The organism is Colwellia sp. KS18-150 (assembly GCF_057551365.1).
This window is the reverse complement of the sequence record NZ_BAAJMC010000017.1, coordinates 1-81,584: the sequence shown is the minus strand read 5'-3', so window position 1 is coordinate 81,584 and position 81,584 is coordinate 1. Positions and strand designations below refer to the sequence as shown.

Sequence of the window (81,584 nt, the reverse complement as noted above, 5' to 3'; positions counted from 1 at the left end):
TTAATTTTGAAAGGTTAACCTAAATGATTTAAATAGGCCTAAATTACATAAGATTACATCTTTAATGCTGTAATAAAGGTGTAAAGTCTTGTATAATTCGGCTCGAACTTGCGCTTTCATATGGAAGTATCTGATCCAAAAGAAGTTCTTTGATTCAAGCTGATTTTTTAAAATGCTATTATATAGTATTAAACTCTTCAAGTGACAGAGGGACTGTTCTGTTAATTAAAGGAGGCGGGCTAGTTAGCCAGAAAAATAGCTATATCTACAGCCAGCTTTATAAGCAGTAAGCATAATTGGAACGTTACTGGAACATTAACATGTACATATTTTCTTCAGCTGTTACAGCTTTTTGCTTTGCCTTTTTAGCTATAAAATTTTTCAAACCTGTTGCAATAGAAGTTGGTTTGGTTGATAAGCCAAATGAGCGAAAGCAACACTCAGGTCATATCCCTTTAATCGGCGGTATTTCTATATTTTTAGCTGTTTTAGCAGCTAGTCTCCTGTGGTTACCAAATACTCAAGAACTTCGTATGTATCTTATAGCATCAGCTATGATGGTGTTTATTGGTGCTTTAGATGATAAGTTTGATTTACGCGTACGTGTTCGTATAGTTGGTCAAATTATAATCGCAAGTCTTATGATTTATGGCGTCGGTGGATATATTTCTAATTTAGGAAACTTATTTGGATTTGGAAATATTACTTTAGGTCCATTAGGAATTATTTTTACTTATGTAGCAATAATTGTTGTTATCAATGCTTATAATATGATTGATGGTATTGATGGATTAATTGGTAGTCTTAGCATAAATACTTTTACTTCAGTTGCTATATTATTCGTTATGAGCGGACAAACTGATTATTTAAGTTATCCATTGATTTTAGCTACAGCGACAATTCCTTATTTGATGTTTAATTTAGGTGTTTTTGAAAAGCTTATCGATAAAAAAACTAAAAAGATTTTTATGGGTGATGCTGGAAGTATGTTTGTAGGTTTAAGTGTTATATGGTTATTGACTATGGGAACACAAGGTGATCTAACTTCCTTTCGACCTGTAACAGCATTATGGATATGTGCCATACCTCTTATGGACATGTTATCTATCGTAGTACGGCGTTATAAAAACGGTAGATCACCGTTTAAGCCTGACAGAGACCATTTACATCATATCTTGCAAAGAATAGGTTATAGCTCACATAAAACGTTAGTCATTATTTCATGCATTGCAGCAACGATGTCAGGGGTAGGTCTCATAGGTGAATATTTTCAGGTTTCAGAAGTCATTATGTTATCTGGATTTATATTGTTTTTTGTGTTTTATCATTTACTTATGGGCTACTATTCACCCCAACGTTAAAGTAAAAAAATCGTAAAACATTTAGGTTATCGACAAGTTGGAAGTGTGTTGATAAAATTAATGGATTATAAGTCCCCAGTCATATTTTCAAATAACTGTAGAGTGTTGATATAAAATGTTACAGATAAACTCAATAAATAAGAATAAAGGTTTCAGCTTAATGGAGCTAATGATTGTATTGATTATATTAGGCTTGTTAGGCTCTCTTGTTGCGCCTAAGTTATTTTCTAAAGTCAGCTCATCTAAAAAGAAGACTGCAGTAGCTCAAATGCAAATGTTTGAAACCGCCATTGATACATACCGTCTTGATATTGGCACGGTACCGTCTAGTTTAGAAGAGTTACGCTCTAGTAATAACCCTAGTTGGGATGGTCCTTATTTACCAAAAGCGATCCCCCTAGATCCTTGGGGTAAAGAATATATTTACATTGTACCTGGCTCAAATAATATGCCTTACGATATTAAATCTTATGGATTAGATGGAAAAGAAGGTGGAGAAGACGAAAGTGCAGATGTAATTCATCAATGATTGAATTAACAAGTACATTAAAAAAACGTTTCAAGATCAGCCAAGCTGATCTTGATAAAGGTAAAATGTATCAAACGCGTAATGGCGGACGTTTAGAACAAATCTTAGTAAGCATGGGGTGTCTCACGGAAGATGATTTAGCTCCCTTGTATAGTGACATACTCCAACAACCACTGTTTAATGTAAATAATTGGCAAGAGTGGAAAGCCGATGATTACCTTAACGAAGATTTACTTTTCTTAAAATCTAAAGATTGGCTTTTGTTATCTGAAGAAGAAACCATCGATGGACGACTTTGGACACTAGCTTGTAAAGATCCTTTAAATTTAGATGTTGCTCAATACCTACAAAAGCGTGGTATAGAAGCTAAAGTTTTTATTGCAACAGAATCTGATTTACAAACATTTTTCTTTGCTATTCAGGCAAGTGACGAAGAATTGGTTGACAATGAAGAACTCAGTGGAGATGAAGAAGCTCGCCTTAGAGAACTTGCACTAGAAGCTCCAACAGTTAATTTATTAAATACATTAATTACTAAAGCATTAGCTCGTGGTGCTTCTGATATGCACCTTGAGCCTCATCTTGGAAAATTTAGAGTACGGTATAGAATTGATGGTGTATTACATGAAGTGGAAACTTTATCACCGAAAATGAAATTACCTATAACTACTCGCTTAAAGATCCTATCGGGTATGGATATCGCCGAAAAGCGCAGACCTCAAGATGGAAAAATTGAGATGCGCATTGCCAATCAAGAGCTTGATATTCGTGTTTCTGCTTTACCTTTAAATGATGGTGAAAGTATTGTACTGAGATTTCTTCGTAAAGAATCTATTAAGTATGATATGTCAGTTTTAGGGTTGTCTCAAGATACCCAAACACTTATTCAACAGGACTTAAAGAAAACAACGGGAGTTATTCTACTAACTGGGCCAACAGGCTCAGGTAAAACAACTACTCTTTATACTTTTTTAAATGAATTAAATAATCCTGACGTAAAAATCATTACTCTAGAAGACCCTGTCGAATACCAGCTTGATGGAGTTAATCAAGTTCAAGTTAATCCTGATATTGGTTTTGATTTTGCAGCTGGTATTCGATCTATTGTTCGACAAGATCCTGATATTATTATGGTTGGTGAAATCCGTGATGCGGAAACTGCTAGAATTGCATTACAATCTGCCCTTACTGGCCATTTAGTTTTTAGTACAGTACATACCAATGATGCAGCAAGTGCTTATACGCGTTTACTGGATTTAGGTGTTGAAGAATTTTTATTAAATGCAGCGTTAATTTCTGTTGTTGCTCAACGACTTGCGAGGAAATTATGCCATCATTGTGCAACTCCTGAAGAGAATATAGAACAACTCAAACTAAAGTACCCATTAGATGAAATTCAGCATAAATCAAAGCTTGAAAACGTGACTATTTTGAAAGCTAATGGTTGTGACAAATGTAACGGTTCAGGGTATAGAGGTCGTATTGCAATTAATGAATATTTACGATGTGATGACGAAATAAAACAGATACCAAAAAATGATCAATTTATTTCAACAGCACAAAAGTACAATGACTCTCTAGAGCGACGTAATCTATTACAAGATGGTTTATATAAAGTTCTACTAGGTGTTACGACTATTGATGAAGTATTACGAGTCGCTGGCTAATGGATTTTGAATATAAAGCTATAGATCAGCAAGGTGAGCGGCACCTTGGCAGTATAGAAGCGATCGACAAAACTTCGGCACAAAAAAAACTAATAGCAGATGGGCTGCAACCTATTGAGCTTAATGAGTTGAATACAAATACCTCGTGGAGGAGCTTGTTTTCTAGTTCTGTAGGCCTTAACGAGTTAGAATTTTTTACTTCACAATTAGCATTACTTCTTGAAAGCGGTGTGAGGGTTGATAAAGGCATAGATATTATTATGCAATCTAATGCACATCCTGCATTGTCTAAGTTATTAAGTAAAATTTCTGCAATGTTAAAAAAAGGAACTTCATTAAGTGAGGCTTTTTCAGAACATCCAGATTTATTCAGCCCTCTTTACATAAGTTTGCTAAAGATAGGTGAATCTTCTGGTAACTTATCTGAAGTATTAAATAGGCTTTCTGCTGACTTAAAATTTCAAAAAGAATTAAAAGCACAAATTAGTCAAGCATTAACATACCCTAGTGTAATAATGATGGTATGTCTTGCTGCTGTATATTTTGTACTAACTTTTATAGTTCCCAAAATGTCAGGAATTTTTACTGATTTGACTCAAGCTCCTTGGTACACGCAATTGATTATTAATGTCAGTAGTTTTTTTGTAGAAAACGAAATTTATATTCTAGGTGGTATTGGGCTAGGTTTGCTTTCTTTGTTTTATGCATTTAAACAAATTGCATTTAAAAATTGGTGTTATGTTAATTCAGCGAAAATACCGGGCGTAAGTAAAATTATTCTAACAGCTGAACGTATACGTTTTTCATCTTCTATGGGAATGATGTTAGAAGCAGGGGTGCAACTAGACACTACATTAGAACTTACATCTTCTACCCTGAAACATCCAGATCTCCAACGAGATGCAAAACAAGCATTAGCCCAATTAAAATCAGGTAAACAGTTAAGCTTTGTATTATCTAAAACTCAGATATTTCCTGAGATATTTTTGTCGATTATCAAAGTAGGTGAAGAAACTGGAAATTTACCTAGAGTTTTTAACGAAGTCGCCAATAGAAGTCGTGTAGATCTAGATGCAGTGGTAAAAAAGTTAACCACTATTTTAGAACCTTTAATGCTAGTTTTTATGGGAGGTTTTGTTGGTGGTATTGTTATTTCAATGTTGATGAGTATGGTCTCAATTAACGATGTACCTTTTTAATTTTGATAGGCACATGGTAGTACAATCGTCTGTACAACAACGTAAACACAATGGTTTTTCATTAATTGAGTTAATGGTTGTCATGGCTATTATGGCTGTATTAATGAGTTTGAGTGGCGGGTTAATGCAAAAAAGTATTAACCAACAAGCAAGACAAGTTGAATTAGAACAAGTAATCCAATTATTTAAAAAAATAAGCTATCGTGCATATTATGGAGGCGGTGCTATTCAAGTTAACCTTGAAAAAAATCAAATGCAAATTATGTATGTTACTGAGCCAGCCATGGAAATTAATGAGTTTAATTCTTCAATTAATGATATACCAAACATTGACAATGAAACTCAAACGCATGATATAGAAATAATAAATTTTGATCAACTTGTCTTTGTTGCTCAATCTTTTAATGTTTCCGCCAAAGGGGTAGTTAGCCCAAATCAATTTCAAGTATTTTGGTTTAACGAAATTAAAACTATTGAGTTTACTTCTTTATACACAGAGCTTGATTTATAATGAAGCATGTACTTAATAAGTTAGATAAAAGTAACGTAAAGGCTAATATAAAATGCTTAAATATGCGTTTAGTCGCAGCTCGTAAACCATCCTCTGGTTTCACTCTGATTGAAGTACTTATTGCTTCGGTAATTTTATTTTCAGCGTTGGCAATAACGGCTGAATTATTCTCAGCATCGAGTTTATCTGCTCAAAAGGCAAGTGATAAGGCACATTTTTATCAAATTAACCCTATTGCGATTACTGCTATAAAAGCTCAAATTAGATTACTAACTAAAAATAGAAACCTTGAAGAGTTATCAAACGAACTAAGTGTTTCTGGAATATATTATCAATGGCAAGCTAAACGTGTAGCCTTTGCACCAAGAGCTCCTGAATATGATGATATTGCTCGACCAACTCCTCAGTTTGGTTTGTTTGAAGTGAATGTGACTGCCCAGAATACAAATACTAATAAAACCGATGAGTTCCAGTTTAAGGCAGCGACATGGTAAGTTATGTGAAAAAATCTCAAAGCACAGGATTTACCTTAATAGAATTAATGCTGGCAACGTCATTATTAATGATAGTGATGTTTTCTGGGTATTACGCTTATAGTTTATATAGTCAAAAATGGCAAAAGCGAGTACAAGTATTTTGGTATAACACGGAACAAGCGACCGCGTTAGATAGTTTACATAAAATTGTCAGCTCGGCAATCCCCTATATTGTTAATGCCGAAAATGGTAATCCTCGCATGTATTTTAAAGGAACTAGCTCTAGTATGAGTTTAATAAGCAATTCAGCTATTTTTACTGATAGTCCTGCCTTAATACATTTACAACTAGAAAGCATACCAAATAGTGATAATCATAATTTAATTTATCGAGAACAAAGTGTTAAAAGTAACCTGATTTTAGATATATCACAACAGGGCGTCTGGCAACATGAAATTATATTGTTGTCTAATATAACTGATTTTAATTTATCTTATTTTGGCTGGCAGTCATTAGCTGACGCTATTAGCAACGATAATGATGAATCTATAAATAAAGAAGATGGACGGGTATGGTATCAAACTCATAATAGTGATGTTAGTAGACTTTTACCGGAACAGTTACAAATCACTTTTACTTCTAAAAAGGGCATGAGTAACTTTCAACTAGCCCTCCCACAACATAGTTTGTATCGTTTATTAACCTATCTTCGAGAAGACATATGATGAGAAAAATTAATTCAACAATAGGGTCGGGTGCTAAAAGAGTTCAAGGAATTGCACTTATACAAGTGTTGATTATTTCAATTATTCTAACTATGTTAGGGATTTACATCAATCAAACAGTACGTTCGCAAATTAGTGTTGTTAGTTTAATGAAGAATTCATTCGGACTCAATTTAGCACTGGAAATTGTAGAAGCAGACTTATTACATGCCTTGTTAACGAAAGCTCGTTATAAAAATAGTAATAGTGAAAATATTCTAGTTCAGAAGTGGAATTTTTATGGTGAGCCTTTTTTGATCGATGATAATACCGTTATTACTATTCAAGATTTATCTGGGTTACTTAATTTAAATCTTCTAAATAATACTATTGCAGCCAATTTCTTTGAACTTAATGAACTTTCAGATGACAAAGTAAGGACGTTTCTAGACTCTTTAGCTGACTGGAAAGATAAAGATGATTTAAAGCGGCTCAATGGAGCGGAAAGTCATTACTACCAGAATGCTCAACAACCTGGTCCACGTAATGCTTATTTACAAACAATATCAGAAGTTGAAAGTATTAAAAATGGCCATTTATTAAATTATAAGCAATGGAGTCAATTCTTTACTTCAGAAATAATTCCTAACTTTAATCCTTTAAATGCTCCAAATGCCATTTTAAAAGCTTACTTAAATAACGCTGCCTCTTATGAAGAGGTTCTACAATTAAGAAACTCGGGTATGTTAACTAAGCTAAGTTTTTATCAGGCTACATCTATTGATGAAGGAGAGTATATTACTTTTGCAACAAGCGGCTTGTTAAAAGTAACCTTGCTTGTAAAAGGACAAAACAATAAACTAAGTAAAGAATTTGTAGTAGACTTGCGACCTGGCTCCCAAACAAGACCTATTGTCATTAGTCATATAACTTGGAATCAAGTGTGAATTTAGCGTTATTTATAAAGCAACCTATATTGAAGAAAATATTACTTAAACAGTTGGCTTATTATGCTAATGGTTGGTACGTTTTTGAAAATAAAAAATTATCGAATGATCTAGAAAATATTGATAATCAAGAAGCCTGTTTTTTCAAACAAACAGAAAAGAATAATGCTAAGGTTGTTATCGTCGCTAAGGCACACTACCAACAGACGTTGCAAAGTTATACATCCATAAGCAAAAAAGAATTACGTCAAATTTTACTATTACAAAAAAGCAATGAAAACACTGCAGCTACAATATTTCAAATAGCTGTTAATGCAGCAATTGATGGTTATGATATAAAAAAGACTACTTTCGACTCTCGCTTGTTAAATGAATTAGGAGAACAACGAGTTCTTATTCCTGAAACAGATTTATTTTGTTATCAAAATGAGAGCCAAAGCGGAACGAGACCAATTTGGTTGTCAACTATTGAAACTCCAGTTGGTACATTATTCGCAAGTTGTTTTGGTGATAAATCTTCAAGTTCTTACGCTAAAGGTTTGATTTCAAATGTAGAAGCTTTCAAACTAAGTTCTGGATTACCAGCAGACATAATCTCGAATAATGTTGCCAAAGAAGATTATGCTAATTTTCTTTTTACGTGTTTTACACAAAGTAAGATTGATGTTCTGTATAATAAAATCGCATTTAATCCAAAGAAATGGTTTAAAGCTATAGATCTGCATCTGTTGTATTGGGCACCTTTAATAACGGCCAGCATATTTTACATTGCAACTAACAGTTATTTATGGATAAAAAGTAACAACATTGAAAATGAGTTGTCTGATCAGGGGGAAGCTATTTTGGAATTGCTTGAATCAAAATACAAACAAGATCAGCAGCGCCAGTTACTTAATATGCTCAATAATGAGTTTTCAAAAACTGTTACAGTACATCAGCATTGGTCATTGATTTATCAGCTCGTTGAAAGTGGTATGGTTATCAGTCGGTTTAATTATACACTGAACATATTGACTATAAGAGGAAAAGCCCCTAACGCAACTAAAGTTTTGACTGAAATATCTAAAAGCCCATTCGTTGTTAGCGCCACTTTTAAAGGTGCAGTTCGCAAATCTAAAGGTAAAGAATCTTTTACCTTAGAATTAATTCCAAATAATATAAGTGATGAACGGCCAATCAATAAAGAAACTTCTGGCGACATGAAAGTGAAATTGAATACTGAAGGCAAAGATACAATATGAAGGCAGATATTATAAAATATCAACACTATTTACTCATTCTATTGGCCCTTTTGCTTGCGAATTACCTTTTAGTTCCTCTTTCTGAACTTCAAAGTGAGCAACAAGAAACATTAAGGTTGTTACAGAATAAACAGCATAAAACAAAAACGCTTATTGATGTAGGTATATCATCCGATGAAAATAAACAGCTATCACGTTATTTGAAAAACTCTCATGATTATTTATTTGTGCAAAAGAATGAAGCAGAGTTCAAGCAAATAGTACATGCAAAGCTTGAAGAATTATTAAACTCAGCAGATTGTAATGTTTCAAGAATTGGCTTTAAAGGTAATCAGAATGTTCTACCTAAGATACAAAAATGGCACATGGAAATACGCTATAAAGGTGATGCCGATTGTTTAGTTAAAACTACGCGGGCAATTGAAACTGTTAAGCCATATATAAATATTGAAAATTATAGCTATAGCGCTAGAGATTTTGATAAAACAGCTCGTTCTGAATTTATTGCGTCTTTAAATGTTAGTGTTTGGTATAAACAGACTGATTTAAATAGCTCTAATGTGGGTAAGGAGGAGGGATGAGGATCGTTGCAATATTACTATCAGTAATGGTTTTTACTTATTTAACTTATTCGTTGTTAGTTCAAAAAGACAATACCCCAAAAAAAGAGTCTTCATTAAATGCGTCTCAATTAATTGTTCCTGCATATATTAGTGACGAGCCCTTAGAGGTAGAAAAAGTTTGGCAGCAACTTAAGTACGATCGTTTGAAGTCTAAAGAACCCAAAGATAAACAAACCGATAGTAATAAAAAAAATAAAGGCATACTTACTTTTGGAGATAAAAAATATACATTGTACGGTATATTTAATGGAAAAGAAGTAAATGATACAGCTGATGCTATGAAGAACAAAAGTCAAGCTTTTATTTTGATAAAAGTTTTGAATGAGAAAAGTAGCTCTGACGAGTCTCAATTACTAAAAATAATGTACGGAGAAGAATTGTTAGAAGGAGTCTTTTTAACTTCTGTAACTAATAACTCCATAAGCTTTAAACAAGATAATAACTTAATTGAGTTCAAATTGTTTAATATAAAAAAATGATGCAAAACTCCTAATGTATTTATCACTGAACGCAAAGTGATAAGTTTATATAAAATTTTGGAAATCAACGACGTGAATAAAATAATGGCAACAATCAAAACCTCCTTACTGGTTGATAGCAAACAAAAGTTTAACCATAAAGCGTTAACACAAGGAAAATTGTATGTATTAGTAGCCTTAGCTTTTTTTGTTACTGGCTGTAGCAGTACAATGATGAACCCTAACCAAGAGGTAGAAGCCAATAAAGTTGTTATTGAAGACTCATTTCTAGAAGAGAAAGAATCACCCGCAACTGATATTCTTGAGAAGAACACGGTAGAAGATAAAGGGGATGCTGAATTTGTTCGTTTAAATAGTTTAGACAACAACAAACAAGGATTAAAACTTGAAGTAGATTTATCTAAACAGTTTGATGGTAAAGAACAATTTCAATTATCTGTAAACGAATTACCCCTTAACGACTTTTTACACTATGTCTTAGGGGACTTACTTGATGTTTCTTATTTAATTGAACCGAGTGTAAAATCAAATGTCAGTCCCGTTACGTTAGAGTTAAAAAACTCTGTTTCAGCAAAACGTTTATTTCAGCTTGTTCAACAAATTCTAAGTCAAAACCAGGTAGCGATTGCGCTTAATGATGAAGTGTTTTATGTACATCAATTAGAAAGTAAAACAAATAAATCGTCTAAAGCATTTGGTTTTGGACGTGAAATGGTTGATGTTCCTAATGTTTCTGGTGAAATAATTCAATTGGTACCTCTTAAATTCGGTACTTCTCGAGGTTTGAGAACAACGATAAGTGACTTGGTTGATGCAAAAGTAACTATAGATGCTGCTCAAGGGTTGTTAACTGTAGTCGGAAAAAGAGAACAAGTATTGAGAACATTATCGTTAGTGCACTTACTTGACAGTAGTGGTATGAACGCAAAATCAATTGCATTATTGAGTTTTAATTATATCGATTCTGGTACTTATATTGAAAAAATTTCTGAACTATTAGAACAAGAAGGAATTATCTCAACCAAAGCGTTAAATAAGTCAATCAGTGTTCGTTTTATTCCTATTGAGCACTTAGGAAAAGTTGTTGTTTTTGCTAGTTCGGATGAAATTATTGATAGAGTTGAGTATTGGACTAAGCAACTTGATAAGCCTGCTAGCGGATCAGAACAAAGTTTTTATACATATCACCCTCGTTATGCTCGTGCAGCTGACTTAGGAGAAAGTTTAGCACCATTACTTGGTGGTAGTAGTTTTAACCAAAACAATCGTCAAACACAAAGCAGTGCTATAAATGTTAATAATACCTCTACTACTCAAAATAACCGACGAAACACAAATGCTGTTAACGTTGTGCAAACTGTTGACGGAGATAATATTAGATTAGTTGTTGATGAAAGATCTAATGCACTTATTTTTTATTCTACAGGTAAATTTTATCAAGAATTGCTACCAATAATCAAAAAGCTTGATGTAATGCCTAAGCAAGTAATGCTTGAAGTTGTAATAGCTGAGGTAAAGTTAACAGGGAGCTTCTCAAAAGGTGTAGAGTTTGCAATTCAAAGTGGTGGACTAGGTGATACTACTAAAGATTTTAGTTATAACGGTACTGATGGATTTGGATATTCTTTGGTTGGAGTAAATGGTAACTTAAATATTAGCTTAAACCAAAAAGATGGTTTAGTTAATGTATTGTCGAGACCAACTTTATTGGTTCGTGATGGTGTGTCTGCGTCTATCAGTGTAGGTGATGATATACCTACCGTTGGCAGTACTACGTCTGATCCTATAAATGGCGAGCGAGAAACAACCACCATACAGTATCGTAATACGGGTATTGATTTAGTTGTAACACCAACTATTAATGCTCAAGGTACTGTAATTATGAGTATTGAGCAAAATATCTCGAATATATCTACTGACGGAATCGATATCTCAGGCTCTCCATCAATTTTCGAACGAAAAATATCAACAGAAGTTGTAGCTGGTGATGGTCAATCAGTGTTACTTGGAGGATTGATCAGTGAAAATAAAACCTCAAGTGCCAATGCCATACCTTTTTTGGGTGGTTTACCCGTGATTGGACATTTGTTCAGAAGTGATGCAGACTCATCAGACAAAACAGAGCTAGTGATACTAGTAACACCTAAAATCATTAACAATGTAAGTGAGTGGGATCGTATAAGACAAAGCTTTATGGTTGGGCTAGAAAACATTGAGTTTTAAAGTGGTATGTACATAAAACTATATTGAATTAAAAAGTGATGGATTTTTATGCATAGAGTATTCAATTATAAAGAAAAAATTGCGTAATTTTTTTTAATTTTTTATGTTAATACACTTGAAAACAAAATAAATACAAGGTAACTTGTCAGGTGATTACTATATGCTAATAAAGTATACGTTCATTTGCTTATGTCATCCTTTTTGTTCTAAAACAAGGTGGGTTAAGCGCTAATTAATTTATGATGAATAATATTCTTATATATAAGTAGATGGTAAATTTTAAAATCATATATATGAGATTAAAATACAGGTGAGTAAATAGGGTAAAAAGCCCAGTTTTTTGAATAATTGGTTGTTTAATCGACATAATTATAAAAAATAAACGCTAATTACTTGACTTTGACAAAGGTTTGTCATTTAATCGCACATGGTTTGGCTAGGCGCCTAGCCAGGCGAGAAAAATATTGGTACATAGGTTCATTAGCTATGTGCTAGTTTCATGAAACTAGGAGAAAAAACATAATGAATTTTTTTAAAAAAGCTCTTGTAGCTACAGCTGTTGTTGCATCATTCGGTGCTTCTGCTGCAATTATTACCCCATCAACGACAATCTTAGAGATTTCTAAAGAAGGTATTGCCGCTGAAGTTGCAACTCCAGATACAGGTTTTGATTTCGACGTTAAAGTTGAAGCCGCAACTCCTGCTGCATCTACTATTACTGTAACTTTTGGTGAAGATGTAGATTTAACTACACCTGCAGCTGCTATTACTGGTACTGTTGTTCAGGCTGCTGGTAGCAGTACTGACGGTGATGTTGCTATTACTTTTGGTACAGGTAGCTTTACATTTGATAACATCGCTATCGATACTACAACTGATGGTGCTCACGTATTAACTTTCGACGTAAGCCTAGGTCAGCCTATCGCTAACGGTGGTGCATTCAATGTAGCTTTCGCAACTGGTGCAGTTGAAGCTGCTTCTATTGCTTCTTATGTTGCTAACGATGGTGCATCTGATGTTGATACAGGTAACGGTGCTATCTCAATTGAAGTTAGCCAATACGGTTTCTCTGTTGATACTACTCTTGATAAGTTAATCAATCGTGAAGATGATGAAGTATTCACTGATGGAACTACTGAAGATGATTTAGTTGTTACTATTTCTGATAATCAAGGTTTATCACGTGCTGTTACTACGGCTCCAACATACTCTGTTACTGCTACTGGTGTTTTCACTGATATTATTGCAGCTGACCTTGCAGCGGATGCTGGTACTCCAACAATGTCTACTGCTGATAAAGTAATTGATATCGCTCTTGTTCCTGCTGATATTACAATTGATGGTACTGATACTGATGTTACTTTAACAATTGACCCAGCATTAGATGCGACTGATGTTAAAATCCCAGCAACTGGTGACGTTACTGTTGGTTTTGAAGTTACTTCTGCTGATTTCTCTTCTGGTTCTTTAGTTGTTGCAACATCTGAAGACGGTGGCGAATGGTTAGTTGATGCAACTATCATCAATGTTCCTTACTTACCAGTAGGTTTTGAAGGTACTAACTCAACTGTAATTCTTTCTAACGAAGGTTCTACAGCTACTGACGTTATCGTTACAGCTATTGACCAAAATGGCGAAGAGTACGGACCAGTAAACTTAAACACTACAGACGATTTTGCTGATGATTTACCAGCATTAACTGTTTCTAAAGTTAGTGATGCATTACTTATGGACCTTTTAGGTGCAGAAGCTGGTTCTAAACTAAGCGTTACATTTAACATTGACGCTAACGAAGGTGTTGTAAACGGTTACGCTTACACTCAAAAAGCAGGTACTGGTCGTTCTGAAGTTTCTACTTCACAACAACGTGGTAACTAATATCGCTTTATTGTGATACATAAAAAAACCGACCTAGGTCGGTTTTTTTTTGCCTAAAATATATAATTATTTTGTGCAATAGATGATGAAATGTTTTTGAATTTTAAGGGTTACGTTATGTTGAAAAAAACCTTAACTACAACAATATTAATACTAGTATTAACTCTTTCTTATAAAGCCAAAGCGAATCAAGGTTTGTATACAGAGTCTGTTTGTTTTAATACTATTGAGTTAGTGAATAAACCAAAAGTATCAGAGCAAGTTATAGCGTTAAACGAAACGGTTCAGATGAAGCTAAAAAGCGTTGTCGCTCTGAACAATAGTATGGCAGCGCAGTTAGCTACCAATGTAGTGTGTCAACAGTTAACTGGCTCAAGTTATACTGGTTCAAAGGAAGAATGGAAGCACTTCTTTAATTCTGCAATATCTGGATTGATAAAAGCTGATTACAAAAATATTCAGTTTACTTTGGTGGGAGACGAAGCTAAGGTTTACGCAAGCCAGAAAATTGATAGATATATGACTAAAGAATATATTATTGAAGCTGACGGTAAAAACAGTAAACAAATTATTAAAAATTTAGCGGTATTAGATAAAGCTCATAATATTCTATATACCTTCTCTGTCAGTGGTAGTAAAGATATTGATTCAAACGTTAAAATCGAATTTGAACGCTTGCTGAAAAGTATAAAGTCGACCGATATGTAGTTCAAATGTTCGTATAGTTACCTATTATGGGTTTTGCTTGGCAAAAGTAAGGCCCATATTATTTCATGATTCTCGTATATTCCTTCCTTTGTACTTGTTTTGATATTGTGTTTTAATCATAGAATTAATTTTATCAAAAGTTTGTCAATACTATTTTATAACCTTTAAAAAAACAAACGCCCTAAACCTTATTTCCTAATTATCAACAGCATAGAATACTTATATAATTCAATTAAACGGCTTAGTTTATTGAATTGACACATACGATTAAATAGATATAGTAACTGGATAAAATTAAAAAGGTTTTTAATGTTTTATTCAAATAGATTGAGTTATATTTTATTAACTATACACTTATTGTTTTTTTATTTGGTTGTAATTCTTCAGAAAAAGAAAAGTTATGTACAATTAATGCTGACCAAACCGTATCACTAAGTTGTAATGGAGGTTACTCCTACTGGGTTAGTCCGTTATATAGTCTGTCTGGTGATACACTTGCTGTTACAGGCGTTAAAACCAATAAAGGTAAAAGTGAGCAATGGGTATCTTTTTTTCGAAGTGATTTATCTGAGGTTAAACTCGAGCATAGCTTTCCTCTACAATTTAAAGCAGATGAACATAATGCGCCTGCTGTTTTAGCGTTAGATCAGGAGCGTTGGATCGTTGCTAGGACAGGTCATAATAGTGTATCTGAAGACTCCCTTGGTCAGATTGAGCTGACACTGTTCAATAAAGACTTATCTATTGAAAGCCAGGTTACGTTAAATACTCAATCAGGAACTACTTATAGCCAATTGGTTTCTGCAAATGATAAACTTTATCTGCTAACCTGGGATAAATTAGATGGATGGGGGATATTTACTAGTCCAGATGAAGGGGGGACTTGGTCTGATTGGGAAATGATTTCTGCGTCGTTTGGCCGGTTATATTTACAAATGAGTATAGAGAATAGCGTAGGTCAGCTTTACGATAAAATTATTATTAGTAAGGCTAATCATCCATTAGAGCCAGAGCAGTATATAGCATATAGTTTCTTAGACTTAGTTGAAGATGATCCTAGTAATGCATTAGTAGATAATATTCGTTTGGGTGAGGGAAGTGATAGTAATGCTTATACTTTACAGCTCAAAGTATCGTCAGAAGGCCATTCAAATACAAGGCTACTAGATGTAGCCAATCATAATAGTAGCCTTTGTCATTTATATTCATCACAAAACAATATTGATAATACTGAGGAATGGCAGTTAAATATTATTATTACCGACTTAAATAACAATTCAAAAGTGAATTTTGAAGTAGGTCATTATAACGGTATCCTAGGCGATAATTCTTATATTACAGGAGCATCAATAAAATCTTGTCGATATGAGGATGGCGAGTCTATTAAAGTTTTAGTAACGTCAATATTGGGTGATAATTCTGAATACGGGCTATTATCTGTTACAATTGATGCTCAAACTGGAATCGTATTATCTGAAGATATTCTATATACATCACAAAAGAAGTTATACCGCCCAATATATTTAAAATCGTTAGATTATGTCATGCTTAATGAAATGGACTATTGGAATAATTATGAAGATTGGCAAGCAAATCAAATTATCATAAAGCTATAATTTGTTTTATATATGTAAACTCAACGAGTTAAAAGTGGTATATCAATAGTGCTATTTTTGTCATTGGAATATCAAAGTGGTACTTGAACTATGCTAAGTTGTAACAATAAAGCTTCTATAAAATAATAATCCGCGTAAATTAGCGATGTATCAACTTCATTATTTGATGGCTTGTTCTCTGTTGCATGTAAAAGAAGAGCAGGGTAATTAATATCGCTATTAAAATATTTATTAGTTAATAAACTTGACGTTATTGCTAAAGATTCATCTTTAAAATAATTACTTAGCTCTGTATCAACTACTATTTTGGATAATAACCATAATCCCGAGGAAGCAACAGCAGCTGCCGACGTGTCTTTTGATGCATTAATGTCAGTGATGCTTAAATCCCAATAAGGAACTTTATCTTCTGGTAATTGTTCTATGAAATAATTAGCTATGTTGATCGCTGTTTCTTTAAATTCACTTTTTCCTGTTTCCATAAAAGCGATAGAAAAACCATCCCCCCCCAAGCTTGTCCTCGTGCCCAAGTTGAGTCATTATTCAGACCTTGTACGGTTGATTTTTTTATAACTTCACCTGATTCACTATTAAAGTCAACTAAGTGAAAACTACTACCGTCTTCTCTAATATGATGCTTTGAAGTTGTTGACGCATGATGAAAAGCATAAGAGTAATATGGTTCACTTTCAAAATAATGGCTTGCTGAAAATAATAATGAGAGATTCATCATGTTATCTATAATCACAGGGAATTGGTAACTGCCAAAATCCCAAGAACGTGTTGCCTGTACTTGAGGGGTATAGCGATTAGCTAAGGTTTGCGCTGCTGTCTCTATTGTAGACAGGTATTTAGGATCACCAGTCACTCTATAGGCCTTTCCAAAACTGTTATTTATGATAAAGCCAACATCGTGACTTGGTAATAAAGCATATTCTCCTAGAGGTAAAGTCCATAAAGCGGCTTGATTTTCTAAAGAGTCATCAATTATGGCTAATTGCCACAAAATACCCGGGAAAAAACCATCTGTCCAACTTTGCCAATGTGTTTGCCGCCATTGATTATTATTAACTGCTCGAGGATGACCATTGTTGATATCCAGTTCATTTGCAACTTTTCGATATTTTTTTTATCGCTATTTCTAATGCTAATTGTTTGATATTTTCTGTAGAGTTAATTTTTTCACCTGTTTGATTTCCATCATTACATGAAATATTTGACAAGGATACCAAGCAGATAAGTAAGACCTTTTTTAAAACGATAAATATGTGGTGCATATTATTATTTGTGCCTTTATGATTTAACAAATAGTTGTATTTTAGTGTTTGTATGGTTGAGGTCATTCATTTAAAATACTAAAAAATATGTCGTTAGTTTCTGTTATAACATAATTATTAGCAATTAATTTAAATCCAATTAATTGCTAGCTAAAGGGCTTTGTCTTGCTGGTGATTGATAAAATAAAAAAAAATGAAAACTTATTCGCAGCAATAAAGAATACCAGCTGGTTAGTCGGAGAAAAAGTACTGTCGATGGTACTTGTTTTGATGGTAAGTGTATTTGTCGCACGGCACTTGGGGCCAGACTCTTTTGGATTATTAAATTACCTTTTAGCGGTTGTGGCGCTTTTAGTACCACTTAGTTCCTTAGGTTTAAATGCTATCGTTACTCGTGAACTTGTTGCTTTAAAGCATAGTTACCTGTCAATAATGACAACCGTAACTGTGACCCGATTTTTAGGCGGAGTATTAGCAAGTATAATATTACTTATATGTTTGTATTTTGGCATTTTTACAAGGCTAGAAGGAAAGTATTGGGCAGTTGTTTTACTTTCTTTAGCTAACTTGTTGGTTGCATTTCATGTTATTGATTTTTGGTTTCAAGCACAAGTACAGTCAAAATATGTTGTAAAAGTACGTTTTCTTACTGTTGTTTTAATTTCTATTCTTAAATTAGTATTAGTCTATTTCAAAGCGCCGTTAACTGCTTTTATTTGGGCGGCCGTTATAGAATCACTTCTACTATCTGTAGGATTTATTGCCATATATAAAATTAAAAAAGGTAGTTTTAACTTATCTTTATTTGATTTTTCTTATGGCATGAGTTTATTAAAACAATCGAAGTGGTTAATTTTGTCAGGAATTGCGTCGATAATATATTTGAAAATAGATCAAGTTATGCTGACAGAAATGGTGTCAACATCTGAAAATGGCATCTATTCGGTTGCAAGTAGGATTTCTGAGGTGTGGTATTTTTTCCCAACAGCACTCGCCGCCTCTTTTTTTCCTTCGCTGTTAAAACTTAAAGAGACGAATGAAGAAAAATATCAACAACAATTGCAACGTCTCTGCGATGCTTTATTTGTTAGTGCATTAGTAATTGCTTTAGCGTTCACATTTTTTTCTGATTGGGTCATTGTTTTCTTATTTGGAAATGAATATGCGGCAGCTGGTGCTATTTTAGCGTTACATATTTGGGCTGGTGTCTTTGTATTTATGAGAGCATTGCTGAGTAAATGGCTTTTGGCTGAAGATTTGTTGGTTTTCTCTTTGGTAACTCATGGTGTTGGTGCAGTGATGAATGTTGGCTTAAATTTATGGCTGATCCCAATGTATCATGGTATAGGGGCAGCGATTGCTACCGTAATATCTTATGCATTTGCTTCTTATATTATACTCTTTTTTCATCCAAGCACTTGGCCTATAGCAAAAATCATGACTAAGTCTTTGTTATTCCCTAGCCGTTTTCTCTTTGATAAGGTAAAATTGAAAGCTTAATTTAGTTTAGTAAACATAATGATATAATTTAAGTTGTGCTGATAACACTCGCGCAATATATTTGGCGCTATAAATGAAATCAATGCTTCGAAAACTGTTATCCCCATCCATTTTATTATCAATAAAAAATAAGATACAATTTATAGATAAATTGATTTTCCCATTCTTTGCAAAAAATAGTTTCCTCAGTTCATTCTATTATTGCTTTTTCAGCACACAATTTCGCCGTGAACATCAGGCCGTTCTACAAGGACGTCTTCAATACTATAATTCATTAAATGATATTAAACAGTCTAGTGTGCTATTACGCAGAAATACACATAGGTTAGAGAAAGGCTTAATCATGCAACCGCGTAGGGCTGTTTTTGCGGAAGCTTATATAGATGAAACGATAGATTGCTTTGGAAAGTGCCTTAAAAGTGAAGGGTTTTGTGTTGATGAACTAAAATGGGCTCAAGATGTATTAGAAAAATATTTCTCTGTTACAGATAGCAGTGAAGTGCTAGATCAGGCTAGAGAACGTTTTAATAGATTAACATTAAAACCTTTTGAAAAAGATGGCTCATCATTGCCTTATGAGCATCAGCATAGGGTTGCCTCAACAATTACTCAACAGACACTTCATGATTTATTTAAGCAACGTAGTTCTGTGCGTTGGTATCAAGATAAAGAAATTGATAGTAGCACTCTTGATATAGCCATTGATATGGCTGCTCAAGCGCCAAGCGCATGTAATAGGCAACCATTTGAATTTTATACTGTTACAGATTCTCATAAAGCAACTAAAGTAGCTTCTTTAGCGTTAGGGACTGCAGGTTTTTCAGATAATATACCCGCAGTTATTGTTGTTATTGGAGATTTATCTGCTTACCCGTCTGAGCGTGATCGTCATATTATTTACATTGATGCTTCATTAGCTGCTATGCAATTAATGTTATCTGTAGAGACCATGGGCTTGAGCTCTTGCCCTTTGAATTGGCCTGACTTAGACGTGCCAGAAAAGAAAATGTCAAAGTTGTTGAATTTACCTACACATAAGCGCCCAATTATGTTGATTTCTGTTGGTTATGCGCAAAGTGAGGGATTAATCCCTTATTCGTCTAAAAAAACTTCAAAAACGTTAAGGAAAGAAGTAACTCTGTGATTATCGAAATAAAAGGCGTTCAGTTTGTAAATAAAGGAGCCGAATTGATGCTTCATGCTATTTTACAGCAATTAGCGCAACGTTTTCCTGATGCAAAAATTGTGTTAAAAGACAACTTAAATTCTCCTTACTTAAAACGAATTTCAGTTGGTGCTTATCAAAAACTAGAGTTTAAGAAAAACATTTATGATTTTGGTAGCTTTTTTTACCTGCTTCCTAAAAAAGTTAGAAACTGGCTATTAAAGTGGGGCGTTATCACTGAGGCAAATATTGATGTAATACTTGATGCTTCTGGGTTTAGTTATGGCGACCAATGGAGCCCTGTTATCATGGCACAAACGGCTAAAGAAGTTAGCCGGATGCATCGTAAAGGTAAACACTACATTTTTATGCCACAAGCATTAGGGCCTTTTACAAAACCAAAACAGAAAAAGTGGGCGGAAATTGCTTTTGATAATGCTTCTTTAGTTGTAGCGCGAGAACAAGAGTCTTTTTCTTATGTAAAATCTATCATGGGAGAAAAGAGTAATATTGTATGTTTTCCTGATTTTACCAATTTGGTTGTGGGTGTTGTACCAGAGAAGTTTAAAAATAGTGACAAACGTTACTTTACCGTCATACCTAATTCTAAAATGTTAAGTAAAAAGAACACGAATACTGCATGGTACACACATTATGTAAATACTTTTGCTGTGCTAATAAATGAAGCGCAAAAGAAAGGCTTGACTCCTTTCTTGCTTAATCATGAGGGGGGTGAAGATCAGGCCTTATGTGAACAAATTAATACTAAATTATCAAAACCTGTTGAAATATTAGCAGAAGAAAATCCATTAAAAGTAAAAGGTATTATCGGTGCTAGTGAAGCTATTCTGTGTTCTCGTTATCATGGTTGTGTTAGTGCCCTATCACAAGGGATTCCTTGCCTAGGTACTAGTTGGAGTCATAAATATGAAAAATTGTTTGAAGAATACGGTGTTTCAGAGTATTTGGTTTCACCTCACGGTGATGAGCATAAACTAATTGAACATTTACATCAGCTACTAGAAAGCAAAGCAGAAGTTACAAATACCTTACTTACTAACGCAAAGAACTATAAATTGCAAAGCCAAAAAATGTGGGCACATGTGTCTCAAAAAATTGTATGAGCACTAAGGTATGAATAAAATTAACACATATAAACCAATGGTTACTGTTTACATGCCTACTCACAATAGGCTTGAGCTTTTACAGCGAGCAGTGTCTTCTGTTTTTGCTCAAACAATGCAAGATTTTGAACTGATCATTGTTGATGATGCTTCTTCGGATAATACATTTGAATACTTAACTGATCTTGCAAGTAAAGAGCCTAGAGTGACTGTTTTGCGAAATGATGTGTCACAAGGTGCTTGCGTTGCGCGTAATAGAGCCATTAAAATAGCTAAAGGTAAGTTTATAACCGGCCTTGATGATGATGATGAGTTTTTGCCACATCGTTTAGAAGGATTGCTTGCTGGTTATGATAGTAAATATGCTTTTGTTAATCATGGCTATATTTGGCATTATGGTAGACGCACTAAACAGTTTGGTAATAAGCCTAAAATCATCACTTTAGAAGAACAGTTGAGCTTTAATTATGCCACAAACCAAGTATTTGTAGAATTAGAAAGGTTACGTACCATTGGTGGTTTTGATGAGTCTTTTAAAGCGTGCCAAGATTATGATACTTGGACTTGTTTAATTAAAACTTATGGTGATGCTAAAATGTTGGGTGAAGTGTCTTATGTTGTTCATCATGGCCATGAAGGGCCTCGTATCACTGCTAAAGAAAATCATGTTAAAGGATATAAACAATTTTACGAAAAACATCAGCATTTAATGTCTGAATCCAATAGAATTAATCAACGCTGGCTTATAATGAGAGCTTTAAAGCAGAAACCAACAGTTAGAGAGTTTTTTATACAGATCCGACATGGGTTTTGGCTTATAAAAACGAGGTATTATTTATCTATATTACTAAAACCATTAGCTGAGCTAAGACGTAAATGGCTTAAAGGTTAATGTTTTAATAATATATTTAGTCATTGTTCACTTTTGTAGGCGGGGGGAATCCGCGTCATTTCTATAGGTTTACCTAATTAGCTCTATCATGGAAGTAGGTTAAACCTACAAAAATAAATTTATGTTTCCAATAAAATTCAAAGCTGATATCACAACGCTGTGTTGGTTTATTATTATTCCATACGTTGCCTTTGATGCCTTAACGGGTTTTTTTGTTCAAGAAATTGGTATTAACATTCCTCTCTCGCTTGTTTTAAAAATGTTATTACTTTTTTTTTCGTTTTTATACTTACTGAAAAGGAAGTCGGTATATCTTATTTTTATCATTATATTTGCAACTCATATTTCTGTTTCTTTATTTTATTCGGTGGCTCAAGATGGACATGTTGCCTTAACCAATGAATTGCCTTTTGCTTTAAAGCTTATTTTGCTGGTTGTAATGTATTCGTTTGTCATGTCTTATGCAAAACAGGAGCCTTTACTTTTTATCAAACGTGCAAAAAACTGCTTAACCTTAGGTTTTTGGGTTGTTGTTTTTAATGTTTTGCTTGGCTATTTTAATATTGGTTATTACACTTACCCTAACGAAGGTGGTATAGGCTATAAGGGTTTTTTTGTTGCAGGTAACGAACTTAGTGCTTTGTTTATAGTACTATCATGTTTTCGGTTACATAATATTTGGAATGTTTTTAGCCTTAAAAAATATATTGTAAATGCACTATTTGTGTTGTTTATTGGTTTATCCATTGGTACAAAATCGGTTATTTTATTTAGTCTTCTTGTGATTTTTGTTATTCCATTCTTTAATCTTAGAAAGAAGGTTCTATCTTTCAAGGCATTTGCGCTAATTGTTGTAGCCATTATATTAATGGTTGCTATCTTATCTTTTCTCTATAACTGGTTAGATACTTTTCGTGTTGGTCAAAGGCTTCTTTTTAAGTTTTCCAAGTTTAGTATTCTTGATATGATCTTTTCTGGGCGAAATATATGGGTTAGCCAAGTATTTGAACGCATTTCGGATGCTGATGGTATTACACCTCTATTTTTTGGCTATGGCTCAGTAACACTTACGGGTATTATTGGTAAGGCAAGTTTAGAAGTTGATCCGATTGATATCTTTTTATATTTTGGTATTATCCCCGCCATTTTATTAATAGTATGGGCTATTTATATTATTGTTATAAATGTGCGAAACTTGAATGAAAATTATTATGCTCCTTCTGCTCTAGTCGCAAATTCAGCTTTGTTGTTATTTGCCTGCATTGCAGGTCATGTATGGACTTCAGGAATGCTAAGTATCGCGTGGGCATTACTTAATGGCTTAGCGTCATTAGAATATAAACAACTCAATTCTTCAAAAATCACAAGAGAAAATATATGAAAAACTTTGCTTTAATAGGTGCTGCTGGTTATATCGCACCTCGTCACATGAAAGCTATCAAAGAAACCGGTAATAATTTAGTTGCTGCGTTAGATAAAAATGATTCTGTAGGTGTTATAGATAGTCACTTTCCTGAAGCTGAATTTTTCACTGAATATGAACGCTTCGATCGTCATTTTGACCTTTTGAAGCGTCAAGGAACTGAAATTGATTATGTAAGTATCGCGTCACCCAATTATTTACATGACTCACATATTCGCTTTGCATTACGTAATAACGCTCATGCTATTTGTGAAAAACCATTAGTGCTTAACCCTAGTAACATTGATGAATTAGGTGTAGTGCAAGAAGAAACCGGTAAGCAAGTTTATAATATTCTACAGTTACGCTTACATCAAAGCATTATTGATTTAAAAGATTTTGTTGCCGCAGAAGTTTCTAAAAACCCAAATAAAGTATTCGACGTTGATTTAACTTATCTAACAAGCCGAGGTAACTGGTATTTTACTTCCTGGAAAGGTGTAGATGATAAATCAGGTGGAATAGCAACCAATATAGGTGTGCATTTTTATGACATGCTAGGTTGGGTTTTTGGTGATTTAGTTAAGAATGAAGCGCATTTAAAGCAAGATAGCGCCAATGCCGGTTATTTAGAATTTAAACACGCTAAAGTACGTTGGTTCTTATCAGTTAATTACGACTATATTCCAGAAGAAGTAAAAGCAGCAGGGCAAAGAACATACCGATCAATTACTGTTGATGGTAATGAAATTGAATTTTCAGGTGGCTTTACTGACCTTCATACCAAAAGTTATGAGCATATTTTAAATGGTGGTGGTTTTGGCCTAGAAGAAGCTCGTAAGAGTATTGAAATAGTTAGCCAAATTCGTAATCAAGATATTATTAAAAATTCTTCAGATATTCACCCTTTTGTCAGTAAAGTTATTCGTTAAAAGAACGTTGGCTTTTAGCTAAAGTATAGATAAATAAACGGAAATATTATGGCTGATTATTATAAGCATGCAAGCGCCATTGTTGATGATGGTGCAGTTATTGGTAAAGACTCACGTGTTTGGCATTTTGCGCATGTTTGTGCTGCAGCAAAAATAGGCAAGGGTGTTTCATTAGGACAAAATGTATTTGTTGGTAATAAAGTCACTATTGGTGACAAGTGCAAGATACAAAACAACGTTTCGGTGTATGACAATGTTCATTTAGAAGCCGAAGTATTTTGTGGCCCTAGTATGGTTTTTACTAATGTTTATAACCCTCGCTCGGGTGTCGTACGTAAAGATGAATACCGTAATACAATAGTTAAAAAAGGTGCCACCTTAGGTGCTAACTGCACTATTGTTTGTGGAGTTATCTTGGGTGAATACTCTTTTGTTGGCGCTGGTGCGGTAATTAATAAAGATGTTAAACCTTACGCCTTAATGGTAGGCGTACCAGCTAAGCAAATTGGCTGGATGAGTGAATATGGCGAGCAACTTGACTTACCGATAAAAGGTGAGGGAATGGTTGTTTGTTCTCATACCGGTAATAAATATCAGTTGAAAAATGATCAGCTGGTTAACGTTTCAAACTAATAATATTTTAGGACAGTAATTAATGCAGTTTATAGATCTTCAAGCACAGTACCAACATTTAAAAACTAAAATAGACAAGCGTATTGCTGATGTACTTAACCATGGTAAATATATCATGGGTCCTGAAGTACAAGAGTTAGAACAAGCCCTAGCTGATTATGTGGGGGTGAAACATGTTATAACCTGTGCGAATGGTACCGATGCACTAACTTTATCGTTAATGGCACTTAATGTTAAAGAAGGTGATGCTGTTTTTTGCCCAACATTTACCTTTTTTGCCACTGCCGAAGTCATATCTTTTGCTAATGCAACACCCGTATTTGTCGATTCAAACGAGCATACTTTTAATATTTGCCCGCAAGATCTTGAGAAACAAATACAACAGGTGATCAGTGAAGGTAAATTAAAACCTACCGCGATTATTGCTGTTGATCTTTTTGGATTACCGGCCAATTATTCAGAAATAGAAGCAATAGCTAAAAAGTATGATTTAAAACTGATTGAAGATGCCGCACAAGGTTTTGGTGGTTCGATTACTGATGAACATGGTAATGTTAAACGAGCAGGTAGTTTTGGTGATATAGCAACAACAAGTTTTTTCCCTGCTAAGCCATTAGGCTGCTATGGCGATGGGGGGGCTATATTTACTAATAATGACGAATATGCCCAGCTATTACGCTCTTACCGAGTACATGGTAAAGGTAGTGATAAATATGACAATGTTCGCATCGGCATGAATAGCCGATTAGATACTATTCAAGCAGCTATTTTATTAGAAAAACTAGCTGAATTTCCGCAAGAGCTTATCAATCGCAATATTGCTGCTACTAATTATGAAAATGAATTAGGAAAACGTTATAAAACACCGCAAGTGCCTGAAGGGTACGAAAGTTCTTGGGCACAATATACCTTGCTAAGTGATAACCGCGAACAAGATATGGCACAGTATAAAGAGAAAGGTATACCAACGGTTGTTTATTACGCTACTTGTATGCACCAGCAAACGGTATACGAGAACTTAGGTTATGAAAAGGGTGATTTTCCGGTAGCTGAAAAGTTATGTAAGCAAGTGTTTAGTTTACCCATGCACCCATACCTTGAAAATACACATAATATATAGTGTGTTCAACTTAACAATTTTAATTTATTTGGAAAATACTCATTGAAATCACAAGATTCAATATTAGTGTTATTACACGCATATTACTTAGACGACACGAGAGTTAAAAGGCATTGTGAACTATTAGCTAAAACGGGTAAAAAGGTTACTGTTCTTTGCTTAAATAAAGGTGGGGAAAGGCAAAACGAAACGGTTAATAACGTTAAAATCAATAGAGCTCCAATAGCAAGATCGAAACTGAAAAATAAACTGTTTTATTTAATTGAATATTTTTTGTTTTTTGTCTTTTGCTTTTTTAAATCAACAAAGTCCTGTTTTGCTGACAAACCAAATTTGATCATTGTAAATAATATGCCTAATGCTTTGGTGTTCACTGCAATCATTCCTAAAATTTTTGGTGTGCCAATTTTACTTGATGTTCATGATTTAATGCCTGAATTAGTTGATATTATTTTTAAGAAAAAGGGAGGTTTACTTAAAAAAATTCTTGTTATTGAAGAAAAGGTAAGTTTTTTCTTTGCTTCTCATTTAATGACCGTTAGTTTGCCGGTAAAAAAACTATTAGAGAAAAGAAGTAAAAATGATTTTTTTATTGTTCATAATTCTCCTTATCACCTCCCTGTTTTAAACAAACAGTCAAATGATGAACTTAAAGTTGTTTTTCATGGCAATATTCATGAAAGATACGGCTTACAAAGAGTACTTGAGCCACTAAATGTTGTTCGAAAAAATGTTGCGAATGTGCGTTTGGATATTCATGGTAAAGGGCCTTATGTCGATGACTTAAAGATACTTATAGAACCTTTAGAGTTTGTCTATTTTCATGGTGGTTTTTCTCCTGAAGAAGTACCTAATATTTTAGCTGATGCCACATTAGGTATAGTTATGAATTTCCCCAATCATTCTAATGACTTCGCTTTACCAGTTAAAATGTTAGAATACATAGCCAATAATGTACCTGTTATTTGTCCCAAGTTACCTGTACTTTTAGAGTACTTCTCTTCAGAAAGTGTGTTTTATTTTAATGATGACAATGATCTTGCTGAGGTAATACTTCTCGCGATGTCTGATGCTAAGTTACGTGATAAAAAAGTAGAAAGTGCTTTTAAAGAATATCAGAAAATAAGCTGGGATAATGAAAAAAATCAATATATTGAGTACATTGACAATATATTAAAATAGGGTGGTTATGAAAGTTATAGTTGTTACCAATATGTACCCAACAAAACAAAGCCCATCAGCAGGGGTTTTTATTAAAAAGGCAACTGAAAAATTGTCTCACTCATCTGAGTTTGATGTTTATTTATGGAAATTATCTACTGGAAATAAGTATTTAGCGTATCTAAAATTTTACCTGTTTTTTATTGTTAAACTTTTCATTGTTCGCCCTGAACTTGTCTATTGTCATTTTATTTCACATACAGGTATTTTAGGGTTATTGGCTAAGAAGGTTTTTGGTAGTAAATTAGTATTAAATGCTCACGGTTCAGATATTATGAACTCTGTGAAAACAAAAAAATTCTTTTTTAAACTTAATCAATATTTGCTTTCTCGTGCTGATTTGGTGGTTATACCGTCTAATTTCATGAAAAATACGATACATACTCACTTTACAGTGGAAGGCTCTAAGTTATTTGTTTCTCCTTCCGGCGGTGTTGTACTTTCAGAAAAAGGAAAAGAACAAAGCATAAAAATGACGAATACACTGACGTTAGGTTTTGTGGGCCGCTTAATACCAATGAAGGGAATTGATACTATTATTTCAGCTCTCAAACACTCTAAAAATATTGAATTACAAATTGCTGGAGGGGGAGATTATTCCTCTATTTTTAATGAGTTAAAAGATCATGTTAAATTAACCTATTATGGTGAAATACCTCAAAGTCAATTAGAGAGCTTGTATAATGAAATTGATTTACTTTTATTTCCAACAAAGTTTGAAGAGAGTTTAGGGTTAACACCATTGGAAGCTATGGCTCATTCTGTACCTACTATTTCTTCTGATATGGGGGCCGTTAGCGAATATGTTAACCATGGAAATAATGGTTATTTAATAGCTAAGGACGATGCTAGCCAGTTAAGTCGATGTATTGAACACTTTCGTTTAATGTCGGCAACTGAAAAATCGGCTATGGGTAAGGTAGCGTACCAGACAGCTGAAAAGTATGAGGAAAATATTGTTTATCAAGCGTTGAAAAGTAGGTTGTCTTTATTGTGATCTTAGTACTAATACATGATGTGTTGTAAGTGTCTTAAAATATACGAGTTGATATGAACACCTGAATAATTCATTGTATCCTTTCGTTGAGGACGAACGTTAAAACTGTTTTAGAAATAATGGCGCCATACTGAACGCTTGGAATACTTGCCACTAAGTTCTAATGTTAAAACTTTGATGCGCTGTATAGCTAACACTAGCCATACGCACAAGCCGATCGAGATATATTAACCAGTACTTATAATTGGAACGTTTCTGATTTTAGTCTAGCACCATAGAATTAGCTGTAAAAATTAATAAATAGTGAGGACCTGTTATATGGGGCTACTATCCATAAATTGAAGTAGACTTTGTACTAAGGTCTGTTATTTAATCTATTTTAGAAAAAGCATCTAACTCATTTTTGCTAGCATGTTGAAAATATAAGTGTTGGGCTGAAAAATCCAATGGTCGCTCTCTACCTGCACCAAATGGTAGCTGATCAAAGTTTGCTAATGTTTTAGCAAGTAACAGCTGTATTCGGTAAATTATTCTGCCTAATAATTTATTGGGGAGAATAATTTTAAATAGTACTTTAGGGATAATTCTATAAAAACTTGAAGTACATAGAGCAAACTTCACTTCAGGCGATATTTCATCATCTCGATAGTCCATCATTAAGTATCTTGAAATGAATTTATTAAGGTGCGAGTGTTTAATGATAAAAAAAGATTGTTGCAAAGGTTGGTTGTTACCTTTATTTCGGCCAAACATATACGGCTTTTTCATTTTTGAAATAGCAAATTCAATGATGTTTTCACCTTGCAATAATACATCTTGTTCAATGTAAACATAATACTGACAGTCACAATTAGCAGCATAGTTTGCTGACATTATTATTCCACGGCTCCAACCACATAACTTGCCTGTATGATTTGAGGCATGCCCACCGTTATCATTTAGACGGATGTATTCAACATCATTATTATGAAATGCTAAATTAGGAGGAGGCGTAGGCGAAGCACTGTCAATTATAACTATTTTTTCAGGGGTGCAATTATTCGTAATTGAGTCGATCCATTTCTTTTGAAAAGCAGAGCCGCGAATTTCATCAGCGCCATAGGTTAATCGTTCATCTTTATTTGTTTTTACATTGCTTTCGTTGCACCACCAACCAGTGCCAATAATATATTTATTACTCACCATTTTTTTCCTTTTGAGTTTGCATAACAACTAAGTCACTATCCTTTGTCCATTGCTCTATATAGGTAAAATTTTTACCGTAGCTATTATCAATGACAGTATGTTTTTTTGTCAGTAAACAAGATAAAATATGGCCATGTAAACGGTTGGTTTCAATTTGAGCGTAGCTGTTGAAATGCTTCGAGGCACGATGGCATAACGTTATACAATGCTTTTCCCATAAATAAGCGATAAGTTTGTCAATGAAACGTGATTTGTTGACTGAGCTAACCCTGCGAATTATGGATTTGAAATATATATCTGACTTGTTAATAATTAACGGCCAATCAAAGTTACTTTTTTGTTTTTCATTAAGCCCTTCACAATCCCAACGGTTTAGTATCAGCTGGTTGTTTGGGTAATCATTAGCCAGTATCGTTGGGGTAACCTGACTTTCCCAAAGCATGTGCGCCGTATCTGGAAACAAAAAGACATTGTTGCAAAACTCTTTAGCAATGATTTCACTTTTTACGTCTCGAACTACAATAGTTAAATCTTTATGCTGTTGAAAAACGTTAATGTCATTGGCTTTTTTTACATCATCTTTATAGAAAATAGTTTGTGGAAAAATAATAGTATTAATTAACGGGAAATGCTTAATAAAAAGTAACCTACAATTTTGGTGAGCATCATATATATCACCGAAGTTCCCTCCACCATGAAATACAATACTCACTTCGTTATTGTTTGCTGTAATAATTTTTTGTACTTTTTTTATATCGGCATTTGCTGCGGTATATTGGGCTAGTACCTCAATACCTGATTCTTTTAAAAGCTCGATTGCCCCAAGGTAAATAAGTAAGTCACCTATATTGTGATGAGTAGGGTAGTCGATATAAATAATTTTTTTAAACTTAATGCGTTTTGTCATTTCGAAGAGTGACTTCTTTAAGTTGTTCATTATTTCATTATGTTTTGTCATGATTAAGTTTTTTCCTTAAAAATTCAGCAGTAAATAATCTAAAGACACTTGTAATCGCGATAGCAATGGCTACACCTTCAATAGCAAGAAAATCGAATATCATTAAGTTGATAATTAATACTATAAAAGTAACTATTTGTCTTGGAATGTTGTAATGAGGTTTCCCCATAACGTTAAAATCTTGGAGGACAATCGCGTTTATACCTGAGAATAGTGCTGCAGTTAATAATAAGGCAATTACAAGGCCTGTTGGTTCGAATTCTTCAGATAAGATAACTGATAGTATATAAGGGCCTATAAAATATGAGCAAAGAGCCATTAAAAATATAGAAGGAATGATATAAGCATACTTCACTTCAAGTATGCTCCCTTTGCTATTTATTCTCTTGGCAAAATAGGTCATTGCTAAAACGTTGAAAAAACGATTAACAATCATCATCACACTGCCAATAGTTGAATATATACCTAGCTCAGTCATGCTAAGTTGTTTTGCTATAAATATTTTATCAAAATTAAGGATGAAAGTGGTCAAAATCGCCGAAATACTTACGCCACCAAGGTAATAGTAATATTGCGATGGCTCGGCATAAGTTAACTCTGAACTACTTTTTAACAGTGTTTTTACCCCAAAGAGACGATAGAGTGCAATTATAAGGTAAGTTAATTGAAATATTCCGCCAGCAATATAAATGGTAATTAATTTATCAGACTGAATACCAATAAAAATAAAAGATAAAAATAGAAATAAAGTTATGCATTGGCCTAAAAATAAGCCTTTGTAATAAGATTTTAAGCTGGGATCTTTCTTTAATAGCTCTAAAACGCTTACATTGAGTGTTTCAATAATAACTAAGAATAATAAATACTCTAGTTTAACATCATAAGTATACTCAGCACTTAAAAGCGTGATAAGTAATGCGACTATAATAACAATGGCAAGAATAAGTAACGGGCTGATAAAGAATTTTTTTTCTTTCCAAAAGTATAAATATCCTGTAGATAAGCCTAATGAAGAAATAGTACCGATCATTATTTTATATGATAAATATAATTGAATCTCCCCTCTTACATCTAATCCAAAGAGCAGGGCTGTAAAATATATGATTATTAAATTTAACAGCATCGTGCCGTAGCTGTAAAACATATTTCCAAGCACAAATAAACTCGCTGTCTAAGAAGATGAAGTGAAGTGAATTAGTATTCGTAGGGCTGACTTTTCATAACCAGTAGATATAGTATCTCAAAAGTTATTAACGCTTACAACCTACAGCAAGATTAGTTTACCAGTTTTTTGTATCTTCTAGCAAAAAACTAAATTAAAACTATATAAATGCTTTTTATCTAATCAAGAAGAATAAGTCAGTAACGGCATTACCCCAGTAACAATTTTTTAATTCAAGAATTTGCCTTGACGCACTCTAAAACTCAAATTATTTGGCTGGTAAATTAGCTATATGTATCTTTCTTAGTTAATGGAAGACCTGAATTAGCCTCAGATTGACAGGTTTATTCAGTGATTAGTTTGTTACTCAGCCATCTGTCTATGCGCTTTCATAAACTCTATTGACTTGCTAATGGCTTTTTTCACCTTACTCTCCATTTCAAATCGCTCTGAAGCCGGCAAATAAAAAGCCATGTCAACTTCGTGGCGTATATAGCGAGTAGGAAGTTGGTTTAATACAACGCAGGTAAGATCTGCGATGAAGTCTTCATCATATTTATCATCAAATTTAGCGACAGAGAAGTGATGCATTACTAGCTTTTCGTAATAATTATGTATGTCGTCAGATATTTTCATTTTACTGTTCACTTAAAATTAATGAGGTATTTGTAAAGATTAACTCGTGTTTAAATAAAATGCTAATTCAATAGCCGTTTTTTTGTTAATTTATATGCCTTTGCAAGCTGTTTGTTTGTTAATTGTACAGGTTGTTTGTTGTGGAAAATTTCTTATTTTTGTTTAATAGGTTTTAAGTGTTTGTTGTGTGGTAAATTCGATTAAACGAATAGGGCTGTTGCTCGAGAAATTATAAAAACATAGTTTGGGGCTATTGGTTTAGTGCATAGTAGAAGTAAATATCCTTAACTTATGCAGCTTTAAACCACCTCAACATAAACAGCCGAGCTGTTTGCCCCACAAGCTCTTAGGTTGACTATGAAGTTCTTAAATTCTATTGATTTTGAATTATCGTCATAAGCAACTATCGAATTACCCTCTCTTTTCGGCTATTTCAATATCTCGCTCTATAGCGGAAATTGCCTTTCTACACCGTCCTAATCTTTGATGTAATGCTAATACTTCAGCTGAAAGTTTTGCATTATCAATCGCTTTACATTTTACTCGCTGAGATTCGCGCTCTGTAACCATATCCATCAGCCTACGCTCAAATTCATGATGTTCATTTAACTTTTGATATAGTTGATGACTATTAAGAACAAGTTTCTTGGCGATATAATTGTATTTGCTTTGAGCCTTTGATCTTTTGGCTTTAACTTTGTGATGAGCATCAAAACTTAATTTAGCTGCTTGATGTAATGCAGCGTTGGCATGAAGTGCATTAGAGATTGCAGCAATTTGTTGCTCTAATTGTTGTAATAGTTGGTTAGAGAATTCTTGTTTCCTTTGTTTTACTAAACGAGAAAATTCAGGAAGTTTCTTCTTTACTTCTTCTATGTATGGAGTGAAGCGATCACTTTGACTCACGAATAAGCCAGGTGAAAATAAATTATTATTTTCGATTAAACGATGGACTTTCTCCGTGGCATTTTTCTTATCCACTTTTTCAGCTTTAGTAGCTAGCTGGTTAAGTATTCCAGATAAGCGTTCTATTTGGTTCATAAATTTATTTAATAAATGTCTGGGTCTTTTATTTAGCTAGTATCCCTTATCTGATTATATGTTTCTAATACTTCTTTTAAAATTTAGATTAAGTTCCCCATTTCTAGATGATAGTAACAAATTAATAACATCTAAAAATGCTGTATTGTCATGTTATCTTTACGTAAGCGTTCGGTTTTATTGTAACTTATTGTAAAATAGTAAGTTATTATGGAGTTCGTTCTTGTGTTTACGAAAAGAAAATATTTGAATATTAGTGCTTGGCAATTATAATTCCTTGATATTATTGTGTTTGTTGCCGCCTGGTGTTTTTGCTGAATCGAAGTGTATACAATTTAAATGTATATTTTAATTAATGTTTACAGCGGATATTCATTAAAGGCTCTAATCAAGTAGGGAGGTATTTAAATTAGTTAAACCAATGACTTATGGTTTTTTTACTTTTCATGTATTAAAATTATAAATGTAACCCAATATGTCTAAATGTTAAAAAGTTTACCAAATGGTTATAAATGGTGTTGACGGTGTACGCCGATCCCGTTTAATATCGTAGAGGACAGATCAGGTCACTAGACCCGTTCAAAAAAGTTTACGAGGCAATATAGTCTCGAAACGCTCTTATATAAATAAATAAATAACAACCAATCACAAATGTGATCCAGGGAGTAAACATGTATCAAAATAATAAGCTTACTAAAGCTGTACGCCTAGCTCTTGTAGCTGGTGCAACAACTACAGCCTTAGCAATGCCAAGCACTATGGCTTTTGCCGCTGACGAAGCTGCAGAAGAAAGTGTAGAACGCATCCAAGTAACAGGTTCGCGTATCAAGCGTCAAGAATTGACTGCTGTAACACCAATTATCTCAGTAGATGCACAAGAATTTGCTATCTCTGGTAACTTAAACGTTGAGCAAAAACTTGCTGAGCTACCTTCTACATTACCTGCATTTGGCCCTAGTTCAAATAACCCAGGTGATGGTTCTGCTACGGTTGATTTACGTGGTTTAGGTACTTCTCGTACGTTAGTTATGGTTAACGGTCGTCGTTGGATTCCTGCTCGTCAAGATGGCGTAGTAGATTTAAACACTATCCCAGCTTCACTAATCGAAAACGTAGAAATCATCACTGGTGGTGCTTCTGCTGTATACGGTTCAGATGCTCTTGGTGGTGTTGTTAACTTCAACATGAAAGACGATTTCGAAGGCGTTGAAATCTCAGCTCTTTACGACGTTACTTCTGAAGGCGACGGTGAGAAATACAACTTAGATTTAACAATGGGTGGCAACTTTGCAGATGACAAAGGTAACGCTGTTGTTTACATCGGTTACTCAAAGCGTGAGCCAATTTTCCAAGGCGACCGTGATTTTTCAAAATACGCCTTAACTGAAGGTGATGGCGAGTTAGTACCAGGTGGTTCTTCTGGTATTCCAGGTACTCGTGTTTTCGGTGGTCCTACTTTAGTTGGTGGTGATTTCGATGGCCAAACTTTAGGTCGTTTTAACACTGACGGTAGTGGTAACATCTGGCAAGATCCTCAAGATCGTTTCAACTACGCACCTGATAACTTCTTACAGTTACCTCAAGAGCGTTACACAATGAATGCTTTCTCTCATTACTACATTAATGATGAGACTCGCGTTTATGCTGAAATGTCTTTCGTACACAATGAAGTGCCACAAGAATTAGCTCCTACTCCAGCATTTGTTGGTTCTTTAGAAGTTAACCCTAACAGCGCTTTCTTCGGTCAAGACGTTCAAGATGCAATGAACGCTTTAGTACCTGAATTAGATGACGATGGTGAAGAAACTGGTAACATGATTTCTGCACTAAATGGTGATGGAAACTATGTTTTACCATTTATCGGTCGTCGTATGGTAGAAAATGGCTCACGTCAATCTTTAGATACTCGTGATGCAATGCGTATTTTAGTTGGTGTTGACGGTTACATTAATGACGATTGGTCATACGATGTATACTACAGTCGTTCACAATTAGATCACACTAACTTACTTAACAACGATGTTTCTGAAACACGTTTCCGTCAAGCTATCTTAGTTAATGATGCTGGTACTGAATGTACTGATACTTCAGGTGGTTGTGCACCATTAAACATCTTTGGTGAAGGTAACATTTCACAAGCGGCTATCGACTTCATCAATGTTGGTGCGTCTAACGTAACTAGCATTACTCAAGAAGTATTTATGGCTAACGTTTCAGGTGTTTTACCTGTAACTATTCCAAGTGCTGACGAAGCTATTGGCTTAGTATTTGGTTATGAGAAACGTGATGATGAATCATCTTTCCGTCCAGATACTTTCTTAGCAGCTGGTGACGTATTAGGTTTTAACGCTGGTAATGCAACTGTTGGTGCTTACGGCTCTGATGAGTTATTTGCTGAAGTTTCAATCCCTGTAGTAGCTAATGCTCCTTTCGTTCAAGATTTAAGCCTTTGGGGTGCAGCACGTTATGCTGATTACTCAAACATTGGTAACGTAACGTCATTCGCTGGTGCAATTAACTGGACAATGAACGATATAATCAGTACTCGTATTGGTTATCAACAAGCGGTTCGTGCTCCAAACGTATCTGAGTTATTCTTAGGTCAAACGAATGGTTTCCCTTCAGCAACAGATCCATGTTCTGCTGATGGTTATGTAGCTGGTGTTACAAGTGATGCAGTTTGTATTGCTTCAGGTGTTGCAGCTAACCAAGTTGGTGTATTCGACCAAGCTAACGCTCAAATCGAAGGTATGTTTGGTGGTAACCCAGACCTTAAAGAAGAAACTTCTGATACATTTACTGTTGGTATCGTAGTTGCTCCAATGGAAGGTTTAGATTTCACTTTAGATTACTTTAACATCTCTATTGAAGACTCAATCTCTGTATTAGGTGGTGGTGTAGATAACGTATTAGATATCTGTTACAACCAAATCCAAGATATTGATAGTGCATTCTGTCAAGCGGTTTCTCGTCGTAGCGATAACAACGTTGATGTTGTTAGCGTATTAAACGAAAACATCGCTAAGCTTGAAACAAGCGGTATCGATTTCAACGTTACATATAACCACGAGTTCGATTTTGGTTTTGGTGGTAACGGTTCAGACTTGAACATTCAATTCCGTTCAACTTACTTAGATACTTTCGATGTAACTCCAGTTGTTGGTTTAGATACAGTTAACGAATGTGCTGGTTACTACGGTAACACTTGTGGTACTCCACTTGCTGAATACCAAGCTAACACTCGTGTTAACTGGACTTCAGGTGATATCACTTTATCTGCCTTAATTCGTTACATTGGCGAAGTTGAAGATGATAGCTTATTAGATCCATCTGTATCAGCTGACGATTTAGTTGTTTCAAAAATTGATGCTGAATGGTACTTAGATATTAGTGCTAACTACCACGTAAACGATGCATTATCTGTAAACTTCGGTGTTAATAACGTACTTGATACTGAGCCTACAGCTCTTGGTGACCAACAGTCACAAGCGAACACCTTCCCAGAAGTATACACTGTGTTAGGTCCACGTTTATTCATAAGCGCTACTTACAAGTTTAACTAATCATTCGTTAAACTTTTAAAGTAAAATAATAAATGGTCAACTTAGGTTGGCCATTTTTTATGTGTTTTTTTAATTAAAATCAATGAGAGCTGATGCTTTCTTTGTTATGTTATGCATATTTAATTTGTCTAATAGGTTGAAGAATGAGTAGTGAGCAGAAACTGATCGCAGTGAATCAAGCTTTCGAAGCGATGGATAATCAATTGGGTTTACGCTTATTACGAGAATATGTTGATAATTATCCAAACGATGTAAGCCAACACTATCGATTAGCCTGCGTAGAAGAGCAAGTAGGTAGTATAGATAAGGCAGAGCAAGCATTTGATTATTGTTTGAAGGTTGCACCTAATAAGATGATCATTTATTTATATGCAGGGTACTTTTATCAACAAGCAGGAAAGCATGAGAAAGCATTATCCTTATATTCATTGGGACAAGATTTAGATAATAAATTAGTACATCTATACCGTTATGAAAAAGTAGAGTATGAAACTAAATTACGATCACATGCAGCGGATGTTGCTTTACGAGATCATTTGTCAGCACTTCATATAACAAGTTTAGTATCGAAAGATCAATCATCAATGATACAAAACGCCATATGGCCGCAAAGTCATAATAAAGCCTTTAAGTATTTACATAAACATCAGCAACCACATCTATTTTATATTCCAGATTTACGCGCCCAAGCCACTTTTGATACAAAAACTTTAAGCTGGTGTGAGCTTGTTGAATCTAGTTATTTAAAAGTACGAGGAGAGTTTGCAAACCTAACCGACTTAATACTTGAAGAAGGAGCTCCCTATTTAAGTGATGACTACCAAATGGCCGGCTTTGAGTCTTTATCAGGCTCTAAGAATTGGACTGCTTTGCATATGTATGAAAATGGCATTGCCAATGAAAAATTAATTGCCCAGATGCCGGAAACAGCCAAATTACTAAGTCAAATTCCTCTTTATCATTTAAATGAAAAACCGTATGAGGTTTTCTTTTCACTATTAAAACCCGGTCAACACATTAAGCCTCATTTTGGTTTGTCTAATCATAGCTTAACTGTTCACTTGCCTATTATCGTCCCAGGTAACGGTTATTTACGTGTAGCTGATGAAAAGCATGTGTGGAAGGAAGGGGAGTTGATTGTTTTTGATGACTCTTTTGAACATGAAGCGATAAATAACTCTGATGATATTCGAGTCGTATTGATATTCTCAATTTGGCATCCTGATCTGACATTGATAGAACAACAAGACATTCAAGCTAGCTTTAAAAGAAGAAACACTTGGTTAGAACACAGGACTGATGCTCTTAGCTAACCGGTAGTGAATTTTTATTGATACATACATTCAAAATCATCAGATTATCAAAAGACTAGCGATAAGGTAATTTGCAGATTAATGGTTAAGGTGTTCGCAACAAGTTACTATAAATATCATTAAATTCCTGTAATTGTTTTTGATAGTGACTAGAAAAATTTACCTTGTTAGTATTGATAGCTTGTCGTACCTGTAATTCACTAAAAGTGAAACTTGAAACATTATTTTTATAGAAATTCAGGTATTCTTGCTGCCAAGTTAATTGGCAAAAATCAAACAAGTTTTCAGCAACTTGACTTGGTGTTTGAGTTAACTGTTCATAGTTCACATTTATTACTTGCTCAGGAAATTGCTCTGCCCAAAAGTCCATTAACTTATTAGCTTGATAAATAGCATGAGCAATATGGGGCAATTTAGCAGCATAATTATGCTCTAAAGCGAAAGGGTGTGAAAATATTGATAAAGCTAAATCTTGTGAACTTCTTCGCATCTGAATTATTCTTGCCTGACTAAATATAGATGCTATTGCGCCGATATAACGAAAGTTATGTGGCATTTTATCGACAATGATGTCGGCCGATATAGACGTATATTCGTGATATTTTTTATTGAGAACAGCCGCATTTTTTTCAAAAAATAGTTGCCAGTCATAGTTACTATTTTCTTTATTATTTTTTACATGGTGCTCAATTGAAAATGCGAGAGCTTCACTCTCTCCAACGCTTTCAACCTTAGGGTGCTGAGAGAGAAGGCGATCAACCAAAGTCGTACCAGAGCGAGGCATGCCGACAATAAATATATTCTCAATGCTATTATTTACAATATTTTTACTTGCTGGTTTTTGGTGAGCCAATACTTTACTAAAGGCAGTATTATCACGAATATGACTCTCAGTAATAAATGATGAATTATTTAACTTGAGTAATTCTTCCTGCATTGTATTTGCTTTGACAAAACACTCAAAAGCGTTGCTGAAGTTATCTGTTGCTTCATATGCTTTAGCTAAGGTGAATAGGTTTTGTTGGTTCTGAAAGTTATTAATTAGCTGAGTTACTTGAAGGTGTTTTAATGCTGAAATACAGCAACTATATTGTTTTGCTAGTTCAGATTTTGTTTTCCATGCTAGATAACTTTCAGCGTTAATTGTTAACGCATTATCGGCAGCTTCAATGGCTTTTTCTACATTATTATCTAAACGATATATTCTAGTTTCCAACTCAAAACGAGTAAGGCTTTGGTCGTTAAGTGATATCGCTATCTGAAGCTGTTTTTTTGCATTTGTTGTGTCTCTAGCCATTAAATAGAGATCGGCAAAGTTTAAATAGTTTGAACTGCTCTGCTGACTTAACTTTATAAAAGCAGTAAAAGCCTGAATGGCTTCAGGATATTTTCTTAATTTTGCTAAACAAATAGACAACTGATGCCAATATTCACTCTGCTCTTTTTTCATTTTTGTTAACGCCAACCAAATTGGCTGAGCTTTTTCCCATTGCTCTAATTGCATGTATGAACTAGCAATCATTGCGTTACTTAGTTTTTCAGGTAAAGGAAATAACTGTAGGATACTTATCGTAAGCTGGTAGTTTTTAAGTGAGAATGTAAGTCGAGCGAAAGCAATAACTAAGTTGGTGTCATTTGGTATATGAGGTAATATTTCACTAATAATACTAAGCGCTTTTTTATCTTGTTTAGCCAAGTTTAAGCATAAAGCATAATTAAGTGCGATATCAGCGGCAAAAGGTTCACGCTTTTGAATTTCTTCAAACAATGTTATCGCCTGAGCGAATTCTTTTTGTTGAAAATATAGTGTAGCTAAACCATATATAGCATCGTTACTATCGTACTTTTCTATCAGATTTTGATATTGTGTCTGTGCTAATTTCAACTGACCTTGACGATGGTTAAGTTCAGCAGTTTGAAGCGCATGTTGTAAATTCATAAAAAGCTTTTATCAGTCTTATGTAAAATATATTTTTTGCTATTAATTCGAGCCAGAAACTATACAGCAAAATAGAAATTGTTAAGTAATAATATCAGTAATATTGAGGTTAAATGAATTTAACATTAGCAAAGCAGAAAAATAAATCGCAGTTAGCGCAGCAATATCGTGAAAAAGGTTATGTAAAAGTTACTAATGCCTTGTCAGAAGATACAGTTAAAACAATTCATGATTTTGTTAGTGTACAAAAACAGTGGAATTTAGTTTTTGATCATCAAGGAAAACATCAAGATCTCAATACGCTTGAAGTTGAGCAATGGCCTGTAGATAAAAAACAAGAACTTGAAAGTATTATCTTTGAGCAAGCAAGCAGTAACTTTCAATATTTTTACGAAACCATTCCCGTTTATGATATTCATCTAAATAAGCTGATGGAAGGTCATTTTTTTAACGATATTGTTCGCTTTCTTAACACCGAAGATACACTTGATTTCTTCCGAGAAATACTTGATGCACCACAAATTACTTTTATGGATGCACAAATTACACGCTTCACGGCCGGTCATTTTTTAAATACCCATAATGACGATGTAAATGATAAAAATCGAGTTGCAGCATTAGTCATTAATTTAACTAAAGACTGGCGAGCAGATTGGGGAGGAGCTTTGCATTTTTTGAATGAGAAAAAAGAAATAAAACAAAGCTTTCTACCTTCTTTTAACGAAATCAATATATTTAAAGTGCCACTTGACCACTATGTTGGTTATGTTTCACCATTTGCTACGGGTAAGCGACTATCCATAACATGTTGGTTGAGAAGTGGTGAAAACCCAATAAATAAATAGCAGGATAGTATAGTGACCGTATTAGTAAATGAGATAAATAACCATGAAGAATTACGTCAATCTTTTTCGCAACACGGTATTGTCAGAATTGACAGTTTTCTTCAACAAGAAAGTGCACAATCGTTAAGTGAATATTTATCTAATTCAACAACTTTTGAAAATGCATTTCATCTTGAAGGCTCAAATCGACAAGCCAGTGATACTGAGATTTCTCAGTTACCTGCTGCTAGCCGACAACAGTTATATCAAGCCATATATAAAGATGCAGCTAAAGGCTCAGGGTTTCTTTATGGACGTAACAAAGTAACGGCACAATCACCTAAACAGTTAAGTAATGTTTTATCAGCGTTAAATGATAAAGCCGTGTTAGATTTAATCAAACAGATCACGAGTAAAGATGCTTTAACACATGCAGATGCACAAGCTACACGTTTTAGAGTAGGGGATTTTCTTACCCGTCATATTGACCAAGTTCCTGGTGAAACTAGGCAAATTGCATACGTACTCGGCATGAGTCCATTTTGGCACCCAGATTGGGGAGGACTATTACAGTTTTTTGAACAAAATGGTACGCCAACAAAGTCATGGTCGCCTGCTTTTAATTCCTTAACTCTTTTTGATGTGAGTAAAATTCACTCTGTTACCTCGATAGCACCATTTGCTGAAAAATGCCGCTATTCCATAACTGGTTGGTATAGAAATTAGCCTTTTTATGAATAATTACTCATAAAAACACGAATAAGTTTGACTTACTACGAACAAATTAGTAAAACATGTGCTGGCAAAATATTTATGTCTTGTACAAGATTATTTTGCAAAGAATTAAAACAACGCGATAACTCGTCTTGACAGCATGTTTGTCATTTGGGATTATTGATTGGTTGTATTCAAAAAAGTTACACATATAAAGTTACATAAAAAACGATAGATTTTTATATTTGCGGTAACAAAAATCTTTGTTATCAAAATTTAAATAGCAATTGGTTGGGAACTATGTCCAAAGTAAGTAAGAAAAGCCTAATCGCCACGGCGATGGTAGGCGCACTAGCACTAGCAGGTAGCAATATTGCTGCTGCTGATGCATTAACAGACCTTCAAAAAGCTGAAGCTCAAATATTTAAGCAATCAGCTAAGTCACAAGCGAAAGTCAACACTATCTACGAACAAACGCAAGATCTTCTTGCTGAGTACCGTAACACTGTTGATGAAGCTGACGTTCTTCGTGGTTATAACGACCATGTACAACGTATGGTTGATGACCAAAAAGCCAATATCGCATCATTGCAAAAGCAAATTGATGGTATTGATAAAGTGAAACAAGGTGTTGTACCTCTAATGTACAAAATGATTGATACCTTGGAAAAATTTATCGAGTTAGATGTTCCGATGAATATTGAACGTCGTAAAGAGCGTGTTGCTAATTTACGTGACGTTATGACAAATTCAAACGTAACAACGTCTGAGCAATTTCGTCTAGTGCTTGAAGCATACGAAATCGAAGCGGGTTACGGTACAATTTTTGATGCTTACCAAGCAGAGATGGATTTTGGCGGTACTAAGTTAACTGCTGATTTCGTTCACATGGGACGTATCGCTTTTGTTGCACAGTCTTTAGACGGTAAGCGTTCTTGGTTATGGAATAATCAAAACCGTGCATGGGAAGAATTAGGTGACGAGTATATCAAACCTGTTAAAGATGCAATCGCTATGGCGCGTAAGCAACTTCCAATGGACTTAACTAAATTACCAGTATTTGCAGCAGGAGCAGAATAATGAAGAAAGTTATTAATTTTGTAACCCTAGCAGCAGTAATGACAGCTGGTTTAGTTGCAACGACACAAGCAAATCAGTTAGATGATTTATTGAAACAAGTAAAAGCTGACCGTGTTTCAGAAGCTAAACTTGATAAGAAACGCGAAGCTGAATTTACTTCTGCTCGTGCTGACAAGCAAGCGCTTTTAAACAAAGCTAAAAAAGACTTAGCTGATCAAAATGCTCGTAACAAACGTTTAACTAAAGAATATGCTGCAAATGAAATTACATTAGCGCAAAAAGAAGTTGAACTAGACAATGCTACTGGTACTTTAGGTGAAATGTTCGGTGTTTCACGTGCCGCTGCTGCTGGCGCGTATGGTCAAATCGCTACTTCAATCGTAAGTGCTGAATTCCCTGGTCGTGGCGAAGCGCTTAACCGCATTGCTAACGCTAGAGAAATTCCTGCATTAGAAGATTTAGAAGAGTTATGGTTTGCACTACAAACTGAAATGACACAATCAGGTAAAATTTCAAAGTTCACTACTGAAGTAACTAACCTAGATGGCACTAAGTCAACTGAAACAGTTACTCGTCTTGGTACTTTCAACATTGTATCTGATAACGGTTACTTAACTTACAACGATGAAGTAGGTCAAGTTCAACCTTTACCTAAGCAACCAGCTGGTTACATTTCTGGAACTGCTTCAAGCTTCTTCAACACTTCTTCAGGTTATGCTGGTGTTTTCGTGGATCCTTCACGTGGTGGTATCTTATCACTAGAAACACGTAAGAAAACTTTAGAAGAATTCTTCCATGAAGGTAAAGAAGTTGGTTATGCAATCACTGTTCTTTTAATCATTGGTTGTTTAATTGCACTTGAGCGTTTAATTGTTCTTGGTGGCATGAGCTCTAAAATCAAAGCGCAAGAGAAAAACCTTGATGCGCCAAATGATAACAACCCATTAGGTCGTTTACTTAAAATCTACCATGACAATAAGTCAGTTGATGCTGAAACTTTAGAGCTTAAACTTGATGAAGGTATATTACGTGAAACACCTAAAGTAGACCGTGGCGTTAACTTAATTAAGATGTTCGCTGCTATTGCTCCATTAATGGGTCTATTAGGTACGGTTATCGGTATGATTATGACTTTCCAAACAATTACTTTGTTTGGTACAGGCGACCCGAAAATTATGGCTGGTAATATCTCACTAGCACTAGTTACAACAGCATTAGGTTTGATTTGTGCATTGCCACTTATCCTAATCCACTCAATTGTTGCTGGTAAAGCGAAAAGCGTTTTACAAAAACTAGACGAGCAAAGCGCTGGCTTAATTGCTGCGATTGCTGAGAAGGAGTCTAAATAATGTTATTCCTGATAGAGCTTTGGGAATCTGTCAGGGGTTTTATTGCGACTGGCGGTAACGTGCTTTACGTTGTTGCCTTTGCACTCTTATTGATGTGGATTATGATGATAGAACGCTATTGGTTTTTATCTTCAGTTTATCCACCAATGAAAGACGATATCGTCTCTCGTTGGGATGCACGCACAGACACTACGTCTTGGTATGCACATCGAATTAGAGAGACTTGGATTTCCGAAGCAAACGAGCTGCTTGAACAGCGCATGATTACCATCAGAACATTAGTGGCAATGTGTCCGTTAATTGGTTTGTTGGGAACAGTAACCGGTATGATTGGTGTGTTTGAAACAATGGCACAACAAGGTACAGGTAACCCGCGTTTAATGGCCGCAGGTATATCGCAAGCAACTATCCCGACTATGGCGGGTATGGTAGCAGCATTATCTGGCGTGTTTTTTAGTTCAAGACTTGATGCTCAAGTTAAACTAGCCAAGGCTAAACTGGTTGACAGTTTACCTCATCACTAGAGAGATATTTTCATGGCACGTAAAAAGATTCGTGAGGACGAAGAAGCGGTAATTGATATGACACCGATGCTTGACATCGTATTTATCATGCTGATCTTCTTCATCGTAACCACTTCTTTTGTAAAAGAAGCAGGTATTGAAGTAAATAAACCTAAAGCGGCACAACAAACTAAACAGAAAAACGCTAACATCTTTGTTGCAATCAAAGATAACGGTGAAATCTGGTTAGATAAAGGCCGTGTTGACGTCGAACGTGTTGGTGCAAGGATTGAAAAATTACTTGCTGAACAACCTACTGATGTTGTTATTATCCAAGCTGACAAAGATGCCAAACATGGTGTTGTTGTTAAAGTAATGGATGCAATTAAAGAAGCAGGAAGTGGTCTTAGAATCTCAATTGCTGCAGCGAAGGGGTAGAATATGGGACGCTTTTTAGTATCAATACTACTAGGCGCTGCAGTTACCTTTGGTTTATTTGCTTTTATGGCTTTCCTTGTTTCATCAGGTGATAGAAACAAGGACGAGGCGCAAGAGAATATAATCGTAGAAGTAAATACTACGCCACCAAAGTCTGCTGCAGAGACACGTCGTCGTGTTCCGCCGCCACCACCTCCGCCGCCTAAAGCGCCACCTAAGCAAGCTCCACCAGAGCCTGAAGCTAGTAATGACACGGGTGGTTTACAGTTTAACATGCCAGGTGTTCAATTATCTGGTGCGTCAACTGGGTTATCTGCGCCGGGTGCTGGTTTTGGTCGTGACGGTGATGCAACACCAATTGTTCGAATAGAGCCTAAGTACCCTATTCAAGCAGCTCGTGACGGTAAAGAAGGTTGGGTTAAACTTTCATTTACTATCAATGAAATTGGTGGTGTTGAAGACGTTAAAGTTATTGAAGCAAAACCTAAGCGTATATTTGACAAAGAAGCCAAACGTGCTCTTAGAAAGTGGAAGTATAAGCCAAAAGTTGTTGATGGTAAGCCATTAAGACAACCAGGTTTAACGGTCCAGTTAGACTTTAAAATGGACGGAGGGAAGTAGTTATGCTTAAACAATTTACCCTTAAGGGTTCTTCTTTAAAGAAAGTTTCAACGTCGTTAGTTGTTGTTGCTTCACTTTTAGTAGCTCAAGTACCTGTTGCAGATTATGCAATGGCTGCTGCTGCGAAAGAAGAAAAGAAAAAACGTCCTACACAGTTAGTTGGTCCATCTGTTGGTAAAAAAGTACAAAAGGCTTTTGAAGCCTATACTGCTGATGATATCGATGGTGCTTTAGTTATTTTAAAAGATATTGAAGCTAAGAAAGATTACGATAAAGCCTATGTTGCACGCTTTATTGCAGTTATGTACGCCACTAAAGGTAATGAAGAGCAAGAAGCTATAAAATACTTAAAGCAAGCTGTTGGTCCTGACATCTTAAATGAAGTTGATCATGGCGAAGCTTTAAAACTTCTAGCTGACTTGCAAATGCAAACCAAAGACTACAAAAATGCATTGAAAAACTATTATGCGTGGATGGAGTTTACCGGTAAAGATGATGGTAATACTTGGGTGAAAATCGCTCAAGCTAATTATGAGCTAAAACAATTAGACAAAATGATTGTTCCAGCTGATAAAGCCATTGCTGCATTTGGTGATAAGCCTAATCAAAACCCTTATGTATTAAAGCTAACTTCGTACTATGAACGTAAAATGTACAAAGAAGCTATTAATGTATTGGAAACGGTTATTTTAATTTTCCCTGATAAGAAAACTTGGTGGACACAATTACCAATGTTTTATTTGTTAGTCGAAGATTATCCTAAGGCTGTACAGACTCTTGATCTCGCTTACAAGCAAGGTTTCCTAGACAAAGAATCTCAGATTAAAACTCTAGCAAACTTATACTCTACTTCAGAAGCTCCTTATAAAGCAGCTATGTTGTTAGAGAAGCATATTGCTTCAGGCCTAGTTAAACGTGATGAGAATAATATTTCATCTTTAGCTAACGCCTGGCACGCAGCACAACACGTTGGTACTGCTGCTAAGTATTATGGTGAACTTGCTAAGCTAACTAATGATTCTAAGCATTATCGTAAACAAGGTATGTTGCTTAAACAAGATGAGCAATTTACTAAAGCGATTCCTGCATTACAAAAAGCGTTAGATCTAGGTGTTAAAAATGAAGGCCGTATATACATGAGTATTGCAGAGTCTTATTTTTACTTAGAAAAATACAAGCAAGCGTATGCAGCTATCAATAAAGCGATGCAAGATCCTAAAGCGCGTAAAGCCGCTAAAGGTTGGAAAGGCTTTATTGCTGACACAGCTAGACGTAAGAACGTGAAAATTTAAGCAATTAATTTTTACCTCATGACGTATCATCTTAAAAACCAGCTTAATTGCTGGTTTTTTTATGTCTAAAAGAATTAATTTAGTTTCAATTAATTGAAATTTTATTTAATACTTGATGGTCTATGTAAAAAGTCATATAACTAATAGTGATACTTAAATAAGTTTTGCTTAGAAGCACTGGCTAAATTTATCGTAGTAAAAGTATTAACAATTTAAATAATAAGGGAAACAAGTCATGAATTTACTTAAAAAATCAGGTTTAGCTGCAGTATTCGGTTTAGTCGCATTTTCAATTTTTGCTAGCAATGTTGCTAAAGCTGAAACTAATCCATTTGCAAGCCAAGGTGTAGTAACTATTGAGAAGCAAGATGAAAAAGCTAAATGTGGCGAAGGTAAGTGTGGTGAAGGCAAAGCCAAAGCTAAATGTGGCGAAGGCAAGTGTGGTGAAGGTAAAGCCAAAAAAGCTAAATGTGGCGAAGGCAAATGCGGAGAAGGCAAAGCTAAAGCTAAATGTGGCGAAGGCAAATGCGGAGAAGGCAAAGCTAAAGCTAAATGTGGCGAAGGCAAATGCGGAGAAGGCAAAGCTAAAGCTAAATGTGGCGAAGGCAAATGCGGTGAAGGAAAAGCCAAAAAAGCTAAGTGTGGCGAAGGCAAATGTGGCGAAGGTAAAACTAAAAAGTGTGGTGGTTAATCTACTAGCTTAATAAGTTTATAAAAAAAACGAGCTGCTTAGCTCGTTTTTTGTTTTAGTACAGGATTTAAACTTTAGGTTTGCCAATATAGTAATAGACAGTCCAGCTTTTACTAAATACGCTATCTAGTGGCACAAAATGGGCTGAAATACTTGCTTTGCTGCTATCGCTAGTAAACGTTATTTTTTTACCGTCATCGTTAATTCTGGGCTCTTCTTTAGCCTGCCATTCATCACTCAAACATTGTTTAGTAATATCTATTGCGCTTTGGTAATACTCAACAGCAGTTTCTTCACTATTTGAAGAGATATTACAGGCATATGTGGTATGTTCTCCACCCCACGACCATATATGGCAATTCTCGCCAACAAGGTTATATTTGGCTTTCCAGGTGTTGCTAGCCTTAGCTTTGATCTTTGTTAATTTAATTTGTTCAAAGCCATTATCATAAGCATTAATGAGTGCTGAAATTTTTGGGCAAGGATTCGTAACCGGAGCTAGGTTTTTTTGAGCAATGGTATTCTGGTTTACACATGCGCTAAGTAAAGTCGTTGCTAACACTAAGGTTAGTTTATTTAGGTTCTTAATCAAAATAGCTTCCTGCTACTATGGGAGATTGATGGTTGAAATGATACAAAATTATCGGTGATTTTAATAGTCCTTAAAAACTGTTAAAATTGGCTACCTGTAAAATATTATTTTTATCTCTATTAGGAATTCTTTTGAACAACAGCGATGTAATACGCCGACTGCGTTACACTTTTAATTATAATGACAAACAAATGATGGCAATTTTTGCTTCAGCAAATCTGACGGTAACTCGTGAGTTAGTTAGCCAGTGGCTAAAAAAAGATAATGATCAAGATTTTGTCAGTTGTTCAGATAAACAGTTAGCGAGTTTTCTCAATGGTTTTATTAATGAAAAACGTGGGAAAAAAGATGGCCCACAAGCTGTAGCTGAGTCAAGATTAACTAATAACATTATTTTAACTAAGTTAAAAATTGCGCTTAACTTAAAAGCTGAAGAGCTATTAGCTTTACTTGAGAGTGTAGACTTTCGCTTAAGTAAACCTGAGCTTACTGCATTTTCTCGTAAGCCAGAGCATAAAAATTATCGAGAATGTAAAGATCAAGTGTTGCGTAATTTATTACAAGCCATTGATAAGAAGTACCACGTTGCTCGAACCGTTAAGTTTACAAAAGATAACGCTAAAACTGATGCCAAAACGAGCCATCAAATCAAAGGTAAAGGAAAAAGCAGTTATCAAGGCAAAGCAAAAAGTAGTGAGCCTCAAGTTGATGGAGCTAGACCCAATGCTAGTGCAATCTATGTTAACCCTAATTCCAATAAATCGAACAAAGATAAGCCAGCCCGTAAAACTTTAAAGCTTAAGCCTGAAGATATCTACAAGCAGCCTAATAAGTAAAATTACGTACCGATAAGTTAATTAATTTAACTTTGATATGCATCAATATACTCTCACTCTCTATTGTTATTATTTACTATTAGTCATTTTATTTTACCGACTTGTATTTATACCAAACGGATTAACTCTTACTAAATGATCAGTTAATTAGTCCGGTTGGTATTTATCAATAAGAGAGAGGTTGTTATGAACTTAAATCAACACAATGAATCCATTAATCAATCAAAGCCTATCGTCTATTCTTGCTCTGGTTGCTCTAATTTAGCACAAATGGCTCATAACATTTCATTAAACCTAGATGTAGATGGCATTGCTGAAATGTCGTGTATTTCTGGGGTTATAGGGCAGGTTAAGCCTATTAAGGCGCTAGCGATATCCGGTCGTCCAATTATCGCAATTGATGGTTGTGAATTGTCGTGTACTAAGTCGTGCCTTGAGGGGAGTGGTTTACATGCAGATTATTATTATCGGATCAGTGATTTAGGTTTTGAAAAGCGCAGCAAATGGGATGATTCACTTACTGAAAATACTATTGCGATGAAAACTATCTACGATAAGTTGTTTCAAGAAGGTATAGGTTTTACTGCTTAAAGTTATTGAATTTAAGTTTTCTCCTATTCGTTTCTGATCAGTTTACCTTTATCCGTTTTGATATAATTGTTCTTATCACAGCCCTCAAAATCGATAATTGAGGGCTTATTACAACGTTCCCAATACACACTGATTTATTTAATCAATTTGGTATTAGATACGCTAAGCGTTTGTAGATGCTAGTAGTTGACCCATTGGCCATAATGATCATTTTTTGCAAGTGCAGCCTGACTACCTTTCAATGAGAAGTCATAACCGCATAAGGAAAAATTACCACGAAAAGCGAGTGCTTGAATGAGTGCTTGGCTATCAAGTGGTGAGAAGCTAGCATAATATTCAGAGCGAGTTCCGTCTTCACTATTTGCTTCAACATCAACACTTAGCGTGCGTATCGGCTTACCTTTATTAAAGCTAATTTTCTGACAACTATTATCACCCTTAGCACTAAACTGAGACCAAAGTTTTGTAGTACTCACCTCATCAGCCTGCCAATTAATCACTAAACCTTGATGTTGGGATAAAAACAAAGTGAAGTTATCAGGCATAGTGAGTGGGTGTTCACGTACTATCGTTGAGTCTGCCATTATTTGCTGCTGTGGTAATGCTTCAGTTATCTCGCTAGACGAGCTGTCATTAAAAAATGCCAATAACCAAGAAAAAAGAACAGCGATAAGGGTAATAGATAAAATAGCAACTATAGCCAGTTGTGCTTTTTTATTACTTAATAACTTTAAGCGTATTAATTCACCAATATCTGTTTGCGGGTTACCTTGTTGATAGTCTTGTTGCTGGCCATTAAAGCTTTCAGTATTCGTGTTTAGTCCGTCAAGTTGTTGAGCGTCTATGTTCATGGCATTTTCACCCGCTAAACTAGGCTCAATGCGAAACTTGGCTGACTTACCTTGATGGGCATGTTGTTGGTATTCAGACATATCAACTGGGCCAATATAACCAAGGGTATACTGTGGTGAATTTGCTTTTATTTTACTTGGGTATGTAAGTAAAACAGCTGAGCTTAATGCTGGTATCAGTAATAAGTAATAACTACTATGCTGCTCAGAAAATACTATGATTAAAGCAACTAAAGCAAAGCTTACACTTGGCGCGAACAACCAATTTTTATTTAACCTAGCATCATTTAGTCTGCGTAAACTTGTTAAACCTAGTGCACCTGCAAATAGGGCGCTAAGTATTAATGACACAATCAACTTACCTGTAAATGCTGAAGCCAGCATAATAAATATGATGTATATAGCGCTGCAAATGGTAATAAAACGGCTTCTATTGTCAAAGCCTTGTAAACAAAAAAGTGACTTTAATAACTGCACAATGTCTCCATGAAAATTCTAAATAGCCAATAAACAACAATCGAATTTAATTAACTCGGTAGGGGGGAATGTCTATGTTGTCTAACTTTAAGCCGAATAAGGTTAAGGTGGCACTATTACTGGACTCACCATCGCCGCTAAACTCTACATCAAATAAGCTGCGCCAAAAAACACCTTGTTGCTTTGTAAATGTTAACCGGCTAGAACGCCTAGCGATAGCAATAAATTGTAATTTATTTTGTTCACAATAACGCTCGGCATGATTTTTTGCCACTTCTGCCAGTTTTCTTAAGTAGATAAAATACCAACAAATTAAGCAAAAGAGTAATAAATAATAAATATTTTCCATAGCGTCTTGAACTACCTTAATTAAGTTAAGCTTGTTGAAATAAGTTTCCAATAGCGGCTGATAAAGCTTCGCTACGCTCAGGTGCACGAATACATTGAAAAACTGTCGGCCTTAGAGCGGGGATCGCAACAAGGTCTTTAAATAGCCCATTAAACAATGCTTGGTCTTGATGTGCTACCACTTGTTCAAAAAATGCCATTAAATTATCAGCATTCTCTAATGCTAACCAACATCGGCCAGAAAGCGTGATAAGCAAGTCTGTTGATAGAGATTGCTGCTGTAATAATAAATTAACCATGTCGACAACATGCGTATGCTGACTGCTACTCGCCAAACTTCGTAATAGATGTTGTTGGACAGAAGTTAACGTCTCGATATCATCTGCTTTTAATGTTAATTTTTCTTTAAACAAGTCAATTATTGTTTCAAGTAAGGCAATAGGGAGTGGCTCGTTTTCTAACGAGCTACACAGTGGAAACAATACTTCATTAGGTAAATAAGGCAACGCTTTACTGAGTAACTCAGCTGTAGACTTATCTAAACGAACTGCAAAATCAGCAATCCCTTGAACACCAACTTGCTGCCAATTATCCCAACCGGCTGCGCCAGAAAGGTAGTGTAAAAATGGCGCTAAATGCTCACTTGGACTTTGCTTTAATTCCAATTTTATTTTGCTGTTTAATATCGCCAATTTGTACTGAGCGGGAGTAAACAGATAAGGGTTTGCTTTTAATAGCTCTTCTTGTTTCTCACTCGCATCTTGAGTTAAATCTGCGCCAAGTGCTTCAACAATAATGGCAATAAAGTGATTTCTAGCTCCTTGGTTTAACAAGCCTCGCTCGTCTAGCGGTAATTTCACCAACCACAAGTAAGGCTGTGGTGAAGTTTTTTGCCAAAAGGCAATCGCGATACAGGCATGTCCTTGTGATGGTGTAGGATAAGGAAGCTGATTTAGTTCTATTTTCTCAAATTGTTCTTTTGAGATCTTTTCTATTTTACGGCCAATATCATAGAGGCGATATTGCGAATTTGAGGATTGTAAAAGCTGTGAAATTGTATCAATAGTATCCATAAGTGCCGTAGAATTTACTCAATAAAGTGTATTTGTCTTTGCACGTTATTATAAGGATAATAGCGCCATTAACCTAGTAAAAACTCTTTGGAAATATACCTCAATGAGCCATGAAGATGTTTGTCTTACTGAAAAACCTGTACTTACTATTTTATATCAGGATGATTACCTTGTTGCGGTAGATAAGCCTCCAGGTTTATTTGTTCACCGTAGTTTTATGGATAAGGATGAGATTTACTTTGCTTTACAGTTAGTTCGTGATCAAATTGGTCAGTATGTATATCCAGTACATCGTTTGGATAGGCCCACCTCTGGGGTATTATTATTTGCATTAACCAAAGAGGTTGCTCAAAAACTTAATGAAGCTTTTGCTGATAAATCTAGTGGCGACTCTAAAGAGGGGAGCGAAACAGCGCTGACAAAAACTTATTATGCTTTAGTACGAGGACATTTACCGATGACCGCTCAAGCAGAGTTTATTGATTATCCTTTAAAAGAAAAGTTAGATAAATTGGGCGATAAAAATGTAAGTCGTGATAAAGTCGCACAATCAGCGCAAACCTATTACCAAGTGCTCAAGCAAGCGAGCTTACCCATCGCTTTGGGTAAGTTTGATAGTGTTCGTTATTCTCTGGTTAAACTTGAGCCCGTTACGGGGCGACGACATCAGATACGCCGTCATTTAGCGCATTTAAGGCATCCTATTATTGGTGACATTAATTACGGAGATAATAAGCAGAATCCTTTTTTTATCAATCATTTTGGCTTTAAACGATTGATGTTAATTGCTAAATCATTGCGTTTTATGCATCCTGTGACAAATGAGATGTTAACTATTTCTGTTGATTTTGATGAGCAATGGCAGCAAGTGTTTAAAAAGTTAAACTGGTAAGGAGTAGCGGATTACCCTTTAATCAAGTGTAGCGCTTAATATCCTAAGCCAGTTTTTAAAAAGGCTTAGGAGATACAGTTTAATTGACTTTCGATTAGTAATCGTTAACTTCGAATTAGACGTTTAGCAAGAGTGTTGGCGTGAAAAAAAGCACTACTAGTATTACGCGCCATTTTAGTAAAAATTAAATAACACCAAGGTACTAAAAATAAACTGGTTATCGTGGAGAACGTTAAACCACCTATAATGGCGATAGCCAACGGTGAATATGATGGCCCATCGCCACCGATTTGCGTAGAGCCTAATGCTAGAGGGATCATACCTAGTACTGTTGTGGCAACAGTCATTAATACTGGACGTAAACGGGTTATACAAATATCACAGATCACTTGCTCCAAATCGGCGGTTTTAGGTGACATTTGATTGATTTGGTCGATCAACACTATGCCGTTATTAACGACAATTCCCATCAATATCAAAATGCCAATCATCCCCATGACCGACATACTACTGCCTGTTATAAAGAAGAACCAGAATACGCCTACAATTGAATAAATTATCGAACTAATAATCGCTGCAGGCAATAATAGTGACTCAAACAATGCCGCCATAACAATGTAGATCATAGCTAAAGCTAAAAGCATATTGGTGACCATAATTTGTTGATCTGCTTGCTGGCGATTAAAGCCTTCTCCTAATTTCCAACTATAACCTTCAGGTAAATCAATGGCTTCCATAGCAGCAGTTAAGCGATCTTGCGCTTGCTCCATAGTTATGTCATTTAAGTTGGCGCCTATGGTTAATGCAGTTTGCCTATTTTCTCGATAAATGTTGGTCAATCTTGGTTGTACTTTAAATTGAGCGACATTTTCTAGAGTAATAATTTGATCATCAATATCGGCGATAGGCAGCTTTTTAAGCATACTTAATGAGTACTTAAGACGTTGATCGTAAAGTAAACGGATTTTAACTTCACCATTTGGATCGTGCCTATAACTTCTTAACTCTAGGCCTCGTAGCGCTGTACCAACAATTTGAGCGACCTCATTTGAGTTTAAACCAATTTGACTGGCTTTAACGCGATCAATGATCAAAACCATTTCTTTTTGGTGCTGTGAAACATCACTACTGACATCTGCTAAACCGTCAATATGACTGATCATGGGCACAATTTGATTAGATAATTCAACTAATAAGTCAGTTGATGGTCCTAGCAAGGAGATGCTGACACCGCCACTTTTAGCACTTCGCCAGCCAAAGTCAGGTTTAGCCTCTGCAAAAGTAGGCATATTCTTGCGAATACGTTCTTTTAGCTCCGCCATCGAGATATTGCGATCTTCTTTAAGTAACAAGGTAGAAGAAGCACGCTCGCCGCTGTAATAGCTGTAGACAGAGTCAATGAAGAACTCTTCTTGATTGTTATATAAATATTCCTCAAAGCGATCAACCATCGCTTCAACATGCTCTACAGGAAACTGTCCTTCAACATGGTAGCGCATAAATAGGCGAGTGCCATCTTGGTTATCCATATTATCAGACGTTATAGCCTCCATCGGTAGTGCCGTACTAACTAATATTAACAAGGCAATAACCGCGGTAATTTTAGGGTGGGCTAATACCCAAGTTAAGCTTGTTTTATAACGTGATTGCAGACGACTCGGTTGCTGTTTTTTTTCTGATTTACTATTACTTAGCTTATCTAGAGATATTTTACTCAATAAAAGCGGTAATAAGGTTTTAGCGATGAGTAATGACGCTGCTAATGAAATACAAATAGCGATGGCTACATGTTCTAAAAAAATGGTTAACTGTACTTTTTCACCAATAATATTAGGCAAAAAAACGATCATAGTCGTTAAGGTGCCAGTCATAACGGCTAGCGATACTTTATCTACACCTTGTAGAATATTTTTTATTTTACCCGCATCAGGTGTTTTTTTATGTTGGGCAGAAATAGACTCAGTAATTACCACAGAGTTATCTACCAACATACCAACGGCGAGGAGTAACCCCATCATGGATAACACATTAAGTGAATACCCCAATAAATACATAATGGCTAAGGTGACACATATAGAAAAGGGCACAGAAGCGACAACAAGCAAAGTTGCGGTAGTATTTCGCATAAATAAATACAAAACAGCGAAAGAGAGTAGTGCACCTATGCCACCGGCGGTTAGTAAATCAGATAAAGAGTCAGTAACACCTTTAGCCTGATCTTCCATCATAAAAATATTGACTCCGTCAAACTGTCGGCTATCTCGGATATTTTCTACCGTGTTAACCACTCGGCCTGCAACTTCAACTAAATTGGCGCTGGACTCTTTAAATACATTGACCCCAATGGCATAATTTCGATCTAAATGTCGGCCATCAATTAACTCAGGTTGTTCAAAAGAGACATGGGCAATATCACCAAGATAGACATTGTCACTAACCTTTAACGCCTGTATATCACTTAGTTGGGTAAACTCACCTTTAGGGCTAATACGAATAGTACTTTGCTCTGATTTTAATGAGCCGGCATTTATGGTGAAATTCTCTTTTTGTAACATCATGGTGAGCGCTCTAATATCGATATTATGGCTCGCCATTCTGTCACTACGTAAGCGAATAGATATTTGGCGTGGGTCAACGCCATAAAGCTCAACTTTTGAAACACCACTTAAACGTTCAAGTGGCTTTTTTAAGTAATTGTTCAATAACTGATAGCTATTTTTTAACTCTCGTTGGCTAGAAATTCTCAAGGTTAAAATTGGCATATCAGCGGTAGAAAATTGATAAACAAATATGCGCTGTAAATCTTCAGGTAATAAGTGACGAATAGCGTCTATCTTCTCTCTTGCCTCAATCGCTTTACCTGTTAAGCTGCTTTCCCATTCCACCTCAATGCCAATTTCTGCACCATGCTCCGTTGAATTAGAGTTAAGGCGTAAAATTCCTCCCATAGTCGATAAAGCTTCTTCTAACGGCTTAGTGACTAAGCGCTCAACTTCTGCAGGCGTAGAAGCTTGATAGGGTGCATTTATCATCATTTCAGGAATATCTATACCTGGCCATTTTTCCAATGGCAATAACTGTGTCGCTGCAAAACCAGTCAAGAGCATAGTTAAGCACAGCATAAAAGTGGTAACTGGTTTTTTTAATGCTAATGCCGTTAAATTGATAGACTTAGATTTATCAGTCGCTTGGTTAGACATGAGATGCCTCCACAAGACTGTCATCGTTATCCGCTAATGTATCGCTACTGGTTTTGGCAAATTTCTTGTAGTCAAACAAACGATATAAAGCCGGAAGAACAATTAACGTTAAAAGCGTTGATGATAACAAACCACAGATCACTGTGATGGCCATAGGAGCCCTTAATTCTGCCCCTTCTCCTAAGCCTATTGCCATCGGGACTAATCCTAGTGTCGTTGTTAGTGTAGTCATAACAATAGGACGTAAGCGCGAATTAGCGGCCTCAGTAATGGCTGTTATTTTATCTTTTCCTTGTTCACGCAATTGATTAATCCTATCAACAAGCACAATGGCATTATTAACGACAATACCAGCGAGCATGATCAAGCCGATAAAAACAATAACACTAATATTGGTGTCGGTAAGGTATAAACCATAGATAGAGCCAACACCTGCAAGTGGTACACTAAATAAAATTAATAGCGGATGTAGCAAAGACTCAAATTGTGATGCCATCACTAAATAGACTAAAAATATTGCTAAAGTTAATGCCATCAACATGGAGTTAAATGAGTTTTGCATTTCTTCACTCTGGCCACCAAAAGTGGCAACGACTGAAAATGGTAACTTAAGTGCTTCAAGGTGTTTTGTCGCACTTGCTAGCGCAGAATTTTGATCTCCTGTGGTAATGTTGGCACTGATGACGGCGACTCGTTGTTGATTGATTCGATTGATTTGTGCCGGTCCTACCGTTTCCACAATATTACTAATACTCGCGAGTGTGATGGGGTAATCACTGCTTGGATTAACGACTAGCTCCTGCAAATCATTGATAGAATCACGCTCGGCTAAGCTACTTCGTACTAAAATATCAATTTTTCTATCAAACAGTGTGTACTTACTCGCAACATTACCGCCAATTTTTACTGCTAATAATCGCGCTATATCTGGCGTATTTAGTCCAAGTTGCGCTATTTTTTGTTGATCAAAATGTATCGCTAATTCAGGCTGACCTTTTCGTTGGCTGTTGGCGACATCAACAAACTGTTCGTCTTGCTCCATTGCTAAAGTTAATGCTTTTGAATATTTTTTCAGTTCATCTAAATCATAACCTGCCAGTTCAATACTAATAGGTTTACTGAAAGTAAATAGCTCAGGACGGTTTAACGAGGTGGTGGCTCCGACAATGTTACGGGCGTATTTTCTAATTTTAGTCATCACGGCTTGTTCATCAGCGCTATCATGTAGAATGACTTGTAAACGAGCTTGATGCTCGCCGCCTTTATCAGCACTACTGGTCATGAGACTACCGCGGCCAGTTAGTGAGTAGGTACTTTTAACTCGCTCATCATCTTGTAATTGCATGGCAACAAGGTTTATGGCTTGATCAGTTTTTGCTAGTGGCGTACCTGGTGCTAACTCTAAATCAAAATAAAACTCACCTTGAGATAAAGGCGGCAATAACTCTACGCCTATTTTAGGTAATATGATGCTTGCAGAGCCTGCGAATAATAAACTAACCATTAAGGTTTTAACGCCGTGATTTAACGCAAGATTAAGCAGCTTTGCATAACCCACTGCCAGTAAGTCAAACAGTGCGTTAAAGCCGGTTGTAATCGGTTTAACTAGATAAGAAAGTACTTTTTTAATCGCATGAAATATAACCAGTAATAAACGCATTACCTGTAAGGGCAGATAAATAAACACCAATTTAAAGGGCAGGGTAAACAGCCAATTCACTTTTTGTTTGATGGTCATCTGTTTAAAGTGAACGCTTGCTGGTTTGTCATCTTTTTTATCTTCTGTCGGCGGAGTAATTTGTCTTGATGCCAACATAGGAATTAACGTTAAGGCGACAGCTAATGAAGCAATTAATGCAAATGCCACTGTCATTGCTTGATCTGCGAATAATTGACCCGCAACTCCTTCAATAAAAATTAGCGGAACAAAAACGGCTAAGGTGGTTAGGGTAGAAGCGATGATAGCGCCACTGACTTCTTTAGTGCCTTTCCTTGCTGCTTCAACTACATTTAGGCCTTGCTCTTTATAACGAGATATATTTTCTAACACAACAATCGCGTTATCTACTAACAGGCCTGTCGCTAATGCAATACCGCCCAGAGACATAATATTTAAACTGATATCATTGCCATACATCATATTAAACGTCGCAATAACAGAGACGGGTATGGATAACGATATAATTAACGTTGGGACTATGGCTCGTAAAAATAAGAACAATACGAGCATAGCCAATAAGCCACCAATAATAGCCGCAGATTTAACTTCACTAATGGCATTGCTAATAAAGGTTGATTGATCATAAACGACAGTAAGTTGATATTTATCACCAAATTTCTTACTAATACTATCAAGTCTGTCGTTAATTAATTTCGCCACTTGTACGGTATTCGCATCGCCTTCTTTATAAATAGCTAATTCAACGGCTTCTTTGGCGTTTATACGCGTGACATCGGTGCGCTCTTTGTAACCATCTACAACGGTGGCAATATCATCGAGGTAAATGATTTTGTTATCTTCACGATAAACCACTAACTGTCCGATTTGGTTAATATTGGTAAACTGGTTCAGTGTTCTCACTAAATATTGTGTGTTGCCATCGATTAGTTTTCCGGCAGAAATATTAATGTTTTCTGCATTAATACGATTAATGATTTGCTGGCTGGAAATATTTAACTGGGCAAGTTTATGTTGATCTATTATAACTTGGTATTCTTGCTCTAGGCCTCCGCCCAACTTAACTGACGCGACACCGAGTAATGATTCTAACTGACGTTTAATGTCATATTCACCAAATGTTCTTAATTTCGTTAACCCTGACACTGAGCTGTCAGTACTTTGCAGGCCTAGACGAACGATAGGATCTAGAGAAGGGTTGAATTTAAGAATGAGTGGCTTTTCAACATCTAAAGGCAGAGTGATCAAATCAAGCTTTTCTCTTACCTCTAAACTGGTGATATCCATTGGCGTTTGCCATTCAAATTCAAGTAAAACGTCTGATTGTCCCGCTTTTGAAATAGAGCTAATTTTTCTAAGCCCTTTAACTACGCCTACTGCTTCCTCGATAGGTTTAGTGATCAGTTGTTCAATTTCACCTGGGGCTGCCCCTGTGTAGTTAGTTCTAACTGTTAACGTTGGATAAGTTAATTCTGGTAGTAAATTTACCGCTAATCGTGAAAGGCCTACTAAGCCAAACAAGATAACTGCAAAGGTAAACATCCATACGGTAACGGGGCGTTTTATGGCGGTATCAACTAAACTCATGATAATTCCTGTCGCGATTTATTATTAGTGGGCTTTTACGATAGCTGTTTCGCTATTGGATAATGTATCGTCACCGTCGATAGTCGGTTCACTATTAAGAACTTCAACGAGTACATCCGCTTTAAGGTTATGGTGGCCGTTAACTACCACTAAATCTCCGACATTTATTTCTCCGGCAACAGTGCTGAATATTTCTGTTATTTGCTCTTCAACAAATCCTTTTGTCACCACAATTTCAATAGCTTTATTATCTCTAACTAAATAAATTTTACTCGAGTTATCAAGCGTTATGATGGCGTCACTGGCGATAGTTAAGGCATTATCATGAGTAGCAAAAGTTAATGCGATTTGTGCGAACATTCCAGGCTTTAATTGCTGATTAGCATTATCAATCGATAAAATCACTTTAAAGGTGCCACTACGTTGATCAATAACAGGGGAGATTGAGCGAATATTGGCTTGGAAAACTTTATTTTGACGTGCGCTAAAGCTAAGCATTGCTTTTTGATTCAATTCAACATTACTTAACTGCTGCTCAGGTAAATAAACAACGGCTTGTAAGCTGCTTGGGTCAACAATGTGAAATAGCTTTTGGTAGCCTTGAGTAAAGTGACCAGGTTTAACATAACGATGGGAAATATAACCTGAGATCGGGGCGATAATTTGACTGTCTTGTAAATCAAGCTCCGCTAATTTTCTTGCAGCAACTGCAGCTTGGTGTTGATATTTTAGTTTGTCTGAAGCTTGAGCACTTACAAGTTTTTTCTCAGCCATTAATGACAGTCGTTGTAACTCTTGATTTATGCCTTCTAACTCTGCATCTGCTTTGTCTAATGCTAACTGATAACGGCGAGGGTCTATTTTGGCTAATACTTGGCCTTTCTCAACATAGTCACCTTCTTCAACTTCTAATTGCTCGATAATACCGGTTACTCGAGTAATAATGTCAGCTTCATTACGAGACTCTAAAGTTGCTGTGGTATGAAAGTTAGCCGAAATACTGCCGCGCTCAATGCTGGCAACCGTCACAGGAATAGCAAATTCAGGCTCTTTTTCTTCCTCAACTTTAGCGGTTGTTTCGCTACAGGCGCTAAGAAGTAAGGCATTTAATACCAGAGTTGAAATGAGCAGTGCTTTTTTTGATGTAGTAAGTAGCATAAGGCTTGTCCATAAAGTAAAGCTAATATAGTTTACTTAAAATAGCACAGGCCATGCCAATAGGTGTTAACACTTATGTAACAAGGAGTTACATAATTTAACAAGATATCAGCTTGATTCTAGGTTGGTGAAATCGCTAACAATTTAGTGAATTTACTTAACTTTTGGTAAGTAAAAATATAATTATTTACTTATTATTGCGGTGGAGCTGTAATGGTGACAGCATTAATATCATTTTCAATTAAATGCGCATAAAGGTGCTTAGTACGGTTGTTACTGTTTAGGTTTTTAGGGCCCTTTATGGTGATACCTTGATTAACATAAACATTTGAATAGCTTGTTCTTTGTTTAGCGAAATTTAGCATCATGGCTTGGTCTTCTGTCATCGGACGATTTAATAGCGATAACATTAAATCGTGATCTGAATCTAACCCTTTTTTAACGGTATTTTCATTTACCGGGGTAAAGTGAGTTTTAGAGTAATGCTCACTAACATAACCTTGAGCATATCCGTTATCAGAAAATCTTTTATTACTTGCTTGCTCGGTTGAGCTACAAGCAAAAAGTGCTAAACAACATAGCAAACAAAAAAGGGTTCTAATAGGGCGCATAATTAACCTTCACAACATAAAATAAACTTCTCTATAAGTGAAAGGGCAAGTGTTATGCCAACTGATTTTTTGACACTCGAGTTTACCGATTTTTGTTTCTCAAGTGACTAAAAGTAAACAAAAAATTAACTTGTTATAATTTTGTGTTTCATGATTTTAATGCTAAAAACTGGTGTGTAAAGCAGCGAATGTTTGTCTGAAAAATAACCGTCAATTTTTTGCTATTTTGAGGTGATTAACAGGGCAAAGGAAGTTTTAAAAAGGAGATTTTGGGGATAAAAAAACCAGTCATGAGACTGGTTTTAAAATGGTATTGGAGGAAGTATTAACCGAACCACTGAGCAAATAACTGTTTAATATAATCAATCAGCTTTGAAAAGAAGCTACCTTCATTAACTTCTTCTAAGGTCACTAATGGGTACTGAGCAATATCTTCACCATCAAGCTGTAAAAATAGTTTTCCTACTACTGTGCCTTTAGCTAAAGGGGCTTCAAGTTGCTGCGTTAATTCAAAATTAGCTTTTAAGTTTTTACGTTGGCCACGTGGAATAGTAATTGGAGTATCTTCTAATATACCTAATTCAACTTGCTCTTTATCACCAAACCAAATGCGGTTACTAGCAAACTTTTCGCCTGCTTTGTATGGCGTGGTTGTTTCAAAGAAGCGGAAACCATAGTTAAGTAGCTTTTTACTTTCAACTTTTCGAGCTCGTTCACTTTCAGTCCCCATCACAACAGTAACTAAACGCATATCACCTTTGGTTGCTGAGGTAACTAAACTATAACCCGCATTTGATGTATGACCGGTTTTCATGCCATCAACATTTAGGCTTTTATCCCATAACAGTGAGTTACGGTTGTATTGTTTTATGTTGTTATAAGTAAAAGATTTTTGTTTATATAATGCATATTCTTGAGGTACTTCTCGAATAATTGCTGAGGCTAGTACCGCCATGTCTCTAGGCGTAGTCATATGAGATGAGCTATCTAAGCCATGACTATTTTCAAAGAAAGAGCTCGACATACCTATTTGCTCAGCATGAGCATTCATTAAATCAGCAAAAGCGCTTTCACTACCCGCGATATGTTCAGCCATGGCAACACAAGCGTCGTTACCAGAAGCGACAATGATGCCTTGATTTAATAAATCAACAGAAACTTCTGTCCCTACTTCAATAAACATTTTTGATGAATCAGGAAAGTTTTTAGCCCAAGCATTTTCGCTGATCATCACCTTGTCTTGATTGCTTATGTTACCGTTTTCTAATTCTTTACCTATGATGTAACTAGTCATCATTTTGGTTAAACTCGCTGGCGCTAACTGCATGTCAGCATTGCCTTCCGCGATAACTTTACCGGTAGTGTAATCTACTAAAATAAAGCCTTTAGCGTTAATTTGTGGTGCATCAGGAATAATGGTTATTGCGTAGCTTATTGGTGCAAAAGCCAATACCGAACTAACTAAGGTGGTACTAAAGAAATTGATAAGTTTACGGGGAGAGAAATTAAATTTTTTAGGCATCATTTTTATAAGTCAATTTTTATAAGTCAGGTGAGTAGAGCAAAAATACTTCAAGAAAGTATATCACTTCTATTGCGCTTGGCTATGGCTGAGCAAAGCAAATTTGTAGTTTTATTGTTAGTTGAGCTATAAACTTTTCAAATAGGCTTGCGGATAACCGTTTTCTTTAAGTTTTTTTAATAAAAGCTCTTGTTGCTCTTTATTATCGATAGGGCCGATTTGAATACGGTAGATGCCATCTTTTTCAGGAAAATTAACCGGGTGCGAGTATATGGTCGCTAAGTTATTGGCAGTGAGCTTGGCGACGTTAAGTTTACTGGTGGCTAATACTTGAATAATATTTTTTGTTGTTGATGTCGTTGTAATAGAAACAACTTTAGTCGATTTGCTTGCCACTTTTTCATTCGCCACTATCGTGGTTTTAGTTTTAGGCGTTTTTTTCAGACCGAAATCGGTTATCGATGAAATTTTTACCGTCGCGGTACCAGTCTTTAACATATCTAATTTATAAGCCGCGCTATACGATAGGTCGATAATTCTATCTTGATGAAATGGACCGCGGTCGTTAACTCTAACGATGACGCTTTTATTGTTGGCGAGATTAGTGACTTTTAAGTAAGTGGGCAGCGGTAAGTTTTTATGAGCAGCACTCATGCCATACATATCATACAACTCACCATTTGACGTTAGGTGGCCATGAAACTTTTTACCGTACCAAGAGGCTGTTCCTGTTTGCTCAAAACCATGAGCGGTATCTAATACTTGATAATCAATCCCTCTAACATTGTAATCTTTGTTACCACCTCTACTATGTGGCTCAGCACGGGCAATAGCATCAGTTAGCTCAGCTTCATTGGGTATTCGACTTGGTGTACTGTCATTGGCATGCTTATAACGGCCGGTATTAGTACTACAGGCTGTGAGTAACAAGATAACAGTAAATAGTATAAAAGCTTTTATATTTCCCATAAATCGACTCATATTATTGTAATGATAGCTTTAGCGTTAGCATCAAACGTGAAACCTTCGATGAGTACCAATAGCCATTAGCATGCCAAATCCTGCCAGTAATGTCACCACTGAAGTTCCACCATAACTGACAAGTGGTAAGGGGACACCAACCACAGGTAATAAGCCTGATACCATGCCGATATTTACGAAAACATAAACAAAGAAAGTTAAGGTAATACTACCCGCTAAAAGCTTGGTAAACGCATGTTGTGCATTAACAGCTATCCACAAGCCGCGCATTACAATAAATAAGTAAACTGCCAATAAGACTCCAACACCAACTAAGCCAAATTCTTCACTGAATACGGAAAAAATAAAGTCAGTATGGCGCTCAGGTAAAAACTCCAGTTGAGATTGAGTACCTTGCAAATAACCTTTCCCTTCGAGACCACCCGAGCCAATAGCAATTTTAGATTGGATAATATGGTAACCTGAGCCTAATGGATCTTGCTCAGGATTCAGAAAGGTCATCACTCGCTGTTTTTGATAATCTTTCATTAAGAAAATCCATAAAACCGGTGCAAATGCAGAGGCTAATCCGGCACATATACCGATAAGTTTCCAACTGGCTCCGGCAAGAAAGATCACAAAAATCCCTGAGCTTGCAATCAATAGTGACGTGCCTAAATCAGGTTGCCTAGCGATGAGTAATGTCGGTAAAAGCACTAAAATGAAAGCGAGTATAATAGTTGATATTTTTACCGGTAAATTTTCTTGGCTAATAAACCAAGCAATCATAATAGGCACGACGAGCTTCATCACCTCAGAGGGCTGAAACTTCATAAACCCTATGTCTAACCATCGTTGCGCACCTTTACCAACATGACCAAATAACAATACTGCTACGAGCAAAAGCAGACCGATAATAAATACAGGTACTGCCCATTTTCGATAAGATAATGGTGGGATTTGAGCAATGATAAACATCACCACTAAAGCAACCCCTAAGCGAATAGCTTGTCGGTAAACAATGGCGATATCTTGCCCGCCCGCACTATAAACAATAAATAAACCTAATGCCATTAACGATAATATGCCCAGCAATAATGGGTAATCAATATGGAGTTTTTCCCATAGGCTGCGCACTTTTTGTTGATCTTGGCCGCTGCTACGCATTAATCTGCCTCATTGCTGGTTAGTAGGGGAGTTGTTATTGAATGGCTGTGCTGATGAGCAGCGTGACTGTCCTCATCTAGCTCTTGTATATCAAGGCTAGATGTTATTACTCGTGAGCCAAAATACTGATCCATAATTTGTCGTGCTACTGGGCCGGCATTAGTTCCACCACCACCTTTAGCAACATTCTCTATGGCAACAGCAACAACAATTTCAGGATTGTTATAAGGCGCAAAGGCGATAAACATCGCATTATCCCGTTTGCTTTCCTGTATTGTTTCGGCGTCGTATTTCTCATCCTGCTTGAGTCTAGCCACTTGTGCTGAGCCCGTTTTACCCGCCGCATCGTACTGGGTGCCTTTGAATGCAGCATGCCCAGTAGCGCCAACTCTTTGTACTGTTCTGTGCATTGCCTTAAGGACAAGATCCCAATTTTTTTCTTGTTTTAATTTTAGCGGTGCCTGCTCTTCATAGTTTACTTCTACAAAGTTAGTTCCATTGGCTCCTTCATTCGTGGTCACCATTTCACTCGTTGAGTGGAGAAAATGCGGCACTTTACGGTGGCCATGATTAACTAAAGTGGTTAATGCTTGTGTTAATTGCAAAGGGGTTACAGTCCAAAAACTTTGACCAATACCTACAGATAACGTTTCACCGGTATACCAAGGTTGATTATAGCGGGCACGCTTCCAGCCTACGCTCGGCATAATCGCTTTTCTTTCTTCATGGATATCAATACCAGTATATTCACCAAAGCCGAAGCGCTCCATCATGGTACTGATTTTAGTGATACCCAATTTAAAGGCTAAATCGAAAAAATAGATGTTACATGATTGCTCAATAGCTTTGTTTAAATCAACCCAGCCATGGCCCCACTTTTTCCAATCTCGATATCTATTCGGTAAGCCTTCCAGTTGATACCAGCCGGGATCCCAAACTTTAGTTTTGGCCGTAATTGTTCCATCTTCAAGGCCAGTAAGTGCTAAAAATGGTTTTACCGTTGAGGCGGGTGGATAGCCACGGACACCACGGTTTAGAAAAGGAGAGTCTTTGGAATTACGCAATTTATTGTAGTTTTTATTGCTAATACCATGCACAAATAAATTACCATCGTAACTTGGGTTTGAATACATAGCTAAGACACCACCCGTGCGAGGATCCATAGCGACTACCGCACCACGTTTTCCAGACAAAGCGCGTTTGGCGATCATTTGTAATTCAATATCTAAAGTCAGAGTAAGATTTTTTCCAGGCGTTGGCGGCGTAAAATCTAAGGTGCGAATAATTCTACCCTGATTATTTATCTCTACTTCTTGATGTCCTATGGTGCCATGGAGGATATCTTCGTAATATTTCTCTATTCCTAACTTACCGATACCGTGAGTAGCGGCATAGTTATCAGATTTTCCGTCAAGCTCTAACTTATTGGCATCTTTACGATTTATTCGAGCAACATAGCCTAAACTATGAGTGGTTAAATCACTAAAAGGGTAATAGCGCTTTAGCCGTGCATCAACGAAAATGCCCGGATATTTGTGTTGGTTTACTGAAAATAAGGCAACTTGTTGCTCGCTTAATCTAGGATGTAAATCAACTTGCTTAAAGCGCCGCTTACGCTTCATCGCAGTGAAGAATTTATTTTGTCTGTCGGCGCTTATGGATAATAATTGGCTAACGCCACTGATGCTTTCCTCGATATTTTCAACATCTTCAGGAATTACCGATAAGCTATATACTGGCTTATTATCCGCCAATATCACGCCATTTCTGTCGTAGATTAGGCCACGATTTGGTGCGACGGGTAGTAATTTAATTCGGTTGGAGTTTGAACGAGTTTGATATTTTTCAAATGACTTAACTTGTAAAGTATAAACATTGCTAAATAGGATAAGTAAAAGGACTACGACACCAATAAATGCGATAAAAGTCCGACGAGCGAATAGGTTTGCTTCTGCGCTGTGATTACGAATAATTACGCGACGAGGGGCCATTAATAATCACCCTTGTTATGATAGTTCTGAGTTACTCTGTCAAGAGAGAATAAGTTAGCTTCCGCACTCATGCCACCAATACGATTTTGAATATTAACGAGACGAGGGGCCATAAACTACTCTCGGTGATAAGGGTGGTTAGTATTGACGCTCCAAGCTCGATATAAACTTTCGGCAATAAGGATCCTTACCATAGGGTGAGGTAAGGTGAGCGACGAAAGAGACCATTTTTGCTCGCTAGCTTTAATACAAGCAGGAGATAAGCCTTCAGGGCCACCAACGAGTAAAGCAACATCTCTGCCATCAAATTGCCAACGCTCTAGTTGTTTGGCAAGTTGTGGTGTATCCCAAGGTTTACCTGTGACTTCTAAAGTGACAATGCGGCTACCTTTGGGAATAGCGGCGAGTAATTGCTCACCTTCTTTGTCTAAAATGCGAGTGATATCGGCATTTTTTCCTCGTTTACCTGCAGAAATTTCGACTAAATCAAAGCTTAAATCACGAGGGAATCGTCGAGCATATTCACTAAAACCTTGGCTAACCCATGCAGGCATTTTCGTGCCTACGGCATATAAAGTTAATTTCATAAATAAATTTATTGCGCCTTTAGTGAAAGCAAAGAGAGATTATTCTTCAGCCCAAAGTTGTTCTAGGTTATATTTATCACGTTGTTCATCAGTCATCACATGAACAATAATGTCGCCTAAGTCGACTAAAGACCATTCACCAATGTCGTTACCTTCAATACCTTTTGGCTCGCAACCTTGTGCTCGGCACTCTGTGGCTACTGATTGGGCGATTGATTTTACATGACGATTAGAGTTACCTGAGCAGATAATCATATAGTCAGCAAAACTGGCTTTATCACTAATGTTTAGGGAGATAATATCTCGACCTTTCATGTCTTCAAGTTTTTCTATTACAAATGCGTTAAGGGCGTCGGTTTGCAAGGTGTTCTTCCTATATTTTACAATGAGTTAAGCGTGCGTTCTTGGTGCTTGATACTTTCTTTACAGATTAAGTAAAACACAATCGTCGAATATTAACATTATTTCGTCAATAGGTTAACGATAAAGCGCATTTTTGTTGATAAATTCTAATACTTGGCTGTTAAGCAAATGTTGGCAGCTTTTTTTATTGGCAAGTCGAGTGCGAATGTCGGTAGATGAAATATCTAAATTGGTTTTTTCAATGTAGTCATCAGGTAGCTGATGCTTTGCATTGTGTTGAGTTTTTTCTTGTGTCGTGGGGACAAAAATAATGCCGCCACTATGTTGGGTGTTTAATCTCGATAAGTCACTAATTTTGTGCTTTTCAATTAACGACACGGTATCGTTATCAAGTTGAGTTAATTGATAATTAGGCCTGACGTTCACCACTAAATGACAAAAAGATAATATGTCTTGGTATTGATGCCACTGGGTGAAAGTGACTAATGAGTCAACGCCAATAATAAAAAATAATGTCTGCTCTGGATAGCTTTGTTTTAATGATTTTATCGTATCTATTGTATATGTGTTGCCACTTCGCTCAAGCTCGCGGGTGTCGCATTGAAAAATATCGACTTCATCACAAGCTATGCTAACCATCTCCGAACGTTGCTCAGCACTGAGATCTGGGCTTGATTTATGGTAAGGAATACTGGCGGGAATAAACAAAATTTTATCAAGGTCGAGATATTTTGCCACCACTTTAGCCGGCTCAGTGTGGCCAAGGTGAATAGGATCGAACGTTCCCCCTAATATACCAATGCCTTTTGGCTTAACTGTATTCATAGTTAAGTGAAAAGTGCTGCGTCGTTTCCCCTTGATATAGGGTAACGCAGAGATCGGCTAATAAGATAAAACTATTAAATTCACTGCTAGATTTAGTTAATAAATCAATATCGGCTAAACGTGACATGGCTCGTTTAACGTTAGCAAGGCTAATGTGGGTAAGGGCATGTTGATATAAAGGCTTTCGCTTATCCCAAATTCGGTATTCTTTAAATAAATCAGCGTGTGACATGCCTGTATTGAGTTTACTCAGCATGGCATACAATTGGTTTATTTCTTTATGGAATACCCAGATTAACTGGGCAGCAGCGGTGCCTTCTTGTTGCATTCTATCTAACATGGTGATGCACTTTTTAAAGTTACCTTGTAGCAAAGCATCGATAATTTGAAATGGATTAAATTTGGCTTGATTAATCACCAAGTGCTCAGCATCACTGAGACTGATTTGTTGATTAGGCGGAAATAACAACGCTAGTTTTTGCAACTCTTGCTCTAATGAAGGTAAGTTACCTTCAAATAGCTCAATTAATAGCAAAGACAACTCTGAAGATAAATTAAGCTGTAAGCTTCTTGCTTGTGTTTGTAACCATCGAGGAAGGCTCTTAGCATCTAAGTCATAAAGAGGAAGGTAACAGCCTGATTGACTGAAATTTTTAAACCATTTTCTATTAGCGCTAGGGCCATCAAGTTTAGGGCCGTGAAAAATAAATATAACATCTTGTAATGATGAGTTTTTTTCAATTATCTCACTAAGGGCAAGTAATGACTTATTACCTTTATCGCCAATTTTAATGCTAGTGAATTCAACTTCAATAATACGCTGACTAGCAAATAAACTCATAGACTGATATTCATCCATGAGTTGCTGCCAGTCAAAATTATTATCACAACTAAAACGAATTAATTCACTAAAACCTTGTTGTTGAGCATGGCTTTTAATGGTCGCTAAACTATCATTTTTTTGCCAAGGCTCATCACCAAAAACCAACCACACAGGTTTAAATCCTTGATTTAATGTTTGTGATAATTGGTTATGATAAATTTTCATCTAGGTTGTTTACCGTTGTATTCTCGCCATATCGCGTAAAATTTTATCTGCAGCTGATTTTCGCATTTCACTTAATAGTAACGAGAGTTCACGCGATTTCGCCAGTGCTAAACTAGGATCGTCTTGATAGTCTCTATTAAGCTCAAAACGGTAATCTTGCGGCTCTTCATTATTAAACCTAAGTTGGTAATGCACCGCATAAATTAATTCGTATTCAGCCACTTGCCCGTTTTGAAACACTGACAAGGTACGTCTATCAAGCTTATCAGACATAATACGCAGCTCAGGTGCTTCAACCGTTTTTTGTCTTAGCACCTTAACTTGATTATGCGTTAAATGCTGCTTAACTAAGCGGGTTAATTCACCGTGTACATCACTTGAGCTAACATATAAGGTTTGCAGCTCATCGCTAAGTAAATAGTCCCCTCTAAGCTGAAAACCACAGCTAGATACTAGGCCAGTAAGGCATAGTATCAGAGCTGTTTTTTTTAGCTGAGCGCCAGTGAATAAAGCGGCTAAATACTTACTAAGCATATTAGTTAGCCACAATGTTGAGTAATTTACCCGGTATATAAATTACTTTACGTATTGTTTTACCGTCAGTAAATTTAACAACGCCGCTATCTGCTAAACCTATTTCTTCTACCACTTCTTTACTGGCGTCGGATGCAACGGTAATTTTTGCTCTCAGCTTACCGTTAACTTGCACAATGATAAGTTTTTCATCTTCAATTAAGGCGCTTTCATCAACGATTGGCCATTGAGCATCTTCAACTGAGTCATTGTTTGAGCCGATTTGTGACCATAAATAGTGACACATGTGCGGTGTAATAGGCGTTAACATTAATACGACGGCTTGAAGCGACTCAAGCATTACTGCTTTATCTTCATCCGTAGTCATAGGTGCTTTGCTTAAGTGATTCATCAATTCCATGATAGCAGCAATAGCTGTGTTAAAGGTATTTCGACGACCGATATCATCCGTTACCTTGCTGATGGTTTTATGTAACTCACGGCGCAGTTTTTTCTGATCTGAATTTAATTTAGCCGTTTTACTATCTAACGTTAGGTCAGAGTTAGCTTCAATAAAGTCATTAACAAGCTTGTATACACGCTTAACAAAACGATGCGCACCTTCAACACCCGCATCAGACCATTCTAAGGTTTGCTCTGGTGGCGAAGTAAACATGATAAATAAACGTACGGTATCAGCACCGTATTTTTGAATCACTTCTTGTGGGTCAATACCGTTATTCTTCGACTTAGACATTTTGCTCATGCCCGCTGAAATAACAGCTTCACCGTCTGTTTTACTTGTAGCTGTTGTCACTTGACCTTTATCGTCACGTTCTACGCTAACATCACTTGGTGCAATCCATTCTTGTGCGCCATTATCGGCTTCACGGTAATAAGTGTCTGCTAATACCATGCCTTGACATAGTAGCTTTTTGTATGGCTCATCACACTCAACTAGACCAACATCACGTAATAATTTATGGAAGAATCGTGAATAAAGTAAGTGTAAAATCGCGTGCTCGATACCGCCAATATATTGATCAACCGGTAACCAATAATTCGCTTTTGCGGGATCTAACATTTGGCTGTCATCATTTGGTGAACAATAACGTGCGTAATACCAAGAAGACTCCATAAAGGTGTCAAAAGTATCTGTTTCACGTAATGCATCTTCACCGTTATAAGTCGTTTTAGCCCACTGTGGGTCGTCTTTTATTGGTGAAGTAACACCGTTCATGACAACATCTTCAGGCAATACTACTGGCAGTTCACTTTCTGGAACTGGAACAGACTCGCCATTAGCTAAGTTAATCATTGGGATTGGTGTACCCCAGTAACGTTGGCGTGATACACCCCAGTCACGTAAGCGAAAGTTAGTTGTTACTTTACCTTTGTTTTCACTGATTAATTTATCGCTAACCGCTTTAAATGCTTGTTCAAAGTCTAAGCCGTCAAAGTCACCTGAATTGATTAATTTGCCTTTTTCAGTCAGTGCTGCTTTAGTAATATCATCGCCTTCTTGTCCTTCAATAACTTGCGTGATGGCTAAACCGTATTTAGTGGCAAACTCATAATCACGTTGATCATGACCTGGAACCGACATAACCGCGCCTGAGCCGTAATCCATCAATACAAAGTTTGCAGCCCAAACCGGTACTAATTTTCCGGTAAGTGGGTGAATAGCTTTAAGGCCAGTATCAACACCTTTTTTCTCCATAGTCGCCATATCAGCTTCTGTGGTTTGGTTGCCTTTACACTCTTGGATAAAATCCGCTAACGCAGGATTCTCAGCAGCAGCTGTTAACGCTAAAGGGTGTTCGGCAGCAAGTGCTACATAAGTCACACCCATTAAGGTGTCTGGACGAGTAGTGTAGATATCAAAGCTTTCTTTTTTACCTTCAACTAAACCGTCTACTTCAAAGGTCATTTCAACCCCTTGAGAGCGACCAATCCAGTTACGTTGCATGGTTTTTACTTGCTCAGGCCAATCCGTTAACTGGTCTAAATCGTCAAGTAACTCTTGTGCGTAATCAGTAATTTTAATAAACCATTGAGGGATTTCTTTTTTCTCAACAATTGCGCCTGAGCGCCATCCGCGACCATCAATAACCTGTTCGTTAGCGAGTACCGTTTGATCTACCGGATCCCAGTTTACCGTTGCGTTTTTCTTATACACTAAACCTTTTTCATAAAGCTTGGTAAAAAACCATTGTTCCCAGCGGTAATAATCTTGTTTACAGGTAGCTAACTCTCTGTCCCAGTCGTAACCAAAGCCTAAAGATTTAAGCTGGTTACGCATGTAATCTATATTTTGATAAGTCCATTTACCCGGCGCGCTTTTATTTTTAATCGCGGCATTTTCAGCAGGTAATCCAAATGCATCCCATCCCATAGGCTGCATTACATTTTTACCTTGCATGCGCTGATAACGAGAAATTACATCACCTAAACTGTAGTTACGTACATGACCCATATGCAGACGGCCACTTGGGTAAGGGAACATGGCTAAGCAGTAGAATTTTTCTTTGCTTTCATCTTCTATCGCTTTAAAAGTATTGTTGTCAGTCCAAAATTTTTGCACTGTTGCTTCAATTGCTTGGGGATTATAAATGGCTTCCATTAATGGTTTCTCGAACGCTAATTTGGGGTGTTATTTCGTTGGTTTTCGCGGTTTTGTTGTTTACAAAGGCGAGTAAAAAACGCAATAAACTTGAGTTTAAATTATCGCGATAGAATACCTTATCTAACCCTGCAACAACAAGCTTAATTACTGATTTTGTCTATACTTAATAGTAGTAAGTTAAAAACAATAAAAAGTTGCGCAATAAGGAAAGGGTTATGACCGAGAAAAAACAATATTTAATGCAAATATATCAAAACCTTAATGCTTGGCTCAATGAAGCTAAAGAAATACAAAAACCTAAAGTAAATGAATTGCTTAAACAGACGAAATTGTATGGCGAAGCGCTTGAGCAAATGTCGGAAGAAAAACTAAGGCAATTTATCAGCAATATGCGCCATGATTTACATGACTTTTATCAACTTAATCAATCACAAGCAAAACACTCACTCTACTTAGGGTTACTTAATGAATCATTATGGTCAACGCTTGCGCAATTAACAGACAAGTCGCAAGTAGAATGGGCAGAATTAGTTGATGATTTTGAACATGATGGACTCTATCATACCGGCGATATTATTGGCTTTGGCGAATTAGCTTGTCAGCAGTGTCAAGAAACCATAACAGTAATGCACGCTAGTGAGTTAGGTGTTTGCGCAAATTGCGGTGGTGAGGAATTTAGTCGTTTACCCCTTAGCCCTTGATTTTATTGTTTTTGCCCTGATATTGTTAGTACAGCGTATAGCAGTTACACTTATACGGACTGCTAAAATAGTATTCGTATTTAACGTATGTTTTCTCAAGGATCTTCATGACTACACCGTCAGTTTCAGAATGTAAACTTATCCCGTCTCAACTTAGCTCAACCATATCAGCACAATTATTTTCTCAATCAGAAAGTGCCAGTACGATAAAACAAGGTTTTGTTGGCCATGAACGTGCCAAAGAAGCACTTGAGTTTGGCTTGGCTATGTCTGCAATTGGTTTTAATGTGTTTGCCATGGGAGAGCATGGTACCGGAAGACAAACCTTAATTAAGCAAATGCTCACCAGCTTAGCTAAAGAGCAACCAACTCCGCCAGAGTGGTGCTACATTAATAATTTTGATGAAACTCACGCGCCATATAAATTGTACGTGAATCCGGGAGATGGCAAGCAGTTGTTATCTCGAATGAATAAGTTCATTGATGAATTGATGGATTTGTTCCCTGAAATATTTGATAACCCAGGTTATCAACGTCAAAAGTCAGCCATTGATCGTGAATTTAATAAAAAGTATGACCAAGCGATTGCCGCGGTTGAAGACATAGCACTTAAAAATAATGTTGCCTTGTACGAAGAAAATGGCGAAGTAGGGTTTTCACCTTTGGTTGATGGCAAACCATTAAATGATAAAGAATTTGCTAATATTGATGAGCCAGAAAGAGCTAAGTTTTATCAATTATTAGCTGAGCTTGAAAATGTATTAGCCGAGCAGTTACTTGAATTACCGCTTTGGAAACGCATCTCTTCAGATAAGATGCGTAAACTGAAATATGATACCGCTGAGCAGGGAATTACTCCTTATTTAAATGAGCTTGAACAAGAGTTTTCTACTAATAATGGCGTATTGAAATATTTAGCTAAAGTAAAAACTCATATTGTTGATGCGGTATTAGAAATTTTAGTCACTGAAGAAGAAGACCCTGTTAACGATAAAGACCTACGTAAATTAATGGTGGAGCGATTCCTCCCGAACCTACTAGTACCGCGTGATGTTAGCGATGGTGCACCTGTTGTTTATGAGCAAAACCCAACCTATCAAAATTTATTTGGTCATGTAGATTTTGCCAGTTTTCAAGGAGGAAGTTATACCAGCTATCGTTTAATTCGCCCCGGCGCACTTCATAAAGCAAATGGTGGCTACTTACTGCTTGATGCCGACAAATTGTTAACACAACCTATGGTGTGGAGCCGATTAAAGCTGGCGTTAAAAACTGGACAAGTGACCATAGAAAACCCTTATTCAGAGTTAAGTCAACCGGGTGCTTACAGCCTGCAACCTGAAAAAATCCCACTGCAAGTGAAAGTGATTTTGCTTGGAGATGCAGAGATTTACTACACCTTACAAGACTATGATCAAGAATTTACTGAGCTATTTAGAGTATTAGCAGATTTTGATCGCCACTTAACCAAAACCGATGAAAACTTAGTGGCTTTTAGCAACTTGATTCGTCAACGCGCGTTTAAAAATAACTACCCTGAGCTTGATGACCAAGCGGTACTTGAACTGGTTCGTTACGCATTAAGACGAGCAGAACATCAACATAAGATTTCAGCCAATATTGTACAAGTGAATGATTTATTAGATGAAGCGAATTATTGCTGGGGCAAGGCAGGAGCAAACGGTAACCTGACAGCAGAGCACATAGCATTGGCGTTGGCGGCTAAAAAGCGACGCATAGGACGACTAAGTGAAACTTGGTTAGATGAAATAAAAGAGCAACAAGTACTGATACACACTGACGGTAAGTTTGTTGGTAAAGTTAACGGTCTAACGGTATTAGAAATTGGTGATAGCGTATTTGGTACGCCTGCACGGATTACTGCCACCGTTTATGCCGGCAGCCAAGGCGTTACTGATATAGAACGAGAAGTAGATTTAGGTAAATCTATTCATTCAAAAGGTGTGCTGTTATTAACAGGGTATTTGGGACACAAGTACGGGCAGAATTTTCCGGTGAGTATATCGGCCAATATTGCTATTGAACAATCTTACGGACATATTGATGGCGATAGCGCCTCCATGGCTGAGCTATGCGCATTGATATCTGCGGTTACCTTATTACCTATTGAGCAGGGTATTGCGATTACTGGCTCTATTAATCAACACGGCGAAGTGCAATCTATTGGCGGTGTAAATGAGAAAATAGAAGGCTTTTTTCAACTGTGTAAAGATAAAGGTTTAACGGGTAAGCAAGGGGTAATTATCCCGAAAACTAACGTGGTGAATTTAATGTTAAACCATGAAGTTATTTCGGCCGTTGAAGAAAATATGTTTGCTATTTATGCTGTAGAAAGCATTGATCAAGCGTTAGAGCTGTTAATGGCAAATAAAGCCGGTGAGCTTAGTAAAACGGGTAGATACCCACGTAAATCGGTACATGCTTTAGCCCTTGAAAAATTAGAAAAATTTGCTGAAATACTTGATGGCGGTGAAGAAGAGTAGCCGTTTTCTTCTGGCGAAGCGTTAAAACTAAGGTAAGTCTGATAACGGGCTACGCACACCATTAGCGCCGTGCTCAATAACATGGGTGTAAATTTGCGTAGTGCGCAAATCACTATGGCCCAATTGTTCTTGCACGGTGCGAATATCTGCTCCACGCTGTAATAAATGAGTCGCAAATGAATGCCTCAAGGTATGGCAAGTTACATTTTTTTCTATGTTAGCCTTTTTTGCAGCTTGTTTAACCACCTTTCGAATTGCCGTTTCATTAATATGATGTCGCCTAAGCGCATTGAACTCTGGATCAATACTGAGTCTTTTTGAGGGAAATAAGTAATGCCATCCCAACTCATTTCTGGCGGTAGGGTACTTTCTACTTAATGCAAAAGGTAAATAGACGCCCTGATAGTCTTCATTTTCAACATCCATATTAAAAAGTAATTCAACAAAGCTAATTTGCATTTTTAATGGCTCTACAAGCTCTTTAGCTAAAGTGACACAACGGTTTTTTGCTCCTTTTCCTTGCCAAATACGAACAGCGTAGTGATCGAAATCGATATCTTGCACGCGTAAGCGTACAGCTTCCATTAAGCGCAGACCGCTTCCATACATCAGTTGGCAGATTAATCTAAAGTTAGTATTAATTTGCGAGAGTAACTTTGCTACTTCATGCTGTGTTAGCACAACAGGCAGCTTTTGTTGGATGTGACTTTTATTAAAATTAAGCTCGAAAGTTAGTTCATTTTTAATAATACTCTTATACATAAATGCGAGTGCATTTAGTGCTAAGGCTTGAGTTTTAGGAGCTACATTTGACACGTTAGCAAGGTGAGAAAGGAAAGCTTCAACTTCACTGTTGTGACAACTATTGGGATGGCGTTTATCATTAAATATAATAAATGCTTTTATCCAAAAAAGATAAGATTCAATAGTGCGTTTTGCATACCTTTTAGTCCACATTTCTTCCTGAATATAAGTTAGAAAAGGAGAGTTTAAATTATCCATAATAAATTTCTCGGTGTACTGTTTATTTATACAGTATAGCTGTGTTTCCTCCTTTTTGCCAATAAAGAGGATTATTTCTCGCTTTCATCATAATGGTACATATGAACTATTTGTAAGGTGTTGTGGATAATAGATAAATAACGTATCTTTAGATTATAAAATGTAGAAAGCGAGATTTTTTCCTTGTTTAAAGCGAGAAAATTTCCTTCTAATAAGTTGTTATATTTACAGGAAATAGTTTGGCGGGTGCACTCATACTTTTATTACTGATAGCCCTTTATTTTATTTCAGTAAAGTTGCTTTGGTTTGCTTTTCGTTCAAAAAATTGGCCGGTAACGACAGGGACTATCGTTGAATCCAAAGTCAGAAAAGTGGACTTCTCGGATGATGTACATTACGAGCCAGTCATCAAGTATAAATTTAAGGTAAGATCTTATCCTGTTGTATGTGATAACGTTACATACAAAAGTTTCACTTCATTTTTAAGTGAAAACGAAGCTCTAGTTGAAACAGCTAAATATCAAGTTGGTGATGAAATTAAGGTTTATTATCATCCTTTTAATTACTATGAAGCTGTTCTTGTTCCGGGCTTATCAAAAAGACAAACAGGGTTAATTGTTGCTGTTATCGTTATGAGCCTTTTTTTAGTGGCGTTATACTCTTCAGTAATGTAAATATAACAAGCCAATTCAAAGGACAAAAAACAGCTGGTTTTGCTCCTTCGTCGCCAATTTTAACCAGCTATTTTATTGCCTCTGATTGGGGCGTTAGGTGTTAATTTATAGGTGTTCAATGAATATTTTTAACTGGAAAGGGTATTTTTTCGTAATCCTTGCCTATGAATTGTGTGCTGTAATTTATCTTGGACTTTACAATGAAGTACCATTTAACTTTAATACTATTGTAAATTGGTTTTCTATTGTTGGTTTGTGGGGCTTAGTATATGAAAAGGGTATTTTAACTAGGCAATTATGGTTGGTTATTTTTTGGTTCTCTATTTTAACTTTATTGCATACGTGGTTACTAAGGCCATTTCTACTCTATTCAGCAGTACATGATCATATAACTGTTGTTAAAGTATTAGCTTTTTCTTTACCATCTATATTACTGCCTTGGGCATTGTTTAAGTATTCAAGCAATAACAATGTATTGTGGGAAAACACCTAACAAGGCACTTAAACGGAACTAAAACAGTGGGTTAGGTTTCGCTTCGCTACACATTATAACCCACTTTTTTAGTCCGCTTAGTGCGGCGTTAGCTTGCTAGTTGAACCTCGAAGCATGAGAATTACGAAACAATGGATGTTATTAAAAAGATTGCGATAGGAACAAAGATTTTAGCAGAACGAGGTGGAGTAAGCCCAAGTAATAGTTACCATTATGTTCGTTTACAAATTACAGTGTTTTTTATTTATTTCCTCTCACCAGTTTTGTTCTACGGGTTATTTTATTTTGACGTGCCTGATGACGTTTTTATTTACTCTTGTATTATTATGGCCTTAGTTTTAGATTATATTTCAGGTAAACTTATTAAAAATATCGACTTACATAAGTCATATCCATACAAAGAGTTTAAAGATTCTGTCTTGCTAGTTAATGTACTTTATATTTTTGCAATTCTTCTCACTGTATTGTTTATCCTGTTTATCGCAAGCTAACAAGCCAATCAAGTGGGACTGCTAAAGCATGGCTCAGTTCCACTTCGTTTCACAGTATAGCCATGCGTTATCAGCCCCTTATTGGGGCGTTATATGCAATGCGAAATAATTCATACCGAGTAAGGCTTAAGCCCAAAGTAAAATTTAAATTAGCAATCCTAGGTATTGTGCTCGTATCAACGTTATCTTTGGTGTTGTGGCTTTTTATCAGCTCAGATTTATATAGCTCCAAAGATGAATTCAACTTTGAGTCAACATTCTTAATTGAGCCTATTAGCGTTCGTAAAGCAGGAAAGTTTCCTCATTACAACCTAGCCAGATTTAAACTCCCGACCAATGAGTTTCACGAAACTTCTGTAAACTTAGATATGGCTGTAAATGGAAAGTATTGTTTTAGTCGGGTTCATAAAAATGGTAAGTTTATAAAATATCAGGTTGTAGCTGTTGAAAATTGCATATAACAAGTTGCTCAAGCAGGACTCGTAACAGTTGGCTCGGTTCCGCTTCGCTTCACATTTTAGCCAACAATTACTCGCCTCTTAGCAAGGCGTTAGTAGTGTCAAATATTTATGCGTAAATTCACAGTTTTGGTTCTTATATCTTTATTGTTTTCTTGTGCTCAAAACAATTCCAATATTTTGGAAAGAGGTTTTGAAGATGAATTAGAATATGATGGAATACAATTTTTAATTTCAGGCCCATGGAAAGAGCCGGGATCTGAATACGGTTTTTTTATTAGTGATAGTACTATTCAAATATCGCAGACTTTAGCTTCCAATGAAATTCAGAACACAACGATTGAGGTAGCAAACTGCTTACCTGTAAAAGCTGCGGTAATCAGTTTAAAAAAAGCGATTACAGATACGTTGGAAATAACGAAAAACACATCTGATATTGAGGTAATAACCACTGATGGTAACTTTTATTCTTTAGCAGTTTTAAATGGCTACTCTGGTGATATTACGCTTGAGGGTGGCGAAAGCGTTAGATTCCATAGCCCGTGGATAAATGCAGCTTTAAACATTAAAAAGCAAATAGGTTTGTGTGAAAACACTACTAACAAGTCGTTAAAGCAGGACAAATAACAGTTGGCTTTTGCTCCTGCGTCGCTTATTTTAGCCAACATATTATTTGCCTCTTAACGAGGCGTTATGCGTCAGCCTTAAGTCAATGAAATTTATTTTTCGCGGTTGGTGTTTTACAAAGATTATTGCGCTTGCTGCTTTTCCTTTGTCTTGGTAACTTAAGTGACAAACATTCTGTTTCAGCTTTTGGCTAAACAGTTTCTCGCCAAACTAGTTTTGGTGATAAACGCCACTTTTTAAGTAGTGGCTCAAAATTCATGGTTTGGTGGTAAAAGCTGAGTGTGAGTTTTTTAACTCTACCGAAGAGCTGCCATTAAATCTTATATAAATTGCGTTGCTTGTGGTCATCACAACCAACGCATAACAAGGCGCTTAAACGGAAAAATTACAGTTGGCTGCGGCTCGTGCCTCGCGCATTTTAGCCAACCGCATTTTTCCGCTTAGCTTGGCGTTATGCGTCAGCCTTAAGTCAATGAAATTTATTTTTCGCGGTTGGTGTTTTACAAAGGTTATTGCACTTGTTGCTTTTCCTTTGTATTGGTAACTTAAGTGCCAAATATTCTGTTTCAGCTTTTGGCTAAACAGTTTCTCGCCAAACTAGTTTTGGTGATAAACGCCACGTAAATTATGTGGCTCAAAATTCGTGGTTTGGTGGCAAAAGCTGAGTTTGAGTTTTTTAACTCTACCGAAGAGCTGCCATTAAATCTTATATAAATTGTGCTGTTTGTGGTCATCACAACCAGCGCATAACAAGGCGCTTAAACGGAAAAATTACAGTTGGCTGCGGCTCGTACCTCGCGCATTTTAGCCAACCGCATTTTTCCGCTTAGCTTGGCGTTATATGTTTTTCAGGATCGGTGTGCACCATAGATGAGTCAAACTTTTAAATATCAAACACCACCATGGGGAGCTAAACTCATATGTTTTTCTTACTTTATTGTTTCAATAGTATTACTGGTAACTTTCTTTACCTATGAACAATGGGCTGAAGGTTCACCTCAAGCTCTAAAGTACGCTTTTTTAATTTTGGGTGCGGTGTTTTTATTCGCGTCTTTAAAAACAAAAAATTGGCGTGGCTGGGTTTACTTTTCTGCGGATGCTAAAGGGTTGTACTTTCCACAAGAAAGTAAATCTAAAATTCAATCTTTTCATCACGTACCATGGAGCAATGTCGGCGACATTAAAAATGAAATCGTATACGGCAGTGTGAGAGGAATATCAATTGAGTTAAGTCTTTCACGTCAAGATCTTGATTTATATTTTGGTAAAGTTGCTCTTACAAATAAAATTTTGGGGTTTAATCAAAAGCGAGGAGAGTACTTTGTCATCGCTTATGCTAATAATGCGTTTCAAAGAGTTAGTGACGTTGTACAATCGCTAAATAAAATTAAGCGCACAAACATA

General features: G+C 36.2%; 74 protein-coding genes. 47 read left to right on the top strand and 27 right to left on the bottom strand.

What is annotated here, in order from left to right:
* The first annotated feature begins 320 nt into the window (after positions 1 to 320).
* The 15 genes from wecA (at position 321) to AC27IF_RS16140 (ending at position 16,162) form a co-directional block, all read left to right on the top strand.
* Positions 321 to 1,361, top strand: coding sequence for a UDP-N-acetylglucosamine--undecaprenyl-phosphate N-acetylglucosaminephosphotransferase (gene wecA / locus AC27IF_RS16210; protein WP_487055383.1), 1,041 nt, complete (start codon positions 321 to 323; stop codon positions 1,359 to 1,361).
* Between the two features lie 115 nt (positions 1,362 to 1,476).
* A complete protein-coding gene (gene gspG / locus AC27IF_RS16205; RefSeq protein WP_487055382.1) occupies positions 1,477 to 1,890 on the top strand; it encodes a type II secretion system major pseudopilin GspG in 414 nt (137 codons plus the stop codon).
* Positions 1,887 to 3,557, top strand: a complete 1,671-nt coding sequence (locus AC27IF_RS16200; protein WP_487055381.1) for a GspE/PulE family protein — start codon at positions 1,887 to 1,889, stop codon at positions 3,555 to 3,557. The genes gspG and AC27IF_RS16200 overlap by 4 nt, the downstream gene beginning before the upstream one ends.
* Positions 3,557 to 4,756 carry a type II secretion system F family protein gene (locus AC27IF_RS16195; protein WP_487055380.1) on the top strand — a complete coding sequence of 400 codons (1,200 nt, stop codon included), beginning with the start codon at positions 3,557 to 3,559 and terminating at the stop codon, positions 4,754 to 4,756. The genes AC27IF_RS16200 and AC27IF_RS16195 overlap by 1 nt, the downstream gene beginning before the upstream one ends.
* A gap of 13 nt (positions 4,757 to 4,769) precedes the next feature.
* Positions 4,770 to 5,267, top strand: coding sequence for a type II secretion system protein (locus AC27IF_RS16190; RefSeq protein ID WP_487055379.1), 498 nt, complete (start codon positions 4,770 to 4,772; stop codon positions 5,265 to 5,267).
* Positions 5,268 to 5,329: 62 nt separating this feature from the next.
* Positions 5,330 to 5,761: a type II secretion system protein gene (locus tag AC27IF_RS16185; RefSeq protein WP_487055378.1), complete on the top strand. Its 432-nt coding sequence runs from the start codon at positions 5,330 to 5,332 to the stop codon at positions 5,759 to 5,761.
* A gap of 5 nt (positions 5,762 to 5,766) precedes the next feature.
* Entirely contained in the window at positions 5,767 to 6,468 is a 702-nt protein-coding gene (locus AC27IF_RS16180; protein WP_487055377.1) for a PilW family protein, read from the top strand.
* A complete protein-coding gene (locus tag AC27IF_RS16175; protein ID WP_487055376.1) occupies positions 6,465 to 7,394 on the top strand; it encodes a hypothetical protein in 930 nt (309 codons plus the stop codon). The genes AC27IF_RS16180 and AC27IF_RS16175 overlap by 4 nt, the downstream gene beginning before the upstream one ends.
* Positions 7,391 to 8,635 (top strand): hypothetical protein, encoded by a 1,245-nt coding sequence (locus AC27IF_RS16170; RefSeq protein ID WP_487055375.1) that lies wholly within the window; start codon positions 7,391 to 7,393, stop codon positions 8,633 to 8,635. The genes AC27IF_RS16175 and AC27IF_RS16170 overlap by 4 nt, the downstream gene beginning before the upstream one ends.
* The gene (locus AC27IF_RS16165) at positions 8,632 to 9,216 is read left to right on the top strand and encodes a hypothetical protein (protein WP_487055374.1); all 585 of its coding nucleotides are present in this window, start codon (positions 8,632 to 8,634) and stop codon (positions 9,214 to 9,216) included. Before AC27IF_RS16170 ends, AC27IF_RS16165 begins: the two co-directional genes overlap by 4 nt.
* On the top strand, positions 9,213 to 9,737 hold the full coding sequence (locus AC27IF_RS16160; RefSeq protein WP_487055373.1) for a hypothetical protein: 525 nt from the start codon (positions 9,213 to 9,215) through the stop codon (positions 9,735 to 9,737). The genes AC27IF_RS16165 and AC27IF_RS16160 overlap by 4 nt, the downstream gene beginning before the upstream one ends.
* A 72-nt stretch (positions 9,738 to 9,809) precedes the next feature.
* Positions 9,810 to 11,960 carry a secretin N-terminal domain-containing protein gene (locus AC27IF_RS16155; protein ID WP_487055372.1) on the top strand — a complete coding sequence of 717 codons (2,151 nt, stop codon included), beginning with the start codon at positions 9,810 to 9,812 and terminating at the stop codon, positions 11,958 to 11,960.
* 522 nt (positions 11,961 to 12,482) lie between these two features.
* On the top strand, positions 12,483 to 13,838 hold the full coding sequence (locus AC27IF_RS16150) for a hypothetical protein (protein WP_487055371.1): 1,356 nt from the start codon (positions 12,483 to 12,485) through the stop codon (positions 13,836 to 13,838).
* A 117-nt stretch (positions 13,839 to 13,955) separates the two neighbouring features.
* Positions 13,956 to 14,546 carry a hypothetical protein gene (locus AC27IF_RS16145; RefSeq protein ID WP_487055370.1) on the top strand — a complete coding sequence of 197 codons (591 nt, stop codon included), beginning with the start codon at positions 13,956 to 13,958 and terminating at the stop codon, positions 14,544 to 14,546.
* Between the two features lie 794 nt (positions 14,547 to 15,340).
* Positions 15,341 to 16,162 (top strand): hypothetical protein, encoded by an 822-nt coding sequence (locus AC27IF_RS16140; RefSeq protein ID WP_487055369.1) that lies wholly within the window; start codon positions 15,341 to 15,343, stop codon positions 16,160 to 16,162.
* Positions 16,163 to 16,233: 71 nt separating this feature from the next.
* Here AC27IF_RS16140 and AC27IF_RS16135 read toward each other — a convergent pair whose 3' ends face one another.
* Both AC27IF_RS16135 and AC27IF_RS16130 read right to left on the bottom strand, forming a co-directional pair.
* Positions 16,234 to 16,644 (bottom strand): hypothetical protein, encoded by a 411-nt coding sequence (locus AC27IF_RS16135; RefSeq protein WP_487055368.1) that lies wholly within the window; start codon positions 16,642 to 16,644, stop codon positions 16,234 to 16,236.
* Positions 16,599 to 17,168, bottom strand: a complete 570-nt coding sequence (locus AC27IF_RS16130; RefSeq protein WP_487055367.1) for a glycoside hydrolase family 88 protein — start codon at positions 17,166 to 17,168, stop codon at positions 16,599 to 16,601. Before AC27IF_RS16130 ends, AC27IF_RS16135 begins: the two co-directional genes overlap by 46 nt.
* A gap of 442 nt (positions 17,169 to 17,610) precedes the next feature.
* On the opposite strand from AC27IF_RS16130, the gene AC27IF_RS16125 reads away from it, so the two are divergent.
* The 10 genes from AC27IF_RS16125 to AC27IF_RS16080 all read left to right on the top strand — a co-directional run bounded on the left by AC27IF_RS16125 (position 17,611) and on the right by AC27IF_RS16080 (position 28,425).
* A complete protein-coding gene (locus tag AC27IF_RS16125; protein WP_487055385.1) occupies positions 17,611 to 18,939 on the top strand; it encodes a flippase in 1,329 nt (442 codons plus the stop codon).
* Positions 18,940 to 19,282: 343 nt separating this feature from the next.
* The gene (locus tag AC27IF_RS16120; protein WP_487055366.1) at positions 19,283 to 20,083 is read left to right on the top strand and encodes a nitroreductase family protein; all 801 of its coding nucleotides are present in this window, start codon (positions 19,283 to 19,285) and stop codon (positions 20,081 to 20,083) included.
* A complete protein-coding gene (locus tag AC27IF_RS16115) occupies positions 20,080 to 21,228 on the top strand; it encodes a polysaccharide pyruvyl transferase family protein (RefSeq protein ID WP_487055365.1) in 1,149 nt (382 codons plus the stop codon). The genes AC27IF_RS16120 and AC27IF_RS16115 overlap by 4 nt, the downstream gene beginning before the upstream one ends.
* Before the next feature lie 10 nt (positions 21,229 to 21,238).
* On the top strand, positions 21,239 to 22,120 hold the full coding sequence (locus tag AC27IF_RS16110) for a glycosyltransferase (RefSeq protein ID WP_487055364.1): 882 nt from the start codon (positions 21,239 to 21,241) through the stop codon (positions 22,118 to 22,120).
* 121 nt (positions 22,121 to 22,241) lie between these two features.
* A complete protein-coding gene (locus tag AC27IF_RS16105; RefSeq protein WP_487055363.1) occupies positions 22,242 to 23,501 on the top strand; it encodes an O-antigen ligase family protein in 1,260 nt (419 codons plus the stop codon).
* Positions 23,498 to 24,454: a Gfo/Idh/MocA family protein gene (locus tag AC27IF_RS16100; protein ID WP_487055362.1), complete on the top strand. Its 957-nt coding sequence runs from the start codon at positions 23,498 to 23,500 to the stop codon at positions 24,452 to 24,454. The genes AC27IF_RS16105 and AC27IF_RS16100 overlap by 4 nt, the downstream gene beginning before the upstream one ends.
* Before the next feature lie 48 nt (positions 24,455 to 24,502).
* Positions 24,503 to 25,087: an acyltransferase gene (locus AC27IF_RS16095; protein WP_487055361.1), complete on the top strand. Its 585-nt coding sequence runs from the start codon at positions 24,503 to 24,505 to the stop codon at positions 25,085 to 25,087.
* A 22-nt stretch (positions 25,088 to 25,109) separates the two neighbouring features.
* The gene (locus tag AC27IF_RS16090; protein ID WP_487055360.1) at positions 25,110 to 26,207 is read left to right on the top strand and encodes a DegT/DnrJ/EryC1/StrS family aminotransferase; all 1,098 of its coding nucleotides are present in this window, start codon (positions 25,110 to 25,112) and stop codon (positions 26,205 to 26,207) included.
* A gap of 42 nt (positions 26,208 to 26,249) precedes the next feature.
* Entirely contained in the window at positions 26,250 to 27,389 is a 1,140-nt protein-coding gene (locus AC27IF_RS16085) for a glycosyltransferase (protein ID WP_487055359.1), read from the top strand.
* 7 nt (positions 27,390 to 27,396) lie between these two features.
* Entirely contained in the window at positions 27,397 to 28,425 is a 1,029-nt protein-coding gene (locus tag AC27IF_RS16080; protein ID WP_487055358.1) for a glycosyltransferase family 4 protein, read from the top strand.
* A gap of 369 nt (positions 28,426 to 28,794) precedes the next feature.
* On the opposite strand, the gene AC27IF_RS16075 is transcribed toward AC27IF_RS16080, so the two are convergent.
* The 5 genes from AC27IF_RS16075 to priC all read right to left on the bottom strand — a co-directional run bounded on the left by AC27IF_RS16075 (position 28,795) and on the right by priC (position 33,407).
* Positions 28,795 to 29,610 (bottom strand): glycosyltransferase family 2 protein, encoded by an 816-nt coding sequence (locus tag AC27IF_RS16075; RefSeq protein ID WP_487055357.1) that lies wholly within the window; start codon positions 29,608 to 29,610, stop codon positions 28,795 to 28,797.
* On the bottom strand, positions 29,600 to 30,568 hold the full coding sequence (locus tag AC27IF_RS16070; protein WP_487055356.1) for a polysaccharide pyruvyl transferase family protein: 969 nt from the start codon (positions 30,566 to 30,568) through the stop codon (positions 29,600 to 29,602). The genes AC27IF_RS16075 and AC27IF_RS16070 overlap by 11 nt, the downstream gene beginning before the upstream one ends.
* Positions 30,555 to 31,724, bottom strand: coding sequence for a lipopolysaccharide biosynthesis protein (locus AC27IF_RS16065; RefSeq protein WP_487055355.1), 1,170 nt, complete (start codon positions 31,722 to 31,724; stop codon positions 30,555 to 30,557). Before AC27IF_RS16065 ends, AC27IF_RS16070 begins: the two co-directional genes overlap by 14 nt.
* Positions 31,725 to 32,093: 369 nt before the next feature.
* Entirely contained in the window at positions 32,094 to 32,366 is a 273-nt protein-coding gene (locus AC27IF_RS16060; RefSeq protein WP_487055354.1) for a late competence development ComFB family protein, read from the bottom strand.
* Positions 32,367 to 32,777: 411 nt separating this feature from the next.
* Positions 32,778 to 33,407: a primosomal replication protein PriC gene (priC, locus tag AC27IF_RS16055; protein WP_487055353.1), complete on the bottom strand. Its 630-nt coding sequence runs from the start codon at positions 33,405 to 33,407 to the stop codon at positions 32,778 to 32,780.
* A 671-nt stretch (positions 33,408 to 34,078) separates the two neighbouring features.
* On the opposite strand from priC, the gene AC27IF_RS16050 reads away from it, so the two are divergent.
* Together AC27IF_RS16050 and AC27IF_RS16045 are read left to right on the top strand one after the other, a co-directional pair.
* Entirely contained in the window at positions 34,079 to 36,970 is a 2,892-nt protein-coding gene (locus tag AC27IF_RS16050) for a TonB-dependent receptor domain-containing protein (protein ID WP_487055352.1), read from the top strand.
* Between the two features lie 143 nt (positions 36,971 to 37,113).
* Positions 37,114 to 38,283, top strand: coding sequence for an aspartyl/asparaginyl beta-hydroxylase domain-containing protein (locus tag AC27IF_RS16045; RefSeq protein ID WP_487055351.1), 1,170 nt, complete (start codon positions 37,114 to 37,116; stop codon positions 38,281 to 38,283).
* Positions 38,284 to 38,368: 85 nt separating this feature from the next.
* On the opposite strand, the gene AC27IF_RS16040 is transcribed toward AC27IF_RS16045, so the two are convergent.
* Positions 38,369 to 40,222 (bottom strand): sulfotransferase, encoded by a 1,854-nt coding sequence (locus AC27IF_RS16040; RefSeq protein ID WP_487055350.1) that lies wholly within the window; start codon positions 40,220 to 40,222, stop codon positions 38,369 to 38,371.
* 113 nt (positions 40,223 to 40,335) lie between these two features.
* Here AC27IF_RS16040 and AC27IF_RS16035 point away from each other — a divergent pair, with 113 nt between their 5' ends.
* From AC27IF_RS16035 to AC27IF_RS15995, 9 genes are all read left to right on the top strand, one after another.
* Complete coding sequence (locus AC27IF_RS16035; protein ID WP_487055349.1) at positions 40,336 to 41,067, top strand: 2OG-Fe(II) oxygenase; 732 nt, start codon at positions 40,336 to 40,338, stop codon at positions 41,065 to 41,067.
* Between the two features lie 12 nt (positions 41,068 to 41,079).
* Positions 41,080 to 41,772, top strand: coding sequence for a 2OG-Fe(II) oxygenase (locus AC27IF_RS16030; protein ID WP_487055348.1), 693 nt, complete (start codon positions 41,080 to 41,082; stop codon positions 41,770 to 41,772).
* A gap of 288 nt (positions 41,773 to 42,060) precedes the next feature.
* Entirely contained in the window at positions 42,061 to 42,840 is a 780-nt protein-coding gene (locus AC27IF_RS16025; RefSeq protein ID WP_487055347.1) for a DUF3450 domain-containing protein, read from the top strand.
* Positions 42,840 to 44,189: a MotA/TolQ/ExbB proton channel family protein gene (locus tag AC27IF_RS16020; RefSeq protein WP_487055346.1), complete on the top strand. Its 1,350-nt coding sequence runs from the start codon at positions 42,840 to 42,842 to the stop codon at positions 44,187 to 44,189. The genes AC27IF_RS16025 and AC27IF_RS16020 overlap by 1 nt, the downstream gene beginning before the upstream one ends.
* Positions 44,189 to 44,713, top strand: coding sequence for a MotA/TolQ/ExbB proton channel family protein (locus tag AC27IF_RS16015; RefSeq protein WP_487055345.1), 525 nt, complete (start codon positions 44,189 to 44,191; stop codon positions 44,711 to 44,713). The genes AC27IF_RS16020 and AC27IF_RS16015 overlap by 1 nt, the downstream gene beginning before the upstream one ends.
* 12 nt (positions 44,714 to 44,725) lie before the next feature.
* Positions 44,726 to 45,130, top strand: coding sequence for an ExbD/TolR family protein (locus AC27IF_RS16010; protein WP_487055344.1), 405 nt, complete (start codon positions 44,726 to 44,728; stop codon positions 45,128 to 45,130).
* 3 nt (positions 45,131 to 45,133) lie between these two features.
* Positions 45,134 to 45,751: an energy transducer TonB gene (locus AC27IF_RS16005; protein WP_487055343.1), complete on the top strand. Its 618-nt coding sequence runs from the start codon at positions 45,134 to 45,136 to the stop codon at positions 45,749 to 45,751.
* A gap of 2 nt (positions 45,752 to 45,753) precedes the next feature.
* Complete coding sequence (locus AC27IF_RS16000) at positions 45,754 to 47,043, top strand: tetratricopeptide repeat protein (RefSeq protein ID WP_487055342.1); 1,290 nt, start codon at positions 45,754 to 45,756, stop codon at positions 47,041 to 47,043.
* A gap of 235 nt (positions 47,044 to 47,278) precedes the next feature.
* Positions 47,279 to 47,734: an HvfA family oxazolone/thioamide-modified RiPP metallophore gene (locus AC27IF_RS15995; protein ID WP_487055341.1), complete on the top strand. Its 456-nt coding sequence runs from the start codon at positions 47,279 to 47,281 to the stop codon at positions 47,732 to 47,734.
* Positions 47,735 to 47,801: 67 nt separating this feature from the next.
* On the opposite strand, the gene AC27IF_RS15990 is transcribed toward AC27IF_RS15995, so the two are convergent.
* Positions 47,802 to 48,326, bottom strand: a complete 525-nt coding sequence (locus tag AC27IF_RS15990; RefSeq protein ID WP_487055340.1) for a hypothetical protein — start codon at positions 48,324 to 48,326, stop codon at positions 47,802 to 47,804.
* Between the two features lie 131 nt (positions 48,327 to 48,457).
* Between AC27IF_RS15990 and AC27IF_RS15985 the strand changes: the two genes are divergently transcribed.
* Positions 48,458 to 49,162, top strand: coding sequence for a YehS family protein (locus tag AC27IF_RS15985; RefSeq protein WP_487055339.1), 705 nt, complete (start codon positions 48,458 to 48,460; stop codon positions 49,160 to 49,162).
* A 186-nt stretch (positions 49,163 to 49,348) separates the two neighbouring features.
* Positions 49,349 to 49,753: a putative zinc-binding protein gene (locus tag AC27IF_RS15980; RefSeq protein WP_487055338.1), complete on the top strand. Its 405-nt coding sequence runs from the start codon at positions 49,349 to 49,351 to the stop codon at positions 49,751 to 49,753.
* A gap of 179 nt (positions 49,754 to 49,932) precedes the next feature.
* Here the strand turns inward: AC27IF_RS15980 and AC27IF_RS15975 are convergent, their stop codons facing one another.
* From AC27IF_RS15975 to AC27IF_RS15965, 3 genes are read right to left on the bottom strand one after another with little or no spacing between them, the layout of a single operon-like run.
* Positions 49,933 to 51,081, bottom strand: a complete 1,149-nt coding sequence (locus AC27IF_RS15975) for a hypothetical protein (protein WP_487055337.1) — start codon at positions 51,079 to 51,081, stop codon at positions 49,933 to 49,935.
* A gap of 46 nt (positions 51,082 to 51,127) precedes the next feature.
* Entirely contained in the window at positions 51,128 to 51,430 is a 303-nt protein-coding gene (locus AC27IF_RS15970) for a DUF3301 domain-containing protein (protein WP_487055336.1), read from the bottom strand.
* Between the two features lie 25 nt (positions 51,431 to 51,455).
* Entirely contained in the window at positions 51,456 to 52,502 is a 1,047-nt protein-coding gene (locus AC27IF_RS15965) for a DUF3549 family protein (RefSeq protein ID WP_487055335.1), read from the bottom strand.
* Positions 52,503 to 52,605: 103 nt separating this feature from the next.
* Here AC27IF_RS15965 and AC27IF_RS15960 point away from each other — a divergent pair, with 103 nt between their 5' ends.
* A complete protein-coding gene (locus tag AC27IF_RS15960) occupies positions 52,606 to 53,394 on the top strand; it encodes a tRNA pseudouridine(65) synthase TruC (RefSeq protein ID WP_487055334.1) in 789 nt (262 codons plus the stop codon).
* A gap of 104 nt (positions 53,395 to 53,498) precedes the next feature.
* On the opposite strand, the gene AC27IF_RS15955 is transcribed toward AC27IF_RS15960, so the two are convergent.
* The 14 genes from AC27IF_RS15955 to leuS all read right to left on the bottom strand — a co-directional run bounded on the left by AC27IF_RS15955 (position 53,499) and on the right by leuS (position 73,227).
* Positions 53,499 to 56,561 carry an efflux RND transporter permease subunit gene (locus tag AC27IF_RS15955; RefSeq protein ID WP_487055384.1) on the bottom strand — a complete coding sequence of 1,021 codons (3,063 nt, stop codon included), beginning with the start codon at positions 56,559 to 56,561 and terminating at the stop codon, positions 53,499 to 53,501.
* Between the two features lie 25 nt (positions 56,562 to 56,586).
* Complete coding sequence (locus tag AC27IF_RS15950; protein WP_487055333.1) at positions 56,587 to 59,859, bottom strand: efflux RND transporter permease subunit; 3,273 nt, start codon at positions 59,857 to 59,859, stop codon at positions 56,587 to 56,589.
* Positions 59,860 to 59,883: 24 nt separating this feature from the next.
* Positions 59,884 to 61,017 carry an efflux RND transporter periplasmic adaptor subunit gene (locus AC27IF_RS15945; RefSeq protein WP_487055332.1) on the bottom strand — a complete coding sequence of 378 codons (1,134 nt, stop codon included), beginning with the start codon at positions 61,015 to 61,017 and terminating at the stop codon, positions 59,884 to 59,886.
* Between the two features lie 194 nt (positions 61,018 to 61,211).
* Positions 61,212 to 61,628, bottom strand: a complete 417-nt coding sequence (locus AC27IF_RS15940) for a hypothetical protein (protein ID WP_487055331.1) — start codon at positions 61,626 to 61,628, stop codon at positions 61,212 to 61,214.
* A 325-nt stretch (positions 61,629 to 61,953) separates the two neighbouring features.
* The gene (locus tag AC27IF_RS15935) at positions 61,954 to 63,153 is read right to left on the bottom strand and encodes a serine hydrolase (protein WP_487055330.1); all 1,200 of its coding nucleotides are present in this window, start codon (positions 63,151 to 63,153) and stop codon (positions 61,954 to 61,956) included.
* A gap of 123 nt (positions 63,154 to 63,276) precedes the next feature.
* Positions 63,277 to 64,119 carry a septal ring lytic transglycosylase RlpA family protein gene (locus tag AC27IF_RS15930; protein ID WP_487055329.1) on the bottom strand — a complete coding sequence of 281 codons (843 nt, stop codon included), beginning with the start codon at positions 64,117 to 64,119 and terminating at the stop codon, positions 63,277 to 63,279.
* 42 nt (positions 64,120 to 64,161) lie between these two features.
* Complete coding sequence (rodA, locus tag AC27IF_RS15925) at positions 64,162 to 65,277, bottom strand: rod shape-determining protein RodA (RefSeq protein ID WP_487055328.1); 1,116 nt, start codon at positions 65,275 to 65,277, stop codon at positions 64,162 to 64,164.
* Positions 65,277 to 67,268, bottom strand: a complete 1,992-nt coding sequence (mrdA, locus tag AC27IF_RS15920) for a penicillin-binding protein 2 (protein WP_487055327.1) — start codon at positions 67,266 to 67,268, stop codon at positions 65,277 to 65,279. The genes rodA and mrdA overlap by 1 nt, the downstream gene beginning before the upstream one ends.
* Positions 67,269 to 67,384: 116 nt before the next feature.
* Positions 67,385 to 67,855: a 23S rRNA (pseudouridine(1915)-N(3))-methyltransferase RlmH gene (gene rlmH / locus AC27IF_RS15915; protein ID WP_487055326.1), complete on the bottom strand. Its 471-nt coding sequence runs from the start codon at positions 67,853 to 67,855 to the stop codon at positions 67,385 to 67,387.
* A gap of 39 nt (positions 67,856 to 67,894) precedes the next feature.
* Positions 67,895 to 68,218 (bottom strand): ribosome silencing factor, encoded by a 324-nt coding sequence (gene rsfS, locus AC27IF_RS15910; RefSeq protein ID WP_487055325.1) that lies wholly within the window; start codon positions 68,216 to 68,218, stop codon positions 67,895 to 67,897.
* A gap of 114 nt (positions 68,219 to 68,332) precedes the next feature.
* Complete coding sequence (gene nadD / locus AC27IF_RS15905; RefSeq protein WP_487055324.1) at positions 68,333 to 69,043, bottom strand: nicotinate-nucleotide adenylyltransferase; 711 nt, start codon at positions 69,041 to 69,043, stop codon at positions 68,333 to 68,335.
* Complete coding sequence (gene holA / locus AC27IF_RS15900) at positions 69,030 to 70,091, bottom strand: DNA polymerase III subunit delta (protein WP_487055323.1); 1,062 nt, start codon at positions 70,089 to 70,091, stop codon at positions 69,030 to 69,032. Before holA ends, nadD begins: the two co-directional genes overlap by 14 nt.
* 9 nt (positions 70,092 to 70,100) lie before the next feature.
* Complete coding sequence (locus AC27IF_RS15895; RefSeq protein ID WP_487055322.1) at positions 70,101 to 70,625, bottom strand: LPS-assembly lipoprotein LptE; 525 nt, start codon at positions 70,623 to 70,625, stop codon at positions 70,101 to 70,103.
* A gap of 1 nt (position 70,626) precedes the next feature.
* Positions 70,627 to 73,227: a leucine--tRNA ligase gene (leuS, locus tag AC27IF_RS15890; protein ID WP_487055321.1), complete on the bottom strand. Its 2,601-nt coding sequence runs from the start codon at positions 73,225 to 73,227 to the stop codon at positions 70,627 to 70,629.
* A 218-nt stretch (positions 73,228 to 73,445) separates the two neighbouring features.
* Here leuS and AC27IF_RS15885 point away from each other — a divergent pair, with 218 nt between their 5' ends.
* The gene (locus AC27IF_RS15885; RefSeq protein ID WP_487055320.1) at positions 73,446 to 73,931 is read left to right on the top strand and encodes a zinc ribbon-containing protein; all 486 of its coding nucleotides are present in this window, start codon (positions 73,446 to 73,448) and stop codon (positions 73,929 to 73,931) included.
* 107 nt (positions 73,932 to 74,038) lie between these two features.
* A complete protein-coding gene (locus AC27IF_RS15880; RefSeq protein WP_487055319.1) occupies positions 74,039 to 76,435 on the top strand; it encodes a Lon protease family protein in 2,397 nt (798 codons plus the stop codon).
* 27 nt (positions 76,436 to 76,462) lie between these two features.
* On the opposite strand, the gene AC27IF_RS15875 is transcribed toward AC27IF_RS15880, so the two are convergent.
* On the bottom strand, positions 76,463 to 77,437 hold the full coding sequence (locus AC27IF_RS15875; protein ID WP_487055318.1) for an integron integrase: 975 nt from the start codon (positions 77,435 to 77,437) through the stop codon (positions 76,463 to 76,465).
* Positions 77,438 to 77,676: 239 nt separating this feature from the next.
* Between AC27IF_RS15875 and AC27IF_RS15870 the strand changes: the two genes are divergently transcribed.
* The 6 genes from AC27IF_RS15870 to AC27IF_RS15845 all read left to right on the top strand — a co-directional run.
* On the top strand, positions 77,677 to 78,111 hold the full coding sequence (locus AC27IF_RS15870; protein WP_487055317.1) for a DUF3592 domain-containing protein: 435 nt from the start codon (positions 77,677 to 77,679) through the stop codon (positions 78,109 to 78,111).
* A gap of 118 nt (positions 78,112 to 78,229) precedes the next feature.
* Positions 78,230 to 78,604, top strand: a complete 375-nt coding sequence (locus AC27IF_RS15865) for a hypothetical protein (protein WP_487055316.1) — start codon at positions 78,230 to 78,232, stop codon at positions 78,602 to 78,604.
* 131 nt (positions 78,605 to 78,735) lie between these two features.
* The gene (locus tag AC27IF_RS15860; protein ID WP_487055315.1) at positions 78,736 to 79,095 is read left to right on the top strand and encodes a hypothetical protein; all 360 of its coding nucleotides are present in this window, start codon (positions 78,736 to 78,738) and stop codon (positions 79,093 to 79,095) included.
* Between the two features lie 98 nt (positions 79,096 to 79,193).
* Entirely contained in the window at positions 79,194 to 79,556 is a 363-nt protein-coding gene (locus AC27IF_RS15855; RefSeq protein WP_487055314.1) for a hypothetical protein, read from the top strand.
* A gap of 108 nt (positions 79,557 to 79,664) precedes the next feature.
* Entirely contained in the window at positions 79,665 to 80,180 is a 516-nt protein-coding gene (locus AC27IF_RS15850) for a hypothetical protein (protein WP_487055313.1), read from the top strand.
* Positions 80,181 to 81,050: 870 nt separating this feature from the next.
* Positions 81,051 to 81,584: hypothetical protein (locus AC27IF_RS15845; RefSeq protein WP_487055312.1), on the top strand; the 534-nt coding region annotated here is incomplete at its 3' end.

Coding starts and splice junctions, on each gene's coding strand:
- AC27IF_RS16000 (WP_487055342.1), top strand. CDS start 45,754: ATGCTTAAACAATTTACCCTTAAGGGTTCTTCTTTAAAGAAAGTTTCA.
- AC27IF_RS15945 (WP_487055332.1), bottom strand. CDS start 61,017: ATGCTACTTACTACATCAAAAAAAGCACTGCTCATTTCAACTCTGGTA.
- AC27IF_RS15930 (WP_487055329.1), bottom strand. CDS start 64,119: ATGGGAAATATAAAAGCTTTTATACTATTTACTGTTATCTTGTTACTC.
- AC27IF_RS15860 (WP_487055315.1), top strand. CDS start 78,736: ATGGATGTTATTAAAAAGATTGCGATAGGAACAAAGATTTTAGCAGAA.
- AC27IF_RS16105 (WP_487055363.1), top strand. CDS start 22,242: ATGTTTCCAATAAAATTCAAAGCTGATATCACAACGCTGTGTTGGTTT.
- AC27IF_RS16165 (WP_487055374.1), top strand. CDS start 8,632: ATGAAGGCAGATATTATAAAATATCAACACTATTTACTCATTCTATTG.
- AC27IF_RS16015 (WP_487055345.1), top strand. CDS start 44,189: ATGTTATTCCTGATAGAGCTTTGGGAATCTGTCAGGGGTTTTATTGCG.
- AC27IF_RS16025 (WP_487055347.1), top strand. CDS start 42,061: ATGTCCAAAGTAAGTAAGAAAAGCCTAATCGCCACGGCGATGGTAGGC.
- AC27IF_RS16185 (WP_487055378.1), top strand. CDS start 5,330: ATGCGTTTAGTCGCAGCTCGTAAACCATCCTCTGGTTTCACTCTGATT.
- AC27IF_RS16135 (WP_487055368.1), bottom strand. CDS start 16,644: ATGGAAACAGGAAAAAGTGAATTTAAAGAAACAGCGATCAACATAGCT.
- AC27IF_RS16045 (WP_487055351.1), top strand. CDS start 37,114: ATGAGTAGTGAGCAGAAACTGATCGCAGTGAATCAAGCTTTCGAAGCG.
- AC27IF_RS16095 (WP_487055361.1), top strand. CDS start 24,503: ATGGCTGATTATTATAAGCATGCAAGCGCCATTGTTGATGATGGTGCA.
- AC27IF_RS15950 (WP_487055333.1), bottom strand. CDS start 59,859: ATGAGTTTAGTTGATACCGCCATAAAACGCCCCGTTACCGTATGGATG.
- gspG (WP_487055382.1), top strand. CDS start 1,477: ATGTTACAGATAAACTCAATAAATAAGAATAAAGGTTTCAGCTTAATG.
- AC27IF_RS15895 (WP_487055322.1), bottom strand. CDS start 70,625: ATGCTTAGTAAGTATTTAGCCGCTTTATTCACTGGCGCTCAGCTAAAA.
- AC27IF_RS16060 (WP_487055354.1), bottom strand. CDS start 32,366: ATGAAAATATCTGACGACATACATAATTATTACGAAAAGCTAGTAATG.
- AC27IF_RS15865 (WP_487055316.1), top strand. CDS start 78,230: ATGAATATTTTTAACTGGAAAGGGTATTTTTTCGTAATCCTTGCCTAT.
- leuS (WP_487055321.1), bottom strand. CDS start 73,227: ATGGAAGCCATTTATAATCCCCAAGCAATTGAAGCAACAGTGCAAAAA.
- AC27IF_RS16070 (WP_487055356.1), bottom strand. CDS start 30,568: ATGACAAAACATAATGAAATAATGAACAACTTAAAGAAGTCACTCTTC.
- AC27IF_RS16195 (WP_487055380.1), top strand. CDS start 3,557: ATGGATTTTGAATATAAAGCTATAGATCAGCAAGGTGAGCGGCACCTT.
- AC27IF_RS16110 (WP_487055364.1), top strand. CDS start 21,239: ATGAATAAAATTAACACATATAAACCAATGGTTACTGTTTACATGCCT.
- AC27IF_RS16080 (WP_487055358.1), top strand. CDS start 27,397: ATGAAAGTTATAGTTGTTACCAATATGTACCCAACAAAACAAAGCCCA.
- rodA (WP_487055328.1), bottom strand. CDS start 65,277: ATGCGTAGCAGCGGCCAAGATCAACAAAAAGTGCGCAGCCTATGGGAA.
- AC27IF_RS15850 (WP_487055313.1), top strand. CDS start 79,665: ATGCGTAAATTCACAGTTTTGGTTCTTATATCTTTATTGTTTTCTTGT.
- holA (WP_487055323.1), bottom strand. CDS start 70,091: ATGAAAATTTATCATAACCAATTATCACAAACATTAAATCAAGGATTT.
- nadD (WP_487055324.1), bottom strand. CDS start 69,043: ATGAATACAGTTAAGCCAAAAGGCATTGGTATATTAGGGGGAACGTTC.
- AC27IF_RS16050 (WP_487055352.1), top strand. CDS start 34,079: ATGTATCAAAATAATAAGCTTACTAAAGCTGTACGCCTAGCTCTTGTA.
- rlmH (WP_487055326.1), bottom strand. CDS start 67,855: ATGAAATTAACTTTATATGCCGTAGGCACGAAAATGCCTGCATGGGTT.
- AC27IF_RS16040 (WP_487055350.1), bottom strand. CDS start 40,222: ATGAATTTACAACATGCGCTTCAAACTGCTGAACTTAACCATCGTCAA.
- AC27IF_RS16005 (WP_487055343.1), top strand. CDS start 45,134: ATGGGACGCTTTTTAGTATCAATACTACTAGGCGCTGCAGTTACCTTT.
- priC (WP_487055353.1), bottom strand. CDS start 33,407: ATGAACCAAATAGAACGCTTATCTGGAATACTTAACCAGCTAGCTACT.
- AC27IF_RS16200 (WP_487055381.1), top strand. CDS start 1,887: ATGATTGAATTAACAAGTACATTAAAAAAACGTTTCAAGATCAGCCAA.
- AC27IF_RS15885 (WP_487055320.1), top strand. CDS start 73,446: ATGACCGAGAAAAAACAATATTTAATGCAAATATATCAAAACCTTAAT.
- mrdA (WP_487055327.1), bottom strand. CDS start 67,268: ATGGCCCCTCGTCGCGTAATTATTCGTAATCACAGCGCAGAAGCAAAC.
- AC27IF_RS16020 (WP_487055346.1), top strand. CDS start 42,840: ATGAAGAAAGTTATTAATTTTGTAACCCTAGCAGCAGTAATGACAGCT.
- AC27IF_RS15965 (WP_487055335.1), bottom strand. CDS start 52,502: ATGGATACTATTGATACAATTTCACAGCTTTTACAATCCTCAAATTCG.
- AC27IF_RS16120 (WP_487055366.1), top strand. CDS start 19,283: ATGCAACCGCGTAGGGCTGTTTTTGCGGAAGCTTATATAGATGAAACG.
- AC27IF_RS16100 (WP_487055362.1), top strand. CDS start 23,498: ATGAAAAACTTTGCTTTAATAGGTGCTGCTGGTTATATCGCACCTCGT.
- AC27IF_RS15855 (WP_487055314.1), top strand. CDS start 79,194: ATGCGAAATAATTCATACCGAGTAAGGCTTAAGCCCAAAGTAAAATTT.
- AC27IF_RS16160 (WP_487055373.1), top strand. CDS start 9,213: ATGAGGATCGTTGCAATATTACTATCAGTAATGGTTTTTACTTATTTA.
- AC27IF_RS16090 (WP_487055360.1), top strand. CDS start 25,110: ATGCAGTTTATAGATCTTCAAGCACAGTACCAACATTTAAAAACTAAA.
- wecA (WP_487055383.1), top strand. CDS start 321: ATGTACATATTTTCTTCAGCTGTTACAGCTTTTTGCTTTGCCTTTTTA.
- AC27IF_RS15875 (WP_487055318.1), bottom strand. CDS start 77,437: ATGGATAATTTAAACTCTCCTTTTCTAACTTATATTCAGGAAGAAATG.
- AC27IF_RS16075 (WP_487055357.1), bottom strand. CDS start 29,610: ATGGTGAGTAATAAATATATTATTGGCACTGGTTGGTGGTGCAACGAA.
- AC27IF_RS15960 (WP_487055334.1), top strand. CDS start 52,606: ATGAGCCATGAAGATGTTTGTCTTACTGAAAAACCTGTACTTACTATT.
- AC27IF_RS16035 (WP_487055349.1), top strand. CDS start 40,336: ATGAATTTAACATTAGCAAAGCAGAAAAATAAATCGCAGTTAGCGCAG.
- AC27IF_RS16150 (WP_487055371.1), top strand. CDS start 12,483: ATGAATTTTTTTAAAAAAGCTCTTGTAGCTACAGCTGTTGTTGCATCA.
- AC27IF_RS16175 (WP_487055376.1), top strand. CDS start 6,465: ATGATGAGAAAAATTAATTCAACAATAGGGTCGGGTGCTAAAAGAGTT.
- AC27IF_RS15935 (WP_487055330.1), bottom strand. CDS start 63,153: ATGATGCCTAAAAAATTTAATTTCTCTCCCCGTAAACTTATCAATTTC.
- AC27IF_RS15980 (WP_487055338.1), top strand. CDS start 49,349: ATGAACTTAAATCAACACAATGAATCCATTAATCAATCAAAGCCTATC.
- AC27IF_RS15970 (WP_487055336.1), bottom strand. CDS start 51,430: ATGGAAAATATTTATTATTTATTACTCTTTTGCTTAATTTGTTGGTAT.
- AC27IF_RS16145 (WP_487055370.1), top strand. CDS start 13,956: ATGTTGAAAAAAACCTTAACTACAACAATATTAATACTAGTATTAACT.
- AC27IF_RS15995 (WP_487055341.1), top strand. CDS start 47,279: ATGAATTTACTTAAAAAATCAGGTTTAGCTGCAGTATTCGGTTTAGTC.
- AC27IF_RS15880 (WP_487055319.1), top strand. CDS start 74,039: ATGACTACACCGTCAGTTTCAGAATGTAAACTTATCCCGTCTCAACTT.
- AC27IF_RS15940 (WP_487055331.1), bottom strand. CDS start 61,628: ATGCGCCCTATTAGAACCCTTTTTTGTTTGCTATGTTGTTTAGCACTT.
- AC27IF_RS16010 (WP_487055344.1), top strand. CDS start 44,726: ATGGCACGTAAAAAGATTCGTGAGGACGAAGAAGCGGTAATTGATATG.
- AC27IF_RS16190 (WP_487055379.1), top strand. CDS start 4,770: ATGGTAGTACAATCGTCTGTACAACAACGTAAACACAATGGTTTTTCA.